A 115,343-nucleotide genomic window follows, 5' to 3' on the forward strand; every position below is an offset into this window, starting at 1 on the left:
TCGGCACGAAAGGGGCAATTTGGGTAAATCCGGTTTCCGTCAATGAGTAGAAGATCTGGTGCGGGATCAAGGTTTTGTACCGCCCTTTTCATCGCCTCCATGGCGGCCCAAAGGATGTTCAATTGGTCAATCTCGGCGGCAGAACAAACCCCAATTCCAACAGAAATAGCCTGTTGCAGGATGGTGTCATATGCCTTTTCCCGCTGAGTGGCCGTGAGTTTTTTGCTATCCGCAACATCGGGAAGCACCAGATTGGGTGGCAACATCACCGCCGCTGCCACAACCGAGCCAGCCAAACATCCACGCCCTGCCTCGTCCACACCCGCCAAGAAATGTACCGATTTCTCCTGAAAATAGACTTGGTCGAATGCAGCGCCAGCAGAAGTTGGTCCCATTATTTGCTACGTGTCGTCATCCGGATTTGTAGTTCCGGTTCGATTTTTCGTTGGATAGAAGGCAATTTGGGATCATTGATCCGTCGCATAACTTGTGTCGCTGCTTCTAACCCCACTTGGAACATCTTTTGGTTGATGCTCGAAAGTCCCAGAAACCGACTGATCTTAAGGTCGTCGTATCCGATTACAGCCATGTCTTCCGGAACCCGTTTTCCCATTTCACGTAGAGCGGCCAACGCTCCTATGGCCAATACATCGCTGGCAGCAAAAATTGCCGTAACATCCGGGGCATTTTTTATCAGGGCCTGAATGGCTTCATAGCCCGCTTCTTCGCTGTGTCCGGCATGTTTGATGGTGATGCCTTCCTGAATCAGCAGCGGGTCGAAGGGCAATCCAGCATTTAATAACGCCCTTCGGTAGCCGTCAGCACGCGGGGCGGCGTCTTCGCTCCATTCATGGGGGGCCAACATCCCAATCCGGGTGTGTCCTTGTTCCACCAAATGCTGAACCGCCATTGCGGCGCCAGCTGTGTCGTCCCAGTAAAAGCTGTCAAATTCATCGCTGCGCGTACCAATTAAGACCACCGGAGCATTGAGTAAACGCACTTCGTACAACAACTTTTCATCCAATCCAGGTAGTGCCAAAAGCAAAGCATCCACCGAACCACGTTGAAAAAATCGGGTAAGTGTTTCGTGTGGATTTTGCGAACTGAGGTCGGTGAGCAAAAGGTCAAATCCATTTTCCCGAATGGTGTCTTTTACGCCTTTGAGCATCTCGTTATAAAACAAAGCCGTAAAGGAAGGGGTGGCCACCGAGATGGTTTGGGAGTTTTGTTGGGCGAGCATTTTGGCCATTCGGTGTGGGCGGAACCCTAAAATCTCGATACTGGCCATTACCTTCTGACGGGTTGCTTGAGAAACTTCGGGCGAATTGTTTAAAACACGTGAAACCGTGGAGATTGCAACCCCCGCATGTTGTGCAACCTCGTAGATGGTGACTTTACCGATAGACATGACTTCCCCGTAGTTTAGTGCTGGAACCGCTTCCGGATAGAATATAATATAAACTTGTCGAAATACCTTGTTTGAAATCGCTTTTGTTAAGCGTAATTTGAAGCAACATAAACATCCACAAACTTTAAATCAAGTCTTATGGCGCGCGTTGAACTTCAAGATATAAAGAAGCAATACGAGAATGGGTATGTGGCCGTTCACGGAGCAAATTTCACCATCGAAGACGGTGAGTTTATGGTTCTGGTTGGCCCATCCGGTTGTGGGAAAAGTACCACGCTCAGAATGATTGCAGGCCTCGAAACCATTTCTTCCGGAACTTTGCGCATCGGGAATACGGTCGTAAACGACATTGCGCCTAAAGACCGTGATATTGCGATGGTATTTCAAAACTATGCGCTGTATCCCCACATGACCGTCTATGATAACATGGCTTTTGGGTTGAAACTGCGAAAGTTCGATAAAGCAGAAATCCATGAGCGTGTGCAGAATGCGGCTAAGATTTTGGGCATTGAGAGTATGTTAGACCGCAAACCGAAAGAACTTTCTGGGGGGCAGCGCCAGCGGGTGGCGGTAGGCCGGGCCATTGTTCGTAAACCCAAAGTCTTTTTGTTTGATGAACCCCTTTCAAACTTAGATGCCAAGTTACGGGTACAAATGCGGGCGGAGATATCTAAACTGCACCGCCAATTAGGGACAACAATGGTCTATGTGACGCATGATCAGGTAGAAGCCATGACGATGGGAAACCGTATCGTGGTGATGAAGGATGGACACATTATGCAATTAGATACACCACTTAACCTCTACAATCAACCAGCGAATAAGTTTGTGGCGGGTTTTATAGGTTCGCCTGCCATGAATTTTATTTCGGGAACCATCGAACGCCAAAATGGCCTCGTTTTTCGGTCTGAAAAAGAAGCATTACACCTGCCCGTTGGTCGTACCCACGAAACCGCCTTATCGGGCTATATTGGCAAAGCCGTTACATTAGGCATTCGCCCAGAAGATATTTATGTGCAAAACCGCATTCTAACGGAAAATGAAACCGCACTGGCGGGCGAAATGATCTTGGAGGTGGAAGAACCCATGGGCAACGAAACCTTTATTTATGCAGGTTGCGTGGATGGTACCATCGTTGCTCGGATAGATCCGCAAGAATTGCCCGATGTAGGTGCTGCGATTCATCTCGTATTCGACCTGACCAAACAACACTTTTTTGACAACGCCACCGAGTTGGCTATCCGATAAATAGGGCGGGTTGTTGGCTTTTTCCCTTTCGGCGCATGGGTCGGAAGGGATTTTTTTGTACATGATCTTTTTCTTTGCCCAACTTCCGTTTATCTGAGTTCAGGCTAAAGTAACAGAATACCGATCCTGTAGTGTTTGTCAGATACATTGTAGTCGGATACCCATCTCACAACCCAATCGTTCTGACGTCCAACAAAAATCATTATTGTGCTCGGTTCTATATAATGGGAGAATATCCTTTTAATCTAATTATATAGGCAACTTTATAAATGTTTTTGGCTTGTATATTGCTTGGTTTGCAAGTAATAGTAACTCGTTTTAAGTAAGCCTAACTACCATCATTTAATCCTTTTTTTATGAAAAAACTATTTTTATGCTGCTTGCTTTTGCCTGCACTGGTCTTAGCCCAGAAAATGAAAATCAAAAACGGTACCGAATTCGTACTGGTGGAAGTTCAAATGAACTATGAAGACCATTCGACGGGAAATTTATTGGATGCCTACAATAACAAAAAAGCCCTAAAGCCTGGAGAGACGTTTACCTTGCCACACTGCAATACATTCGGTGCCGGAGACCCTATGGTCTTTAATGTCTCGGCCACCGACGCCGACAAAGACCTGTACCTCTTTGGGGAGGTGGATATTTGTAAAACACCTCAAATTGTGATTGAAGCGAAACACCTCTTCATTGACGACCCTGAAAACAATCCCTCTGAAGAGGACGTGTATTCGGATAGCAACCCCATGACGAATCAAATCCGCTACGACGACTTTGTTCAATTCGTTGAAAAAACCTTTGGCCCTGCACTCAAGGCGGGTTCAATGGCTTTGGTAAAGGCACAATTTTCTCAAAGAATACGGGAAGGTCTAGGGGTTTCGGTGGCAGGACAGACGACATTTACCCAAGCAATGCTGAATAAAGCCAAAATTTGGTACACAGCAGGAAAAACAGAACAAACCCCACGGGCACCTTTTGGCAGTTTTGAGTTTTCCAAAAAACTATACCCCGTTCTTTATGTGGGTGAAGACCTCAATACCGAGGGTATCTTTTTTGTGTTTGATCGGGAGGGCGAAGGAGAGGACGCTTGGAAAATAGAAATGATTATGGATGCGCCGGCCTTCCAGTCGTATGCTGCCGTGCTGGATGGCGAACTAGACGAATTGGCCGACGAGGTAACCACAGAAGGTGATCAAAACAATGAGGCTTTGCAAGAATATGAACAATTTATGGCCTGGATGGAAGCCCAATTGTTGCCCGTCTTGAAGTCGTCTAACTACAATAAGTTTACATGCCTCTTTGGAGATGATTGCGACACTAATGTGACCCAGCCTGTATTCTTAAAACTGGTCCGGTTTTTTGCCCAGACAGGTACGTTCGAGGCAATGCCCAATGAAAATATGGATTTTACCGAGGCGATTGATCCAGTTATTTTCTTTGGTATTCACTATAATGAAGACAATGAAGATGGTTTCTACCTCAATTTTCGCAGGGTAGATCAGGGCGAGTGGCGTATCCGCAAAGTAACACCTGCAAAAGAATTGAAATAGGTTTGACTGCTGCAGGGCTGGTCAAAAACAATACCCTATGACGGTGCATTGAGCGCATGTTAATTAAGCCCGCGCCAAAAAGGAAGCCCATCACCCGCCGTGCGGATAGGCTACGGTTAAACAAAGGGTGTAAAGACAAAAAAACCCTCTTCGCGAAGCCGTGTCGAGGGATTTTTTTATGTGATAACCGACGAATTGCCTAAATCTGTGTGGCTGTTTTATTTGGAAAAGCATGCCGTTACCGGAAAGTGGTCGGTTACCTCCAAAGGATTATACGAATGAATAAACCCAATACTCCGTAGCCGACCATAAAGTGACTTAGAGACCAGCAGATGGTCAATAGCACTCAGTTCGTTTACCGTTGCAATATTGTCTTGGTTTTTGTCCCAAAGCGAGGTGAAGCGTAAGACTTGCGGTACATCTGCCATAATATTGTGCAAGTCGTCATCCGTAGTGGCTCTGCCAACGGCTTTTATGGTCTGCATCACATTGCTAATAGGACGGTTACCGTTACGGTCTAAGACCATATCGTCAAAATCGTTAAAATCTCCCGTTACAATAACAGCCCGGCCCATTTTGGTCTCGCGCTCTGCTATTCTTCGGATAACCTCTGCTTGGGCTTCGCGTTGAGGTTTACGCTCGATATTGTCTGGTTGAGCCAGAAAATGCAGTCCAATAAGAGTGACCGGTTGATCGCCAATCGTAAAACGGGCATACAGGTTTTTTGAAACGCCATATACACGATCTGTATCACCCACCTTCACTCGGTCGTTAGATCGGCCTGTTTCGGTGATGGGAATCCGGCTAATAACGGCTACGTCTTGTCCTAAGAAGGAGTCTTCCCCTTGTACAAAATAGACTTTGTACCCTTTTTCGGGCATGGATTCTGCAATAAGAGCCTCTAAAACCTCGGCATTTTCTACCTCGGCTAGGTGAATCACATCGGCATTTAGGCTTTTAAGTACCTCTCCCACCTTTTTTCGGTGTGCTGCTGCCTTAGTGGGATCGCCCTTCCAGTCAAAATCAGCACCGCCTTCATCGCCCGTCCCATCAAATAAAAATTCGGTATTTAAATGTGCAACCCGAATCCCATCGCATGTCAATTCTACTACTGGCGTAGGCTTAAACAAGGGGGATGAGGTCTCTGTCGTTTTGGTGCCAGAACAAGCCGAGAAGCCCAAAGCATACAACAAAAGGAGTGTAGAAAAGTATTTCATGTGTCTGTATTTGAGGATGTTTTTTGGAAAGATACAAAAGGAAAGGGCTTTTTGGTAAATTAAGCCCTTGAGAATCTTTGAAACACCTTGTTTTGACCATAGGGATTGAAGTGTTTTTTACAAGAATGTCGTCATATTTGTCTTAAATTGAAAATTCCGTTTTTTATTAGAACTTTGAAAGCACATTCGATATGGCAGGACATAATAAGTGGTCTAAAGTAAAACGCATCAAAGCAGTAGCCGATGGGAAACGTTCCAAGGTATGGCAACGGATTACCCGCGAGATTATGGTGGCGGCAAGAGACGGAGGCGGAGATGCGGGCATGAATGCGAAATTGGCGGCAGCCTTGGAGCGTGCACGTGCCGAAAATATGCCCAAAGACAATATGCAACGGGCCATAAAACGGGGGACAGGCGAAATTGCCGGAGCCGACTATGAGGAACTGAACTACGAAGGGTATGCGCCCTTTGGTATTGCCGTTTTTGTCGAAACACTTACCGATAACCCCGTCAGAACGGTGGCCGATGTTCGTCATGCTTTTAGCAAACATGGTGGCAATATGGGAACCACAGGCTCGGTTGGCTATCTGTTTGATCATAAAGGGGTGATTGAAGTGCCTTTGACTGCAATAGACTACGATGCATTGTTCGAATTGGTGGTAGATGCCGGTGCCGACGACTTGGAGGAGGATGCCGAAAGCTATACCATTTCTACACCCGTAGAGGCATTTGGTGCGGTGCAACAAGCCCTTTCTCAGGCTGGAATTAAACCAGCAGAAGCAAACCTGGAACGGATCCCAACTACGACCAATAAGTTGAAGCCGGAAGAAGTAACGAAGGTGTTGAAACTCATAGATATGCTCGAGGAAAACGATGATGTGCAGGCAGTTTATCACACCCTCGAATTGGATGATGAAACCTTAGAAGCCTTGGGGTGAGTCATGAATACGGAATCCAATTTTAGCATTCGGTTTGCACACATACAGGATGTCCCTGTAATCCTCCGGTTTATTCAGGAACTGGCCGAATACGAAAAACTTGCCCACGAAGTGGTGGCAACAGAGGCGCGGTTGCAAGAAACCCTGTTTGGAGACCATCCCGCTGCCGAAGTGGTTATGGCGCTTGAACAACAAACGCCCGTTGGTTTTGCCTTGTTTTTTTTAAATTACTCCACGTTTTTGGCTCGACCGGGTATTTTTCTGGAAGACTTGTTTATTCAGCCTTCTCATCGTGGAAAAGGCTATGGCGAGGCCCTCTTACGCTATTTGGCGGCGTTGGCTGTGAAGCGGAAGTGTGGGCGACTGGAATGGTCGGTCTTGGATTGGAATCAGCCTGCCATCTCTTTTTACCGGAAAATGGGGGCCATACCTATGGATGAATGGACCACGTTCCGTGTGTCGGGCGAAGCCTTAATCGGACTTGCAGCTTCGGCGATTGTGAACCAGCCGTAGCGCATGTCATTATCCTTAAACCCTCGTTACCGTTGATCATTCTTGGCATTGACCCGGGCAGTAACTTTACTGGATATGGCGTTATTCGGGTAGAAGGACGCACCGAAACGGTTCTGGAATATGGTTTCTTGCAATTAGAAAAGCAGGAGGAGCACTTCGATCGCCTTAAAACCATCTATGATCGGATTGAGGCGGTAATTCGGCGAACTGGACCAACTGTATGTGCCATCGAGATGCCGGTCTATGGCCAAAATGCCCAATCTATGCTTAAGTTGGGCAGGGCACAAGCAGCGGCGGTGTTGGCGGCTTTAAATGCAGGCATTCCGGTGGTGCAATATACCCCTAAGGAGGTGAAAAAATCGGTGACAGGCAATGGGAATGCCGCCAAAGAGCAGGTTTGGTTTATGATAAAGTCTCTTCTGAAAGTAGAAGACGATAAGGGTTTTGATGCTTCGGATGCACTTGGCGTGGCGGTCTGCCATGCAAGCAGGGCACATTCTGGGTCTAATGGTCAGATAAAGAGTTGGGAACGGTTTGTGGCGGCTCATCCGGAAAGGGTAAAGCCTTAAAAAAAGGCGACACCATTTAGCATGGAATCGCCCCGAAACAGTTGGATAAAGGGGGAAGATCAATCGTAGAAGATACCGCGTTCTTCGTCCCGAACACGTACCACCTGTGCGATCTCGTCGGAGTCTAAAGCGCCCTGACTCATCACGTGGATGATGTGCGCAACCTGATAGTCTTTGTGCGGCGCTTGGTTCCACTCCGGATGCGCCTGCTCCATAATACTGATCAGAATACGCAAATACGGGTATCTTCGTTCTTTGGTGTCTAATTTGGCAATGGATTGAGCGAACAACTCTGCGTTGCGACCAACTTGCCTATCCACGATTTTGCTCTGTAATTGCATAACCATATACGGTTTGAGTGATCAGGGAAATGGTGGGATCCCGGATCAAAGCGATGAATACTGAAAGGGTTTACAACCTTGGGGGAGAGATGTGTAAGGTGTAACTGATAATATAAGGATTCTTATCGGTAAGTTTGAAACGACAGATGTAAATTTATTTGGAAAAGGTATTTGTTTTTAACAACTTTATACTTTTTGTGCGTTGTAAACTAAAATTTCTCCATCAGCGAAAAAGAAAGCCTTGGAAACGAGACCAAAAGCATCTATATACCGCTTAGACCTTTTAAAACCCGTTCCGCCCTTTTATTTGCGGGCACGGAGTGCTGCCTTATCGCCCGGTCAGCTGGTTTATTATGGGCCAATGCCCTCCTTTTATGGTATCGGCGAGGTGATCAAACAAGAAGATAAGTTTGTGATCGTAGATTTTAGGGGAACGGGCATGTATAGTGTACACTTGGAGGCGCTTTCGCCTGAATATCTGATTCCGATACCGCCAGAAACCTTGTATTTGCTCTGAACTTTTTTGAATACGTGTTTTATGATTGCCCTTGCTGAGTCCATCTATATCCCCTCCGTAACCGATATTGAACGGGCGTATTTACGCCTTAGACATGTTGTAACGCATACCCCGCTAACGATCAGCGTAAATCTTTCCCAACAGATGGCCGCTAATATTTGGCTGAAAAGGGAAGACCTACAGGTGGTGCGTTCCTATAAACTGCGTGGTGCCTACAACAAAATTAGCACATTAGACAAAGAATCCCTTGCCAAAGGGGTGGTTTGCGCCAGTGCGGGAAACCATGCACAAGGGGTGGCCTACTCGTGCCAAAAAATGGGGATTCAAGGGAAAATATTTATGCCAACCCCAACGCCCAAGCAAAAGGTGCGACAGGTAAAATTGTTCGGGAAGGCGTTTGTGGAAGTCATCCTAACGGGTGACACCTTTGATGATGCCTATAATGCGGCCATGGCCTATAGTGAAGTGGAACAAGTGCCCTTTATTCACCCTTTTGATGATGAAAAAGTGATCGAAGGGCAGGGAACGGTGGGTTTGGAAATCCTGAAAGACAGCGCAGATCGTATAGATTATTTGTTTGTACCAGTGGGCGGCGGTGGCTTGCTTGCGGGAATTTTGGCAGTCTTTAAAAACCTGAGTGAAGACACTAAAATTATTGGGGTAGAAGCCGCAGGGGCTCCTGCAATGAAGGTTTCGCTGGAAAAAGGTGAAAATGTGACCTTGGCCCACATTGATAAATTTGTAGATGGGGCAGCGGTAAAACATGTGGGAGACAAGGCATTCGATTTGTGCAGACACTTGCTTGATGACATGATTGTGGTGGACGAAGGGGCTGTCTGTACCACCATTCTTAAGTTGTATGACGAAGAAGGCATGGTGGTGGAGCCTGCTGGTGCACTCTCGGTGACTGCGTTGGGTCATCCAGCATATCGCGACCAGATTAACGGTAAAAACGTGGTGTGTGTGATCTCTGGTTCCAATAACGACATCACCCGGACCGAAGAAATACGGGAGCGGTCTTTGTTATACGAAAAACTAAAGCACTACTTTATCATCCGGTTTCCCCAACGGTCTGGTGCGTTGCGCAAGTTTGTAAGCAATGTATTGGGGCCGAATGATGATATCACCCACTTTCAGTACCAGAAAAAAACAGACCGTGAACAAGGCCCAGCCATTGTGGGATTGGAACTTCAACGGGCCGAAGATTTTGCGCCATTGGTGGCCCGAATGGAAGCCCAAGGTTTTGTCTATGAGTATCTAAACGAAAAACCGGATTTGTTCCAGTTTCTAATCTAAGGGGTATATCGGTGCGTGTAGGACTAGTGTATGATTTGTTCGAGCACTTTGATTGGCAGCCGGATGATCCAGAGGACGCCGATGCCGAATTGGAGCCGGAGGGAACCGTTGCTGCCCTCGAAGCGGCATTCAGGATACTGGGGCATGAAGTCATACGAATCGGCCCTGTACGGCATTTTCTTGGACAAATGTCTTCTTTGCGTTTGGACGTGGCGATGAGTATTGCCGAAATTGGACGTACCCGGAATCGCGAAGCCTATGCGCCCGTGTTGTTTGAACTGGCCGGCATTCCTCATCTTGGCTCGGATGCTCTCACACTTTCGCTTTCGGTAGATAAGGTCTGGACAAAAGAATTGGTGGCATTGGCAGAGGTGCCCTGCCCACCACACTGGGTAGTCCGTTATGGCACTGATAAATTGCCAGATATTTTAGCGGAGGCTTTTCCGCTTTTTGTTAAACCACGATATGAAGGTACGGCAAAAGGGATTTTACCCTCTTCAAAGGTTTTTAATACCGTGCAATTGCGTACTGAAGTGGATCGGATTCACACGCTTTATCGTCAAGATGCGTTGATAGAGCCATTTATTTCCGGTGCTGAGTTTACTGTTGCGGTTGTAGGTAATCACCCCGCCAAGGCACTTCCGGTACTCCAGCGGGCGGTTGAGAAAGAAACTGGTATTGGGCTACACGTTCTGGAACGAAAAGGTGTTCCTCAAACCAATTGGGCGTATCAACTTCCAGGCCTCCTCACACCAGAGTTGGAACAAAGATTGCAGGACTTGGCCATCCGAGCATACGAAACAATAGAGGCTAAAGACTTTGCACGGGTGGATTTTCGGGTGGACCATACCGGAAAATCTTGGTTTCTGGAAGTGAATACGTTGCCCACGTTTGCGCCGGATGGTTCTTTTGCCATTCTTGCGGAACTGATGGGTCTGTCATACGAAACGTGGCTGGCCGAGGTACTATTAGCGGGGCTTCAACGACTTGGGCTGTCCTGAATAAATGGCTGTTTTAATCCTTTAATTCATACACTGATGTCACATTATGCCTTGATTACAGGCGCTGCTGGCGCCTTGGGAACGGTAGTGAGCCAAGTTTTTGCCGCACATGGCTGGGAACTGTTCTTGTTTGATGTTTCGGATGAGCGGCTCAAAACCAATTTCCCGATGGCACACACCCAGTCGGTTGACCTTACCAATTTTGCCGCAGTACAAGCGGCTGTTTCGGCTTTACCACACCCACCGGATGCCGTTCTCAATCTTGCAGGCGGCTTTTCGATGCAAATAGCGGAAGAGGCCACACCAGAGGATGTGCAATATTTAATGGCGATAAATTTCCACACCCTTTTTAATACGGTTACGGCGGTGCTTCCATATATGCTGGAACGAAAGTCCGGTTTCATTGCGGGGGTATCGGCGGGTGCGGGCCTGCATGGTGGGGCCGGAATGGCCCTCTATAGTGCCTCGAAAGCTGCTGTATGGCTTTATTTGCGTTCGCTTGCCCAAGAGTTGAAACCGTCTGGGATTCGGGTAAGTACGATTTTTCCGATGGGGGCCATAGATACACCCGGTAACCGTGTGGCCATGCCCCGAACAGACCCCAAAACATGGATAGACCCGCACCGAATCGCCGAGACCCTACATTTCTTGGCGACCAGTGATTCCCGTGGACACATTCAGGAGGTTCAAATTGAGGTGACGGGCTAACCCTCCGTGGGTGTCCTATAAAGAATTTAGGAATTTAAGGATCAGATCCCGTTCTTTTTTATGGAGTTGCTTATACCGCATAACCGTTGCTTCGGCCTCACCTCCATGCCAAAGAATCGCTTCCTGAAGGTTTCGCGCACGTCCATCATGCAAAAAATGGGTATGACCACTCACCACTTGCGTAAGTCCGATTCCCCACAGTGGCGGCGTTCGCCATTCGCGTCCGGTGGCCAAGAAATCCGGGCGATGATCGGCCAGATCTTCCCCCATGTCGTGCAACAATAGGTCTGTATAGGGCCGTATTTTTTGATTGGCAAGAAACGCAAACGGTGCTTGGCGAGCAGTGGTAAAACTTGATTTATGACAGTGCTCGCATCCGACCTTGAAAAACAAACGGCGCCCATTTTGAATCTCGGAATCTTCTTGGTTTCTTGCAGAAGGAACTGCGAGAGACTGGGTGTAATAGGTGGTCAAATAAAGGATCCGTTCATTTATTTCCGGATCATCAGCACGACCATCATGCTGGGGCTGGTCCGAGAACGACTCGGTACGGTACAACGGGGAAGTAATGCCCATATCATCGCGGTATGCGGCAGCATTTTGTTGCCGGAGTGTGGGCTGGTTGGCCTTCCAACCAAATCGTCCGAGCATGGATTGTCCATTTTCTATACTCCAAACATAATTGGGGCGTCCTGAGATACCGTCTTTATCAATATCTTTTTCATCCGCATTCCGCAGAATATCGGCTTCCGAAATAGCTTCTAACAACCCTAAACCAATGATGGGCGGTGCAATTCTGGGAGATATTCGAACATGCGAAGGCATCAGTGCATAGGGTTGGGTAAGGGTGTAAGAAGGTTTCCGCAAGCGGTAGGTTTCTCCATCCGGGAACTGACCTACGATTTCGGTAAATCCAATTTGTACGTTACCTTCGCGAACGTTCCCGAAAACAGATTTTGTCTGTAATTGGCCACCAAACCCTGGTACTTCTCTCGGTTCACCCACAGGGCCTGTTCCGTCCAAACTTAATCGAAACAATAGCCCGCCTAGGTCCTCGCCTGTTGGGAATGCTGCACGCCCGTTTTTGTTGTGGCACGATGAGCAGGCATTTTGGTTATAAATAGGCCCCAGGCCGCTATTCACCGTAGCGGGAGCCGTCACAAAAATGGACTCGAAGGCCACATCTGACAAACGGTGTTCCTCCACTTCTGCCGGATTTAGGTTGCCTGCGGGCAATTGGAAAGCATTGGAGAATACCGCATCTGCAGACGTGAGCCCCCCTAAATTGGCCCAATCACTTGCCGTCCCTTCGGGGGAGAGGAAGTCGCATCCCATCCAGCCAGCGAGTACCAAAAGGGTTGGAAGCTTTTTAATCAATCGCCACATCATTTTGGATATCCTTTATAATGCGTATTAAATGGGCTGTCGTACTCATGTGAAAAGTGTGTTAAGGTCATACAGGGCGCGTGTTACCATGGTTTGCTTCTTTCTGCGGTTCTGTAATCCCCAAAAATGCACTCAGGTCTTGCATGATTCGTATAGTCCATTCAAATGCAACCTTAGCCTCCTCGCCTAAATCTGGTGTGAGCAAGGCGCGTATTTGGCCGCGAAGGGCTTCTGGTTGCGCAAACTGATAAAACTTTCCGGAACCAGGGACACGCTTGGCGATAATCTGGCCACCAAATAAATCGCCCATATGACGACAATATACGTGTGCACGAATCAGGTGCCTCCTGTGGTCATCGCTCATTAACTGCATCAAATAGTGGTGATACGCCAGCGTTGCGGGCAAAAAGATAAAGGCTTCTTGTTGATCCTCGGCCAGTTCAACGAAATCGTGGTAGATATGGCTACTCCGGTCTAATCCGGATAATTGTTGCATAAAACCAACTTCTCTTGCACCCGTTTCGATGGCGCTATAAACCAAGGCCATCTGATACAAATATTGTGCATATTGCTGTGGCGTAATTTTGCCGCTCACCAAGAGGCGCGAAAAAACAGTCCGTTCAGCGGCTCGATGCAGGTCATGGGTTATTTCTTTGAGGGTCATCGGGGTTGTGTCAAGCGTTAGAAGGTGTCAAACAAGGGTTTAAGGGCGGCCTCTAAGGTCAGTTGAAGATCGCGAACCTTGGTTTGGGCAAGTTGTACGGCACTTTTCTGCTGAAAGATAGCAGTGGTGAATGATCCTGGAATGGCCTCGATTGCGGCAATGGCCTCGGCGATTTGTTGTTTGATTTTAGCATCTAATGCTGCATCACGGGTTTTTACCAAATCGGATAAACTGATACCGGCAGCTACATTGTTCAAACCACCATTATAGATATGGGATACGCTCCGGATATTGTCTGCAAAGTCTGCTTTAGAATTGGCGCTAAACCGACTCTCTTCCAGTGTTACATCGGCATTCGTAAGAGGGTCATTTATTTTTCCATTGGCCACTTCATCGGTAATCGTAATTAGACCATCAATAAATTCTTGCAAGGCCGATTTTTGCGAGAGGTAAACCGTATTGCCATTTTTTCCCGCTTCCCGGACGGTTTGACCGAAGTTTTCTCCGGCTGGTTGCCAAGCATGGTATAATTGGGCGGTTGCTCCTTTTAAACTTTCGGCGCAAGCACGTAGGTATTCAAACTGGCGGTTATTAAAATCACTAATGGCCTTGTTTCCAGAGGTACCAAATAGCAAAAATTCGATCGTATGAAACCCTTTTAAGGTGCCTTCCAAGCCGTCAATATAGGATTTGGTTAATGTATTTGGGCTGGCTAATACAGCATTAAGGTCCACTTCGTTCACGGGCCAAGAATCAATCGAGGGGTCAATTCCTTGTTGATCTACGGGGCCAAATAAAAAGCCTTCTGATTGCTCCCAAGGACGTCTGGCTTCTCGCCATGCACTCCGTGCTACTTCGAGGGCTGCAATCGTCCGGTTGTTTTCGAGTGCAGTGAGCGCTGCGACCAAAGTTGCTGTTTTGTCATCCAGATCTTTGTACGTTCGGATAATGACGTTGTTGACCGTGTTTTCCAAGACCGCAGTATAGTCTTTTTGATCGTCTAAGGTGGTGTCGTCACAAGCAGTAAATAAGCCCAGAACAATGAAAAGTAACAATGTTTTTTTCATGAGGTGTTTTTAGTTAAGGTGGAGACCGAAGCCCATCGAAAAGGTGTTTTGATACCGTTGCGTGGGAATGCCCAGTTTTTGGCGTGCAAATTGGGCTTTGAAAACAAGCCATGGGTGGGGGATTAGGTTCAGTCCCATCGTCCAAGTACTACGCTCCCATCTTGGGTTATTGAACACACTCCCCTGTGTGGCAAAGTGCGTGTCTATGTAGTCGTATCGTCCAAATACAGATAATTTGTCTTTCGGTAGGGTAGGAATAAGTTGGTCTGGACGAAGGGCAAGTTCGGCGCTGGCGCCAAGGGCTTGTTTTCCAACGGGGGTGCGTTTTACATTCAGGTTATTAGATAAATTGCGATTGGCGTTGCTGACTTGTTCTGAATTCTGTAATTGGCCCAACAAGCCAATGGCCTGAAACATCAGGGGCTTGGTATCCATAACCAGATGGGCTTCTAATAAGGTAAGGTAGGCATCCACTTGAAGGTCTGGTTTTGGACGGTTATTCCGGGTATTGCCGATATATCCGGCGATGCCCACAAATTGATGCTTATCCCACCGGTAGTCTATCCGAGCCACGCCAGCCCAGTCGTTTGCATTTACGGACTCGAAGCGCTTTTGATTGCCACGTTTGATAAAATTTGCAGCGTTAAAGGCGGAGCCATCAAGCCCGTTAACCAAACCCGCTTGAACCTCCCATTTTTTTCTCAGATGTGCTTTCGCAACCACGCCATATTCACTCCAGTGCGTCGGTAAAAGGGTGTTTTCCATCTCTGAAAGATGTGTGGTGCGGTATTCGGTGGGTTCGTCGAAGAAGGTCATGAGGCCAAAAGGTACTTTCACCCTTCCAAATTGCAAGTTGAATGCGGGATTAGGGGAAAAGCGTAGATGAAATTGTTCGAACCAAATTTCACCCCCTTTTTCTACTTCATATTCAAACTCCCCAAACTCCTCCAAAGGATCAAATTCCAACGTAACACCTGTGCCGCCATGTTCTATCTCAAGTTCGGTGTGTAGAGTCCAGTTGGGATCTGCACGGAAAGAGGCTTCCAAAACCGCCCGCTCAAATTGAATGTCATTGCGTTTATTGGGTAAAATTTGCCAGTTGTACACATTGTAGTGCATAACCCCATAGGCAGATGCGGTAAATCGGTCTTTTATCCGGTTTCCGCTTTCTTGGGCTAAGGCTACTTGGGTGAGCACGGTCAATACGAAAAACAATTTGGCAATTCTCATATGTTTATTTAGACTAATTCTAATTTAGAATTTCAATCTAATTCTTCTTGCGCACTATGTGCAAGTTTTTCATTTGAAGGTTAGGTCAAAAGAAACAGCATAGGGAAATGCCGTCGGTTGCTTTTGGGCAAGATTACCCACCCAAACACCATAAAGCAGGGTGTTTTTTGGTGGGGAGAATGAGGGTGGAGGGGTAAGCAAAAGGAGACGTATAACGAAATGGCCTATGTCTCACTTTCATCACGCCATTGCCGAAGCCGCCACGGCAGGGTTGTGCTTCTACGAGAGAGCAGGAAATTTATCCGCCCGCTCCCTCGGAAAACCTCCCCAGCTCCTAACGAAATGGTCAGGTTGAAGGAACGGATAATTTGTGCTGTTTTATGGTCGGGAGCCACCTCTTGTACCACAATTTGGTTCCAATCTAACCGAATCAGATCTGCACGCTGAAACATTTGGCGCGTGGACTCAATTTCTTGTGCATATCCCCATTGGCGGTCTATTCCGGCCTCGAAATCTCGGTAAATAAATGTAAACGAAGAGTCTATGAGGGGTTGATAAATGGACATATCCCGCAATTCATATCCATTTTTGAAATTAGTGAAAAAGCCATCTATGGTCGTTGGGTCGCCTAATAGGTGCTGATATGGGTTCCCTTCTTCGAGGGCTGGCGCAAACGGATTACATCCGCCAAAAACAAAAGCGGTTGTGAATGATCCTAAGATTAAAATGGAACAGTAGGTACGGTTCATAGCGGTATTATTTTACAAAAGCGGCTTTTAGATCGCTCCATGAAGGCGTACTTCCTGTTCCCTGATCGGCCCAACGTTCTATCTGCCAGAGTCCGTTTGTCTGTTGTACCATGTTCCAGACCAATTTTCCGTTTGCCTCTATGGGAATGCCCTCGTTTGATCGGCTGTGTTGCATACGCAGGATATAGGTAGCTTGGAAGGAGATATGTCGGTTGTCCAGAATCACTTGCGAGGTCTCGATCAGCTGGAGGTTGTGGCCCGTAAATGGGGCTGAGGCGGTTGCTAAGCGGGCAAAATAAGTTTCTTCTTCGTTTGAACCCCATTTGGTCCAGAGTACAGGATCGCGGTTTTCAGCAGTAATGCTCGGTTGGAAAACAAGGTCAACCGCCAACGATTTGGCATAATGTTGTACATTTCGTTCGGCAATGGCATTTTTTAGGTTTTCCACTACACGGTCTGGGGTATCCGGCTGAAGCCATGAACCCCCAGTCCCAATAGGACTTTCCGGTATTCGTGGCGCAAAAATGTCGCACCCAGCCCATATGAGTGCCATGAACAAGGCCACCATTACCCCATAATCGCGTGAAATCTTGCTATTCATATACAAACGTTCCCGTTAAATACGTTTTGGCATATCCAGACATGCGCACCCGATCGCCCTCTAAGGTACACCAAAGGGTACCGCTCCGTTTAGAAAGCTGTTGTGCCATAAAGTTGGTTTTCCCCAACTTGTTTGCCCAGAAAGGAACCAAGACACAATGCGCTGATCCCGTAACCGGATCTTCATTGATGCCAGCCTTTGGCGCAAAAAACCGCGAAACAAAATCAACATCATTTCCCGGCGCTGTTACGATGATGCCCAGTGCCTCCACCGAGGCCAAAGCGGTAAAATCGGGGGAGAGCGCACGGATACAGGCTTCATCGGGTGCCTCTGCCAAAAGGTAATGTTTGGCCATACCCGTAAAAATCGGTTGTATGCCCAAACCATCAATTAGGGCTTGGGTCGGGCGAATTTTGGACAGGGCTTCTGCGGGCAAGTTTAGTTCTATGCGGCCTTCTTTTTGGGTAACTGTTAAAGGGCCGCTGGCTGAATGGAAAACAAGTTCTTGGTTTGTGATGCCCAAATGATCAAACAAGACGTGTGCGGTCGCAAGGGTGGCGTGGCCACAAAGAGGAACCTCTAATTCGGGGGTGAACCAACGCAAGTGGTAGGTTCCATCCGGATTTTGTACAAAAAAGGCGGTCTCGGCCAAGTTGTTCTCGGCGGCAATGGCCAACATTACGGTATCGGGAAGCCATTTGGATAAAGGCACGACGGCAGCCGGATTGCCACCAAAAAGTTGGTTGCTAAACGCATCTACTTGGTATATCGGAAGCATAGGAGGTGTTTTGGGGTGAAGAAAGAAGAATATACAACGTAATGACCGGACATGTTTTCATGGTGTACAAGAAGAAATTGTTTGAGATGCACTAGAATAAGTGTATTTTACCATCCCACCCTAAGTAACTGTTTCATATAGACATTATACACATGAAGTTGCTTTCTTGGGCCTGCCGAATTTCCGGTGGATTGTTGGTACTGGCCACCATCCCACATGCTACTGCAGGGCTTTCTGCGCAATTTGATGCCATTGCTAAGGGCTATGTTACGGGGGAAGCCCGTGATGACCTGATCCTAATTTGGGTCTTTAGCAGCACGACGATGTTTCTCATGGGGGCATGGCTGCTGTTCTTGGGTACACAAATCAAAAAAGAAAACAGTGTATCCAACTGGATTCAAGCCCTATTGGTAAGTCTGGGTCTTGTCGGATTTGGTCTTTGGGGGGGATTTTATAGTGTAAATGGACAAGGAATGTTCGGATTTGCTGTGATGGGGCTATTGGTACTGATCCCGCTGCTGATTCATCCTCCGGGACAAGATTGAACCAAAATGCTGAACCCAGATTTCCATGAGGATATAGACAGAAACCGGGGTTCAGTGTCGTTTTCTCGGTGCAGAACCAAGTAGGTGCAAAATGGTCACCGTAAAGACCAACAAGGTAGGTCGAGTGGGCCTCACCTGATGACCGCTCATGTATCCAGTGATTTCGTCAGAAGCACTTCGCGCAGGGCGGATAGGGTTGGCGAGAGGGTATAGTGGGTAAATGTTCGAGATTTAAGCAACTCAAGCGTTTCTGCCCTTGGCGGCTCCACCTGCAAGGCTGCGCCCACGACCTCCGGAAATTTGGCCGGATGTGCGGTAGAGAGGACCACAATCGGGGTATGGTCGCTTGTTTCTTGGCGATAGCGGTGTACAGCCTCCAGCCCAACAGCGGTATGTGGACACGCCATGTATCCTGTTTCGTGATATATCCGTTGCATGGTGGCAGTGGTTTCGGCATCGCTTATGCTGGTTCCCCACAACCGGTCGTTGAGTCCTTGAGGGGTGAAAAGTGATTGTAACCGCTCAAAATTACTCGGGACGCCCACATCCATTGCATTAGATAATGTTCGTACAGAAGGCTTATAGTCGGCTTCATGGGTTTCCAAATAGGTTGGGAAAAAGTTGTTGGCATTGTGCGCTACAACAAACTGATTCACCGGAAGGCCACCTTCGCAAGCAAAAAGACCGCCCGTTAGGTTGCCCAAATTACCACTGGGTACACAAAAATTGATGACGGGCTTATCCATTTGTAGATAAGCCCAAATGTAGTATAACGACTGTGGCAACAAGCGCCCAATGTTGATGGAATTGGCCGAGGAAAGAGGCAAGTGCGCCAATGCTGGGTCCATAAAGGCTTCTTTTACCATGCGCTGGCAATCATCAAAGGTTCCTTCTACGGCAAATGACCGCACACCGGGTCGGGAAACCGCCAATTGCATTTCCTGTACAGGGCTGACCTGGCCTTTTGGATACAATAAAACCACCTCAATGCCCTCTAAGCCAGAGAAACCATCTGCAACGGCGCTCCCTGTGTCTCCCGAAGTGGCCACCAAAATGGTGAGTTTACGGTCTTGTTTTGAAAGAAAATAGGCCATCAACCGGGCCATGGTTCTGGCGCCAAAATCTTTAAAAGACAAGGTAGGTCCGTGGGTTAATTCCAGAACGGCTACCTGCGCACCGAGGTAGGGCGAGTCTGGTAGTTTTACGATGGGAACAGGAAAGTTAAGGGCCTCTTTCACCAAAGGCGCCAAGGCTGCTTCTGGGAGTTCGTCGCCTAGCCAGTTGCGGAGAACCAACAGCCCCAAATCGTCGAAGGCCGTTTGATCGCGCCAACCCGCAGGTAAATCAGGGATGGTTTCGGGGACAAAGAGGCCGCCATCTTCCGATAGGCCCTGAAGAAGCGCTTCTGAAAAGCGAAATGAGCGGGTATCGGTCCGGGTACTCTTGAAAGTTATGGGGTTCATAAAACGTTGGCTTCGGATATAAAACTGAAAAATAGCAATAATCGTTTATATTATGCCTCGTCCGATTGGGTATTTCACGACCTTTTGACCCATGCACCAAGTGTATGTGGCTAAATAGAAGAAAAATATTGATCATGTCTTTAAGATACAGAACAGAAACGCCTTCTTTGTATCGTCGGATGCTGGACGATGCGTTGTGGTTGGGGCGCCCCGAAGAACGAATTCATGCATGGGGAAAGGCCAATATGGATGCCTACCAAGCGGCATTTGAGGAAGCCAGAAGGGCGCATCGAAGGCCACCAAGCGTAGTGGCGTATGTGATGCGTTGTCTGGGAAAGGTGCTGGAGGGACAAAAACATCTTTTGGCGGCCTCTTATGGAAACAAGTGGTTGATTCCGGAAAAGGTGGATATTGCATTGGTTATGGAAGCAAAGATGCCGGATAATACCTGGTTACCTTGGTATTGGGTCTTTGAACGAATGGAGGAAAAAAGTGCACGGGTTATAGAAGATGAGTTAATTAGTGCCGCTAAAAAATTGCGTAAAAAGCCTGTAAAAATGCCGCCCGGAACACATGCCTTTTTGGCTTTACCACAGACTTTTAGGCGAATACTGCATAAGATATTTAGACCATTTTTTCGTAGGCGTTTTGCAGAAATGCAAACTAAAATAGGCATTACGTCGCTCACCCATGTGAGCAAACGAGATGGATACGGGCAGTCTCCAAGTTTATTTACTTTACAGGTGGTGATTGGGGTGTTACATAAACAGGATGGAAAATGGCAAATAAATATCAGTTTTTCCGCCAATCATCGTATTGTGGATGGGATTGCTTTTACGAAGCTCATGGAGTCTTTGGGAGATGAATTGGAAAGCGGACGTTGTTTAACAGAATTCTTGCCAAGCGATCAAAATAAATAAATCAAGGTGAAATATAATAAAACGTATTACAGGCATTCATTATATCCTAATACAAAGGTGAAAAGCCCTGATTAATACGCTTGAAAATCAGGAATAAGCCGAGACCCTTACATGGATATCGGGGTGTGCTGCCAATGTAATCATTGCTTTGGGTTTAGGGTTTTTATGATTGGCATCCTCCACACGGTATGCTTTAATTACCCGCGCCACAATCATTTTTATTTCCAACAAAGCAAGGCGCTTCCCGATACAAGTATGGGGACCTGCACCAAACGGAATATAAGCGCCCATTACGTCTGGAAGGTTACGGTTAAGAAACCGAGTAGGGTCAAATTTTTCAGGATCGGGCCAATAGGACGGAAGGCGTTGCAGGGTGTACGGTGTAATGACGATGCTGGCCTTTTTGGGGATATCATAACCTACAATGTTTACCTTCTCGAGTGGGGAGCGTAAAGAAACCCATGCAACTGGATAGAGCCTCAGCACTTCTTGAATGGTGGCTTCAAGGTAAGGTAGCGATGCTTGTGCCAATGTAGCCGCATCTGCATCAGGCGGGAGGGTGTATAATTCAGAACGAATGTTTTCCTGAATGTCGGGATGTTTAGACAGGAGATACCAAAGCCAACTCAGGGTGTGTCCCGTGGTATCAAATCCGGCAAGAAACAACGTGATTACCTCATCCTCCAACTGTCGTTCAGACATTTTCCCTTCTTCTTGGGCACGGACAAGTTGGGAAAACAGATCTACGTGGTTGTTAGGGTGGTTTTTTAATAAATCTATTTTTCGGGTAGTGATAAGGTCTCTAACATAGTGTTGAATGGTTGCTTTAGCTTCGTCATAGGCCTTTTTTTGCTTAGAAACAAGGAAGTCATATAAGGCCTTTCCTGTTTTTTTACCGAAAATAGCGCCTAATCCATTCCCGACGGCCTCCCACAGAGAGATGGAAATTATGGTGTGTTGGATGGTCGCTAATGAATGATGTAGGACCTGGGCTTCAGGATGATGATGAATGTCGAATAAGGCTGCGAGAATGTTGTTCTGGGCCAAGATGAGCATGTCTTGGGTTATGTTCCGTTTTATTTGGCTGTCTGTCTTCAAGGACTGTTCCCATTCGCCCAGATAACGCATAATTTGAATATCCATCGCATGGGCATATGGTGCAATCGCATGAGACCGGAAAGCGGGCTGTACCAGTTGGCGTTGGTTTCGCCATTGCTCGCCATTGCTGGTTAATAGCCCATTCCCTAAAAAATCTCGTAGGTTATTGATCGCACTCCCTCGATAAAATTTCTTGGCCTCTGCCACCAAAATTTGATTGACTGCCTCCGGATGGTTGATGAGAAAAACCGGAAGGATTCCTGCACCAAGGCTGATGATCGGCTCCCCTTGCTGTGCCATTTCTACGATATAGGCCAAAGGGGATCGCAGGATCGTAGGCAAACGACGGATGGTAAACCAGAATGGAAAAGACTTGGGACGCATCGTAGCGGTGTTTAAAATGGATAGTTAGCCTTCGTAATAAACTTCGTATCGCGAGCCCTCTGGTTCTTTTCGGACTTCAATCCGTGCTGGAAAGGCATTCTTAAGCTCGTCTAAGTGTGTGATAATAATAATCTTCTCAAAGTCTTGTCGGATGGTTTGGATGGCTTCAATCATTTGTTGAATGCCTTGTTGGTCTTGGGTGCCAAACCCCTCGTCTATCACCAACGTGCGAATCCGCACGCCGGCACGCTCGGCCAGAAGTTGAGAAAGGGCAATCCGGAGGGCAAAGTCAATGCGGAATGCTTCGCCGCCCGAAAACGTTTCGTAGGGGCGGGGTTGGGCGAGTTCATCATTGATAATAATGTCTAAGGTGGATTTGCTTCCGCCGGACTTCATGTTCTTGACCGTTTCTAACCGAATGCTCATCCGCCCGTCGGTTAATCGGGAGAGTAAATCATTTGCACGGTCTTGTAATGTTGGCAGGGTTTCTTCGATGATGATTGCAGGAATGCCTTCCGGCCCAAATGCCTTGGAGAGGTGCGTAAAGAGTTCGCGCTGGCGGATGGTTTCCCTGTTTTGGGTTTTGATGCGCTGTAATTCATCGCGATCCTTTTCCCCCATGTCAATCCTGGACTCCAGACGCCCCAGTTGTTCGCGGCTTGCATCCAAACCTTGTTGGGCTTGGGCGATAGAATCCGCCACCTCGGCCCGTTTGCCCTCTAAGGAAGGCCGTACTGAGGTGGCTTCTCTCAACTGGTGAAGGCGTTGGCTTGCGGCCTCCTGTTGTTCTGATAGCGTCGCTTCCTGAGCAAAAAGGTCTTTCTGCTCTTCGGCATAACGGTTGGCGTTGATGATCGCATTCAAAAGGTTGGTGAATTGTTGCGGCACGTTTTTTAGTCGGCCTAGTGCCAGTCTGACCTCCTGATGCCGGGCACGGTCGTACCCCACTTCGGCCAGTTTTTGTCGGATTGTGGCCTTTTTGGCTTCCAATTCTTGTGTAATAACGCCCGTTGCGAGATCACTTCTGAGCCGTTGTCTTTGGTGTTCGGCATGTTGAATTTTGATACGCAGGGATTCGGCCTTGCCACGTGCGGCTTCTATCGTTCGCTTTTCACGTTCTAATAGATCTTTTCGCGCAGCCAACTGGGCGAGTTGCGAGAAGGTCGTTTCGTTGAAAGCCAATTGCTGAAGGGATTCAGTAAGTTGTTGTTTTTCCACATCCAGCAATTTAATTCCTGCCCGTTTTTGAATATTCTGTTCGGTATCCGATAGTGATTTTTGTAGCACCAGAAAACGTTCTTCCGCTTGTTCTACACGCATAAAAGTGGCTTGTGCTGTTGCTAAACGCGAGCTGGAATCGGCCATTTGGTCACAAATTGTTTCTAATACTTTGTATTTTTGGCTTGTTTCCTGAATAAGTCGTCTTTTTTCGGTATAAAGTGCATCTTGCCGGATCTTTCGTTGTGCGGCTTCGGCTTCTTGTTCGGTGTATAGCCCTCGCATATGGTTACGGTGGGCCTCGGTGAGTTTGGTGCCACAAGTAGGACATGTTTCCGATGTGGCCTCTTCAACCAAGAACCTGTTTTGGCGAATTTGTTCAATCTCTTCTTCTATTTGTTGGGATTTGGCCTTTTCTACTTGCATTTCTGCCTTCTGAACTTGACCTATGGTACGAAGCTCATGGAGTGCCTCGGTGTGTTGGAGAAATAACTGGTGCGATTCTTGTGCCTGTGTTAAGGCGATAAACAAAGATTCTTTGCGGAGCAAGACGTCCGCTAAGTCTTTCATTTCATTTGTTATGCGGGTCTTTTCGGCCTGGAGACCCCGTTCTTTTAACGTGATTTCCTGAGAAACCCTTGCGAGGGCCTCGGTCAGGGATTGCACTTTTTCCTTCACCCCCTTCATCGCCTCCCATTCGGTGGCGGCTTTCAGGGATTCGTTGAGTGCCCGGAGGACTTCCGGTTCGCGAAGAATGCGGGCCTCTTCTTCGTTAAGTTGGGTGGTATAATGGAGAAAGGCTTGTTTAAGGCTGGCCAATTCTTGTTCGGTTGTGGCAATGCGTTTTTGGATTTCTTGTTCAATACGGCTCAGTTGATCCTCAAAACTTCGGGCCAGTTCGCTTTTGTGTTGTAGGGCATCTTGTTCGGCAGACAAACCCAGGAAAAGTTCGTTTTCGGCCCGGATACGGGCTTCTTCTTGCATCAGACCTGCCGCTTCGGTGATTAAACGGTCAAGGGTGGCGCATCGGTCTTGTGTAAAGGCGGTTTGTTCTAAGAGTTGTGCAAGATGTCTTTCCTCGGCACGAATTTCTTGTACCTTCAGGTCTAATGAAGCGAGTTCATGTAATATCAGAAGTTCTTGTGATTTAAGTACTTGTAAGTCATTTTCCTGTGTATGTAGGGCCTGTTTTGCCTGATCACGCGCTACAATCCAGTGGGGTAAGTCGCGGGTTTGTTCTTCCAATTGCCGTAGCCGCATTTCGGCCACTTCTAAGGCATTTCGGGCTTCTTTGGCCTTTTCCAATGCCTTCTCCCGAAGTTGTTCGTAGCGCTGTAGGTTTAGAATATCTGCCAGAATGCGTTTGCGCTCTGTGGGGGCCTGTTTGGTGAATTGATCCGACCGGCCCTGTAACAGGAAAGAGGCGTTAATAAAGGTTTCGTACGTAAGACCCAGATGCTGATTCAACACGCTCTGGGTGTCCTTGATCCGTGCACCAGTCTGGGTGACAAATGCTTCCCGTGTGGGATCATATACCTGAAACTCTAGATTCGATTTTTGTGTTTTTCTAGATCCTGATTTGCCAAAATAGCGTTTTACCCGAAATCGCGTACCCTCTAGATCAAATACAAAAGTGACACTCATTTCCGACGCGCCACTTCGCATAAGTTGTTCATCCGGCTTTACAGTTCCTTGGCTTTTTCGGCCTTCTCCCCACAATGCCCACGTAATGGCATCTAACAAGGCGGACTTACCTTGGCCGTTCCCACCAGAAAGGCAGGCAACATCAAATCCTTCGAAGTTAAGCGGCTCTTCAGGTCTTCGATAGCTCAAGAAGTTTTCTAAAGACAAAGAAACGGGTATCACAAAGTGCCTCCGAGCATGTAGCCAACACCATCTTCCCAATTTAGATAAACCAAATCGGACTTATTTGTTGATACTGGCTTCAAATTTATTGGTGATGCCCTCTGCCTGTGGCCAGACCATCCCAACATACTTTAACATTTTTTTTGAAAAGTTGGTGGTATCGGCATAAAGCGAGGATCGGTCGCGGGTGTTTTTACTTGGAATGTCTATGCTCGATGAGATAATCAGGATCATACTGGCCAGAAAAAACCCCTTGAGCGCACCAACCACCATCCCCACCAATTGGTTGACCAATGAAATGGAACCACTCACCACATCTTCCAAAAAATCCAACACTTTCCGATATCCCCATACGGCAATAACAATAATGATTGCAAAGGACAACAGCGAAGCCAGCATGACGCTAAAACCAAGCAACTTCACAAATACGACTTCTCCTAGTTGACGCATCAAAAAAATGGCACCAAAAAAAGTGACCACCCAATACACCAAAGGAATGATGGTCTTTACCGCCCCTTTTGTATAACCTTTATAACCTTGGTAGATGCAAAAAAGTAGGATGGCAATGTCGAGAATGTTGAGATGAATCATTTTTTGTGGGTTTTGGGATCATGATTCTGATGGTACAAGATAGGGAAATGACGTATTAAATGCTATTAGGTTGCGATTGGAATTTGGCTAAAAAAGAAAGGGCCTGTTGTCCGCTGTCGAACAATAGACCCACTTTTCCCATAATGGGAACCCCAATTGCTTTTGATAAAGGTGTTGCTCTTTGCTCCTTATCCCGTCTGCCCACCCTCAGTACGAATGGGCACATACGACCCTCTGCTCAGTTCAAAAACCCCGCTCTTGGTGCCAGAAACAGGCTTACGGTCTTCGGCCAGTGGCAGGGAGTCGCCAATGGGAGGAATGGCAACACCGCGAGACGCATTTAGACGGGCTAAAAACTCTTTGCTAAAGGCCCAATAGGCACGGGCACCAGCACTGGAGCCGTCGTATTCTAACACACTGCGGCCCGACTCTGGCGCCTCGGCCAAGCGCACATTCATCTTGATCTCGGTCTCGAATACTTCCTCGCCATAACTGTCTTCAAGGCGTTGTAAAATCTTTCGGGCATGATTCGAGCGGGTATCTACCATAGTACGCAAAATGCCCAATCGTTTGGTTTGAATGTGGTACTTGGCCCGCCAAGTTTCTAATTCTTTAAAGAAGGTCTTCATTGCTTCAAACGCTAGTGCATTCGGAGAAAGGGGAACCACATAGGCATCTGCCGCCATAAAAGCATTGAGCATCACCAGTGAAAGTGCGGGCGGACAATCCAATAAAATGAAATCATAACTGCCCCGAACATGATCAAGTACTTTCTGTAATAAAAACACATGATTCCGCGCATTGGCAATATAGGCGTCAAATTTGGCAAGATCCACATGGGCGGGCAATACCGTCAGGCCAGGTATCGAGGTGCTACGAATTGCGCGCCCAAAGGGTGCATAATTCATCATCACATCCAGAACTGAAGGGGTCTGCTGGCGCCTTCCGATTCCCAGAGAAAGCGAAGCAGAGGCCTGACTGTCTAAATCTACCAATAAAACGCGGTAGCGGATGGCCAGCGCAGCAGCCAGATTAACGGCTGTCGTGGTCTTTCCGACTCCTCCCTTCAGGTTGGCTATGGCCACAATGGTTGCACCAGCATGCTGTCGGACATAAAGAGGACCATCTGCAAAAGTGGATGCAAGAGGCGTGTTTTTGTTCATGGGGCACAGGTCTGGTAAAGGTAGTAGGTAATGTTGTGATTAACACGACCTCAATATTTATACCAATCTCGTGTAATGTGGATAATAATTTCATGTTGATATTGAAATAGATCACCGTTTTTGGCGGATATTGGAGAAAGGAAGAGGGGTGTAGGGGATTTGCCTACAAAGAACTTCAACTTTTTCCTATTCTTCATGGAACGAAACAAATTCTGGTCTGTTATTTTAGACTGAATATAAATAAGCATTCCATTCCTTGCCCATACAACGAGCATTATGACAAGTGATACCGCCATCCTCCACGAAGTTGCCGACCGGGACTATGAGTGGGGTTTTGTAACCGAGATTGATTCTGAGACAGCCCCCGTTGGACTCACCGAAGACACGGTAAGGTTGATTTCCTCGAAAAAAGATGAACCTGCGTGGCTTTTGGAGTGGCGCCTGAAAGCATTTCGCCATTTTGTCTCCCTCTTGGAAAAACAAGAAGAAAAATATCCTACTTGGACCCTCTTAAACTATAAACTGCCAGATTTTCAGGCGATAAGCTACTACTCGGCCCCGCAAAGCAAGCCTAAGTATAATAGTTTAGACGAAGTGGACCCCGAACTGCTCCGAACCTTCGAGCGGTTGGGCATCCCGCTTATGGAACAAGAGCGGTTGGTGGGGGTTGCGGTGGATGTGGTCATGGACTCGGTCTCGGTGCATACCACATTTAAAGAAAAACTAAGCGAACTTGGTATTATTTTTTGCTCCTTCGGCGAGGCGGTAGAAAAATATCCCGAACTTGTCCAGAAGTACATCGGGTCTGTGGTTCCTTATACCGATAACTTTTATGCGGCGTTGAACTCGGCGGTTTTCTCGGATGGCTCTTTCTGCTACATTCCCAGAGGGGTGCGCTGTCCGATGGAACTCTCCACGTATTTTCGGATCAATCAAGCGGGAACGGGGCAGTTTGAACGAACCCTCATTGTTGCAGAAGAAGGCGCGTATGTTTCTTATTTGGAAGGATGTACGGCGCCTCAGCGCGACGAAAACCAACTCCATGCAGCGGTGGTGGAAATTATCGCCAAGAAAAATGCCGAAGTAAAATATTCTACCATCCAAAATTGGTATCCCGGAGACAAAGAAGGGAAAGGCGGAATCTATAATTTTGTGACCAAACGTGGAATCTGCGACGGCGACCATGCCAAAATTTCGTGGACGCAGTTGGAAACCGGATCCGCCATTACGTGGAAATACCCTTCCGTAATCCTGAAAGGTGATAGCAGCGTAGGGGAATTTTATTCGGTGGCATTTACCAAGGGGTACCAGCAAGCCGATACGGGAACCAAAATGATTCACTTAGGCAAAAATACATCTTCCACCATTATCTCTAAAGGCATATCTGCCGGAAGAAGCCAGAATGCCTATCGGGGCTTGGTGCGTATTGGGAAAAATGCCGAAAATGCCCGGAATTTCTCTCAGTGCGACTCCATGTTACTCGGCGATCGTTGTGGCGCACACACCTTCCCCTATATCGAAATCCTGAACAATACCGGAAAAGTAGAACACGAGGCCACGACTTCTAAAGTGGGAGAAGACCAAATCTTCTATTGCCAACAACGTGGACTGAGTGAAGAAGCGGCCATTAAGCTTATTGTAAATGGGTTTGTAAAAGAAATTCTCGCCAAACTGCCAATGGAGTTTGCGGTAGAAGCCCAAAAACTACTAGCCATTGAACTCGAAGGCTCGGTGGGTTGATAAGGAGCGCTATGGCCAACGTACATCCAGAAATTACCCCGGCCCTCCAAGCTTTTATCGAGGCACAACCGATGTTTTTTGTGGCCTCTGCGCCAAATGCTACCGAAGGGCACATTAATCTTTCTCCGAAGGGCTTAGACAGTTTTCGGGTCTTGGCAAAAAACCGTGTAGTGTATGCCGATGTAACCGGAAGTGGAAACGAAACGGCGGCGCATCTTGCAGAAAATGGACGGCTTACCATCATGTTCTGTGCCTTTCAAGGCCCGCCCAATATTCTCCGGCTCTATGGCCAGGGGAAAATCGTTAAACTGGATGACCCAGAGGCGTTGCTTATTACACCACTTTTTTATCCTCTACCGGGATTGCGGCAGTATGTCCTCTTAGAGGTGGAACGGGTGCAAACTTCGTGTGGATTTGGGGTGCCGGAGATGGCCTTCCAAAACCATCGTGATACCTTGTTGCGTTGGGCCACTGCAAAAGGAGAAGCGGGATTAGAAGCCTATCGGGCTGAAAAAAATGCACACAGTATAGACGGATTGCCCAGTTCTTTTGCCTGAAACATTCTGAAATAATCCATAACTGAAATAAACATGTTAACAATCAAAAACCTTCATGCCGCTGTAGAGGGGCACGAGATCTTACGAGGGGTAAACCTGACCGTCCGTCCGGGCGAGGTACACGCCATTATGGGGCCAAATGGCTCCGGAAAAAGCACATTGGCTTCGGTTCTGGCTGGCCGTGAAGAATATGAAGTGACGGAGGGGGAAATCTTTTTCGATGGACAGGCGTTGCTGGAGATGGAACCAGATGAACGGGCATGTGAAGGACTGTTCTTGGCCTTCCAGTACCCAGTCGAGTTACCGGGTGTCAATATGACCACCTTTCTTCGGGAATCGGTGAATAGCGTTCGCAAATACCGAGGCTTAGAACCGCTTTCGGGTGCCGCCTTTCTTAAACTTATCAAGGAAAAGCAAGCCTTGGTAGAAATGAAAGAAAGCCTCACCAACCGATCGGTGAACGAGGGGTTTTCTGGTGGTGAGAAAAAACGTAACGAAATCTTTCAAATGGCGTTATTGGAACCGAAACTCGCCGTGCTTGATGAAACGGATTCGGGATTGGATATAGATGCCTTGCGCATTGTTTCCAATGGCGTCAACGCCCTGAGAAATGCCAATCGTTCCTTTCTCGTGATTACGCACTATCAGCGGTTGTTGGATTATATCGTGCCGGATTTTGTACATGTATTGGTAAATGGACGGATCGTCAAATCTGGAACAAAAGAATTGGCGTTGGAACTAGAAGAGAAAGGCTACGATTGGATCAAAGAAGAACTCACCTTGGAAGCCGCCTAAGGGCTGTTCCGGTCAAAATCATAAACAGTATGACGCAAACCCAAACCGAAACAGCGCCCATCCCCACGCTGGAACAACGATTAATGGATCGGTTCGTGGATGAAACCCGACCCTTGCCCATGCCGGAAAGGCAGCGTCGCGCCCTTGAATCGTTTTTAGGTCTCGGATTTCCGAAAACAAAATCCGAAAAATATAAATATTCCCCTTTTCGCAATTTTACGCTTGCGCACGACTTGGTTAGGCAAACCGTACCCACGCTGACGGTTGCAGATATTGAAGCCTTGGCCTTGCCGGAAATGGATGGCTTGGTTGTGGTGATGGTCAATGGATGTTGGGTTCCCACTCTGTCTAACATGGATCAGCTCCCAAAGGGACTGCATATTCAGCGGCTCAATGAAGCCCTAGCATCCAGACACGAAGCGGCGCTGCGTCATTTTGACCAAGTGGCAAACTCGGAGGAAGATGCCTTTGTGGCCCTTAATACAGCCTTTCTCTCGGATGGTTTGTTTATACATGTGACTGCCGGAAAAATGATTCAGCCGGTGTTACACATCATAAGCCTGACACAAACCGAAGCCGATGCTACCATTCAGCCGCGTTTGTTGGTGGTTGCTGAATCGGGGGCTTCTATTCGCATCGTGGAAAGCCGCTTATCGCTCGGAGGACCAGCCGTCTTCTCGAATGTGGTATCAGAGTGGTATGTCGCAGCAAAGGCAAATGTGTCGTATCACTTGTTGCAAGACAGTGGCGAAGCCTCTACCGAACACCATACATTATCAAGTATTCAAGAAGCCGATTCGGTGTTTACTACTCATGTCCTCACGTTGTCGGGTCATGCGGTGCGTAACAACCAAAACTATTTGCCCAATGCCGAGTTTTGTGAAACCAATCTTAACGCGGTGGTAGTTGCAAATGGTCATATGCATGTAGATAATGCTACTTTTGTGGACCACGCCTTGCCAAATGGTACCTCGAATGAGTCCTACAAACATATCTTGGGCGGGAAATCTACCGGAGTATTTAATGGTAAAATTATGGTCCGACAAGATGCCCAAAAAACGAATGCTTATCAGTCTAATAAAACCATTTTAACCTCCGATGAAGCCCGTATTTATACAAAGCCAGAATTGGAAATCTATGCCGATGACGTGAAATGTTCGCATGGCGCCGCTACTGGGAAAATGGACGAGGAAGCCTTATTTTACCTTCGGGCCAGAGGACTTAGCGCATCCGCTGCCCGAAAAATGTTGCTGATTGCATTTGCCGGAGATGTCACCGGAAAAATATCGCTCGATGCCCTCCGAAAAGACTGGAATGAACGAATTACTGAGCGGCTATAAATTCTTTTCCCTCCCTTACCCCAAAACCCTGCGACCACTGTGCTTCAGGGTTTTTTTACGGATAAAAAGTATGATTGTAGATGCGAGAAGCCGCGCCTGAGGTCCCTCAACATGATGCCGTATGTAAACCATATCGGTCACCAGATACATTAAAACGAAATCAAATACTGGGTAGGAGTGGTTTTATTTCTCCAAAATATGCTTTGAGCAGTATAGGAATACGAACTGTTATTAAAAGAGATGGGAAGATGCCGTATTTTGGGGTATGTTACCAAACTGCATACAACATTAATCGAAGGATTGACAGCCCATGTATCGCATGGAGGGGTATCTTTCAAGAATCTATCAGCTATGTGTATGAAAGAAAATAGCCTTTTGCCTTTGAAAAGAGTGGGGCAAAGGGCCTTATTCCATCTAAAAACCTCCCCAAGCAATTAAATAAAAGCCATTCATTTTGTGTATGACTGTTCCCTAAAGCACCATCAGTAAACATTCTTAAAAGATGGACAAAACAAAATTAGGGTTAGAAAAATTCCCGTTGAAAACCTTCGATAAAATCCGATACAACGATACCGATCGGCAAGGACACGTAAACAATGCAACGTTTTCCACCTTTTTAGAAACGGGCCGTGTAGAGGTTTTGTACAACCCGCAATTTCCGATCCTTCTGGAGGGTGCCAGTTTTGTGATTGCGGCACTACGATTAAATTTTAAACAGGAAATCAAATGGCCCGGACAGGTAGAAATCGGGACAGGCTTGCGGAAGATTGGCAATAGCTCGATGGTGTTATATCAGGAGCTGTTTCAGCGAAATGAGTGTGTGGCCAATGCCGAAACGGTGATCGTGCAGGTGGATGCCCAAACTGGGGCCAGCCAGCCCCTCAGTGCCGAATCAAGGACAATCCTTGCTACTTGGCTTTTACAGGAATGAACTGGAAGGACATTTGTTCGTTCGTGCATATGCAAAAAGACCCGCCTCAAACCGAGACGGGCCTTCTGAAAAGGTACTAAACACCCTAAAAATCAGCCGATGTGCATCTGAAGTTCTTCGCGGCGGTGCTTTTGACGCAATTTGCGCAAGGCTTTCTCCTTAATCTGGCGTACCCGTTCGCGGGTCAGATTAAACCGTTGGCCAATTTCTTCTAAAGTGAGGGGATGCTCGCGTCCTATGCCAAAATAGAGGCGGGTAATTTCGGCTTCGCGGGGGTGCAACATACTCAGGGCACGCTCAATATCAATTTTCAGCGACTCGTCCATGAGGGTCTCGTCTGGCGAGAGGCTATCTTCATGGGGCAGGACATCCAATAAACTGTTTTCGTCGTCGTCATTGAAGGGTGCATCCATCGAGAGGTGACGTCCCGTGTGTTGCATGGCCTCACGAATTTTCTCTACATCCACTCCCAATTCCATCGCCAATTCCTCAAAGTTGGGAGCACGTTCATGGATTTGGGCGAGTTTAGCACTTGTTTTGCGGATTTTAGAGATGGTCCCAATGCGGTTGAGGGGTAGGCGAACCACACGGCTTTGTTCTGCAAGAGCCTGTAGAATGGCCTGACGAATCCACCAAACGGCATAAGATATAAATTTAAACCCCCTGGTTTCGTCGAATCGTTGGGCTGCTTTGATCAAGCCGTAGTTCCCTTCGTTGATCAGATCGGCAAGAGAAAGACCTTGCCCTTGATATTTTTTTGCAACAGAAACCACAAAGCGTAAATTGGCACGGGTCAATTCATGCAGGGCTTTGCGATCTCCCTCCTTAATCCGTCGTGCAAGCTCAACCTCTTTTTCGGGGGAGAGTAGCGGGATTTGGCCAATTTCCTGAAGGTATTGATCCAACATCCGCTGCTGTCGTGGAACGTACATAATGGGTTGTTCTGAACTGTTTAGTGGGTGTAACGGTGATTTCGGCGGTTTGTCATTTTGCAGATAATCCGTGTTTGCGGGATCTATGGTTGGGGTGAATGCAAGTCTGCTAATTTAAGGAATTTAATGCACCGTTACAAAAAAGATGAAATCGCATTCATCAAAAAATGAGTGACTTCATTGACGCCAGACGCGGTGCTAAGTTCCGCCTTCTACCTAAAAACTTTTGTAAATACGTGACTTTGGCGCGGTTTTCTTTCTAACGTTTGTATGTGGTGTGTAGGATGCGCTGTTTAACCAAATGTTTAATAACATGGATACTCAAAATAAATTCTTGAAGCTACGGACTTCCAAGGCTGGATTATGCTTGGGCATGACAGACAAGCCAAGCGTGGTGGGTATTTTAAACGTAACCCCAGATTCTTTTTCGGATGGCGGTCGGTATCAAGAGGTGTCGGCGGCGCTGTTTCGAGTGGAGCAAATGCTCACCGAAGGGGCGGCGATTATTGACATTGGGGCTGCGTCGTCCCGACCCAAAGGTATTGTGTATGGGAAAGGAGCGCTTTTAATCACGTCGGAAGAAGAAAAAAGGCGGTTGCTGCCCGTAGTCGAGGCCATTGTGCTGCGTTTTCCGGAAGCTGTTTTGTCTATTGATACGTTTCGCTCGGACGTGGCAAGCGCGGCAATGGAAGTTGGCGCGGATATCCTGAATGATATTACCGCTTTGCGATTTGATCCAGAAATGGCTTCGGTTGCTGCCCGATATGAGGCCCCCTTAATACTCATGCACTCGGTGGGTTTGCCTGGCGAAATGCCACATGCTGGCGAAACCCCCCATGTGGTAGAGGATGTTTGTTCCGCATTGGGTCTGGCCATCGTACAGGCCCGAAAAGCAGGTGTTACCGAAATTATTACCGATCCAGGTTTTGGATTTGGGAAAAGCCATTCCGAGAATTTGGCGCTTATCAAAGGAATTCCCTCGCTCTTGGCGTTGGGAACACCAGTAATGGTTGGGGTTTCGCGCAAGAGTACCATTGGTGCATTGCTGAATCCGGGTGGGCCACCCCTTTCACCTGAAAAGCGGCTGTTTGGAACATTGGGCGTGACAGCGGTTGCCGTCTATCAGGGTGCCAGATTGGTCCGGACCCATGATGTTGGCGAAACCGTGCAATTTATAGAGCTGATGTATGCCACACGGTCTGCATAATGGTCATTCAAAGGGCTTCTTTCTTGGCATTTTTTTAGTTTAAATCCCAATATCCAAAAGTTCTGACATTGTGACAAACAATGTTAAAAAAATGAGATCAAAAATGATATTGTGTGGTATCCCACGCTTTTTTTTGTTATATTGGAAACGAGACCACGGGGAGCCACATCACCAGAACCACGGTCTCCGGAGACCTCTCTTTTAGTTCCTTTCTCGAACAACATAATGGTGGGATTGGACAGGTACAACTTCCTGTCTCAGAAACTAAGGCTTTCTCGATTCTACGGGAAAGCCTTAGTTTGTTCAGTCAGCCCCTTATTTAAAGACGTGCTAGTTCTGCACACCATATGCGAAGGGCTACATTGCCCAAATGGTTTTTAAGGCGCTTGGAAGTCTAAAGGGTGCATTTTGAAATCCCAAGTGATAGGAATCTCTTAAAGATAAAAACACCCCCTCCCCCCGAATAACGAGTGACAGCGGTGGGTCCATAGTGGCATAAAGCCATCTATAAATCTTTGATATCGCAAGCAAATAACTACTTAATTCCAAACTTTACATAGATTGAAATTTGGATTTTGATTTTGTTGAACTGAATTTCATCTTCGCCTCCGGCGGCATCCATCACACCCGCAATGGTTTCATTGATGCGGTGTTGAACATTGCTTATGGGCATGGGGCCAAAGGCATCGCGCTCCTGCACCACCAGTGGTTTGCCAGTCTGTTCACCAATGGCCGCAAGAAGGTAGTCGGCCTTTTCTTTGGCGGCTATAATGGCTTGAATGCGTACTTCGCGGCGAAGTTCATCCATTTTGGAGTGGTGAACCCGCGAGACTGCTGCGTCGGTAATGGCGATTTGGTCTAACGCCTCAAAGAGCTTGCCCAATGTGGTGGCATCACTCAGTTTTAATTCATAGTCTTTCCGGGTGATAACGTCCTTGGCTTTTCGGCTCACCCGTATATAGCCCGCATTCGCACCTGCCACCGAAAGTTGATCGAGGCCAATGTTTAGCCGACGGAGGGTGTCTTTGAGTTTTTCTTCTTGTGCCTCAATCGGGATTTTGGTTTTGCCTTCATATCGTTCGCGAAGGGTAATGGAGAGATAAATTTCGTCCGGAATCACTTCTTTTTCAGCGGTTCCTGTTACGTCAATATAGGGAAGTTCTTCCGGCTTGGATTGGCCAAAGGCGGGTAAAGCGATAATAGCAAAGAAAAAAAAGAATACACTTTTCATGATTGTTCAGGCTAAGATGAAAGAATGTGGTAACAAGTATGTGCTTAAAATACAACGTGCGAAGGCAAAAGGTATTGTATGTATTTGCAGATTGTGTATTTTGCTTTGGAGAGGCCATAGCAAAAATTTGGGCAAAAATGTATGATCAGACCATTCATCCAATATATCATCTTAGCAGCGCTTGTGCTCACAGGGGTTTCATGTTCCGGAAAAGCCGCACGAAAACGGACCCGTTTGCCCAATATTATTTACATCATGGCAGATGATCTGGGCTATGGGAGTTTGGGAAGCTATGGCCAAAAGTTAATTCGGACGCCGCACTTAGACCAAATGGCAAGGGAAGGCATTCGGTTTACGCAGTTTTATGCCGGAAGTACGGTTTGTGCGCCTTCACGGAGTACATTGCTCACGGGGCTTTCAACCGCGCAATCGGTTGTGCGGGGCAATCAAGAGTATGGCGGTTTTCGTGACGAGGAGGAGCGCGGACAATTTCCGCTACCGCCCAATACCGAAACCATAGCCCGTTTCCTAAAACAATATGGCTATGCAACTGGTTTGATTGGAAAATGGGGTCTGGGTGGACCACAAACCACAGGCATTCCGAATCTACATGGTTTTGACTTCTTTTATGGGTATTTAGACCAAAAACAAGCGCATAATTTTTATCCCTCCCACTTCTGGCGAAACCAAACTTGGGAAGCAACCCGAAATGCCTACTTTAGTCCGCACCAAAAGTTACAAGGAAATCCTGCGGATCCGACTGCTTATGCTACCTTCAAAGGCTCGGACTATGCCACCGATTTATTTGGAGAGGAGGCTTTGCGGTTCATTGAGGCGCATCAGCATCAGCCGTTTTTTCTCTATCTGCCATACACCGCTCCACATTTGGCCCTGCAAGCACCAGATGAAGCCATTGCGGAGTACGAAGACCTTTTTGAAGAAGTACCCTACATCGGCGATAAAGGATATTTGCCGCATCCCAAGCCCAAAGCAGCCTATGCGGCCATGATTTCCCGAATGGATCAGCAAATTGGGAGGATGCTGCAACTCCTTAAAAAGCTATACTTAGACGAAAATACCTTGGTCATATTTACCAGCGATAACGGTGCGAGCTTCAAAATGGGTGGTTTTGATCCTGACTTCTTTCGAGCCAATGGCCCATTGCGTGGGTATAAGCAAGACCTGCTTGAAGGCGGTATTCGGGTTCCGTTTATTGCCCGATGGCCGGGTGTCATTGCGCCCAATACGACCTCGGACCATGTAGGCGCAAACTGGGACGTATTTGCAACGGTGGCAGCACTGATCCAAAAGCCATTACGCAATGTACAAGAAGGCGTTTCGTTCTTGCCTTCCCTCACAGGCAAAGGCATACAACAGCGACACGAATGGCTATACTGGGAGTTTCCGGAAGTCAAAAATGGGATTCAGGCGGTGCGGTGGGGCCATTGGAAAGGTATCCGTACGGGGTGGATGAAAAACCCTGATGCACCGATTGCGCTCTACAATCTGGATACCGATCTGGCCGAGTTACACGACGTGGCTGCTCAACACCCCGATGTGGTGGAATTTCTAAAAACGCTCTTTTCCAAACGAAAAACAGCTATTTTATCCAATTGGAATCCTTCTTATTGATCCGCTTTCCGGCTATTGTCCTTTTTTAGGGCTTTGTCGCGGAGGTATCGCCGGAAGGCCAGTAAGCTCGCAACCACGGCACCTACAATGAAGTCTTGGCTATTGAGTGGGCGGCCCCGCATCACAACTCCCAGAATACTGGAGAGTGCCAAGAAGATGACATAAACCACAACAAAGTGGATGATCAGGGTTTTTAGGGAAGATTTAGGCATGAGCAGCAAGTTGGAGTCGGGAATACAACGCCAAGATAACCATCCTTCGAGGGGCATTTTGTAAATTTACTCCAATAAACCCATTTTGTCTTCGCGGTGTAGCCGGATAGGCTCCTTAAATTCGATCGCAACGACGGTTAGGTATGGATCGAAGCGGGTAGATTCTGGCAGGTCTATGGTGATAAATCCTGGCTTCTCGCTCCACCACGGTTTGCCTTTCATGCGCCATCCATAAAGTTTTTGCCCGCTTCCCAAAACCCGAATAAAGGCAATCTTGCTTTCGATCCCGCGCAGCATCACTTGTCCAGAAGCGGGGCGACCCTGAAGAAATAAGTAAAGTTTTTTGTGGTCTTTAGAGACCGTTGTGACGCCCTGAAAATGTCCCGAAGGCAAACCCGCTCGCGTGCCATAAATTGCCTCCTCATTCCGTTTTGTCCAATGCCCCAATTCCTGCATTAGGTTCAGGTCTTGTGGACGAAACGTTCCGTCTTCTTTTGGGCCAAAGGCAAGGAGTAAATTGCCTCCGAGGCCAATTACCTCACTAAAAATCTGAATGATTTCTGCCGGTGTCTTATAATTTTCGTCTGTTCCTTGATAGCCCCACGAGTCGTTTGCAGTAAGGCAAAGTTCCCAATAAGGCGATTTTGGCTTCACAATGGGAATGCCTTGCTCCGGCGTTTCATAATCACCATGCCCGGCCAAGCGGCTATTTAAGACCACATTGGGGTTATGTGCAAAAAGTTTGGCCCGCACTTTCTCACTTTCCCAAGCCTCGGCGGGGTGCTCCCAATCGCCATCGAACCAAAATAAATCCGGTTTAAATTGGGTGGATAGTTCAAAAAGTTGACCTTGGTAGAAGTCCCTGAACCGTTGCCACCGTTGTGGGTCTTTGGTGCGGTCGTATCGTACTTCGTTTTTTCGGAAGGCGGGATAATCGGGATGGGCCCAATCTATCAGAGAGAAATATAAGCCCGCTCTTAGATTTTCTGCGCGTAGGGCACTTACAAATGGCGTCACCAAATCTCGTTTGGCAGGCGTTTGTTGTACCACATTTTCTGTCCCCAAGCGTGAACCCCATAGGGCCATGCCATCGTGGTGTTTAGCCGTGAGGACGGCATATCGGGCACCCGCTTCTCGGAAAAGTTTGGCCCATGCAACGGGGTCGTATTTATTGGCCGTAAAGCGGTTGCGCTGGGCGCTGTATGTTTCAAACGGCAAATAATGGTTATAGAAAGACCAAGATTCGTCCACACCATCCACACTATAAATGCCCCAATGGACAAAAATGCCCAGTTTGGCATCTTTGAACCAGGCCATTCGTAGGCTGTCTGGCCGGCTTGGGGCTTGCGCTGCCAGAAAGACAGGTACTACCAGAAAGCTGTATAAACAAACAAAAAAGAGACGTTTCATTGTTTAAATATGGGTTTGTGTGTAATTATTTGTGGAGAGCCTTTCTCAAACCCAAAAGGAATCTCGAAAAACCCAAAAAGAAGCATAAAAACCGGAATAAGAAGGCTTACTTTAGCAATCCAAAGAGTGCTTTGGAAGGCGGGTGCGTAGCCCTTTTCTCCCATAAAACATTGCTGTAAAGACCATTTTATGATCCAGCGACTACAAGAAACCCTTGCCCAATGCCGCAAGACTGGCGAAAAAGCCATGGGAATTTTCATCACGAATGGTTTCCCGGAACCAGCCGCAACCCACGATTTATTGCGGGCGGTGGATGAAAACGGCGCCGACTTTATCGAACTTGGGATGCCATTTAGCGATCCTTTGGCCGAGGGCTTGCCCATCCAACGTTCCAGCGAACGGGCCTTGCGGCATGGAACCAAAATGGTGGATGCTTTTCGGGTGGCCGAGTCCTTTCGAAAATCTTCTGAAACGCCCTTGTTGCTCATGGGTTATGTAAATCCCATTATGCGTTATGGGCTTGCGGCATTTTGTCGCGACGCCGCCCAAAGTGGCGTAGATGGCCTAATTTTGCCGGATTTACCGCCGTATGAGGCCGATCAACTGCGGGCTGCTGCCGACGAAAACGGCTTGGCTTGGGTAAACCTGATTGCGCCCAACACGTCGGACGAACGGGTTCGTTATATTGATGAACAAACCAACGGCTTTGTTTATGCCGTCTCGGTAACAGGATTAACGGGGACGAATATCTCGACCCATGCCGTTTCTGCTTATTTAGAACGGGTTCGACCCCTTGTTAACAAAAATCCATTATTGGTTGGCTTTGGTATTCGAAATCACCAAGATGCCATGCAACTTGCGGCACAGACCGATGGTTTTATTGTAGGTTCTGCCCTCATTAACCGCTTAGAGGCGCTATGGGATGCGCCATTGAGTGCCGAGGAGCGGCTACAGCAGGTAGGGGATTTTATTCGCGGCTTAAAATATGGTGCATAATGTCAAATGCGAGCAGTCTCCTTTACTTTATTATCGGGTTTGGGCTATTCGTTATGGTGATGGGCTGCGGGAAAACTGTTGAACCACCCCATCAACCCCTACCCAAAGAAAAACTCATCGCCCTGTTGGTGGACTTGGAATTGGCCGAGGCCCGTTTGATGACGTTGCGCGACGTGAGGCCCGCCATGCGCGACTCCCTTCTCAAAGACCATCGCATTGCACCACCCGTTTTCGAGGCTTGGATGACCTATTATGCCGGAAATCCAACGTTGTTTTTGCCCCTTCGCGAGGAAGTGAGCCGACAGTTGGAGCGCGAAGCGCCGCAAGTGCCCACGGTCTCGCCCACACCCATAGACCGCCTAACGGGACGCTAAGCTAAGGGATTTAGGGAACGATGTCGGTAGGCAGTAGGGGATTGGCCTGTTGCGCGTCGGAAAACATTGTTGAAGTAAGAAATACTGTTGAATCCACAGGCATAGCAAATTTCGGTAATCCGTTGGTGTTGGTTTTTTAAGAGTTTTTTAGCCAATTTAATCCTTTCAGCGTTGATAAAATCAATGGGCGAAAGACCCAACTCCAACTTAAAACAGCGGTGAAAATGTGTTTGGCTCATACATGCTTTCTCGCTCAACGTTTGAACGGTAAGGGGTTCGTGCAAATGTTCCCGAATGTACTTTACCACATATGCCAGCCGTGACGTTTGGTGGAGGGCATCGGCACTTTCTAATAAAATATGACGGGCCTCGGTCTGCATCAGGCGGAGGATTAATTCCTTCAGCATGAAATCCGCAAAAATGTCTTTAGAAGGATGGTTTTCGGTGAAAAGGAAGATCATCCGTGCAATAATCTGGTTAACGGCGGTATCGTTTGTGAAGTGGAAGTTGCGCTCGGTGAATGTCCACTGGGCAAACGCATCGGCCTTTGGATGCCGTTCATTCAGATAGGAAGTCATTTCCAGAATAGACTCATTGGCCAAGGTTAAGGCCAAGCATTGCGTGGGGTTTTCTACCGTCGCTTCAGGAAAATCAATCTGCATTTCCTCGCCGGGTGGCAAAACGACCGACTCGCCCGGGACAAAAACAAAACTGCTATCGCGCAGGTGCATCACTTTTTTGCCCCTCAACATGCTCACCAAAACAGGGTGATCGAAGGTTAGCTCTACCTTATCGGCAAACATGTGGGTTTCATACACATTTAGCTCGGCCCGGTCTAACGAATACACCGTCCGGTTTTCCACATGGGCTTCCAATTTGCGACGATCATAATAGCCCGAAGAAAGTTGCATGTTCATAGGATACAAAGGAAAAGGATTGTTTTTGAAAGCGTTTACATCCTGTGGGTTAAATTACATCAACAAATGGATAAATAAAACCATCCATTTAGAAGATGTTGGAATAGTTCAACTCTTTGGCAGGATTGTGCAAACATGAAAGCGTTTTTTTGTATTAGTTTTTAATGCAAGTCCTGCCATAAACGGGAAATCTTAAACTCTTTTGAACTTTCAACTTTTAATCGGTACTTCTTATGTCTGATGTCTCTGTTTCCCTCGCCCCGCCAACCTTTAAAGACCACTACGATAATTTTATTGGTGGTCAGTGGGTAGCCCCTGTAAAAGGCGCCTATTTTGATAATATTTCTCCGGTGGATGGCAAGGTGTTCACCCGTGTGGCACGTTCTACCGCCGAAGACATTGAGTTGGCGCTGGATGCTGCCCATGCCGCCGCGCCGATGTGGAACAACAGTTCTGCCACCGAACGCAGCAATATGCTACTCAAAATTGCCGATGTAATGGAGGCCAATCTGGAGTTATTGGCCCGTGTAGAAACCTGGGACAATGGCAAGCCTCTCCGCGAAACCCGTGCCGCCGATTTGCCGCTGGCGATTGATCATTTTCGCTATTTTGCCGGGGTAATCCGTGCAGAAGAAGGTTCTGTGGCCGAGTTGGATGCCACCACCGTTTCTATGAATATTCCGGAGCCGTTGGGGGTTGTGGGGCAAATTATCCCGTGGAACTTCCCGCTTCTGATGGCCTCGTGGAAAGTGGCTCCGGCGTTGGCCGCCGGAAACTGTGTGGTATTGAAGCCTGCCGAACAAACACCCTCGGGCATTTTGGTGTTGATGGAACTGATCCAACACCTCTTGCCCGCAGGGGTGCTGAATGTGGTGAATGGCTTTGGTATCGAAGCCGGAAAACCGCTTGCCTCCAGCCCGCGTGTGGCAAAAGTGGCGTTTACGGGTGAAACTACCACGGGACGACTCATTATGCAGTATGCCTCGCAAAACATCATCCCGGTGACGTTGGAATTGGGGGGGAAATCGCCGAATATCTTCTTTAAAAGCATTATGGATGCCGATGACGACTTCTTCGACAAGTGCTTGGAAGGGGCGGTGATGTTTGCCTTAAACCAAGGTGAGGTTTGTACGTGTCCGTCGCGGATCTTGGTGGAAGAAAGTATTTATGATGCCTTTATGGAGCGGGTGGTGGCGCGTGCAAAAGCCGTTAAAATGGGTCATCCATTAGACCCCTCTACCATGATGGGGGCACAAGCCTCGAACGATCAGTACGAGAAAATCCTGAATTACATCCAGATTGGGAAAGACGAAGGCGCGGAAGTATTGTGTGGGGGTAGTGCCGTAAAGCACGAAAATTTGGAGGAAGGGTATTATATTCAACCCACGATCCTGAAAGGCCACAACAAAATGCGGGTTTTCCAAGAAGAAATCTTTGGTCCGGTGGTCTGTGTCACCACGTTTAAAGACGAGGCCGAGGCATTGGAAATTGCCAATGACACCTTGTATGGCTTGGGTGCTGGGGTTTGGACCCGCGACATGCACCAAGCATACCAGATGGCGCGGCACATTAAAGCCGGACGGGTTTGGGTGAACTGCTACCATGCGTATCCTGCCCATGCACCCTTTGGTGGCTACAAAAAATCGGGCATCGGGCGTGAAACCCACAAAATGATGTTGGCACACTACCGCCAAACCAAGAACATGCTGATTTCGTACAGCAAAAACCCATTGGGCTTCTTTTGATCCATAAATTCAGAACCTTATGATCCCCAGAGTTGTTGCCAGTCAAGCAGCGGCAGATGTTATTGAGACGCTAAAAGCCGCGCATGGCCCGCTGATGTTCCACCAAAGTGGTGGATGTTGCGATGGCTCGGCGCCGATGTGCTATGCCGCCGGAGAATTGCTCATTGGCGATCAGGATGTGTTGCTGGGCCAAATTCAAGGGTGCGATTTTTATATGTCGGCCTTTCAATTTGAATATTGGCAACACACGCAATTGGAAATAGACGTTACACCGGGCCGAGGAGCCAGTTTCTCTTTAGAAATTCCGCTCGGCCTTCGGTTTGTGGTGAAATCGCGTCTTTTTGAGGAGGAAGAATGGGAACATCTTAGCCCCATCCGCATGGGAGAGGGGTAATCAGGGCGCTGTTTTGCGCAGCCGGACGGCATAGGCCCCATCCATCCCTCTTTTAAAGGGCAGGCTCTGGTAGGCCCCTTGTGCATTTCGTAATTCGGGCGGGAGGTCAGGAATGGCTTCCCGTTTGAAATTTGGGTGACGTTGTAAAAAAGCCGTTATTTGGCCTTCGTTCTCTTCGTGTTCGATGGAGCAAGTGCTATAAACCAAAAGCCCGCCTGTCTGGACGGTTTGGGTGGCCGCATCCAAGAGCCTTTGTTGGCGTTGTAGCAAGTCTTGTAGGTCTTTTTCTTCGCGCTGCCAGCGGGCATCCGCCCGTTTCGCCAAAACGCCCGTTCCCGAGCAAGGCACATCCAATAATACGCGGTCTGCCAGAACACCCGACGTAGCCGCCCATTCCTCGAAATCGGCAGTAAGGGCCTCGATGGTGGAAATGCCCTGTTTTTGGGCCGCATCTTGTATCAAACGGGTACGTTGTGGATGCTGGTCTATGGCCAAAACACGTCCGGTGTGTTGCATCCGCATGGCGGCATGGGTGCTTTTTCCTCCGGGCGCGGCGCAGGCATCCACCACCACTTCATTTGGTTGCGGGTCTAAGACCGCCACCACCCATCCGGCGGCCTCGTCCTGAACGGCACACCATCCTTTTTCTATCCATCCGGCTTCTAAAATGGGTTGAAGGTGCGTCGTTTTTCTGAAATACGGCAGGTATTGCCCCGCTTCGGTGGTGATACCTTCTTTTTGGAGCGCTTCATCGAAGGCTTCGGGCGTGGTTTTGAGGAGGTTAACGCGCAAGCCATGCACCGGACGGGCATTGTTCCATTGCAAGAGGTCTTCCAAACGTTCGCCAAACGCCTTGTGCCAGCGACGCACCAGCCAATCGGGGTGCGAATGCCACACGGCCAGATCATGCAGTCTTTTGCCCGAATCCGGCTTGGGTAATTGGTTTATATCCCGCAAAAAAGCCCGTAGAATGCCATTGACCAAGGGGCCGGCTTTGGGGCGGATATGCTTTTTGGCCACGCTCACGGCTTCGTTCAAGACGGCATAGGGCGGGTGGTCGGTCTCGGTGAGTTCATACATGGCCAAGCGGAGGAGTTGCCGAAGTGGGGCTTCCATCTTTTCTAATTTGCCCGTATAATACCGTCCCAACCAAAAATCCAAGCGCCGCCGGAGCCGCGTTACCCCGCCAATGTAGTCCGAAATTTGTCGGCGTGCCCCTGCCGATGCGGTCTCTAAGGGCAAACGGGCGGTATAAGCGCCTTCTTGTTCGATGCGGAGGAGGTGCTTGACGGCTACCCAACGGTTCTCTGGCATGTGTATGGTGGTTCTTAGAAAAAGAAGCACAAATTACGGCAAGCGCGGGCAAGTAAATATGGAATTCCGGTGGTAAATGAATGCCTCCTCGCCGAACGAACCCTTCGCGTTCGCCGAACCAGGCGTTATGTTGCTAAAGGTTACGGCGCAACCCTTCGGAATTAACGTTTGTTTTTGAAACGAATCGAAAAACGTTGCGTAGGTTTTTTATATTCCTTTGCAACCTAAAACAAATTAAGATCATGACGAAAACATTTGAACTTCACTTTAAAGCCGAAGATAAAACTGCCTTGGCAGAGGCTTTAAGAAGTAGCTTTTCCATAGAAGATGGAGTAAAAGCCGAGGTTTTATTGGTGGACAAAAGCCCTCATACCAAAGGCTTAGACCCCCATCTGGTAGATGTTGTGATGTATATCGTGGTGGAATGGGGGCAAGATATTGCTCAAGACATGGCAAAGGGTGCGATAGCAGGACTTTTGTTGAAAAAGGTTAAACATTATTGGGAAGAGTACAAAATCAAGAAAGTGGCGATTAAAGACCAAAGCGATCCTGAACGCCCTCTCCGAAAAATAAACCCTGCCACAGAAGAAGAGGTTTTGGAAGAGTGGATGCGCAAAGGGAAGGAGCATGAACAAAAGCAGGGAAATAACTAAATACCTACGGACTCGATTCGTCTGTATAAACCAAGCACCAAACTACACCGTACAAAATGCCTAAAAAAGTTGCCTTAGTTATTGGAAACTCAGAATATAAACACCTGAAAGGTATCCCGCCTGCGGTAAGAGATGCAGAAGCGATAGCGGGTTTTTTGAGGGAAGTTGGTTTTCATGTGATGCAAAATACGTTTGGGAAAGAAAACATGCCCTATACGCTTAATATGGGGCGGAAGGAAATGAGGATGCTGATGTATGAGTTTAAAGAATTGGTTCGTGAAGCAGAGCTGGCTTTTTTCTATTTTTCAGGGCATGGGGTTCAGCACGAGGGTCGAGGGTATTTATTGCCATCGGATATTGAAGACTTGGATGATCCTGAAAACCTTCCTGAATGTAGTTTTTCCCTTTCCCAATTCATTACCAGTATGGTAAATGTGGGGGATGCGAGTAAGATTTTTATTTTAGATGCCTGTCGAGATAACCCTTTTAGCCTGATGGAGACAAATCGTAAAGGGTTAGCAGAGGTGCAAGTTGCCCGAAGAAAAGGAAAACTGGCAGATACTATGATCTTTTATGCGGCGGATGTAAATCAAGCAGCTTATTTCGATCCCAGGGCACCATATAGTTATTTTACAGAGGCTTTGCTGGAAAGTATAAAAGAGCCTTTAGAGCTAGGGTCTATCTTTAGGCAAGTGAGGCGAAAAGTAGTTGAGCGTACAAAAGCCGCCAAACTTCAAGATGTGCAACATCCTTGGTTAATGGATTCCAGCATTCGGGATATTTATTTGATTTCGCCGAAGCCACAAACTACGCCGCGCCCTGTGCCGTCTGAAATTTTGCCCCGCGCCGGCGAGCGCCAGGTGCTGACGATTAAAGGGGTGGACTTTGCGTTCCGTTACTGCCCGCCGGGTCGTTTTAGGATGGGGGATGATAGTAGCTCTGCGGATTGGGAAAAGCCTGCGCATGATGTGGAGATTCCGTCAGGGTTTTGGATGGGTGAAACACCTGTTACGCAGGCTCAGTTTAGGGTTTTTGTGGAGGCTACAGGATACAAAACCACCGCAGAGACGGCTGAGCAGCGGGGTGTTCATGTTTGGAATGGTAACGAATGGAAGTGGGACAAGGGGGCTTTGTGGTCTAATGTATTTGTGGGTGCTAATCGTCCAGTGGTTGGTGTTTCGTGGTTGGATACGGTGGCCTATACAAAATGGCTGAATGGTTTGGGTCTGGGGTCTTTCCGTTTGCCTTTTGAAGAGGAATGGGAATATGCCTGCCTTGCGGGGAGCAGGGGGCAGTATTGTTTTGGGGATGATGAAAGCGAGTTAGGGAAGTATGCGTGGTATGATGCCAATAGCAAGCATGAAACGCATCCTGTAGGGGAGAAACTGCCGAATGCTTGGGGGTTAAGGGATGTACACGGAAACGTATGGGAATGGACGAATAGCGAATGGACTGGCAATTATGAAGCCTTTAGGGGCAAGGTGAGGGTGTCTAAGTACAGTCAAGCGCACTTTGATAAATTAACACAAAATTCAAATACGGACCGTGTGTTACGTGGTGGTTCGTGGAGCAACATACCACAGAACCTGCGTGCTGCCAACCGCTACTTCAGCTTTCCTACCAATCGTCACGTCAGCGTAGGCTTCCGTCTCGCCAAGACTTTATAATATGAATATTTTATTATTTTTAATTTTGTCTTGACTTGTAATGGTGTATTTGAATGAACGTTTGCATCCTTACGTCGCCGTAGGCGGCGCATTGTTCCGCGCTCCGCACGGCGATTTTTTTAAACCCTTCGGCGTTCGCAGAACCCGAAGGCGTTATATTTAACGCAGTGGCGCTCCGCGCGGCGAAATGATGGTCTTGCGGAACCGAAAACCGCTCTCCTTCGTTTGGCCATAAACGCCTCTTGTTACACCCCCAATCCTTTTCGCCATATGCCCAACTATGCCCCTCGCTTTGCCACCTTAGCCACCGATTACAAGACCTTCATCATGGAGTATCCGCAATTGCGTGCGGTTTCCTTGGCCCAATGGATATTGGAGTCTGGTAGGGGTTTTTCGCAGCTTTCGCAACAATATTTCAACTATGCGGGCCTGAAGTTCCGGAACGAGATGCAGGGTTTTGCGGTTCCTGTCTTTTATATGGCCAGTGATGGCGGCGATTATTACTGTGGCTTTGCGGATAACTTGTCATTTATCCGAGGTTTTTGGCGGTTTATGGACCGTGCGCCGTACTTTGGTTGGCGAGAACATGCTCGTTCGGCAGAAACCTACCTCAGCTTCATTGCGCCTCGGTATTCCACCAATCCGGCCTATGTGGATAAAGTCCTGAATCTTTTGCCCGAGGCCCATCAGTTGCTTGGCATGGTTTCGCAGCCCACCACGCCTACACCGCCCGACGACCACGCGGGGCCGGGGACCTCGGAGCCTTATACCAAACCCCTTGTCTCTGGCTTTTTTGAAAGCCCTAATGCCGAGTCGCGCAATGGATCTGTCATTTCCCGCATCATCCTGCATTGCTCCGATAACCCCAATCTGGCACAAGTCATTGCCCAATACCAAAACCCTAAGACCCAGCGCTCGGCCCATTATTTGGTAAACAAAGACGGTAAAATTTACCAGATGGTGCGCGATTCCGACCGTGCGTGGCATTGTCGGGGGGCCAATGCCAACTCATTGGGCATTGAACTGATGGCAGCACGCAACGAAGTGATGACCGCAGCCCAGCAAACGTCCACCATCGCCCTGATCCGTTGGATGCTCAGCACGTACCGCATCCGTCCAGACCAGATTGCGGGGCATCGTCATGCGCCCGGCTATACCGGCGGGGTGAATGGGACGTTTTGTCCGGGGCGCTTGTTTGGAGATACCACCGAGGCCGCCTTGAAGCGCTGGGTAAACCAAAACTTCTGGTCTAACCCACCCGCCAATCCGAATCCACCTGTGGTCACGAATCCCAATACCACTTGGGTACCAACACCGCCAACCGATCCGAACCGCCGTTGGGATTTTTGATGAGTCCGCTTTTCTTTTACGTATCAGGCGTTTAACCGGAAGAGCCTTGTTGTATCTTTAGGGTTCTCCACTAAACGCCTTTTTCTTTTCCTTAACTCCGAATACCCATGAACGTTCATCATAAAAAAATCTTCGTTTTCTGTAGCTTCCTGCTGCCTATGATGGCTTGGGCACAAAGCCGCCCAACGCTGAATGCCAGTGTGACCACCTTAGACCTAGGCGATTGTACCTTTAGCACCACCTGCAACAAAACCTTTACCTTGTCTAATCCGGGAAGTGATCCTGTAACCGTAGAAAAAATAAGTATTTATGATCCCCATTTTACGGTTTCGCCGGCCACCCCGTTTACCCTCTCGGCGTCCGGAAATCAGGTGGTGACGGTCTCTTTTTCCTCGGCGGAGAACCTGACGTATAAAGATGTGCTCACCGCCGAAGCACAAAACGGCGTTGAAGTGGTGGAGGTGGCGCTCTCGGCCCGTGCAGTATATAACGAGGACTACGGGAGCAAAACCGATTATTACGTTGCCACCCAAGACCTTTGGGGAGAAGCCCTGAAGACAGCGCTGAACAACATCATCAAAAACAATACCAACAATAGCTATGATACCTCTCGGAATGCCATGTTTGGTCCTTCGGTGGATGCCCTGAATAACGGTAATGGAACCAAGACACTGGAGTGCATCTATACCGGACGCTTGGTCACGATGTCCACGAGTACCCAACGACCCAGTGCCTCCTCACCCGAATATATGAATACCGAGCATACCTGGCCACAATCCTTTTTTAACGAGAACAATCCGATGGTCTCGGACATTCACCACCTCTATCCCACCGATGTGGATGCCAATAACGAGCGCTCAAACTTTCCATTTGGGAATGTAAACCGCACGGGAAGCGGGGTAAGGTGCCACGACAAAGACATCCCCTCGCAAAACGGAACGTGTGCGAATGCGGGTTCGGGGGATTGGAGCTATTTATTGGGCAATGTGTATGAGCCACGAGACGTACAGAAAGGCAATACCGCCCGTTCGTTGTTCTACTTTATGGTGCGGTATGGCAACCTTGGCAACTTTTTTACCGCCGCCCAAGAAACCGCAATCCGTGCATGGCATACCAACGACTTGCCCGATGCCAAAGAAAAGGCCCGCAATACAGGCATCATGAACTTCCAGAACAACCGCAATCCATTTGTAGATCATCCCGAATTTGTCAACCGGATTTCCTCGTTCTTCGGTACGGCTACGGGCGCACCCAGCAATGCACTTCCCCACAGTGTGCCCACCGCCGAAGACTTTGGCGAAATTGGCCTGACACAAACCTTAGAAGCGGAAATCAATGTGATCAATCGGGGGAATGCTGCTTTCACTTATACCACTTCCCTCTCTGGTACGGGCTTTCAGGTGGTTTCGGGCAGCAGCGGATCCGTTCCGGCTTATGGCTATGCGCCTGTTCGGGTGCGGTTTGCCCCGTCGTCTATTGCTGCCTATAATGGCCTGCTCACCATCACACCCTCGGCGGGCAGTGCGCTCAATGTGAGTCTTTCCGGTACGGGAAATTCTGCTACCGCACGGGAAACAGACCAAACACAACCCACTGTTTTTGTGGTAGATAAGCCTTATCCAAACCCGTTTACCACCACTTCTACACTACGGTTTGCCACCGGAAAAGCCGCACATGTAATGCTGACCTTGCACGATGTACTGGGCAGAACGGTGCAAACCGTTTTGGATGAACAACGCGGAAATGGACAGCATGAAGTGAACATCAATGCTGCCTGGCTGCCTGCGGGTGTGTATATCTATCGCCTTTCGGTGGATGGCCAAGTTCAGACAGGCAAACTTATTCGTCAATAAATGGTTTATTTTAAAGAATTAAGCCCGGTATTATTATCGGGCTTTTTTTATGGATCACCCGTAAAATGAATTTGGGGAATCTTTTTTTTGCTGTATGAATAAAATAATGTTAGCAACATTCTTCAATAAAATATCATATTAATGAATAGGGGATGGGCTATTATGTTTTTAACTTTTGTTAAAGTTATCAATATTATTGTTCATGCAAACAACCCGCGAATTTCTTACGCCTACTCTCCTGCTCTTGTTGGTCATACAAGGGTTGGTTCCGTTATGGGTGCAATTAGACTTTTCGCGGCGTCAGGATTATATTCGTAAGGTGCTGTGCATCAACCGGGCCAATCCGGAGAAACAATGTAATGGCAAATGTTACTTGAAGAAGCGCCTTATTAAAACAGATCAAGAGCAACAAAAACAACAACAAGGCACGACCGAGCACCAAATGGTCGGCCTTGTTTATGTAGCGCCCCAGAATGGGGAACTACCGGAAATGGGGGACATGCTTCCGGCTTCCCGCCATGTGCAAGCCGAGGAGCATCCGCTTGAGGGCATCCCCGTAGAAATTACACATCCGCCCAATCAACATGCCTAAGCTGATTTAGGCCCACTCCTTCATCCAACCCAATGACCTGCCAGTGCCCTGTTCCAAGGTATGGACGTATGCTTTATCGCGTATGAGATAATTCCAACGCCCTGCTATTGGCTGTGTATTGCTAAGGGATTTATCATGGTGTTTTTAAAACATCCATTTGGGTTTTTATTGCCTCAAAAAATAAATAATTTATCCAATTAATTATCTCAAAAAACATTCCCTATGAAACTCCAATATTTATTGTTTGCCTGCTTTTTATTCGCCGGTTCTGGTTGCGACCTGTTTGAAAGCGATGGCTTTAATGTAGATGACAAAGGAACCCTGAAAATTGCCTTCGACAACGTTGTAGGAGACAAAGACCTTGTCCTGAACACCGGAAGCTATGCGAATGCCGCAGGGGAAACCTTTAATGTGACCACCTTAAAGTATTTTGTGAGCAACATCAAGCTCACCACCGAAGAAGGCAAAGTGGTGGTTTATCCGCAAGAATCTTCTTATTTCTTGTTAGACGAAACCGATCCGACGAGCCTGACCCTCACCTTGACCGACGTTCCAGCAGGGAACTATAAATCCCTTACATACATGATTGGTGTGGACAGCTTGCGCAATACGATGGATGTCTCTAAGCGAACCGGAAACTTGGACATTGCCGGAAAAGCAAAAGGCATGTACTGGTCTTGGAATTCCGGATACATCTTCTTCAAGATGGAGGGACAATCCCCGCAAGCCAAACCTGCCGCCGATGGAACCACCAATTATCGTTACCACATTGGTCAATATGGAGGTGGTTTTGGAACCCCACCCGTGAAAACCATCAACAACCTGAAAAACAATACGCTGACCTTTGGAACCGATATGCTGAAGGTACGCAAAAACAAAACGCCTCAGGTAGAGGTGAAAATGGATGTCTTGAAGGTGTTTACCGGACAGTACACCATGAGGTTGGCCGAAAACCCAGTCATCATGGTGAATCCATTAGGCGCCAATGTCTCTGCAAATTATGCCCAAGCATATGCACTGGTAAGCATGAAAAACAACGCACCCTAACGGATAATGACATGAAACGCGTCTGGATGCTCCTCTTGATCGCGGGTTGCTCGACTGTGGACCCGAAGTTGGAAACACCGACAGAATACACCTTTAAGGTACCGGAAGGTTTTCCGGCTACGGCCTATCGGTTCGAGAACACCCCGATCACCCAAGCCGGATTTGAATTGGGCCGATCCCTCTTCTACGACGGCAAACTTTCGCGCGATGGCTCCATTAGTTGTGCCGATTGCCACCAGCAGGAGGCCGCATTCTCGCACTTTGACCACGATGTGAGTCATGGGATAGACGACCGATTGGGGACGCGCAATGCACCGGCTTTGTTCAATTTGGCTTGGCATTCCGATTTCTTCTGGGATGGTGGGGTACATGATTTGGACTTGCAGCCGCCGAGTGCCATCATGAATGCAAACGAAATGGACGAATCTTTAGATCGGATTCTGGAAAAACTGCGCAAGGACCATAAATACCCGGCCCTATTTCGGGCGGCGTATGGAACCGAAGAGGTGACAACCGCCCGTTTCCTTAAATCCCTCTCGCAGTTTATGCTGTTGATGATCTCGTCCAATAGTAAATATGACCGTTATATGCGTAAAGAAGCGGGTGTAACCTTTACCGCAGATGAGCAAGAAGGTTTGCGGGTCTTTAACCTAAAATGCGCCACATGCCATCCCGCACCGCTGTTTACGGACCTGAACTTCCGAAACAATGGCCTAAAACCAACCCCCAACCCCGATTTAGGACGGGCGCTTATCACATTGCGCGACGAAGATCGGTTGAAGTTTAAGGTTCCTTCTCTACGCAACATCACCGAATCACCTCCTTATATGCACGACGGACGGTTTTCCTCGTTGGAGCGCGTGTTGGAACACTATAACAGTGGCGTGCAAGCAACCGAAAATTTAGATCCGTTGCTCAATCAGAACGGACGTAGAGGGATTGCCCTTTCCGATACCGAAAAGCGTGTCTTGATCGCCTTCATGAAAACCCTGAAAGACGATACGTTCCTTTCGGATAAACGTTTTTCTCATCCTTAACCTAAAATAAAATAGATGTTTATGAAAAAAATAGTATTCGTTGCGGTATGTTTGTTTTCGGGCACGGCTGCGTTTGCCCAACACAAGAGACACGACATGGCGCACCCCAATCATATTGGTGGGGGCATCATGAAAACCATTGGAGGCGAGGGCTGGATGTATCATGTCCATTATTTACGCTTCCTCCGGGGAACGGGGGATAAATTGGGCGTAGGTCTTGGGTTTGTTGGCATGACCGATCACGAACAAAAAGGGATATCGCTGCCGTTGGTCTATAAACTGACGCCAAAATTACACGTTGGTGCGGATCCGATGTATCTGAAGCATCATGACGAATGGGAATTGGGTGCAGGGCTGAACGTACACTACCACATTCCTGTTGGTCCGATTCACGTAAGTCCTACGGTTGGCTACATGATTGGGCATGAAAACCACCTCATGGCAGGGCTACATGTAGGGCTTGGCTTCTAATGCCTCAAAGATAACTGTTTGGTGAAACAGGGCCGCCCGGCGCCGTACTTGCAATGGTGTTGGGCGGTTTTTTTATACAATACTTGTATGAAGCAGGTGTTGATCCTTTGGCTCAAAGTAGCTCGCAAGACGGTTGAACTTCCCATGGAGCCGCTAATTAAGGCCCTTTCTCGTAGGTAGCGCATAGACCTTTTTAAATCTTGCGTTAGCCTTCATAAAATCTTAGATTATCACCCGTCAACGTACGCAATCAGCAAAACCATTATGTTTGTCTTGGTAGTCTATGCGAAATCCAAGGATTGTACTTAATGGCCGATGATGGTCTTTGAGATTGTCCTGATGAGGACTAAAGCCATAATAGAAAAACGTTTTGGTATAAATCATATCTGAAGCGTACCGTGCGTGGCGTCCAGAACCCACGTTAAAAAACGGGGCGTATTCCGAAAAGCCTTACGAGTAGGAACATATAAATAAAAAGGAGAAGGAAAATGAAAAAAAATGTAGCAGAGTTTATCGGTACCTTTTGGCTGGTATTTGGTGGTTGTGGGAGTGCATTGTTGGCTGCTGGCTTCCCCGATGTAGGCATCGGATTGGTGGGAGTATCATTTGCATTTGGTCTGACCGTGGTTACGATGGCTTATTCTATTGGACATATCTCCGGCGCACACCTGAATCCGGCCGTTACCATCGGTTTATGGGTGGGTGGAAGAATAACCGCAAAGGACATTTTGCCATACGTGGTTTCTCAGGTATTGGGCGGAATAGCCGCCGCCGCAGTTCTTTTTGTGATTGTCACAGGGAATGGGAGTGAGATTGGTTCGTTTGCAGCAAATGGGTATGGAGAGCACTCACCTGGCGGGTACAGTTTGGTTGCTGCCCTTGTTACCGAATTGGTGATGACGTTTATGTTCTTGTTCATCATTTTGGGGGCAACGGATGAAAAAGCACCGAGTGGCTTTGCAGGCTTGGCCATTGGTCTTGCCCTAACCCTGATTCACTTGGTCAGTATTCCAGTAACCAATACATCCGTTAATCCAGCGAGAAGCATTAGCCAAGCCATTTTTGTGGGCGATTGGGCTCTTGCGCAAGTATGGCTATTTATTTTGGCTCCTATCGTTGGTGCCGCATTGGCTGGTATGGCCTATAAATACCTAAAGTCAGAATGATGCAGACAAGGGGGCATTTGTTACAACGTCCTTTGAGGACGAAATATGGAAAATGCGCCTTTGTGATGTTTTGTTTTAGGACATCGTCCTGTATATCGAAAACACCTCCCGTTTCCCAAAAAGAGCGGGAGGTTCGTGTATGACCCGTTCAGCGCAAAAACAAAACAAAAAAACAAAGTAATAAAACAAATAGTTTTCGTACCTTGCCCCAAAAATTTGAAAATGAACTTAGAACTCAAGATAAACGGGGCTACGGTCAAGAAAAAAGCCCCTTCAAGCATCTCCACGTTAGATAGACCTAAAAAGTTAATTGCTTTTGGTTGGTAAAATCACTTTATGAACAAACGGGTATTGAAATCGCAATTTTGGATTGTTTAGGGTTTGGAAGACATTTTCTGCACTTTTTTCACAGGTACAGAATAAATTTTCTCGACAATTATCAGGATTTAGTTATGAAAGAGCCTAACAGTTCTGTAGGGCAACCACTCAAAGAAGCCTTTCTGATATTGAGAAAGCAAGCGGAAAGCAATTGAAGTAAATGCGTGGGACAATGCATCTGCGACTATTTGCGGCAAACTCTAACGCTCATCCCGATAACTAACTATCGGGACAACGCAGCCGGAAACAGCGTATATGCCACCGTCAGGCCCTGTATCTGGGCGGATCAAATATGCTGATCTATCAGGATTGTATTTCCGTCGGGGTCTTTCAATACAAAATGTGCTGGACCATTTCCTGATTCATCGGCCTCGATTTCTAAAGAAATACCGTTTGCTTTCAGGTGTTTTTGGATGTCACGCACATCGTCAAATGTGGAAATCGGCTGTGCAGACTCGTCCCATCCGGGGGTAAAGGTAAGCAGATTGCCTTCAAACATGCCTTCAAAGAGACCAATCAAGGCATTTTCGTTTTTCATGACCAAATATTTTTGGTCTAAACTTCCGCCCAAGACGGAGAAACCTAAGTACTCGTAAAAGGCTTTGGAAACCGATAAATCTTTTACACTCAGGCTCATAGAGAAAGCACCTAAACGCATCATGAATATGTAGTTAGAGGGTAGAAAGTGGTTTGTATCAACCAATAACGTAAACGGCAAGATAAGGGTGAAGAGGGTGTTTTTGAAAAATCTATTGCGGGTTTCTGGAGGTGAGTCGTGTCTCAGATTCCTGTAAAGCAATCGAAAAGCCATAGAATAACGTAGAAGAGGCTGTGAGGTCAATTTCCCAGCGAACAATGCCCGTATCTTTACGAAAGGTAATCCGTCCGGTGGTATCGTGGATGTTTCCCAACGTTACCTCGTTCGGGATATAGGTTTTTAGTCGGACATCATAAGGGCCATAGCTTAAATGGTCTTGATTTGAGATGGTCAATTGGCCATTTAGGGTGGTAAAAACCCATTTTTTGGTAAAGGTCGCAGGACTTTCGGTAGCGGGAGAGGTGGAACCGATTAGCCGGACCAAACGCTGTCCTTCAAACGACTCCGTTATTTGGCAGGTGCGGCCTTCTTCCTGATTTGTACATGTCTCCACCCTAAATACCGAAACACCTTTGTATTGCACTTCTTGCCCATTACTCGGAAAACGGCTGGTTCGGTCGTAGGTCCATGTGTTCCCTGGCGCAATCAAGAAGTAAAGGGTTTCTTCTACACTGTCGCAGGCCGGAAACACCAAGGCCATAATCACTGTAAAACAGGTGGATATATAAAAAGGAGAAGCAAACATATGGATAGAAGCTAAAGGGTTCGTGGAATGGCTTTATTGGTTAAACGCAAAAAGCAAGCGACAAGGAGCAAGGGTTTATGACCCTGAATGGCTTGTACGTCGTTTGCCTTCCATCATGTAGTGCATCGAATACGGATAACCACCAGCCTGCCAAATGGCATCAAAACATGGCTTAAGGATATGATCCACCTCGTCTTCAATACTTTCCAATAACACTTCCTGTACCATCAATACATCGCGGTCTATGGTGTGCCCCGGCAATATTTTGCGGCTGTTGAGGGCAATATAATGCCCACGGACACCCATCAAAGACAACATCACAACAAATGGAGGCGCTGTATTTAAGCCTTCATAAAGGGTTAGGCTATCGGTTGCTGCCCGGAGAATGGCTTCTTCAAAAACCTGGGTGTCTAAAAAAGGTTTTTCGTTCAATGCTTGGGTCAATAATACCGCATCGGTGTATTCGATGGCGCCATTTCGGAAAAATTGTGTATAAGCCCCTGTTTCTTGCTCGGCATTTCGGGGGGCATAAACCAAAAAACCATCAAAATTATACCGATATTTAGGGTTTCCTCCTAACAATAGGTTGAGTTTGTCTCGTACCAATCCAGAATGTTGGCCCAAATCCACTTGTGATGATGGATCAAAGGCATTTAAGGGCAATAAATGAAGGACTACTTTAGGTTGATCGAAGAGCCGAACGGGGGTTTCATTGGCCATGATCCGGCTAATGCGTTCCATACGAAATTGCCTTAATTGATGGATAATACCTTCCGAAAGGGCAAAAAGGGCCCGTAAGTCTGTAACATCCAATGGGTATTTCCCGGAAGCATTGCGGGCATAAAACCGAAACGAACCCGTGTGGGTGACGGCATGAGGTAGTGCCCAACTGCGTGGAATTTGTATCACGGCTGCCACTCGGCCATTGGAGAGTGGAATCGGGTGGCACCGAATGCCCGTAATGCGTGGTTGTATCGCATCCCTGATCATGCTCTCAAGGCCATTTACCCATACTTCTACGTCTGGAATGTCCATACCTATCACAGCTTTGGCGATGCCTCCTTCCTCCGACATCCCAAACACCAGAAATCCACCCGAAGCATTGGCAAACGAGACCACATCCGCCAAGAATTCTTTTTTTTCACTGTCCGTCACGATGTGCAGGTCTTGTTTAAAGTCTAATTCGCGGCTTTCTCGAACCCCGTCCCGTATAAGATCTAAGAGGTCTGTTTCGGTAAGGGCCTCAACCGACTTTCCTACGAGTGCCATATAATCTTTGGTTTTTAGTGAAGATACAACTTTCCGCCTTTGGGGAATAGTAAAAACCGACGGTTACAAAAACATAACCCACCTCGCCATAAGAGGGAGTATATGAAGTTTGTTTAAAAAAAGAAGGATTTGAGGTCTTCTGCGGTTTTTTTGAAACAAAAACCCAATTACCGACGTTATGCGGATCCAATTGTTCTTTGTATGTATGGGGATGACTTGGTTTCGACGGGTGAGAAAAACAACAAGCTGCGTGTCGAGTTACCCAGTGGCCTACGTTAAAAACGCTGGGAAACAATAATCGCCAACGATTATTCTTACGCGATGGCTGCCTAACCTTAGTTGTTAGCATAGTTCCATCTGTCGGTCGGTTTACCTGCTCATCGGTAGATCGAATCGGCATCATATTTTGATGGGCCGTGTGCAAGGGTGCAGATCGAACCTGCGACACACGTATCAACCGATCTGGCTTCCGGCCCGGCTTAGTCGGCTGGCTAAGACTGGAAGTGAGATTTAAATAAGCCGGATACACATGTAGAGGCTTGGATTGTTGGCTCATTCGGACCCGGGTTCAACTCCCGGCATCTCCACCAAACATATTACACAACCTGTTTTCCTAAGGAGGGCAGGTTTTTGTGTATCATCCCGCACGCTGTTCCTTATGGGTTATCCTACGGGCACTTTTTTTTGTATATTGGGTATGTAAAAGACAAAAGCATGATCGTTGATTGGTAAAACAGCCATGTATAAATATTTATTATTGCTATTTGTATTGCCCGCTGGGCTACAAGCCCAAGATTGCACGGAGCCGGAGTGGTTCCGGACGACGCCTAAAATGGAGGGTTGGCTGATAGAGCCGGGTATGGGAGAATCCAAAGATCCGCATTGGGCGAAAGATCGTGCGGTTGGTCGTGCCCGTACCGAGATTGCCCAAACGGTGAACCTGTGGGTGGAAGCAGTAGAGCGCGAGGTCTTTACGGACGACCCCAAAAGCAACGAAGTACGGAGCGTCTTTAAATCAGTTTCGGAGCAATACACTTCCACGGCGCTTAACGAAACGCAAATTCTCAAAGCCACATTGCCTTGTACAATGGGCGGCCATTATCGGGTATATGCTTTGGTAGCCTATCCACATAAGATCAATTTTCTTAAAGACTTGGGTTATAACGTGGAGCGCAACGATCAGGACTTGTGGAATCGCCTGCAAGTGGAACGCCCACTCCCACGGGTTGCACCACCAGCGGTTGCTAAGCCCTTGTATCAGGTTCGCGAACCCAAAAACAACAAGGTGAAGCCTAACCAACGGAATGTGAGTGGTCCGGCCAGACGTACCTCGGCGCTCCGACAAATCCGTCAATCGCCTGCGGTCAAACGTATTGTGATGGAAGTAGATGGCATCCGCACAAGTGATCTCAAATTCCAATCGAACTAAGGCCCCTACAGATACCTCGGTTCATAATTACCTTCTTTGTACATTACTTGGCCCGTCTCGGATGCCATTTTGTCTGGTTTTGAGGGTAGGTGTGTTGAACTTCGCTTGATGATGCCTAAAAGAAACCATTTTATAATTGATGTAAATTCTTTTATCTCAATAACTTATCTATAATAATTATTCTATGAAGTTCTTCAACACAGTTGCGACCTTCCTTACGGGCAGTTTGCTTTCGGGTTGTATGTTTCTCAGTACATTTCAGGGGCCTTATGGGCTTGAAAAAGGCGAAACGGCATTAGGCTTTGGTGCATCCGGATTGGGTGTTTCGAACACAACGGGTGAAAATAATGGCGCATTTGGATTGCCGGAAGCCCAAATTCAGCATGGGGTTTCAGACCGTTTGCAATTGGGTGCACGGCTTGGTATTGGAGTTTTGGGGGCGGATGCGCGGTATCGTGTATGGTCCGGAAAAAAAGTGGGTGCTGCAGTTGGCGCAACGGCGGCGTTTGCGGCGGGGGGGTTCAGTTTTAGCGAATCGGACCAAGAAGCATATGTTTTTGGTTCGTTTATCCCTTATTTTTCCGTGGGTACTTCCCGGATTTGGGGAGGGGTACGCGGATTTACCTTCTTTGCGGGCAAGCCCGAAGATTTGGAAAATGCCAATTTGGGGGCGGGTGTTTTCCTGAGCGGCGAATTAGGGCGTGGCCGATTTCGCTTTATCCCAGAAATTGCTTTTCATAACAATACAGAAAGTAATGAAACCCTCACCACTTTTGGTATTTTGATGCGTTATCGTCTTGGTCGTTAAGGGCTACAAGCGTATCAGATCGCGTCTTCTTCGCGTTTTTGTTGTTGGCGGCGTTCCACCTTGGTCCGGTCATCCCGCAAACGTCGTTGCATAACTCCAGTGGGATTGATGTTAAAGCGTACACCAACAGTTAGGGTATTTTGTGTCCCTTTCAAATCCCACCCCGTCCGGTCGTTTAGATGTCCAAAAAGTTTTAGGGTGTTTAGCGCACGTCGCTCGCCCCGAAGGACAAGGGAAAGGTTGCCGCCTTCTTCTTTTACGAGGGGAATTTTTAGTTCTGCGCCTAGTCCGGCATAGACCTGTAGATGATTCAGATATCCAGAAAGGCCAGGTCCACTTGCCCCTGCGGTTCCCAAAATAGACCAGTACTTTCGATTATAGGCTACTTCTAAATTATTGTTGCCCCCATAGCCATACGCGAGGTATTTAATAATACTTTTATTACCGACCAATGCCGGATTGTGGGTCTGGAAAAAATATCGAAATCCATAACCGATAGAGAACCGCTTGCCTGCTAGGCCAACAGTAATGCCGGGAACTTCGATAGCCCGCATGATGAGGTGTTTGTCACGGTGTTCGGTTTTTTGGATGTCGCAACATTCCACTTCCCGCCGATCAAAGAGGGATGAACGTCCACTAGATATGGTGACGTTTACACTTTGTGCCATAGTTGCAATAGGCATAAAAGCACATACTACTATAAAGAGAAGATATTTTTGCATGTTGGGAATTGGGAGGTGAAACAAAACAAACAATATACGCACATTTATCGGAACGGGATAGAATCGTGCCGAATTTAATCTCATGGTTAAAGGTAAAAACTGTAATACGTTTGTTGGTGGGATAGCCTTCAAACCAAGAGTAGCCCAGTAGGCAAAGAAGCCTTCCGGGCCATTTTGAAAGACGGTCAGGTCAAATTAGAGTTTAAACCCCAACGTAATACCCAACGTAGAGAATTCGTAGTCGTCTTTATAACGTTGCAACAAGCCTCTGGCCCCAATGGCCCAATCGTGGCCCAAACGTCTTTCATAAGCGATCATAAAATTGCGGCCTTTTTTGTATTCGTCAAGGTCCACGTTGATTTCGCTATTAGAAGGATTTTGGTCGTAACGCCGTGAAAAGCCATACGCAAGTTTGATGGATCGCTTCCAGGTTCGAATAGGCGCCCAATAAAAATTGAGGTTGGCGGAAACATGATCAGGGCGCTTGAAAGAAGCAAAGTTCTGGTCTTGAACCGCCAGTTGAATAGAAGGAGCGATCCCCAATTTTCGGGTAAGGGGTCTGTCATACTCCACCAAATAAAGTCTTCCGTCTAATTGATCGCCATCTTCGCGCCATCCAGCAGCGCCTATTTTAAACTGACTGGCCCCTCTGAATTGTGCAAACGCCACACCCGAAAGAAGGGTTAATAAGAACAATGTGGTAGGGAAAATACGTTTCATGGTACTCCTGCTCGTTGTATTTAGGGTTTCTTAACGTTGAATGAGGGTGCAGATAAAAACAAAACGAAACAGTTTTCAAAAAGGTTACAAACACCAAACGAAAAGTGAAGGATGGCTTGCACTTCACGGTTTGGTTGCGTAAACTAAATTTTTAACTTCAATAATCCTTGGATAATAGATGCGTGTAAACTTTCAAGAAATCGAACAAGCCGCCGAAAGACTTCGCGGATTTGCGCATAAGACTCCTGTTCAGATGTCCCGAACGGTCAACCGAAAGACCGGTTGCGAAGTTTATTTTAAATGTGAAAACTTTCAACGGACGGGGTCTTTTAAGTTTCGGGGTGCTTTTAATGCCCTGTCTGCTCTTCCAGAAGAAGCGCGCGAAAAAGGAGTATTGACCTATTCCTCTGGTAACCATGCCCAGGCATTGGCGAGTGCAGGTCAGATTTTGGGCATTCCGGTCACCGTGATTATGCCTTCGGATGCTCCTGTAGTAAAAATGGAGGCCACACGTGGCTATGGTGCCGAAGTGATTGTCTATGACCGCTCCGAGCAGACCCGCGAAGCTTTGGCGAAAAGCCTACAACAAGAAACAGGTCGTATGTTGATTCCGCCCTTTGATCATCCCCATGTGGTTGCTGGTCAAGGAACAGCTACACGGGAATTGATCGAAGACGTAGGGCTTCTGGATGTACTCATCGTTTGTACGGGTGGTGGCGGCCTCTTGTCTGGAAGTGCTCTTGCGGCAAAAACAATGAATCCGCAGTGTCGTGTAGTGGGGATAGAGCCTGCTGCTGGAGACGATGTAACCCGTTCTTTTGAAACAGGGACCATCCAGTCTGTCCATAATCCGAATACCATTGCAGATGGTGCACGAACCCATTCACCTTCGGCGTTGACGTTTGGTCTCATTCAGTCTTATGTGGACGATATGCGTGTCGTATCTGATGAAGCCCTGGCTCGTACCATGTTTTTTATGTGGGAGCGCCTTAAATTGGTGGTAGAGCCAACGGGTGCTTTGGCAACTGCGGGTTTGTTCCATGCCGAGGTGGTGCGTCCTGGCCAGCGCGTTGGGGTAATCATTTCTGGCGGGAATGTGGCGCTTCAGGAGGTGCCATACTTATGGAAAGTGGCAGGATATGCCTTTGATGGGGCATAAATGTATTTCTTCTAATTCGTAGCACGTCACAGGGATGTTGTTACGATTAATTATGAAACAGCCTGATGAAAACAAAACTACGAGGAATGATTAAGCTATGCCGTCCCTTAAATATGCTGATGTTTTGGTTCAGTGTATGGATTGGGGCGTGGCTGGAAGGGGGACACGCGATCCTACAAGCATCGAGTAGTCTAAATATTCTTTGGGCGGCATGTTCTGCAACCGCAATTGGTGCAGGTTCGAATGCGATCAACGACTATTTTGATATGGAGATTGACCAAATTAATCGGCCTGACCGTCCGCTGCCATCAGGCGTTTTGTCACGCCGCGAGGCTTGGTGGATTTGGGCAGGACTTTCTTTACTAGGAGCGGGCATGGCCGTAGTATTGTCTGCGGTACATCTTGTGGTTGCTGTACTCTGTGTGGGCTTGCTGTATGCTTATAGCCGTTGGTTTAAGAAAACGCCGTTCTTGGGAAATTTGATGGTTGCGGGCATTGGATCGCTCGGTATTGGGTATGGGGCACTGGTCATGGGGGGCGTACAACGGGTGATGTGGGCTTTGTTGTACGCTTTTTGGGCAACCTTGGCACGGGAGTTGGTGAAAGACATACAAGATATGCCGGGTGACCAAGCCGCCGGCGCACGAACCCTGCCCATCGTCTGGGGAGAACCTCCAACCCGTGTCTTGGCTGGTTTTTGTATAGGGATAACGGTTCTCATTACACCAATGCCTTATTTATGGGCACAGTATAATGGCATATACCTGATAATCGTCGGATTGACGAATGCGGTCTTTCTCTATGCGGCGTATGGCTTGGCGCAACAAGAGGAACAACAGGCTGCACTTACCAGTTCGTTGCTAAAGGGTGGTATGATGCTTGGAATGCTGGCCTTGGCAACCCAGCCTTTCTAGCCCTTTGCACAATTTTATCATTTCCAGTAAAAGAAAATTAATGAAAAGTAAAACCCTTCCCGCAGAAATTGCCCGTAGAATTCCTCCCGGTCAATTCCTTACGCAGAAGTTTCCGGTTTTGACCTACGGAAGTACACCCAAGATTAAAACCGAAGACTGGAAATTGCGCATTTTTGGTGCGGTGGCTTCAGAAATAATATTGACATGGGATGGTCTGATGTCGCTTCCGCAGACAGAATTGAAAACGGACTTTCACTGTGTGACCACTTGGAGTCAATTAGACAATGTATGGAAGGGCGTTCACATTCGGGAAGTCTTACAGCAGATCAAGATATTGCCGGAAGCCTGTTACGTGATGGCCCATGCATACGGCGGTTATACTACCAATATGCCACTGGAAGTCCTCGATGACGACGACGTATTATTGGCATATGGGCACAATGGTGAGTATCTGACCCCCGATCATGGCTTCCCCATGCGGTTGGTTATACCCAAAAAATATGCGTGGAAAAGCGCAAAATGGTTGAGCGGCCTTGAATTCATGCTACAAGACCGACCAGGTTTTTGGGAACGGAATGGCTATAGCATGAGTGCCGATCCTTGGCGCGAAGAGCGTTATTGGTAGGTCAGACCTCATTGGTCTTCGTTTTATTCCGTTTGTACTGCACCCATGATCAATCCATTTCCTCCCGAACTCATAGAACAGGCCAAAACTGGTAACCAAACCGCCAATAACCTGATTTTTTCCCGGCTTCGCCCACTGCTGCATGGTTATTTTGTGCGCCAAATCGGGATGAAAGACCACGTGGAAGACCTCGTGCAGAACACCTTGGTTCGGGTTCATCGAAGCCTCCCAGATTTGCAACAGGCGGATCGTTTTAAGGCATTTGCCATGAAGGCCGCATTATTTGAATTACAGGACTTATACCGAGGGCGGTATGGTATTCGTGAAATGGTTTTTGATCCCGAAGAGATGCCGGATCGCGCCACCATGCCCGAAGACGTTGGATTACAAATGGATCTTCAAAAAGTCTTAGAGGAGTTAACGCCCAAAGCGCGACAGATTATTGAACTCAAACAACTGGGTTATCCATACGAGGAAATTGCCCAAATACTGGGCACCACCGAGGCCGCCATCAAAATGCAGGTAAAGCGGGCGTTTGACCGCCTCCGAGTCTTATTAACCCAAACTTTAGGCGTTTTTCTGTTACTCTTTTTACCCAATTAACGGCTTTCATTCCGATCGTCTCCTTTATCAGCATTGTTATGGACGCACTGTTACAACATATCCCGCTCTGGGATGAGCTATCCCATGAAGAACGAGAAAAGTGGTTAAAAGCCGCACAAGCATCACCAGACTTGGCTGCTGCTGCCAAGGACTGGGATGATTTTACCCGCCGTTTGCATGATCACTTGATGGCCCATATACCTGACGGAGAGGTGTTGGTGCTACATGCGCTGGAATTAGAAGCACCGGAAAGCTTAACACCTGAGGATCGCGAAAAGCTATCCCAAAATCGGCCGCATTTGGAGGTAGCCTTTCGTGAAATTGCGGCCTTACCTTTATTGATTAATCGCATTCGCACCGAAATAGTGGATTTTGATTCCGAATGGATGGCCCAAACCATCGCGCTTCCTGCGAATTTTGAAGCCCACCAAGCCCCATCGGTGCCACAAAATTGGTTTTCTCGTCACCCAATAACAAAGTGGGCGGGTGGGATCACCTTAGCCGTTGGGCTACTCATGCTGGGAATCTGGGCACTGATAACCGTCTCCTCCTACACAACGAACTCTACGGCGGACAATTATGCGACCGTTTTGCCCAATCCGTACAATGTAGAAACCATCCAAAATAAAAGTACCGAGGTCCAAGTAGTCGAATTGCCAGATGGGAGTATGGTCACGTTATATCCATTATCTCAGATTCAATATTCACGCAATGATTTTAGTCGCAGGATTCGGGTTGCTGGGAAATTCTTCTTCGATATACAAAAGGAGGAGCAATTATTCACCATCGAGAGCAAAAATGCAGTAACCACCGTCGTCGGAACAAGTTTTGCGCTGAATACCACCCCATCTCGGACAGAAGTGGTGCTGGTGGAAGGTGAAGTGATGTTGGCTTCTCGTCGTGAACAAGCCCAGTTTGTTAGGCTGGTTCCTGGCGAAATGAGCCGTGTGGATGGGCAGGATACACCAAGTGTCCCACAAAAAGCCGATTTAGGGCAGTCGCTTGAATGGACTGGAAAATTTTTCTTTCGGGGTACGACCATTCCAGATGCCGTTCTTCAACTCGAAAAAGCCTACAACGTGCGCATCCAAATAGCCGATGACCTCCACCTCGAAACCATCGAAGGAACCTTTAGCCGCCACGAAAAACTGGGTGACATTCTGGATAAAATAGCCCTCGCCCTGCAACGCCGGGTCACGCAAAAGTCGGAAACTGTTTTTGAATTTAAATAGGCTGTGAACCATTCGACACATTTTTTTGCCCAATCAGCCATAATTAGTTGAAAGAACCTTGATTTTTCTCTATCATCCGGATACTATCTTTCATCATGTTAAACCGTATCCGGAAGGTTTCTCGAAATACGGTTGATAAGCTTGCTAAATCGCTTTTAATCGTTTGCAGACTCCCTCCTTATATCGCAACATGATCCTTGGTCTGGTCTTCCTAATGACCCCAGTTCTGTTATGGAGTCAACAACAAACGCCTTCCCGTTCCTTGGCGGATGCACTTCGCGTCCTCCGCTCCAAAACTGGTTTAGATCTGGTTTTTTCGACCGGATTACTGGCGGGCAAAAGTACTGCATGTCAGATTGAAGGGCTTTCACCGGAGAGTGCGCTTCGTTGTATTCTGCAAGGAACGGGTCTTGTTGCAAAAAGCACGGGTTCCGCCCGACAGTGGGTGATTGTGCCAGCTCCGATTCCTCCACCCGTTCAACCGCTTCCTCAACTTGCAGTCCCGCCTCAATATGAAGCCAACGGAACGGTTCGGGATGCCTTTACAGGGGAAACACTGATGGGTGCGAGTATCATAATCGAACCAGCGCAACGTGGCACAACGACTGATCGGGAGGGGCGGTTTAAAATTAATCAGATTACCAATAAAAATATCGGATTGCGGGCGTCTTATGTGGGTTATGAGCCAGTCATTCTTGAGGTTCATCTAACCGGAAAACCCATAGACATCAGGCTGTCCCCATCCAATACTTCTTTGGCCCAACTTGTGGTGGATGGACACCGGGCGGAAGGGCTTTCGGAAAATGCCACTCCCGGTGTCTTGACCCTCTCGTCGCGTCAGTTGGAGCAAGCTGGCGCTTTCCGTGGACAAGAGGATTTGTTTCAGGTGTTGGACGGATTAGCCAGTGTAGGGCGTTCATCTGAGGTAAATGGGGATCTGGTTGTACGGGGGGCAGATGAGGGGCAGGTCCGGTATGTGGTGGATGATATTCCCCTTTTTACACCGGGCCGTACTTTTGGTGGTTTTTCCACCCCGCAAACCGATTTGTTGCAAGGCGTTACGCTCTATAGAGGATTGATTCCTGCCGAATTTGGTGGGCGTTTAGCTTCCGTGTTAACCACCAGCCTTAAAGATGGGATGGGTAACAAGCCATCTTATTCGGTGGGATTAAGCCAGAGCAGTGGCCGTATAAGTGCAGAATTACCCCTTTCGGCTCGCTTATCTGGTATGTTGGCACTTCGGCACTCGGTTCAGGACGTATTGCGTCAACAGCAAACCCTATACATCCAACAAAAAAACCGATTGCAAAATATTTCCGCCCAATATGGCTATGGAGATGCCACCGCAAAGCTTACCTTCCGACCGTCTCGGTATCATCAGGTATCAATCAACCTCTATCAAGGTTCTGATGCACTGTTGGCGGAAGGAAATGAGTCACTTTTTCCACAGCTAAAGAAAAATCCCGAATATGCCACAGGGTTTAGTGCAGGCTTGACGTATGGGTGGCGGAGCCATCAGGCTGGTGTCCGCTATCAGTTTTTACCTTCCAACCAAATCATTCTTTCTGCTGCCTTGTATCATTCTGGTTATAAAATGACGGAGATGAACAGAGTAGGGGTGGTTACAACAACCGGAAGTGCAGTAGAGGCGTTTCAGTATTTTCAGCGGGCATCATACGAAAACAAACAGTCCGAGGCGGGGATCAAGGTACGGGCGGATGTACAGCATGGGCGTCATACGGCAAGGGTTGGGGTGGCGTTGATCCGGCACGAGTTGGGAAGTGTATTACAAGGTATGCCTAACAATACAGGGGCTGTAACAAATGGCTCACCTCAAGGGGGGGGCATGCCCGGAGCGTCCAAAGAACAACCACTTTTTGCAGCCAATAAAGAGCTATCGCCCTATCAGACGGCCCAACAGGCCACAGAGACCTTTGTTTTTGCCGAAGAGGTGTGGCAGTTGGGACGTTTGCAAGTAACACCTGCTGTTCGGTTAGGGGCTTTTGATCGCCATACTTTTTTTTCTCCTCAACTAGCTGCTAAATTATCTCCTACCGAAAACCTAGCACTAAAGGCGGGAATCGGCGCACAAGCCCAGCATTTGCATACCCTACGAGACCGACTTGGGTGCGCCTATAGTGTAGAGTCAGGAGCATGTACCAACCTTGGGCGCTTGTTTATAAGACCCAGTCATGGCCGTCAGGCCAACGCTGGTGCCGACTGGATGCTACGCCCCGCCCTTCGGTTAGAGATAGAGGCTTATTGGCGAAAGTCAGACAATTTGCTCATCGCCGATCGACCTTACAGGGTACGGGACGGCTTGGAAGAACCCCTGATTGAAGCTGGTCAGCAGGTGGAAAGATATATTCCCGGACAAAATCTGGCCTTTGGTCTGGAATCAACGGGATATTGGAATTTGAACAACCATTATTCAGCCACCTTTGGCTATGTGTATGGACGTTCCTATTATCAATTTCAAGAGGGGAACCAGACGCTGGCAATTCCTGCCCGTTATGATGCCCCGCATAGTACTTATGCAACGGTGCAATATCGGAAGAATGGCTGGTTAACCACCCTTTCTGGTCAAATTCGTTCCGGCTACCCAGTACATACCGAAGGGTTTTCGCTCATTTCAATGATGGACCCCGAAAAGATGTGGGGATCTCGTACCCCCTTGGTAGAACGCTTGGATACCTACCACCGTCTGGATATTTCGGTGGGCAAGCGTTTAAGTCATAAAGGGAGAGCCTATGAATTTACGGGACAATTGCTTAATTTTACCAATACCACAAATGATTTAGACCAATTGATAGATGGGACGGGGGGCATGTATGCTTCAATTCATGGCAGTGGCGTGAAACCAGCGTTTAATTTGAAAATCTCTTTCTAATCCAACTCGTTGTTTATTTGTGTTTTTGATACCATTCTGTGTAACAATTTTTTCTTTTTAAGGTCTTAAAATTGTCAGATTTGATCGTACATTGTATTCCGAACTGGCAGGGCAAAATCGTCCGCTTATCCATCCAGAGGGGACGATTTTCCAAGCGTGTAACAAGATGACACAAGACATAAGCTATGAACAGGCGCTGACGGCCTTTGCACATAAAAACTTTCGCCCTTTATATTTTGTGTTTGGGGAGGAGAAGTTCCTTCTGACAGAACTGCAAAACACCTTAATGGAACATGCACTCGCGGTGCATGAACGTGATTTTAACTTGGATATTTTGTATGGATCAGACGTAGATGGTGTACAAGCACTGTCATATTGTCAGGGATATCCGATGATGGCAGAACGTCGTGTCGTCATTATTCGGGATTTCGAGAAAATGGCCAATAATAATGTATTTGTGCCTTATGCCAAAAACCCGAATCCGAATGCAGTGGTGTTGTTGCTGTGTGGAAGCAAGCCGAATTTGACCAATAACCCCTATCGGGCAATAAAGTCCTCGGCTGTTGTCATAGAATTAAAGCCCATAAAAGAAAATCAAGTGGGCGGATGGGTACATAAACAGGTATCCAAGATAGGGAAAAAAATTCGCCCGGACGCAGTCCAAATGTTGGTGGATTTTAATGGCAACAACCTGCATACGCTGGCCAATGAGGTGGACAAGTTGCAGGCATATGTTGGGCAGAAGGCCGAAATTACACGAGAAGATGTATTAGATGTTGGTGGGCACGCCCGTGAGTTTAATGTATTTGAGCTGCAAAAAGCCGTTGGTCAAGCTGACTTCCTGACAGCACTACGCATCGTGGAACACATGTTGCAACAAAAAACAAATCGGGCTGGTGAAGCACTGATGATGGTTTCCATCCTAAGTGCCTACTTTCAAAAACTCTGGAAACTTGTGGGCTGTCAAAACCTAAATATGTCGGATAAACAAATGGCGGAGCGGATAGGTGTTTCACCTTATTTTATCAAAGAATATGTGATGAGCCTCCGAAAGTACCCGTATTCGAGCATTCTACACGCTTTAAATGCGTTATTGGCTGCCGATTACGAATTAAAAGGCGGCTCTTCCCGCACTCCTGAGTTAATCTTGCATTTGTTGTTATTAAGGATTATTCCGCACCCAACCACCCGCGCCATTGGCTATCCAACGACTTCCAAGGGTATTACCATTTGACGAGGCATAATGACCTCTAATCGAAATGTAATAAACCCAGCCCTCAAACGTTCGTAAATAGGGGAATAAGTTGCCCAAAGGTGCTTCTACCGAAAAAACAGGATAAAGATATATGCCAAACCTGAATAACAAACAGTACCAGCCGCTCTTGCAATTGAGCGATGAGGATTTGATGGCCGAATTCCAAAATGGTCGAGTAGAGGCTTTCGAGATCTTGGTACAACGGTATAAGGATCCCCTTTCCAATTATATCTATCGTTTTCTGGGCGATATGAAGGAATGTGAGGACTTGTTGCAAGAAACATTTCTGCGGGTTTACCGAAACCGTCATTCGTACCGTCGGATTGCGAAATACTCTACTTGGCTCTACACCATTGCAGGGAACTTAGCACGGTCCGAGTATCGTAAACGGAAACGTCGGCGCGTCTATTCGTTGCAGTCGGTAAACCGCGACGATGAAGAGTATGAAGTGGAAATTCCAGATGAAACATACCTACCCGATCTTCAGACGGAAAGTTTGTTGCAAGACAAATTTGTTCAGGAAACCTTGCGGCAAATCCCCGATGAGTTTCGAGAGGTGGTGGTTTTGCGCGATATTCAACAATTGTCTTATGAGGAAATTGCCGAGATCACAGGCTTGCCCATGGGAACCGTTAAAAGCCGGATAAACCGTGGCCGTACCAAGTTGCAACAAATGCTCAAAGATATTTACGTTCCTGGTGATTAAAGGGAGAACCTTTTTTATACCTGCGAGTAGAAGAACACCAATGTTACCCAAAAGCATTGGTGTTTCTTTTTACAGCCCGTTTTTTTGTTTCCCGGCCTATGTCTAAAGGATACAACCCGGAAAATTTCCAAGCCTACGACCCTTTGTTAGAGGAATTTATTGTGGACTATGTGGACGAAACAATGGACGTTCACACCCGGTCTGCGTTTGAGGCTTATCTATGCGATCATCCTGAATTACACGAGCAGGTGCGTCGGATGCAGGAAATTCGTTCCATGATGTGTGGCCTAAACTGCGGTTGCATGGCGCCCCCAGGATTTCAGGCGCGGTTGCGGAATAAACTGGCGTGCGAGATGATGCGCGAAGAATTACCAACCTCGTTGTCGTCCGAGCATACACCTGCTTTTCACTTGGTTGCTTCAGTTGTGGTGGTACTCATCACTTTTGGAAGTTTTTATTGGATTTTGGATCGTTTTTCATCCAAGGAACTACAAACTCCCCCTCCGAATGAGGTGATAAGTGCATTGCAGACGCTTCCAGTTCATGCTTATCAAGCAGCAGCGGTATTTCCATCTAAGCGGGCGGTAAATCAGCCCTCAAAAGGAGAAGTTCGTAACAGCCTTCGCAAATCCCTTCCCCGAACGGCGCCAACATGGGCCTTCTCCTTGAAAAAACCCATTACCTGTCCGCATCTTTAAAGTTACCCTTTCGAGGGGGCACTTTTTGTCTTCTTCCCTTGTACCTTATGCAAATCGTAGCGTATTTTAAGGTGTAAATCCCCTTTACCTTAAAACCATATTTACGTGTCAAAGAAAAAAAACATAAAGCCCGTCCCACTAGATTTGGGGCAAATTGTCGCATTAATCATACCAACCAATCATGTGCCAGAAAAAGAAGAGGCTGAATATGGATTGTTTGAGTATGTTCGGCATGCGGACTTCTCAACGGCTGTTGTGATCGGGCATCTTACAGATCAAGAAACTGGGAGGATTTCGCTCTATAATGGAGATACCTTTCCCATTCAAGGTGTACACCTCCCAATTAATACCGAACTATTGGATGAGTTGTGTGACGAAGAAGATGACTTTTTTGCGGAAGATATTGGCCATACCCAGAATCCAGCAATCATCCGGATGATCGGGGCGTTATTGGGTTTGCGGAATAATGTAGAGGTTTTGCCGATTATTGCAGGTAGTAAGCGTTTATCCATTGCCGAGGAGTTGGGTCATGCTTTGGGAGAGGTGATGCACAACCGTCATTTGCTTTTGGTGTCGGCCATCGAAGTTGAGAAAGTAGCGCAAGCAACACTGGGAGCGTTTATCGGTTCCTTAGAGACCATGCAGCTCAACCCATTGATCCGGATGGTACAATCGGACGAAGTAAAATTAAAGGGCGGTAACGTAAGCTTTATTGGTACGTTATTGGCTGCGTCTCGGCGTGGAGTAAAGCAAGCGAAGGTATTGACCACGGCAAACAATCAGTTTATGGGTGCTATTTTGTATCGGTAAGCAGGTAAAAAGATTGCTTGATAAAGCGTAGTCATGGTATAGCCTATAAGACAATTTGTTTTCGAAGCCGTGCAACCGGAATGTTCATGTGTTCTCGGTATTTTGTCACGGTTCTTCGTGCAATATGATAACCCTTCTCGGCCAGTAGTTCAACCAGACGCTGATCTGAGAGGGGTTTTACTTTGTTTTCGGCTTCGATGATCTGTTGAATGAGTGACCGAATTTCTTTATTGGACACCTCTTCGCCACTTTCGGTGGCTAAGCCTTCCGAGAAAAAGTATTTCAGTTCATAAACACCCCATTCGGTTTGGACATACTTATTGGAAACGACCCGACTTACGGTAGAGATATCCATTTCAATTTGTTGGGCAATGTCTTTTAGGATCATCGGTTTTAGATGACCCTCGCCAAACTTAAAAAAATCTTCTTGCAACAGTACAATGGCTTGCATCACTTTCAGCATGGTTTGCCGCCGTTGGTTCAGTGAATTAATAAACCAGCGTGCCGATTCAATTTTTGATTTAAGAAACTTTCGGGTTTCGTTATCCTCGGTTCTTTTTTTGTCTTTATACCCCCCTATTTTTTTACGTGATGCCAGCGTTTCCCACATCTGGCGATATCCCCTTGAGATACGTAGCTGTGGCAGATTTTTTCCATTGAGTGAAATGACAATTTCCCCATCAGTGTATTCCACCATAAAATCGGGTGTGATGTAATTTTCAGAAGGGCGGAATAGGCCCTCGCCAGGCTTCGGATTCAAACGTTTGATCAGATCGTAGGCGTCTTTAAGCTCAGATTCATCTATGTCTAAGCGGCGCATAATGATATCGAAGTGTTTCATGGCAAATTGTTGATAACACTTGCGCAACATCTGGATGGCGGCTTCCAATCCTGGCTCATCGTTCGGCATGACATAAAGTTGAACCAGAAGGCATTCGCGGAGGTCTCTGGCAGCAATCCCGACAGGGTCGAAGCGCTGTACTTTATATAAAACCGCCTCCACCTCTTCCTCGGTGGGCATCAGTCCGGAATTAAACATCACATCATCGGAAATGGCTTCGAGGGATCGTCGGAGATACCCGTCTTCATCTATCGAACCAATGATTTGCTCGGCGATTAAGTATTTCTTTCGGTCAAAATCTTGATGTCCAATTTGTTCTAAGAGATGCTCGGAGAGGCTGGCAAAGTACTGCGCGGGCATTTCCCCATAATCTTCTTCGGAACTACCTTCCACATTTGCCTTATAGCCATACAACTCATCTGCGGGATTTAAATATTCATCCCAGTCAAAGTCGTCGGTCACCGATTCGCCTTCTCCTTCATTTTCTTCGTTTCGTTCTTCATTTTCTTCGTTTCGTGGTTCTTCTTCGTTTAATCCTTCCTCCAGTAGCGGATTAATTTCAATTTCTTGTTTAATACGTTGTTCTAAAGCCAATGTAGGCAATTGCAGCAGTTTAATATATTGAATCTGCTGTGGGGAAAGTTTTTGCTGGAGTTTTTGCTGCTGGGTTAGCCGTACTCTCGTCATGGTGGTGTTATGATCTATAAGGTCTTCTGTGCCAGTTCGAGCCTGCGTGTTTCCGCAGCCTGCTTAAAATGTTGATACCATATGTCGCCATATTTCCGGATGAGTGGATCAGCAAGGTAATCTGATAAATATATTCCGGTTTTTTGGCCACAATCCCTACCCGGCGCGCAAATTTCCCATTTCTCGTAATTTAATACTTCTTGCGTACCGTATCTTCGGGCGCGGATTGGGTATAGGTGACAAGAAACGGGTTTGGGCCAGTTTACCTCCCCTTGTTGGTAGGCTTTTTGGATGGCGCATTTGGCCACAGGGCCTTCGTAGTACACAAAAACACACTCCGATCCATCTACACAAGTAGTGGCATACCGCCCCGGAACCACTTCTTCCCACAGCCCTTCCTGCTGTATTACTGCATGGGCTTCGGGACGGAGTCGAGGTTGTATGATGGGCAAAAGATTTTGCAGAACCTCACGTTCTTCGGGAAGTAACGGGGCGCCTTCCTCGCCTTGTACGCAACAAGCCCCCAAACAGCCTCCTAGATCACACGCAAAGCGGGCTTCTGCAATTTCATCGGAGATTAGAATGTCATCTACTACAAACATAATGCCTTTTTTTGCATGATAGCGAAAAACGCGCCCAGATCAAAGTCCTTTTTTGCCTTTTTGCTTACAGGATTTAATGGGATAAAAAGACTTTACATATTTTTTAGGCCATTGTTTTTTATTATTATAGAGATAATTAATCACTGCATGAGCAGGGGTATTTCTGTAATAGAAATTTATTATTGATAATTGATGAATAAATCAGATTTGGGATTAGGAGTACCCGAAAGCCCCATTGAGCGGGACTTTGAGCGGCAAATCCGACCACAGTCATTAAACGATTTTGTGGGCCAAGATAAGATCAAACAAAACTTACGGGTTTTTATAACAGCGGCACTTCAGCGGAGTGAGGCATTGGATCATGTGCTGCTTTCGGGTCCGCCGGGATTGGGTAAAACCACGCTGGCCTCTATCATTGCGGCAGAGTTGGGGGCACAAATAAAGGCGACCAGTGGACCTGCTTTAGACAAGCCTGCCAGCATTGCGGGCCTTCTTACCAATTTGGAGGAAGGAGATGTGTTGTTTATAGACGAAATCCATCGCTTGAGTCCGGTTGTTGAAGAGTATTTGTATTCTGCCATGGAGGATTATCACATAGATATATTGCTGGATTCCGGTCCAAGTGCCCGTAGCGTTCGTATTTCCCTACCACCATTTACGCTGATTGGTGCGACGACACGAAAAGGGTTGTTGACGGCTCCGTTACGGGCGCGTTTTGGTATAGATTTTCGGTATGATTATTACGAAACGTCTTTATTGCAGGCCATTGTAACGAGGGCTGCACGGATTTTGAATGCGCCAATTACCGAAGAAGGGGCTTTCGAGATTGCGCGTAGAAGCCGAGGTACCCCACGCATTGCCAATCGTCTGCTTCGGCGTACCCGCGATTTTGCACAAGTGGGGTATAATGGAACCATTACCACCGAAGTGGCTCGTTTGGCATTGGATGCGTTAGATGTTGATGAGGCGGGCTTGGACGAGATGGATGCCCGCATCTTGCTTTCGCTGATGGAGAAATTCAATGGAGGGCCTGTGGGTCTTTCTACCATTGCGGTTGCCGTTGGAGAAGACCCCGGAACTTTGGAAGAAGTGTACGAACCGTATTTAATTTTGGAAGGGTTTATGGCCCGAACACCTCGTGGGAGGGTGGCCATGCCCCGTGCTTATGCCCACTTTGGATTGACGCCCTTGCCGAAACAATCTGATATTTTTGGCACTTAGTGCTTGGTCTCCTGAATTTTTTGTTTAGAAAAAAGGGGGACGTAAAACTTTTTACGGGTTTTATACGTTGTAAGAAAATCTCCAAACGAATGTATCATGAACCTTCAACCGTTGATCCGAACAACCATGCAACTTACGCTCCGAACGGCCCTGTTGTTTGGGACCATATTTACACTTTCTGCTTGTCGCGATCAGGCGCAATCGCAACAATTTAAAGATGCCAAGCCACAACAAGTGGAACAAACAAGTCGTGACCGTGCGTCACTCAACATTGATCAATCTCGCCAAACAGCCATTACGAACGCTGTAAAAGTGGTCTCTCCGGCGGTGGTTAGCATCAATGTGACGGAACTTCGAGAATATCGGGATCCGTTTTTTAACGACCCCTTCTTTTCGCAGTTTTTTCGGGGCCGAACCGAACCGCAATATCAGGAAGTTAAAAGTCTGGGTTCTGGCTTCTTGATTTCTCCGGATGGCTACATTGTGACGAATGACCATGTGGCGGGGAATGCCACCAAAATCACCGTTGCTTTTCCGGATGGCTCCAAGCGCGAAGCCCAGTTGGTGGGAACAGACCGTATTACAGATTTGGCGTTACTAAAGGTGGAAACCGACAAAGCCTTACCCTATTTGTCTTTTGCAAACTCGGATGAGGTAATGGTAGGGGAATGGGTGATAGCCTTTGGGAACCCCTTCGGATTATTTGAGGCCACTCAGCCGACGGTTACTGTTGGGGTGGTGAGTGGATTAAATCGTAATTTGGGTCCCACACAAGGCCATTCCTACAAAGGGATGATCCAAACCGATGCTTCGATCAACTCTGGAAACTCTGGCGGGCCCTTAATGAATGCAATAGGACAGGTGATTGGGGTGAATACCGTTATTTACACGCAATCTGGCGGCTCTGTAGGGGTGGGTTTTGCTGTTCCGGCAAACAAGGTACAGGAAGTGGTTGGGCAACTTAAAAAGCGCGGATCGGTTGCAAGAGATGTATATACAGGACTTCAGGTTCAAGACATGAACCCTTATGTGGCGCAGCAATATGGGATTCCCAGCCTCATTTTAGTGAAAGGAGTACAACAAAACTCACCTGCGGCAAAAGCGGGCTTCCGGTCTAATGATGTGATTCTTCAGATAAATGGAGAAAAAGTGACGAATCAGGAAGAGGCGGGCTTACAATTGGCCGGATACCGTGCGGGAGATCGGGTTTCGGTTCGGGTTTGGCGCGAAGGACGCGAAGTGGAATTGAATATGGTACTTGGTCGCCAACAAGGGCAAGGTGCCATGTAAAGAACTGTGGATCGAAAGTTGTGCAAAAGGACATTGTAGGCGTGCAATGTCCTTTTGTAGTTCAGATCGTTTTTTAGCCGTTCGTATTGTGTAACATCAGGTGGCCAAACATGTCTTGGTAGTCCACCATAGACGCCTCAATGACTTTATGGGCTTCCTCTTTGCCATATTGTTTGGCGATGTGTACGTGTACTTCCTGTCCGGGAACCAATTTATAGGTCGTGAAATAGTGGACTAATCGGTTTACGAGCATGGTGGGCAAGTCTTCCAAGTCTCGGCAATTGGCCCAAACTTCGTCATTGTCTAAAACGGCAATGATCTTATCATCTGCTTCTCCATTATCTACCATTTGAAGGCCACCCACAACCCGTGCATTCAGGAGGATTTCGGACTTGTTGATGGGGCGTTCAGAAATAACACAAATGTCTAACGGGTCGCCATCGCCATGCGTGGCATCTGGCGCTAGATTGCTGACACGGGTTCCGCAGTAAGTGCGTGGAATAAAGCCGTAGAGCGTGGGTGGAAGCGAGGAGGTCCGTTGTGGGCGATCTACTTTCAGATACCCTGTATTTTTATCCACTTCATATTTAATGAGGTCAAAAGGGGTTATTTCGATATAGGCTTGCACAACATCCGGTGCGTTTTTTCCGGCCTCCAGCCCATGCCAAGGGTGTGGTCGCCATAAGTGATAATTTTTTTGTGACATTGGTTTTCTCGGAAAAAGTATAAACAAGGTATAAAATAGGAAACAGGAGCTGTCATTATGTATTAACGAGATGATTCTTTGCTAAAACCTGCCTTAAAGAGGGTCCTCGCCTCATTACTTAACACTGTTCTTGCTCTTAACCGCATTTTGTTCGCCACAGAAGCCAATATTTCCGATTTTAATATGAATCAACGATTTTGTTGATTCCCAACCCCAACCTTTACCGCTATGGAAATTATCACCTCAACTATTGGTTCTGCAGAGGAAGCGTCCCTGATGGATAAGATGGATGCCCTGAGGACCTTAGAGCCCGATGTGGACGCCTTTATGCAGTTTCACCTACAGAAAAGACGGCTTTGGTTCTCTTCCGACTTTCTTCCGGCAGACGAAAAAGCTGTTGACCCTGAGAATGATACGTTTTATAACCGGCTACGCGAACGCGCCCGGTCTTTAGGAGACGCTGCCCGTGTCTCGCTGATTGTCAATCTTTTGACTGAAGAAGGTTTACCACATTTCCACCGCATCATCTCCACACACCTCGGTGATGAGAGTGTTTGGGGGCGCTGGAACAACATTTGGACTGCGGAAGAAGACCGACATGGGGCTATTCTTCGGGATTATATGCGCGACTCCCGAATTGTAAACTGGCATGTTGTAGAGTATATGCAATATGCTTATCAGGAGGCAGGGTTTAATCCCGAATGGGACAAAGACCCCTATCGGGTTTTTGTTTATACATCGCTACAGGAACGGGCTACACAATATGCTCACCGGAATACGGCAAGATATGTGGGAGAGGACGAGCCTGTTTTTCAGAATATTGCAAAAAACATTGCAGCCGACGAGGCCAAACATTTTCAATTTTATAGGAATGTGTTTAAAAAAATCTTAGAAATGGATCCCAACCGTGCGCTTCAATCTGCTTTAGCAATTATGCCGAGTATTGACATGCCAGGTTATCGAATGCCGAATTTTAAGGAGATGGCGGATGTAATTCGGCGGGTAGGCATTTATACACCGTGGGACTACAAGGAGATTGTAGAAGAGGCGATGTCTTTTTGGAAAATTGAGCACCTTACCGGATTGAGTGAAGCCGGGCGGAAAGCACAGGAAAAAATCATGGCTATTCCGAAACGCCTTCAACAAATTGCCGAATATATTGAACGGAGGACAGTTAGTAAGACGTTTTCGTTTGATTTTATTTATGGCCGATTGATCGCTTTTCAATGAGCATGATAGTTTTTGGATATGAGAAAGGCCCCAAGGGGTCTTTTTTTATGGTACCAACTTACATAAACTGTTCTACTGCGGGGGCAATGATTTTTGCACGGTTCAGGACACTTTTCTCCAGTTCCATTTTGAGTAGAAATCGGTTTGGTAAGGGTGCTTCGAGCATTTGTACGGCATCCTCCCAGACCTGATTCCGCCAGTGGGTAACCAACCGCAAGGTCAGCCATTCATCCATTGGGCCCATGATTACGTCCACTACGGCGGTCCATTCGTCCTGCTTGGCTAAAATATCTGACTGGACCGCATTGATGGTTTCGGCGATGATGGTATTGACCAAGTCGTAGTCTTTGCGTCGGCCAAGTTGCCACGAGGCGTTTTGCTTGGCCCACTCCCCATCCATTAACTCCACGAGTGTAAGTACAAGGTCGTAATTAATATGGGCATTGACGCCCAACAGGAGGTTTCGTATTGCAAGTGCTTGTGGAAGTTGGGTGTGTTGGTGGGCAAGATACCAAGCGGCAGGGCTTTCACGGGGATTTCGCTCAAAAGCCTCCAATGCTTCGAAGTAATACTCTGCAAATCTGGTCAAGAGTTGAGAGACCCAGGCTGTATCCTGAAATCTGTTATCACCCAGCGCCATTAGCATGTTTTGGGTCATCATTGAATAACAACGTAAGAACGTGGCGCGGCGATCTTCTGTTGCATCCCAAAGCCCGATCAGATATTGCATCCGATCTGTTACAAGGTGATTCATGGTTTTGGATTTCGGTAAAGAAGTAATTACTTTAAATAAATACTTATTTATTAATGACTTATGAAATAATCTTTAAGGCTTGTTGATGTACTTCGTCGAAGAGGAGCGAGAGTGTTGGGTCTGCGTCTCGGCAGCCATTCACCACACGGTGCGCCCAGTCTAAGTAGGCGAGCCGGCGTTCTTTAGACCATCCGTTGGGAGGATGTTCTGTAATGTCACGGATATTGCAAATCTTATCGGCCATCTTGAGGCATTTGGCCTTTTGCGAACGATGAGGAGCGTGTGCTACCTGAAGCCTTTTCCGAATGTCTTTGGGCAATGATTTGTCATCGGTCAGTTCGCGCACCAAGTCTGCTACTTCGGTTCCAAAGTGGAATGACAATTCCTCGAAGTTGGTTTCGGTGTCTTCCACCGTATCATGAAGAATTGCGCCCATCAGGAGAGTGGGGTCATCTAAGCCTGCTTCAATGGCAAGTACTGTGGCGACTGCAATGGGGTGGTTGATGTAAGGAGAAGCGGCCACATCTTTACGGCGTTGGTGGCGATGCTTTTCTGCTGCAAAGGAAAGTGCCCGGAAAAGAGAAGCGTTATCCATAAATGTATAAGAAAAATGAATGGGCTAAAAAAGAATATACGGTGAAAGACATGGTTAGGGATCTAAAAGCACCCGGATGCTGATAAAAAACCGTGTTTCTTTCGTATGTCTTGCTAGGCAGTGCAGTGCATACCCTCCACCTCGGCGCGGATTTGGTCTTCGGCAAGTTGTGCCATTTCTTCGGGTGTTTTACCTTTCGGCTCGATGGGGGTCAGGGTTTTCCAAGAAAGTTGTTGAAAACTCCGGAAGGGGAAGGATTTATAGCTATCGAGTTTGCCTGTCCCATTGATTGCTACGGGCACCACGAGTGCGCTGGGGGCTTTTTTTATCAATGCGCCCAGTCCGCCTGCCGAAAACCGCTTCATGCCTTTAAGCGAACGCGTACCTTCGGGAAAGATACAAGCAGAAAAATTAGATTCTTCGATCATTTTGGCCAATCGAACAATTTCTGCAATGGCCTGTCGCGAGTCTTTACGGTCAATGAGCGCAGCCCCGCTTTTCTGGAGGTTATACGAAATGCTCGGAATCCCTTTTGCCAATTCTTTTTTGGAAACGAATACCGGAAAATTTGCTCGCAAGTACCAAATCATGCCGATAATATCAAACATACTTTGGTGATTGGCTACAAAAATGATCGGACGATCTGTGGGCGTTGCTTGAACACGGCTAAAAGATAGCCGTGTTCCCAATAGGTACAAACCGTGCAGCAGGAAAAAATTCAAGGCATGTACCACCCGTTGATGTGCCCGTTTGCCGAATAAGTGGTAAGCAAACATCTGCAAAGGATGGAAAATAAGCAGCGTGAGAAGAAACCAAAGGCCGTATAGAACACTTAAGGGATAGTCCAATAACCGCTTCATACTGGAAAAATATCTGAAAAGGCTTGATGATTGTAGAATAAAAGGAGACCATAAGATACGACCAAAGTACATGATGGCCTGCGAACATCCCATAAATCTGTTTGGTAGTACCCAAGTCTCTCAATGTAGCCGTCAGATGCAGGTTACACTAATTCATTATGAAACTGTTACCTATCTGTGAAGTAGGCGTTATTATTTATTGACAACAAAAAATCCTCATCTCTCTGCGTATGATTATTGATTTTATCGGATGCCGCTTCAGGATAACGGGGCAATCGGTGGTAGGTCTGTATTTCCTCTTTTGCCCTTTGCTGCTGATGGCGCAGGCCGATGACAGCCAACTTTGGTCTAAGGTGTCTTTTTCTGAGAATATAGGTGCAAAATCAAAAATTGGGCTTGATTATGAAGTGAGGCTTAAAGAACAAGGATCCGTTTTAGACGCGCACTATATAAGTGCGTTATATGGGTATAAAATGAAAAAATGGATTGAGACAGGGGCCGATTTTCGGTACAAAAAGGGTTCGGAAGAGACGAGTATGCGTGTAGCCTTTCAGTTGGCATTGCAAAAACGGGTACGAAGTATTCGGTACAAAGCGACCGCTAAAACCCTTTATGAATGGTATTTAACACCCGAAGATACGCCTATAGAATGGACCTTTAGGCCCGGTGTGGAATTTAAATGGTACACGGGAGCCGTGCGGTGGGCAACAGAAGTAGAACCGCTGTGGCTAATAGAAGAGCGTGCTTTATCTCTTAAACGGGTTCGCTGGAAAACCGGTTTCGAGGTTCGGATTTTACCGACCATTGCTCTTGAGACCTTTTATACGGCGCAATGGCGCTACAAAAAAAATGACACACCCTACACCCACATTGGCGGGATCGGGCTTAGCATCGGACGTTAATTCTGGGCTACAGTCTGCGCTAATGGATTTTGTTCCCATAACGCTTCGGGACTTAGAGGCGGTTTCACTTCAAAACCGGGTGGATGCCAAGTTTCTGATCCCCCTTTCGGTATTACCCGACGTGCTGGGCCGGATCCAACAAGATTACGGCGTTTTAGACATTGAGAAAAGCCGAATTTTTCCGTATGTGTCCTGCTATTTTGATACGCCCGATTTGCAATTTTACCATCACCACCATAATGGTCGCCCCAATCGGCTTAAAATTCGTTTACGTCAGTATGTACTTTCTGATTTGTTTTATTTTGAGGTGAAGCAAAAAAGATTTGGGACGAGGACCGAAAAAATACGCCTCAAACGCGAGGACTTGTCCACGAAACTGAAACGTGCTGAAGAAGCATTGATCCATGATACCTTCTATCTGAACCATGAAATTTGTCCACAACTTACGACGTGCTTTAACCGGATCACTTTGGCAGGAGGCCAGCATGAAGAGCGGGTTACGATAGATACCGGATTGCTTTTTTCGCGAAATGGGGGATCCGTTCAATTGTCTGAAGTAGTTATTGTAGAAGTTAAGCAACCCCGAAACAACCTCCACACCCCCATTCGGCATGTACTTCGGCAATTGGGTGCTTCCCCGAAACCGTTTTCAAAATATGCGATCGGGATGGCCCTTATGATGCCGACCCTCCGCCAAAACGCCTTTAAGCCTGTTTTCCTAAACCTGAAACGACTTTATGATGGAAGAGCTTTTTAAAATCCATACACCCGATTTATCCATTTTCCTTGCGCGAGCTTTGCTCAATGCGGTTTCTATTTTTATTATTGTTCGTTTAATATATTATCCAAGGCATAAAAATAAAGATTTTGTTTTTACCTTTTTTCTTTTTAATGCAGCCAATTTTATTATTTGTTTGTTTCTGAGTACTTCAAAATTCGAGATGGGATTTGCTTTTGGCTTATTTGCCATATTCTCCATTATTCGCTACCGAACAGTGACGGTTCACATCCGCGAAATGGGGTATTTTTTTGTTGCGGTTGCATTGGCCATGATGAATGCGCTGGCGGTTCCAGACATGTTGTTGCTCCTTGGAAATGGACTGCTTTTAGGGCTTGTTTGGGCCTTAGACCATCAGGATAAACTCATGCACGAAAGTTATCAGGTCATTTTATACGAACGTATTGATCTTATTTCGCCAGAAAAACGGACCGAACTGTTGGCGGATTTAAGAGTGCGTACAGGCATAGATTACCATAGGGTGGAGGTGGAACGGGTAGATTTTTTCCGGGATACTGTTCGTCTTCGTGCGCATTATTTCACCCAGCGTGTGGAAGGGGCCAGAGGTGCTTTGGGAGAGGATGACTAAACAACCTTTTTTCAAAATTTGGCGATCAAACCAAACCTTATTCAACATTGGCCTATGTTCTGCTTTATCTTATCCGTGAAACCTGCCTTTTTCGGTTCATAACAGAAGGAGGAACATGAATCTGTCCGAAATAAAATTAGATGCCATTCAAGTGCGGGTCTTGGCTTCATTAATTGAAAAAGCCCGTACAACCCCACAGAATTACCCGCTCAGCCTGAACTCTTTGGTTGCGGCATGTAACCAAAAAACAAGCCGTAACCCCGTCATGCAGTTAGACGAACGCTCGGTGTATGCGGCCATCGAAGCGTTACAGCACAAACGCTTGGTACAATTAGACTCGGCTTCTGGAAGAGTCAATAAGTATCGGCAGAGTCTGAACCGCGTGATAGACCTTGATCCTCAGGAATTGTGCATCTTGGCCGTCCTTATGCTACGTGGGGAGCAAACCTTGGGTGAAATCAAGGGAAATGCCACGGCCATGTATCACTTTGAGTCGTTGGAACAAGCGGAAAAAGCCTTAAATCGCCTGATTGAATGTGAGGAACCACTGGTGGTTCAATTACCGAAAAGGCCAGGTCGAAAGGAGGCGCGGTTTTTACACCTGATGGCCGGAATGCCAGACCTATCGGAATACGAAAATGCAGACCATCCTTCACCACCCGTAGGGTTAGACACCGGCCGGATGGATAAATTAGAGGCAGAAGTCTCGGAACTGCGCCAGGAACTAAACGCCTTGAAAGCTGCTTTAGGCGTATAACCGCTTTTTAATCTTTAACGCAATTATATGCCCACGCCCTATCTTGCCCCCGATGTATATGGTCATTTTGGCCCCTTTGGTGGCGCTTTTGTTCCGGAAATATTGTATCCGGTATTGGCCGACTTGAAGGTTGCTTATGCAGCGGCACAGAATGATCCTGCATTTCTGGATATGTATCATTCTTTGTTGCGCGAATATGTTGGACGTCCTACGGCACTCACCTATGCTCCTCGTTTAACGGAAAAGATGGGTGGGCCACGCATCTATTTAAAACGTGAAGACCTTTGTCATACGGGCGCGCATAAAATTAACAATGCGATAGGTCAAATCTTGCTTGCCCGAAGAATGGGCAAAACCCGCATTATTGCCGAAACAGGTGCTGGGCAGCATGGTGTTGCTACCGCTACCGTTTGTGCACGGTTTGGGATGACGTGTGTGGTGTATATGGGCGCGGAAGACATCGAACGACAAAATCTTAATGTTCAACGAATGCGTTTGCTTGGGGCAGAGGTGCGTCCGGCTACTTCCGGCAGCCAAACCCTAAAAGATGCCACGAATGAAGCGATCCGAGACTGGGTGAGCAATCCGCATGATACCTTTTATATCATTGGCTCCGTTGTGGGACCGCATCCATATCCCATGATGGTGCGGGATTTTCATCGCGTAATTGGCGAGGAAACCCGAAAACAACTTTTGGCACTGGAAGGGCGCGAAACACCGGATGCCTTGGTGGCCTGTGTGGGTGGTGGATCCAACGCAATGGGGCTTTTTTTTCCGTTTATCAATGATGAAAAAGTACGCATTTTTGGCGCGGAAGCGGCTGGTGAAGGGTTGGAAGGCCGTACCGCTGCCACATTAACGTTAGGAGAGCCAGGGGTGCTACATGGCGCCATGAGTTTATTGCTCCAAGATGATCAAGGACAGGTAGAACTGGCGCACTCCATTTCTGCCGGGTTGGATTACCCGGGCGTCGGGCCAGAACACGCTTATCTGAAAGACTTAGGAAGGGTCCAATATCACCCCATTACCGATTCCGAGGCCATTGCAGGGGTACGACTACTCGCCGAAACCGAGGGCATCATTCCGGCACTCGAAACCGCACACGCCATCGCTTTGTTACCAAAAATCACCGATACCATGCACCACAATGAAGTGTTGGTGCTGTGTTGTTCTGGTCGTGGAGACAAAGACATGGGCACGATTTCACAATATCTGTAAGCTACTTCATGATTTAGGCCAGATGCCCACACGTTGAATTGCATGAAAAATAGAATACCCAATTTTGCGTTGGTTGCATTCTTTAGGTGAAATGCTTATCATACATACATCCCCCTTACGCCCATCATAATATTGCACTTAGCCGCCACTTCAAGGTCTATCTTTTGGCTTTGATTTAGGTGCTACATTGTATTTTGTCCATTTTGAACAATTGGAATTATGGCAAAAGTTGTTGTTTTGGGGGCCGGTATCGCAGGTCATACTGCCGCGGCATATTTGCGGCGAAAATTATCCAAAGAACATGAGGTCGTTGTAGTTTCTCCAAACAGAAATTATCAATGGGTACCCTCTAATATTTGGGTGGGAATTGGGCGGATGAAAGCCAAAGAAGTGTATTTCCCCTTAATTCCCTTATACAAAAAACACCAGATCGGGTATATTCAGGCGAAAGCAATTTCTTTTCATCCAGAGGGCAATGATAGCGAGTCCAAACCCTTTGTGATGATTGAATATTTATATGGCGAACAGGCAGGGAAAAAAGAAAAAGTAACCTATGACTTTTTGATTAATGCAACAGGTCCCAAATTGGCTTTTGACCAGACGGAAGGCTTGATTCCAGGCAAGAACAAAGCCTTCTCGGTTTGTACCTACGACCATGCTGAACATGCTTGGAACGGTCTCTACGAGTTGATTTGCCAGCTGAAAAAGGAGCGGCCAACCCGAAAAGCCAAAATCCTGATTGGTACAGGGCATCCCAAAGCGACTTGCCAGGGAGCTGCTTTTGAATATATCCTGAATGTTGAGCAGGAACTCAACCGACATGGAGTACGGGATAAGGTGGAAATTACTTGGATCTCCAATGAATATAAACTGGGTGATTTTGGGATGGATGGTATGCTGATGCGGGTGGGGAGGGAGGCCATTCCTTCGGAAGATCTCGTCGAAATGGTTTTTGAAGATAGGGGAATTAAATGGATATTGGGTGCGGGCGTTTACAAAGTGGAGGATGGAAAAGCCCATTATGAAACCTTGGACGGGGCGTATAAGACCGAGGAATATGATTTTGCGATGCTTATCCCTGCATTTTCAGGACATGGGTTCAAAGCCTATGACCACCAAGATCGGGACATTACCGAAAAACTTTTCCGGGGTTTTATGGTTGTAGATGCCGATTATTCGCCAAAGCCTTACGAGGAATGGACGGTACAAGACTGGCCTGAAACCTATCAAAACCCAAGTTATCATAATATTTTTGCACCGGGAATTGCGTTTGCGCCCCCTCATACCATCTCCAAGCCACGGAAAAGTACCAATGGCACAGAAATTTTCCCTTCGCCGCCTCGCACAGGGATGCCTTCTGGGATAACCGCAAAACTGGTCGCGGACAATATAATTGAGACCATCAAGGGTGGTGGGGGAAAAATGCACCATAAAGGTTCTATGGGCAACATGGGGGCGGCTTGCATTGCTTCTTCCGGCTATGGTATGATAAAAGGAAGGGGCATTAGCATTACCACTTTCCCGATTGTTCCAGATTACAAAAAGTATCCGGATTCAGGTGGCAGGGATTTAAAAAGGACCTTTGGTGCGCTTGGGTTAGCCGGGCATTGGGTAAAATTTGCCTTGCATTTCGCCTTTCTTTATAAAGCTAAACTTAAACCATTCTGGTGGCTAATACCAGAGTAACTCTATCCTTTTATGGCAAAAAAAATCACCCGTTTCCAAAAATTTGTGATGCATAACCCATTAATTCAATTTTTTATGTTTTTATACCTTAATGTAAAAATATTGAGTGTGGTGGCATTTGGTCATGGTGGTACCAGAGAAGAATCATGACGTGTTAATTTGCGGAAATATTCGCTTTTATTGAAGGGCCGCCTACACGAGATGGGTGGCCTTTCCTTTTTCGTTAATGGTACACCGGATGTTAATCAACACTGTTTAATACAAGATTGGGTATGTTTTCTCTAATAGTTGAATAGGCGAAAGGTACTTCCTAACATAGGTCGCACGTTCAATCTGGAAGATCTTGTTAAGAATACTGTAAAGTATGTGTGTAAGATCGTTTCCGCTTGTAGGGATCGGTTAATTTGTCCCCCAATACACCAAACCAGTTTGCTATGGAAGAAACCATCGTGATACGGGGCGCCCGCGAGCACAACCTGAAAAACATAGACTTAGACATTCCCAGAAATCGCTTGGTTGTGGTAACGGGTCTGAGCGGTTCTGGTAAATCGTCTCTGGCCTTTGATACCATCTATGCAGAAGGACAGCGTCGGTACATGGAGTCGTTGAGTGCGTATGCACGCCAGTTTTTGGGGATGATGGAGCGTCCGGATGTAGATTTTATAGATGGATTGTCGCCCGTTATTGCGATTGATCAAAAAACGGTAGGCCGCAATCCGCGTTCTACCGTAGGAACCGTTACCGAAATTTATGACTTTTTGCGCCTGCTTTTTGCCCGCAGCGCCGATGCGTATTCCTACCTATCGGGCCGCCCGATGCGGAAACAATCCGACGATGAAATCATAGAGGCGATATGTGGGTTGCCGGAGGGTACGCGGTTGTTCCTTTTAGCACCAGTGGTTCGTGGTCGGAAGGGGCATTACCGCGAATTGTTTGAACAGGTGGCCAGACAAGGGTATGAGCGGGTGCGGGTAGATGGGGAAATTCGGGAGTTAGAACCAGAAATGCGGGTGGATCGTTACAAAATCCACGACATTGAGGTGGTGATAGACCGGCTTGTAGCGATGCCCGAAATACGTCCGAGGGTGAGTCAAGGGGTGACGAAGGCTTTAGAAATGGGTCAGGATACCCTCATTGTTGCTTTGGTGGAAGGGCCGGATATGGTGATGAGTCGGAACCTGACGTGTCCGGAGGATAACCTAAGCTACGACGATCCATCCCCCCATCTCTTTTCGTTTAATACGCCTTATGGCGCCTGCCCTACCTGCAATGGTTTAGGCAATAAATTGGAATTGGAACCTACCCTGCTAATCCCAGACCGCACGAAGAGTATTGCCGAAGGTGGTCTAGCCCCTCTGGGGAAGCCACGCGAAATGTTTGCTTTTTCGCAGTTGGAAGCGGTAGCTAAAAAATATGCATTCACGTTTCAAACCCCCATCGAAAAACTTACATCGAGGCAATATGAAGTACTCATGGAAGGTGCTGGGGAAGAAGTGTTTGATATTTTGTATAAACACAAAGACCGTGCAGTAACATATCAGCATCGCTGGGCTGGGCTTTTACAATATGTGTGGAATTTCTACGAGAATACTTCCTCGAACGAAATCCGGAAGTGGGCCGAGTCTTTTCTCCGTCTCCAGTCTTGCCCCGACTGTAAAGGTGGACGCCTAAAGCCGGAGAGCCTGTCGTATAAAGTGGGGCCTTACAGCATTGCACAGCTCGTTCAGATGGATTTGTACCAGCTTCGGGGCGCGCTGGGGGGGCTTACTTTTACGGGAAATAAAGCTGCAATTGCCCAACCGATATTGAAAGAAATTAATGATCGGTTAGATTTCCTGCTGAATGTTGGCTTGCACTACCTTAGCTTAGACCGGGCTGCCAGAAGTTTATCTGGGGGCGAAAGCCAACGCATCCGGCTTGCCACCCAAATCGGAACACAACTTGTTGGGGTTTTGTATGTATTAGACGAGCCAAGCATCGGACTTCATCCCCGTGATAATGTCCGGTTGATTCAGTCCTTAGAAAACCTACGGGACTTAGGCAATTCTGTTTTGGTGGTGGAACATGACCGCGAGATGATTGAGGCCGCCGATTTTGTGGTGGATTTGGGGCCTGCTGCTGGAGAACATGGGGGCGAAGTGATGGCTGCTGGTAGCCCGAAACAATACGCGGAAGCATCTTCTGGTATTCAGAGCCTAACAGCGGCGTATTTGTCGGATCGCCGTTACATCCCCATACGTCGGGAACGGCGTACCGGAAACGGGAAATACCTCGAACTCGTTGGGGCACGCGGCAATAATCTGAAAGGAGATACTCTTCGGATTCCATTGGGGATGTTTGTGTGTGTAACAGGCGTTTCCGGTTCAGGTAAATCAAGCCTTGTCAATCATACCCTATATCCTCTGTTGGTCAATCATTTCCATCACGGGCAACGGAGTCCTTTGCCTTATGACGCCTTACTGGGCTTGGCGCATTTAGACAAGGTGATAGACATGGATCAATCACCCATTGGCCGTACACCTCGTTCAAATCCTGCTACCTATACGGGTCTTTTTACACACATCCGCGATCTTTTTGCAAATGCACCAGAATCTAAGATTCGCGGGTATAAACCGGGGCGCTTTTCGTTTAATGTGAAAGGAGGGCGTTGCGAAACATGTACGGGGGCGGGGATCAAAAAATTAGAAATGAACTTTTTGCCTGACGTATATGTGGAGTGCGAAACGTGTAAGGGGAAGCGATATAATCAAGAAACGTTGGAGGTTAAGTATAAAGGAAAAACCATCGCAGATGTATTGGATATGACTGTAGAGGAGGCGTTAACCTATTTTGAAGCGGTTCCGAATATTCGTAAAAAGGTACAAACACTTGCTGCGGTAGGATTGGGATACATTCGTTTGGGACAACAAGCCACCACTCTATCTGGTGGAGAAGCCCAACGGATAAAACTAGCAACCGAATTGTCGCGTCCGGCAACAGGGAAAACCTTGTATATTTTGGATGAGCCTACAACCGGGCTTCACTTCGAAGACATTCGTCACTTATTACATGTTTTACACGCCCTTGTTGAAAAAGGCAATTCCGTTTTGGTTATCGAGCACAATATGGATGTGGTTAAAACAGCCGATTGGGTGATTGATCTTGGGCCTGATGGTGGAGCAGGAGGAGGGCAGATTTTGTGTACTGGCACGCCCGATGATGTATCGAGGCATGAGACATCTGTGACGGGCAAGTTTTTAAAGGCCGAGTTGGACCGGGCACATTATGAAGACGAGGCATTTACCTTAGACCTTGAAGACCTTCGGGTGGAATCGGAGGAGACTTTGGAAAGCGAAGACCGCGAGGATGAACTGGAAAGGGTGTGACCGTTTACGGGTTGCAAATACAGCACATGGAAGTGGTGACACTGTGCGTGCCTTCTGTGGGACATTGGCCTCAACATAGGATCAAGCCAATAGGCTGAAATACGCATCATGAAATATGCTTCCTCTGTTTGGCGAATTCCTCAAAGAAGACCAATGCATCAGGATTTCGCATGGCGCCCTTATTGGCCGCTTTGTCAGTGGGTAGGCCCATGAGTATTTTTTTTACCGGTGCTTCCATTTTTTTTCCGCTGATGGTATAAGGCACTTCTGGAATCAAGAGGATGGCATCCGGAACATGACGCGGAGAATACATGCTGCGTATGGTCTGAATAATGGCTGTTTGGAGCGCCTCATTGAGTTCTGCACCTGTTCTAAGCTGAACAAAAAGGGGCATAAAGTGTGTACCATCCTTCTGTTCAAGGTTAACAATCAGACTGTCCTGAATGTCCGCAATTTGGTATAGCGCCCGATAAATCTCTGCTGTTCCGATACGCACCCCATTCCGGTTCAGCGTGGCGTCCGATCGGCCCCAAATCAGCAGGGTATTTCGGTCGGTGAGGGTAAGCCAATCACCGTGTCGCCAGACCTTACCTCCATAATGGGTAAAATAGCTATCCAAATAGTTCGTTTTATGGGGGTCGTTCCAAAAATAGATGGGCATAGAAGGCATTGGTTCGCTAAGCACCATTTCACCCACTTCGTTTATTACGGCGTTTCCCCATTCATCGAAGGCATAAACGGCTGCTCCCAATGATCGCCGTTGGATTTCTCCTTCATAGACAGGCTCGGTGGGTACGCCTCCCACAAATGCGGTGCATACATCCGTTCCGCCACTCATTGAACAGAACCATACGCGATCCTTTACATGTTCGTAAATCCACTGAAAGCCTTCTGGAGGCAAGGGAGCGCCCGTAGAACTGATCGAACGCAATTTGGATACATTGAACTGTTTTTTGGGCGTGATGCCAGCCTTGCGACACGCCAAGATGTAAGGGGCACTGGTTCCAAAGTGTGTAATGTCAGCTTCTTCTGCCAGTTGCCATAGGGCATTCAGGTTGGGATAATTTGGACTACCATCGTATAGGACTACGGTTGCGCCGACCAATAAAGATGCCTGAACAAAATTCCACATCATCCAGCCCGTTGTCGAAAACCAGAAGAACCTTTCTCCTCTATGAACGTCATTGTGAAAACTGAGGTACTTAAGGTGTTCCAGCAAAACACCACCTTGTGAATGGGTAATGGCCTTCGGTGTACCCGTGGTCCCCGATGAGTATAAGACCCAGATTGGATGGGCAAAAGGGACGGCTTCGAACCTAAGTTTTGGCCTATCTGGTTCCATAAGAATGGAATGCCAAGTAGTTGTTTTTACTGAAAAAACCGTCTTGTGTGGAAGGCTCTCCGCTTCCACAATGATCATTGTCGTAATGGTAGGTATTCCCGTCAGTATGGCTTGGATTTCGGCTGTTCGCTCATATGTTTTACCATTATAGGTGTAGCCATTCGCGGCAATAAAGGCTTTTGGCGTAATTTGTTGGAACCGCTCGGTTACACTGTCAAGGCCAAAATCGGGGGAGCAACTCGACCAAACGGCCCCCAGCGCACAAGTGGCCAGAAACCCAATGGTGGCTTCCGGAATATTGGGCAAATAAGCAACTACACGGTCTCCGATTCCCACGCCTTCTGCTTTTAGGTAGGCCGCCATTTTTGCAACCTTTTCCCGAAGCGATGCCCATGAAATGGCTTCGATTGGTTTGGATTCCGATTTAAAAAGAATAGCCGGATACAAAGACGTCTCGTTCCGAAAAATATGTTCCGCATAGTTTAAGGTAGCGCCTTCAAACCAGCGAACTGCAGGCATGGCATCCCCAGAACGGATGGTTTTGTAGGGCGTATGGGCCATGATTTCAAAATAAGCCCAAATAGAAGCCCAAAAATCATCTATGTTCGACACCGACCATGCCCAGAGTGCATCATACGAAGCAAATGTTTGCCCAGTACGTTCCGCCAGCCATTGTAGATACGTTGAGAGATTGGCTTGTTCAAGGTCTTCTTTTGTGGGTTGCCAAAGTATTGTAGGAGTGTTCATCGGGCAGAGACGGTTTTTTTAAAAGATTAAAAAAAGTACGGGATATTTAAGATGCCAGAATATTTTTACCGAATTTTGGTAGATGCGGGAATGGGCAGACACAAGATAAGATAATTGCCTTCTTTATTTGATAGGGTAAAAAGGACACAACCTATCGGAACAAAAACCTTCTATGGGGCATTTTAGCACCATTCTTAACCCAAACAAATTTAATTCAAATGAAAAAAAATACCCGTATCGCATTGTTTTTTGTGGTGAGCGCTTTTTTTGCCCTACCGACTCAAGCGCAAAACTTCCCTAAGTTAGATGGTAGTCCGGCAGATATAGCCTACTTGCGAGAAGACCGTAATGCCCCACCTATTGCGAAAATTATTTATTCGCGTCCTCAGAAAAAGGGTCGGGAGATTTTTGGAAAGTTAGAGGCTTTTGGAAAGGTCTGGCGGGTTGGTGCAAACGAAGCCACTGAAATCCGCTTTTACAAAGACGTAACCATTGGCGGAAAAGCCGTGAAGGCGGGCACTTATTCGGTCTATGCCATCCCTTTCGAGGATAAATGGACCATGGTGCTAAATACTGATACCGATGTATGGGGAGCTTATAGCTACAAGCAAGAAAAAGATGTAGTTCGGTTTGATGTCCCCGTCGCGAAATTAGAAAAAGAACAGGAATCACTCGCCATCATTTTTACCGAACCGATCAATGGGGCCAGTAAAATGATCATTGGCTGGGATATGACGAAGGTAGAAATTCCGATTCAGTTCTAACTTTTGCATCAAGCGTTGAGCCTTTTGTCTGAGAGCCTCGGTTCGTTGCAAACGAGCCTTTTCAAACGACAAAAGGCTTTTTTATGCACCTACCGGAAAAATATTTGTGCAGGGTGGTGGGCTTAATAACACTTCCGTTTCTACACATAAAAGCCAAAAGAAAGCAAAAAATCAATTGCGCATTTTGCGCATTTTGTCTTTCTGGTAGCGCCTACAACGGATAGAGATACGCATGAAACCAATGAATATAGAAACACCCAAACTCACATTTTTTACCCTGCACCGTGGGTTTCGCGGACATGCCCAAGACGGCGATGCTCTACAGGCGCGGTTTGTCTTTTCTGGATTTACTGGACTAGAACGCATTTTACGCCATATGGGACTGGTCTTGGAGGAAATACCCCCTTCGTTTCTGCGCCCTGTTCCAAATAAATCCTATACTTTTGACGAAATGAAGGCATTTAAAAGTGAAATCGCTGCTTTTCCTGGATATGCCCAGCCGGGCCATGTGGTACTCAGTGGGCAACCCGCCTTTATTTGGGTCTTTGCCGGATACCTTGAAATTTCGGTCTCTGGTAGTGCCGATGGTAACTTATATGAGGTTTCAGATGAGGACTATAAACGGTGTGCGTTGATTGAAGAGGGCTGGACTCAGTCTGGTTTGTGAGTTTATTTGATCATAAATAGTAATATTGAATAGGGAAAACAAAAATATTTACGTTGTTGGTTTGACTTCAAGATGGTTTCGCTTTTTTCAGATCGGGGGGATGACGTACTTTCCTGATTACATTCCGACCACAAAACCAATCCTAATTATGCACTTTGCCCCTTCCGAGACGCCCGAAATCGTGTATTGCCGGGACGAACGATTCCGTATGATGATTCCGAACGAAGCGCTTCAGGCACGTATCACAGAAATAGGGTCCGCTATCAACGAAGAGTATGACGGCAAAAACCCTATTTTTATCGGGTTATTAAATGGTTCCTTTATTTTTATGGCCGACTTGATCCGGAACGTGACGATAGATTGCGAGATGGATTTTATTAAATTATCCTCCTATGGAGCGGAAAAAATTTCCAGCGGACAGGTGACGGAGAAGAAAGGGTTAGATGCCAAGATCGCTGGCCGACATGTGATCGTGGTGGAAGACATTGTGGATACAGGGCTTTCGATGCGGTATATCCTTGAACAAATGGCGCACCACCACCCTGCCTCTGTAAAAGTCGTAACGCTGTTACACAAACCAGATGCCACCCGCGAAAAGGTTCAGTTGGATTGGGTGGGCTTCCCCATCGAAAATAAATTTGTTTTGGGATACGGCTTAGATTACGGCCAATTAGGGCGAAACCTTGCCGCTATTTATGTGTTAGACGAGGCCAATTAAGGGTTTGAAACGAACAAAAGCCGGAAAATACGCCGGCTTTTGTCTTTATGTTTTTTTTGCCGCAGATCGTTTCATGTCTTCGTGGTGCGTTTACCACTACGCGCTTTTGCCGAAAAGTGCATTATAGTCCTAAAATGCTTTTTCCTTGCTCAAAAACAATATCTACAGGAATTTTTGCTTCGGCCAAGCGATTCAGGTCGGCTTTTAACATTTCACCCACGCGGCCTTTTTCATTCCACAACGCCACAACAGCGTCATATTGTCCGTCGCCCTGAAGCCGGAGAATAAGATCGGATAGGCTGTCCACTGCGGCACGCAACTTTTCAAAATCTACGCGATAGGTTCCGGTCACTGCATCACGGGTAAAAACCCCGCGTTCTTGAAAGTAATTGAAGCGAACTAAATTGGCTTTGCCATGCGCACTTCCTGTTCCAAACCGGATGCTTCGGAAAATACTGGCACAGAAGGTAACATAATAGTCTTTTAAATCTACGTTTTTGAGTTCGCCGGTTTCCACCATTTTTTGGATCATATACAATCCCAAAATATCGGCCTTGCCTTCTTCCAGCCAAGAAGCTTGTTCCTTCAGTGCGCCGCGAACGGTTCCTTTTCCGTTGAGGGTGTTTTTAATTCCCAAACCATGCGCCACTTCGTGGAACATCGTGGTGGCAAAAAAAGCATCGAATGTTACGTGTTTGCGTTGGTCAGGCGCAACGAGAAGATCCGAAATCGGCAACATCATTTTGTCGAATTTGGCTTTCATGGCGTTTTTAAGCTGTAAACGGCGGGTTCCTTTTTTGAGTTGGACTTCTTCGTCGTTCGGCAAGTTTATGGCAATGGTTTTGGAGCCAGAATTGGCGTCGCCCGTCACAAAGACCACATCATAGGCGTTCAAGTCCGAATCTGTTCCGGGCATTTCAGCTTTATAGGCATCGGGAACGGGTAAGCCGCGTTGTAGCATGGGTAAGAGGGCGGCATAGCGCGAGAGGCGTTCGCTCCAAGCCAGGTCTTTTAACAAAACATAGGCTTCTGCTCCAGCTTTATACCCAAATAACCCATCTTCATACGTCTCGATAGGGCCAATAACCACATCAATAGGACTGGTTTTCATGTCCATCCAAGCAAAATCGCTGGCTTGGTACTGGTTAGTGAGCAATGCCTCGGCGCGGAGTTCGAGGTATTTTCGGAGGCCCATATCTTCGGCCAAGGCCGCTGCTGCTCGGAGTTTGGCTGCTGCCCGCTCCATTTGGGGCTTAAAATACGTATTGAATGGGAGGGCCGTCAGTTTGCCGTTGGCATCCCTCCGAACCATTGTATAAGGGTCTTTAAGTGCGGGATTTGTGGCCGCTGCGGCCTCAAATTCTGCCTTACTCATGTCTTTTGGGTAATAATTTGCACCATCAGGCTTAGGTCCCACACCAGGAATAAACGGAGTATTGGCATGGAGAAAATCCCACGGGCCATAATTTACTCGGATATACGCCTGTACGGCTGGATCGGTGTATTGGGATAAATTGCGTGGGTCACCATAGGTCTGCTCCCAAAAAATGTCGTCCATCACCTGTGCCGCCTCGATAAGCAGGCCCACCACTTGTTTGTTTTTCGTAGAAAGCCCTTCTACCAAATCGCTTGTTAAACGATAAGGTACATACATTGGGGTGGTGGTGGATTGACCATTCTCGACTTTGAGAACCGTTCCTGCTGCGGTTCCGGAGCGGGTTAACGGTTTTTGCTTTTGTGAACAAGCGCTTAGCCCCAGCACCAAAACGAAGACAAACGCCATTCTGAAGGATTGTGTATTCATGTTTTTAGGGTTTGAAAAGAACCAATAGCCAAATGTACAATTTAAATCTGAATATACAATGAATCCCAGAGGGCGGCATGTGGAAAAGTGAAGCGCACACACACACTATTGTATTCACCTAATCTTAATATTGTGGAAAGGCTTTGGAAAGAATTAAAAGCGCGGTGGCTAAGGCCAACAGACATGCACAAACCGAACGCCTGTTCTTTGCCGTTTGGTCAGCACTTGCCGCTGTTAGGTTTGAACTGACCATCAATTCATTTCGTTGTGCACATACAAAAAAATACCCGGTTTCGGAGGAAGAAGCCGGGCTTTTTTGATGCAGACGGGTGGTGGGGTGGGGGCGCTTTCGGGTCGGCGGTAGCATCAAAAAAATCGTGTTCAGTTTTGGATTTGCTTAACCAACGCATCTCTTCCGTTGTTGCGGATTTGGCTGGCTGCAAGTTCTGCTTCGGCCTTCTTTGCAAATCGGCCAATATTGACCCGATATAAGGTATTGCCATTTACTTGGGTGGCGTGAACCCATCCGCCAGAAATTTGGTTGGCTTGCATCCGGGCCCGTTGGGCATCGCCGGTAGCAGCAATTTGTACCGTATAACGTTCTGGTTGGGTTTGTTCGATGGTGGGGTATTGGGGAGCCACACGGTTTTGGGTTGGACGCGGGGCCTCTTCGGTATAGGCAATAAATTGTCCGGTCTCTTCTTCGAGTAACTCTAATTTTACGCGGCCAACGCCTTGTTTAACCATGTCTATATCTTGGGCGGCTTGCATGGCCAAATCAATAATGCGTCCGTCATTTGTGAAAGGGCCACGGTCGTTCACCCGTACAATAACACTTTTATTGTTGGATAGATTCGTTACCCGAACTTTCGAGCCGAAGGCAATGGTGCGGTGGGCGGCGGTGTATTGGTACATGTCAAAAACCTCCCCATTTGCGGTTCTGCGTCCCTGATATTTCCCACCATACCAAGAGGCTAAGCCATAGCTGACGGCGGTCACCTTCCAACGGCGGCCTTCATAAGGGCTGCCAGAGGGCGCAACTCCGGTAGAAGGTGGGGTGTAAAGCCGCTCTGAGGGCGAAGAAGACGCATATGCCAAAATAGGGCTGGTGTTGTTTGCCGGGCCTTCATTTCGGCGTGATGCCACCCGTGCGACTTCGTTCTCGGTTGGGGTGTAAGTGGGCGCTGGGGTATAAGCCGTGTTTCGGATAGGAGCTGAAGGCGAAGCAGAACCACGTCCGGGAGCCGCTGATACATGAACCACTGGGCGAACATAGTCTGAAACAGCCGCTTCCCGATAGGTTGGCGAAACAGGTTGGACCGATGATTCCGTCCGTTGAGGGGATGGGGCACGATTGGGCAATTCTGACGCAACTTCCCGGCTTTCTAAAATGGCTACCTGACGACCGTTCACCTCCTCGATCCGAACAGTCCACGAACGACGCCCGTCTTGAGGTAACGGAATGTAAAGCGGCTGGTCTTGTCCGGTTACCGATTTGTTGCCAGCATCAGCAGAATACGATGCTGTGTCGTTTTTCCAACGACCCGATTGGCCCATTGCCGGAAGGGCGAGGGCTAATACAACTAAAAAACCAAAAAAAGTTTTGGCATATGTTTCCGAATTATAAGTGGTTACACTGAACGGAAAAATTTTTTTTCTCATAACACCCCCTACTGGCATAGGATTTGTGGTTTAAAAGTTTGCTCAGAACGCCCTCGCTTGTGGGTTGGACGAAAAAACCACTTACAGGTACTCTTGGGGGGACTTCGCGTCCCCCTGAGAGAGGGGTGATCAAAGAATCGGGAAACGTTTGGGAGACCTGGTTATTGGTGGTGGGTCTCTGTTTCTGTATCGCTTTGATACAAGACAATGAAGAGCGTTTAATGACTAAGATAAAAAAATCCCAAAATGATACGTGATGGGGTCTGAGTAGCGGGTATGCTTGAATGCAATTCTATGTAGTTATACCAGTATTTGCGAGCTATTTGGGCAATAAAATCATCTCTTTATTGGTTAAGCCTCAAAAATAAAAAATCGAATGTTTTCTTGTCTCATACGGAGACATCAGGCTGTACCACCATCAATTGTATAAGCTTGGTGAGTGTGGTTGCGATTTTATGTGGACAGAAACGCAGAAGAGTTTTATTCGTAAACAAGCTATGCCATTTTCGGCTTTTCTCTGCCAGTGCAGGTTCAGGCAGTAGTGTATTGACAAGTATGAGGAGTGTCTCGTGTATTTTTAATAACCGTTTTTGGCTGGTTTTACATAGGCATCATTGTATCCCAATTGTCTTAATTCAAGGACAACTGCTTGTGCTTCCGATTTACTACGGAAACGCCCAAAATTAAGCCTTGTAAGATCATCGGTGCCAGTTCGTTCTTGCCACAGATCTGGCCCCAAGGCAATTTGCTGATCCTTAATGGAACGTTGACTCCGGACAGCCGAAATTTGAATTGTCCAGTTTCCATCTGGTATGGTATAATGATTGCGTTTCAATTTTAAAGGAATGCCTCCATTTGGAATAATACCCGTCGGACTCATCGAAGACATTCCCAGCGGCAAATCCTCGCCTCCTAAAGTATTAACCTGTCCTGCATTTCCCCCGTAAGCATTTAATCCTGATTTTTTTTCTGTGGGCGTACTATTGTATAAAGACCTGTTTTCATTTGGATTGGCGGAGTTGGGAGCCAATCGGGTGGCTCCACCACCAGATGGATAGGTGTAATCCGGGAATTGGGTGGGTGTCGGATTTTGCCAAACTGGTGTAGTATTTAACGCAGGTGCTGAAGTTTTTTCCGTACGGCTCGTGAAAGCGGCGTTGGTAGGTGCTTGATAGGAAGTCCGCCCAGCATCGCCAAAGCCTGTTGAATAGGGTGAAAGGGGGTCATAAGCGAGTGTTGGTCCATTGCTGTTGGAAGCAGAAGGTTCTACAGGGACTACCTCTACGCGCGCAATTCCAGACTGAAGGAGGCCAATCTGGGCGGCGGCACTCCCCGAAAGACCGATGACTTTATTGTCCGTAGCACTGGGGCGGTCGTTGATCCGAACGACCACAGATTGTTGATTGGTGAGGTTGGTGACCATTACATACTGACCGAAAGGGTAAGATTTATGAGAGCCTGTGAAGTCTCGGTGGTTATACGGTTCTCCACTGGCCGTAAGGTTCCCTTGGTCTTTTTCGCCGTAGTGGCTGGCAACCCCTGTCTGTGTTCGAAATCCTTCTGTAATCCGGTAAGACTCAGGGCTGTGCTGGCTTTTTGGGGGTGGCAAACTCCGTACAACGCCGCAGGCATTCCAAACGAAGGCCAATAAGACCAAAACCACCAAAAGGGCGATTTGGAGGAGTCTGTTTTGTTGTGTGTAGGCGGAATGGGGCGGGGGCTTCATCGTGTTGGGACTGGTCATAAAAAAAACCGAATGTATCCATGGATTGCCCTTCCCAATTATCGTACCAATCTCTTCCCCGAAATACAACTTGCCCGAAAAAAAGTTTAGAGGTGCAAAAAATAAGGTTATGATTATCTTCTTAACGGTGTCAAGAAAATAAAGTCACCTTCTTTACGGTATTAACCAATTAATTAAACCATAATAAAATGAAAAAGATTGTTTATTCGATGTTGTTGTGCATTTTTTTATATGGTTATGCACAAGCCCAAGCAGATCGAGAGACCGTTTTTACATGGAATAAGGACGGCTATGCCAATTCCAGTGTGCGGATTCAGGTGTATGAAGCAGATGTTAAAGCCACACGGGGCAAAACCCATGTGGTGGTGGTTCAGGAAATTGCTGAAAATAACGGAGTTTCTGGCTTAGAGGATGCTCGCTATCTTGCTACCGCCATTGCAGAAAAATACAACTTATCGGTTGAAGCAGCGCTTTTTGTACATGTCATTGGTGCATTCACCTTTGAAGGCGGGAAAGGTAAAAAAGGATTTATGTTTGGAACGGGGTACAAGCGGCAGGAAAATGGCAGGCTGACTACCCCTGCTTGGCGATTGGTCTCGGTCGAGGATTTAGTGGAATATACCGATCGGCAGTATCGTCTGGCCTTGGCACGATAATTGCGTATGAGTAATAATGATAATCTCCTGAGTTTTAAAGACCTCGTGGTTCTTGTTAAGAGCCAGAGGTTTTTTTATGTGTTTCAGGGTTGTAGGAAAAGGTTTAATTTGCTTGCCCAAAATTTTGGGGTGTTTGTCGAAAAGAAAGTCCATTTTATCGAATGAAACTGAAAAGTACTTCATATAATGGGTAAACTGGAACACCACCAGAAAATGTCCTCCATACCTTCATATATATTATTGATAGCCATGAAAAAACAATTTACGCCCCCCAAAAAAAAGTCTAACAGCCCTCGGGTGAGCAGCGGGTGGTTGGGCTGGCTCTTTGTCTTGTTCTTCTTGTCTGGCGGTACTGCAACTTTTGCCCAATCCTCGCTTTCGATAGCGAAACGGGCCAATGTGAGTAGTGTGCCTTCTGGACAAACGTTTTATTATACCGTTCAATATGCTTGCTCCAGTCCTACGACGCCTTGTAATGATGTTGTGGTACGGGATTCACTTGCTGCGGGCTTGACCTATTTAGGAAATGTTGGTTCGGTGCATACTACCTCCTCTTCTTACAACAGCACCAGCCGAATCGTTACATTTAACTTTGGTACTTTGGCATCGGGTTCTACGGGTGAGTTACAGATAACGGTGAAGTTTCCCGAAGGAACCACGCCAAACGGTACAGTGGTCAAGAACCGGGCAGCCATTTTTGCCACGAATGCCGCGACGGTAACCAGTAACACCGTTTCTGTGACGGCCACGGCAGTCTCGAAATGGGAAGTGGACAAACAAATTACCACTTCTTCCTTTATAGATTTTGATGTTTCGTACAAAGTTGCTCTTTGCAGTCCGAATGCTGGAAACCTAGGCGGATTAAACCTTCAAAACGCCCGCTTAGTAGATACCTTGCCGCTGAATGCCGTTTTTGTTTCTGCGAGTAATAGCGGGGTGTATGACGCCATAAATAGGACGGTCACTTGGAATTTGGGCAGTATTGGCGTGACCAATGGTGGATGTACGAGTCGTACTGTAACGGTACAATACCCCAGTACTGTTTTCTCTAATGGTCAAACGGTGGTGAACCGTGTAGAAGGCTTTGGAACCCCATACGGTCTTTCGGATCAATCCTTGGGGACAGATCAAGTGAGCCATGTTCTATCCGGATTTGTCCCATCTACAGGCAGTACACTGAATAAATATGTGGACTTTGGTGAAAAGGTGGTGGGTCAGGTTGCCTCTTATACGTTTAACCTTAAAAATAGCAGCAATGTAGCGGTCAATGACTTTGTGTTGGAAGATGCGATTCCAGTGGCCCTTGATGTTACCGAAATTACTTCTGGTGGCTATCCATCTGCTGCGCCAGTCAATATTTGGTATAAAACCAACCTCAATAGCAGCTATGCCTTAGTTCCGGGAAGCCCCTTTAGTAGCAATAGCACCGTTTTGGTTTCTGCCATGGGGCTGGGGAGTTCTGAAGTAATTACCCATCTGAAATGGGATTGGGGAACAGTAGCTGTTGGGTTTGCTCCTTCGTCCACGGCGCTTCGTCCTGGTCTTAAAGCGACCTTGCTTGCGACCGACCGGAACGGAAATGCGGTAAATACGGGAAGCATCGTACAAAATTGTGGTTCCTTGGGTTTTGTGTATAATGGTAATGTCACCAACCGAAACGCCTGCGTAAATGTGGAAGTCATAGACCCTATGGCTCGTCCTTATCCTTACAAAGAGGAAACGACAACTGGCCCTTACCTTCCGGGTAGTACCGTTGGATACCGTTTGCGGGTACGGAACTATGGATTGGCCACCCACAAATTAGACAAGCCCGTCCTGATGGATTTATTACCGGAAAGCCAAGTTTTTGTGGATGGCTCTTGGACATATGATGCCGGAAACGCTGGAATGGCCGCTCCAGTATTTGAGAAACTGGAAAACTATGCCGGAAGTGGCAGGACGTTGCTACGTTGGAGTTGGACCGATGCCGTTCCCGTGGATGCAGCAGCATATATTTCGTTTAATGCACAAGTGAAACCCGGAACGATTTATGGGGCATTGCCTAATAAAGTACAGCTCACTTCTAATGTGGGAAATGTACGTTGTCCGGCAACCAAAGAAACCGATACGCTTGACCTGGATGGTGATGGAAGCAAAAGTGATCAAATTTGCAATTATACCCATACCATCCAGATCCAAGGGGTCCCCGCGCTTTCTGCGAATAAATTGGTGAAAGGCGAATATGATGATGATTTTCATAAGTATCCCGAAGTTGGGGTTTCTACGCCTGGCGGCACGGCCGATTATTTGTTGCAGGTGAAAAACGAGGGCAATGTTCCAATGAACGAAGCCGTGCTCATAGATGTACTTCCGGCCATTGGTGACCAATTAGTGACCACAAAAGATGAACGCAAGAGCGAATGGCGGCCCAATTTGATTGGTGCGGTAGCGGCTCCAAAAGGGGTGACGGTTTATTATAGTACCGTTGCAAACCCTTGTACCGAAGAATTGGGGACTTCTAAGCCGGACTGCGAAAAGCCTGAGTGGCGTACTGAACTTCCTGAAGATATTACGAGTGTGCGGGCCTTGAAATTCGACTTTGCCAAGGTGGAAATTGGTCTGAACGAAACGCTAACCCTGTCTTGGCCGATGCGTGTTCCTGCTGGTGCACCCACCGAAGGCGAAGTGGCTTGGAACTCCTTTGCTTATACGGCAACCCGTGCCGATAATGGTTCCCGCCTCCTTGCCGCCGAGCCAACGAAAGTGGGTATTGCCTTGAAGCCCATCAAAGGCATTGCAATCGGTAGTTTCTTTTGGTTGGACGAAGACCGCGACGGTGTACAAGGTGAAAAAGAAAGTGGGCTAAACGGGGTCAAAGTAACGCTTATACATCCGGGTGGTGACGAAAAACCGGGAACCGAAGACGATAAAGAGGTAGCCTTTAGTTATACGGGCGACGACCAAAAAGGCCGTCCGGGATATTACCTCTTTCCAAATGTAGAAGAAGGAATTTATGCCCTCCGCTTCGACCTCCCAAAGGGCTTTCGCTTCACCAAGATGGATGCGGAAAACGATGAGATAGACTCCGACATCAATCCGGAATCTGGGTACACCGAAGTCTTCAAGGCATCTGGTGCTTCGGTACTGAATATGAATGGTGGTGCTTGGAAAGCCAAAGCAGACCTTGCGTTGAAAAAAGGGGTGGATAATCCGATTGCACAAAGTGGCCAAAACGTGACCTATTATATCGTGGTAGTAAATGACGGCCCAGATGATGCGACCAATGTGACCGTTCACGACCCGCTTCACAGTTCGCTTACGTACATTGCTAGCGGTACTTCGCAAGGCGCCTACAACCCAAGTACGGGTGAGTGGAATATCGGAACCCTGCCCGTTGGTGGACAAGCCGAGCTAAAGATTGAGGTACAACTTGGCAAAGAATGTCTGGTTTATAACATTGCACAGGTTACTGGTAGCGATGCTCTCGACCCAGATTCTACTCCCAATAACTATGTTGGTATATTTGATGAAGATGATGTAGATGTGGCAGTTGTGAATGGTTGTTCGTTCTCTTCGGGCGGTAATAATGGCGGCTTGGAGTCGAATGGCAATCTTGCCAGTGCAATTGCCACCCGAAACTTCAACCGTGCCCACTTACCGGGTGTCGAAACAGAATATGGCCCGTTTAACCGTCATACCGAAAAACAGCTAAACAAACGGGATGCCCTGGGGGTTATTTTGGACGTGATTCCGCAGGAAGGACCCTTGAAAAGCAGTTCCATTGTCACTACACCGAAAGATCTGCAAGGGATTACTAATGCCACCAGCTTCTTTGCAGTGGACTATATGTACACCGACCAACGCCGCGTAGGGGCCATCTTGGCCAATACCACCCCAGACGGTTACACATACGAGCACACAAAAGCCATTTGTGATCGCCTGAACGGGGCAACGCTCGAAGAAATGACCACCGTAAACATCATGGGACAACCTTTCCAAATGGTCACGTTGCGTCATCCAGACGGAGCTGTGGACTATGCTTCTTGGTTTGTGGTGTATCAGACAGTAGATGGTTTTCAGGTAGAAAATCAGTTCCGCCGTGCCGGATATAAGCCCATACAAACCGGAAATGAAATCCTGAACTTCCAGGTTTGGTCGGTGGTACCCCAATTTACCAAAGGACTTGTAGAGGAAATTTTGGTGGCATTACAAAAACGTGGTAGTCTAAACTGGACGGGTAACCTTCCACAAATGCCAAAAGTATATGTTCGGAAAGCACAATATGCTTCTGGAAAAATGAATCTGGAAGTGGTGAACTTGGCTGGTGCCAGTAGTATGACCTTTAATGGCACGCAAGCCCGTACCGAAAGTGGTGATCGTGTGCCCTTCTCTCAATTGGTTTCGCTGACCAATACCGAGCCGGGAAGTGTGGAGTGGTTGGAAGTTCCGGTTAACGCCTTGTATGACATTGGTTTCTCCATTAGCAACGAAGTAGATACTGCCACCGATGAGTTGTATCTGGCAGATGGACCGTGGGGGGCGAGTGCCGATCCTGCGGGCGCACAAGTTGCCCGGTTCTTGGTTAAGTCGGTAGATGCGGCCAATACCAGTGCGGACGTTTATACGGTAGATCGCGCCGTTGAAATTAGCGGTCAGGTTAAAACGTGGGTGGCTGTTTTTCGGAGTTTACAACCCAACCAACGTCCGACCAATTTGGGCGCTTTCAATACCTTGCGGTTCAAGGCGAAGGGCGCAGCCAACCTAAAAGTGGTTTTGGAAAAAGCAGGCATCAAAACGTGGGACCAATACGCAACGCGCGTCAGTCTTTCGGAAAACGAAGCGGTCTATGAATTGCCCTTCCCATCCTTCCGCGTTGCAGATGGAACAGGAAGGTTCCGTGCCGATGATGTAACCCAGTTGGTATTCTATGTGGAAGGCAATGGCCAGGCCAGTCAAGCCTTTGACCTAAGCATCTCGGATGTACAATTTGTCTCCGGAACAAGTGTTGCAGCAGAGAATGAGGCCCAGCCAACAACGTTTGCCTTGGATCAGAACTACCCGAATCCGTTCAATCCGAGTACAAACATCCGTTTCACCCTGCCTGAGTCAGGTAAGGTTGCGCTTAAGGTATATGACATGCTGGGACGTCAGGTGGCGACCTTGGTAAACAACGAGCTTCGTACAGCGGGCGTCCATACCATTACCTTCGATGCAGCCAATTTACCGAGTGGAACCTATGTGTACCGCCTCGAAGTGGCCGGACAAGCGGCCATTACCCGCAAAATGATCTTCGTAAAGTAACAGACGACCTCTTCCGCCTATAATAAAGGCCGCTTCCGAGCATGGGGGCGGCCTTGTTTGTAAGCATAGGTTTGTAATTTCGTCATAAATAGTGGGCATGGTTGGCGTATATTCCGAAAGTACCCTTTCTAACAAAAATAAACGGTTATGATCTCTTTATACCGCCTCTTTTTGGTTATTCTTCTCCTCGTTGTCTCAAACAACGGGTTTTCGGTTGCCCAAAAAAACACCTTTAAAATAGCCTTTGGCTCATGTGGAAGCGAGGAACACCCTCTACCGATCTTCGACGTGGTGGTTAAACATAAGCCCGATGTATTTGTTTTTCTTGGAGATAATATCTATGGTGATACCAAGGACATGAACGAACTGCGGACGAAATATGGCAAATTGGCCGCCAAGCCTACTTTTCAGCACTTAAAACGGAATACCAAAATATTGGCCACATGGGACGATCATGACTTTGGCTGGAACGATATTGGCAGGCATTACCCCTTTAAAAAAGAATCCAAAGACATCTTTCTGACCTTTTTTGAGGAGCCGAAAGACTCGCCGAGGCGGCAACATGAAGGCATTTATACCTCGTATTACTACAAACAGAAAGGAAAAATCCTTCAAGTGATTCTTTTAGACAACCGAACCTTCCGTGACGATGTATTGCCTTATAATGGAGAGTTCAAAGACGATAAACGATATTTTTATTCCCTCGACTATGCCCCTTATACCAAGCCGGATTCTACATTTTTGGGCGAGGCGCAATGGAAGTGGTTAGAGGCCGAGTTGCAAAAACCTGCTGATGTGCGGATTGTTGGGAGTGGGTCGCAATTTGGCATCGAATACAATGGCTACGAGGCTTGGGCGAATTTCCCCCATGAACAAAAGCGGTTTTTGGAGTTGATCCGAAAAACACGCGCAAATGGGGTCTTGTTTATCACTGGAGACGTTCACTACGCCGAAATATCAAAACTACAGGAACCCAATCTATACCCTATCTACGACGTTACGTCGAGCGGCTTGTCTTCTACTTGGCATTTTGCTACGCCGAACCGAAATCGCATTGAAGGGCCAGTGATGGAAAATCATTTTGGACTCATTACCATAGATTGGGCTGCAAAAGATCCGATAATCCGGATGGAAGTGATTGATGTAACCAATAATCAACGCTTTGAGCACACCATCCGTTTGAGCGAAATTTCATTTAAATCAAAATGACACGCTGTGTTGCGATCAGGAAACGCTGGATGATCCACGAAGACATTGTAAGACCAATGTTCTTATCTGGTAGTCATTGTGTTACATGAAAAATGAGCCTCCCATTGCTTCACAGCATCTTGCCGGATTCTTCTTGGTTGCCAAACAGGACTTTGGGCAGAAATTGGTCATTGGATAGCGGTTTCTTGGGTATGGACAGCTTAACTTGTAGGGTTCATTAAAAAATGCTCTTGTCACCAAGTAGAAGCGTCGTGTTTAAGCCCAAACTCTTTACCATCTTCCATACGTTTAATCGGGAACAACTCACCAAAGACATCATTGCGGGTATTGTCGTGGGCATCTTGGCCCTGCCTCTCTCCATTGCCTTCGCCATTGCTTCGGGCGTTTCGCCGGATAAAGGCTTGTTTACGGCCATTATTGCTGGATTCTTGGTATCCTTTTTGGGTGGAAGCCGTGTTCAGATCGGTGGGCCTACCGGGGCTTTTATTGTGATCGTCTATGGCATCGTACAACAGTATGGCATAGATGGGCTAACGGTTGCCACCATTATGGCTGGGTTGATGCTCGTAGTGATGGGATTTGCGCGTTTGGGTCAGGTGATTAAGTTTATTCCTTATCCGCTCATTGTAGGCTTCACAACTGGAATTGCGTTGATCATCTTTTCCTCTCAGATGAAAGACTTTTTCGGATGGCGTATGGGGGCTGTTCCAGCCGATTTTATCGAAAAATGGGTGGCCTATGCGGCACATTTTAACACTACAAACCCTTATGCCATTGGGTTGGGGGTGGGCACCATCATTATTTCGCTCTTATTTGGCAAGATTTCTCAACGTATCCCAGGATCATTGGTAGCCATTGTGCTGTCCACCCTTGCTGTACACTACTTTCAGTGGCCCGTAGAGACCATTGGAAGCCGATTTGGTACCATTCCGTCGGGGTTCCCTTCGTTATCCATCCCGTCGGTGGATTGGGCCATGATCAAAGGATTGTTTCAGCCCGCATTCACCATTGCACTTTTGGGCGGGATTGAGTCTTTGTTGTCGGCAGTAGTGGCAGATGGCATGATTGGTAAGACCCACCGATCGAATATGGAACTGGTGGCACAAGGTGTGGCCAATGTGGTTGCGCCCTTTTTTGGAGGGATTCCTGCAACCGGTGCAATTGCACGAACGGCAACCAATGTAAAAAATGGAGGGCGGACGCCCGTCGCAGGCATCGTACATGCCCTCACGTTATTATGCATTGTTTTGTTTGTCGGTCATTTGGCGGTGCTGATTCCACTCGCTTGTTTGGCTGGTATTTTGGTGGTTATTGCCTATAATATGAGTGAATGGCGTTCTTTTCGACGGATTGCCCAAGGGCGCGGGAGCGATGCAGTGGTGTTGGTGGTTACATTTCTATTGACCGTCTTGCTGGATCTTACTGTTGCGATAGAAGTCGGAATGGTATTAGCCGCTTTTCTTTTCATGACCCGTATGTCCCAACTTTCGCACGTAGATCTAGTGAAAGACCTTAAACTTAGAGAGGAAGAATCGGAAGCGGTCGTACATCCAATGGACTTGAGTAATTTTATCGTACCCAAAGGCATTCAGGTGTTTGAAGTTTCCGGCCCGATGTTCTTTGGGGCCGCGTATAAATTCCAAGAAGAAATTAAACACTTAGAAATGCCTCCGCCCATTCTTATCTTACGGATGCGTTATGTACCTATGATTGATGCGACGGGCCTTCGGGCAGTGGAAGATGTTTATCGGGAAGTGACGCCAAAAGGCACCAAATTGGTGCTGTCTGGGGTGCAGCCGCCTGTATTAGAGGAACTACGAAAATCTCGGCTTTTGTTTAGAATTGGAAAAGGCAATGTATTGCCCGATTTTGCCCACGCACTGGAACGTGCCGTCCGACTACTCGAAGACACGCATTTAGAGGATCCGGAAGCGGCTGAAAACGAGGAAGGAGAGAGCGTTTTGAGGACTTAATGCCTATACACACGGCCATTATTCATGACACTTAGATATTTGAAAACCGCCTTAGCTACGGCCACCCAACCCTTACTTGTCCCTTTGGCCAAAACAGACCAAAACAAGGTGATTGCCATTGGCTTTAAAAAAGGCATGGTGCTGCGTAAGCATAAAACAGCAATTCCGGCTAAACTGTACGTACTGGAAGGCCAGGTTCAATATGAGGCAGAAAGCGGTGGTATGGTGTTGTCGCAGTATGAGGAAACGCCTATTCCAGCTGGTGAATACCATGAAGTGACCGCCCAAGAAGAAACACTGTGCTTACTGATTATTGGAGGGTGATACTTCTTTTTCTGTTTAAAGCCATAAAAAACAAGTGCAAAACGATATTCAAACGAGTGATGATATCCGGTATTTGGTAGAGGCCTTTTATGCCCAAGTACGTCAAGATGCCGTGATCCGACCCCACTTTGAGGAAATTGCAAAAATCAACTGGTCTTTGCATCTCCCTAAGATGTATGCCTTTTGGGAGGCGGTCATTTTTGGTAAAGCGGGTTATAAAGGCGATCCAATGGCGGTTCATATTCAGTTAGATCAAAAAAAAGCCCTCACCGCCGCTCATTTTGAGCGTTGGATGGCGATCTGGCAGGAGACACTCCATACCAATTTTAAGGGGCAAAATACCGAAAAAGCCCTGAAACAGGCCCAGGCGATTCAGGCATTAATGCAGCATAAAATCAATAGTTTCCGTGAACCCACCGAGGATATCGGGGTGATTTAATCGGCTAACTTAGGTCTATAAAGGTTTTGATGTTTAGTGCTAAAGCATTCATCCAACTGATAGCCGAATAAAACCATGCGTAAAAATCGCTTTATCGTTGTTCTTTTCTTTGTCCTTTTGAATGCGGGTTGTGATTCGGGTTCGGGAACATCCGCAGGGCTTGGTGAATGGGGAAGCCCCCAACTTGCTTTGATTGTTACCCAAACGGGTGCGATTATGGAGTTTGGATGTGCGACCGGAACACTTGACAAGCCTATTAAAGCGGATAAAAACGGACAGTTTTCTGTTTCTGGAACCTATACACCAGGGAGTGGGGTGCCCCCTCCAGAAGGCTATGTACCTCCCGTTTATCCCATTATAGCCACCGGAAAAATTAGTGGGCAGACCATGACGCTCACGATAATGCGAACCGATCAACCGTCTGAAATTGGGCGTTTTATCGTGTCTAAGGGAACACCTGCCAAACTCCAAAAATGTCCTGAGAGCCATGTATAAACAGGTTATGTTGGTGCTTTTTCTTTTGGTACTCATCGGTTGCGACGCGGAAAAGCCCTCGTTGACAGTGAGGGGCCGTTTTTCGGGCGAGTTCCGCTTGGTAGCAGATGGTGAACGGGTGCGGTTTGCAGTAGGGTGTTATGAAGGTGACGCCGAAAGAATCATTTTTCGGGATGAAAAAGGTGGGTTCGATATTCCGACTATCTTATATAATTCGGTAGGCCCTACAAGGCGTGAAATCCTCGGTCCAGTTAGATTGGTTGGCTCCTTTCTGCCTCCAATCCTTCAGGTACGCCTCATAATGCCGGAGCAAACTTTAGGGCCATACACATCAAGACAGACATCGGAAGCGGTTTCAGTAGCCTCCCTTTGTCTCTAATTCGCTTTAAAAACGGTTTTTTAGTCGAAATAACATGAAGGAAACTCTGTGTATGCGGATCGGAATTTATTTTCAGGTCTTTCCTTCTGCTTTATCCGACTGTTCAATATGCCAAACCGAGATCAACTCTTTAATATACCAGACGATGAAGCCTCGTCGCTTTCTAATGCATTCCAAAACCAAGTCAATTTATTGGGTTCATTGCTCAAGACCGCCATTCGGGAGCATGCGGGAACGGCTACCTTAGACCAGTTGGTACTGATCTGGCAAAAATGTGAACGGGCCTCATCGGAAGACCAGCCCGCTTTACTTGCAGAAGCCCGCGATGCCATTGCCGCGTTACGGATCGAAGAAATCCAGTGGCTCTTGCGTTCATTTACAGCCTTTTTCCACCTCATCAATCAAGCCGAACGTCAGGAAATTTTACGTGTAAACCGGAGCCGTTCAAAAGCCGCGACCGATGAAAAACCACGCGGTGAATCTATATCCGAGGTTGTCTTTCAATTAAAACAAAATGGTTTCGAGCGGGAAGACGTACTTCAACTGTTGCGCCATATCCGGATTGAGCCTACGCTTACGGCGCATCCAACCGAGGCCCGTCGCCGGAGTATTCTTTATAAACAACAGGCGATTGCCGAACTACTGGAGTCCCAAAACAGGCAGGATCAGACAGGAACCGAACAACAATTGCTAAAGGATCAAATGTTGTATCACATTCTGATGCTGTTGGCGACCGATGAAGTGCGGGTGGAAACACTAAATGTGCTCGATGAGGTTAAGTATGCCTTGTATTTTGGACAAAATGTGATCCGAGAGGCGGTCCCAGATATTTTGAACGATTTGCAAAAGGCGGTCATGACCTATTACGAAAGTGCTGCATCACGGGCGACCCCCACCGGAAATTTATTGCGTTATCGCACTTGGATTGGGGGAGATCGTGACGGAAATCCATTGGTTACGGCTGATGTGACCCGGCAAGTGTTTGATTTACAAAGACGTACCATGATCGCATTTTGGCAAGGCACACTGAAGGGATTATGGCGCGAACTAAGCATCTCTTCACATAAAGTAGGTGTGCTAGGAAGCCTTACGGACTCTATTGCCGCAGACCTGAACGAAGAACAGGTTCCCGAATCTACCTTGTGGCCCCATCGCCGCGAGCCATTTCGGCAGAAACTTACATTGATGATGCACCGCCTTGCATTGATGGAAGAAAATCCGCAAGTTTATAACAGCAAGCGTTTGGTGAATGACCTACAAATCATCCGAGATGCCATCGAAGCCAGTGGATGGTTGGGCGGAACGGTTTCTCCTTTGCTCCAAAAAGCCTTGGTTCAGGCACAGGCATTCGGGTTTTACCTCAATGCCATAGACTTTCGGCAACATAGCGCGGTGCATGAGCACGCAGTCTCGGAATTGTTGAAATTAGGCGGTGTGACGCCCGACTACATGGCGATGTCTGAAAAAACAAGACAAAGTGTTTTATTGAAAGAACTGGAAAATCCAAGACCGCTTATTCCCGATTATGTCTGGCCAGAACTGAGCAAACAAACCCGTGAAACCCTCGAAACCATGCGGGTGATCGCAGAAATGGCAGCTACGGATCCGGATGCGATCGGAAGTTACATTATTTCGATGACGAGCCACTTGTCTGACATGTTCGAGGTGTTGTTATTGGCCAAGGAAGTGGGGCTGTGGAAAGCCCGTGGCCGCCGAATCGAAGCTCCGATAGACATTGTACCCCTTTTTGAAACCATCGGAGACTTAGAACAAGCCCTGCCGTTTATGGAGGAATTGTTTACGCACCACCTTTATAAACGACATCTCAAAGCGCGAGGCCAATACCAAGAAATCATGTTGGGGTACTCGGACAGTAACAAAGATGGCGGGTATCTGATGGCAAACTGGGCCTTACACAAAGCACAGGGTGCATTGGCGGCCATTTGCCGCAAACACGAGGTACAATTTCAACTGTTCCACGGACGGGGCGGTTCCGTTGGACGTGGTGGAGGTCGGGCCAATCAAGGAATTTTGGCCATGCCATTGGCTTGTCAAAACGGACGGATTCGATTTACCGAACAAGGAGAAGTAATTTCTTTTCGATATTCGCACAAGGGTATTGCACATCGGCACTTAGAGCAGGTGGTGCATGCCATGATTGCCGCTTTGGCTCAGGCCAATGCACCCGAAGCCGATCTTAGCGGGGGCGTTCCGCCTGAACGTTTTGAAATGATGGAAGCCATTGCACAAGCTGGGCAAGCAGCTTATCACCGATTAATTCATGACCCACACTTCTGGGCATGGTACATCCGGATTACCCCCATCGAACACATTAGCCGATTGAAAATTGCCTCCCGTCCGGTATCCCGTAAATCTGCTTCCGAAGTAGATTTTGAAGGTTTAAGGGCCATTCCGTGGGGATTCGCTTGGACGCAGACCCGCTATAATGTCCCTGGTTGGTTTGGTTTGGGCGAGGCCCTTTCAGGGTATATGGCTGCCGATGCAAGCCGCTTGCAAACACTGCAAGAAGCCTGGCAAAACTGGCCCGTTTTTAGGTCTATGCTCCAGAATGCCGCACGAGAAATGGGACGTGCTCGGCTCAAAATAGCGGCGCAGTACGCAGAAAAGCAACAAGGGCATTTTCATGAAATGATTCTGGCGGATTTTCAAAAGGCGGAGACCGCGATGAAAGCGATTGCGGGTTGGCAAAACCTGATGGACGATGTGCCCGTTATTCAGTCTCTGATTCGCCTCCGAAATCCCTATACCGATGCCATTAATTTATTACAAATCAATTTGATGGAACGGTGGCGCAACAGTTCCGAAGACCATGCAGATCAGGAAAAATTGCATGAAAGCCTCCTCCTAAGCATTAACGGGCTTGCTGCAGCCATGCAAAGTACGGGATGATGTAGGGCAGCGACGCAGGGAGGTGAAATCCTGGCCCTTAGGTTGTTTCTTCAATAAAAATACACATTCAGACTTGATTTTGGGAAACGCTTTCCTTAGTTTTTTGTGGAAACGTTCCCAGTTTTGTGGGACAATTCTATAAGTTATTGTAATTATTAAGATTATAATACTTTGTAGTTAATTAAGTTAATTGTTTTAAATCTATTGGAACCGCTTTCTTCGGTTTTCTTTTTGAGAAAAAGTGGGAACGTTCCCAGTTAATAAAAAACGATGCCAGCCACCATAAAAGATGTAGCAAAAGAGTCAGGCGTCTCCGTCTCGACGGTCTCGCGTTGGCTGACAGGTGGCCCCGTGAGTACCCATAAACGAGAGAAAATTCAGCTTGCTGTACAGAAGCTAAACTTTGTCTCGAATGGGGCAGCCCGGAGTTTGGTGACCAAAAAAACCTATACTTTGGGAGTTTTATTGCCAGATATGTATGGTGGTTTCTATTCCGAAATCCTGCGTGGATTAGACCAAACCGCGCAAGAACGGGGGTATCACTTGTTGGTTTCGAGTTCTCACAATGAACAAAAGGAGATCGTGCGGGCCATTCAGGCCATGCAAGGCCGTGTAGATGGGTTGGTGGTGATGTCGCCCGACATAGATGCGGCTTCTTTACAGTCTAATTTACCGGCACGTCTCCCCATTGTATTGCTCAACTGCTATGTGGAAGGAGACGCCTATGATTCTATCAATGTAGATAATTATGGTGGGGCCTACTCCATTGTACGGCATCTGACTCGGCTGGGCCATCGTCGGATTGCCCTGATTACAGGTTCTTTGGTGAACCATGAAGTGTGTGAACGCTTGCGCGGGTACGAAGATGCTTTACGGGATGCGGGGATAGCGGTGGTCTCGTCTATGCGCTTTGTGGGTGATTTTAACGAACCCAGTGGTCATCGTGGGGCACTGGCATTGCTACAATTTCCGGAACGTCCGACGGCGATTTTTGCCATGAACGATGGGATGGCCATTGGCGCTATGGCTGCACTGCGCACTCTTGGCCTACGAGTCCCGGAAGAAATTGCCATTGTAGGGTTCGACGACATTCCGACTAGCCAATACTTAGAACCGCCGCTCACCTCGGTCCATGTGCCCATTTTTGAAATGGGGCAAAGGGCCATGGAGCGATTGCTGATGGCCATTCAAGAGGCGAATGCGCATATCCGTCGTCAGGAAAAATTCCCAACCTCGCTGGTCATTCGGCGCTCTTGTGGCATAGGTCAGGAATTTCAGGAAGTAACCACCGAAATGTAAGACCCAAACTCACCTTTTCACAACACCAAACCTCTTTGGAGACTCTTTATGAAAACGTTTACGATCCGAATTTTATTAACCATGCTACTCGTTGGCGGTTGGAGCACGAGTCAGGCGCAACGGGCAGATGCCTGGTGGGTGCGCTCGGCGGCGGGTGCTACCATCACCTTAGATGGCAATCTGAATGAAGCGGCATGGGCAAAAGCCGAAGCCAAAACCATGGAATTTGGCAAAAGTGCTGGTTTACCTGGCTCTGGATGGCGGGATGAAGGCGGGCGTGGCGGCAACCCGACAGACCCAATGAAAGCCACTGTCAAATTTTTGTTGGATGGCAATAAATTGTATATGGGCGTTGCCGTTGCCGATAGTTCGGTAGGCGGTTCTGGTGACTGGGCTACTTGGGATGCTTTCCTGATGGGCTTTAAGGACAAGACATCTGCCAACCGTCCTTTGCCAGCTGCCGAATATTTCTATACCTTCTGGTCTCCAGACAATCCCGATGCCACGAAGCCAGGTGCACAACCTCACTTCATTGGTAAATGGGGGGGCGATGGTTGGCCACCGTTTACTGCACCGCCAAGAGATGCCACACGGAAAGGCGCTTGGGATGGTGCGATCAAAGTGAATGGTGTGGTCAATGATGACAGTACGCCAGACAATGGGTATGTCGTAGAAATGATGTTCGACTTGGGGGTGATGG

The 115,343-nt window shown here is 47.4% G+C and carries 106 protein-coding genes and 1 other RNA gene (2 of these 107 cut by a window edge); 69 read left to right on the top strand and 38 right to left on the bottom strand.

The genetic code is table 11. The features are described from left to right. Nucleotides 1–395, bottom strand: the 5' portion of a protein-coding gene (locus tag JNN12_00680; protein MBL7976823.1) for a ribonuclease HII. Its footprint begins 250 nt before the window's first position; the window shows 395 of its 645 coding nt (coding positions 1–395); its start codon is at nt 393–395; the stop codon falls past the left edge of the window. Beyond that, complete coding sequence (locus JNN12_00685) at nt 395–1,408, bottom strand: LacI family DNA-binding transcriptional regulator (GenBank protein MBL7976824.1); 1,014 nt, start codon at nt 1,406–1,408, stop codon at nt 395–397. The genes JNN12_00680 and JNN12_00685 overlap by 1 nt, the downstream gene beginning before the upstream one ends. A gap of 138 nt (nt 1,409–1,546) precedes the next feature. Here JNN12_00685 and ugpC point away from each other — a divergent pair, with 138 nt between their 5' ends. Next, complete coding sequence (gene ugpC, locus JNN12_00690) at nt 1,547–2,656, top strand: sn-glycerol-3-phosphate ABC transporter ATP-binding protein UgpC (protein ID MBL7976825.1); 1,110 nt, start codon at nt 1,547–1,549, stop codon at nt 2,654–2,656. Nucleotides 2,657–3,012: 356 nt separating this feature from the next. Next, nucleotides 3,013–4,203, top strand: coding sequence for a hypothetical protein (locus JNN12_00695; protein MBL7976826.1), 1,191 nt, complete (start codon nt 3,013–3,015; stop codon nt 4,201–4,203). A gap of 218 nt (nt 4,204–4,421) precedes the next feature. On the opposite strand, the gene JNN12_00700 is transcribed toward JNN12_00695, so the two are convergent. Then, nucleotides 4,422–5,420 (bottom strand): endonuclease/exonuclease/phosphatase family protein, encoded by a 999-nt coding sequence (locus tag JNN12_00700; protein ID MBL7976827.1) that lies wholly within the window; start codon nt 5,418–5,420, stop codon nt 4,422–4,424. A gap of 191 nt (nt 5,421–5,611) precedes the next feature. On the opposite strand from JNN12_00700, the gene JNN12_00705 reads away from it, so the two are divergent. The 3 genes from JNN12_00705 to ruvC are packed head-to-tail and all read left to right on the top strand — an operon-like array spanning nt 5,612 to nt 7,440. Further along, nucleotides 5,612–6,358, top strand: a complete 747-nt coding sequence (locus tag JNN12_00705; GenBank protein ID MBL7976828.1) for a YebC/PmpR family DNA-binding transcriptional regulator — start codon at nt 5,612–5,614, stop codon at nt 6,356–6,358. Between the two features lie 3 nt (nt 6,359–6,361). Beyond that, nucleotides 6,362–6,871: a GNAT family N-acetyltransferase gene (locus tag JNN12_00710; GenBank protein ID MBL7976829.1), complete on the top strand. Its 510-nt coding sequence runs from the start codon at nt 6,362–6,364 to the stop codon at nt 6,869–6,871. Further along, nucleotides 6,799–7,440, top strand: coding sequence for a crossover junction endodeoxyribonuclease RuvC (ruvC, locus tag JNN12_00715; GenBank protein MBL7976830.1), 642 nt, complete (start codon nt 6,799–6,801; stop codon nt 7,438–7,440). The genes JNN12_00710 and ruvC overlap by 73 nt, the downstream gene beginning before the upstream one ends. A gap of 59 nt (nt 7,441–7,499) precedes the next feature. Here ruvC and JNN12_00720 read toward each other — a convergent pair whose 3' ends face one another. After that, nucleotides 7,500–7,781, bottom strand: a complete 282-nt coding sequence (locus JNN12_00720; GenBank protein MBL7976831.1) for a DUF4290 domain-containing protein — start codon at nt 7,779–7,781, stop codon at nt 7,500–7,502. Nucleotides 7,782–7,995: 214 nt separating this feature from the next. Between JNN12_00720 and JNN12_00725 the strand changes: the two genes are divergently transcribed. Genes JNN12_00725 through JNN12_00740 form a run of 4 tightly spaced genes read left to right on the top strand, consistent with a single transcriptional unit; the run spans nt 7,996 to nt 11,303 of the window. Further along, nucleotides 7,996–8,298, top strand: a complete 303-nt coding sequence (locus JNN12_00725) for a hypothetical protein (protein ID MBL7976832.1) — start codon at nt 7,996–7,998, stop codon at nt 8,296–8,298. Nucleotides 8,299–8,319: 21 nt separating this feature from the next. Then, nucleotides 8,320–9,594 (top strand): threonine ammonia-lyase IlvA, encoded by a 1,275-nt coding sequence (gene ilvA / locus JNN12_00730; GenBank protein MBL7976833.1) that lies wholly within the window; start codon nt 8,320–8,322, stop codon nt 9,592–9,594. An 11-nt stretch (nt 9,595–9,605) separates the two neighbouring features. After that, a complete protein-coding gene (locus JNN12_00735; GenBank protein MBL7976834.1) occupies nt 9,606–10,595 on the top strand; it encodes a D-alanine--D-alanine ligase in 990 nt (329 codons plus the stop codon). 36 nt (nt 10,596–10,631) lie between these two features. Then, complete coding sequence (locus tag JNN12_00740; GenBank protein MBL7976835.1) at nt 10,632–11,303, top strand: SDR family oxidoreductase; 672 nt, start codon at nt 10,632–10,634, stop codon at nt 11,301–11,303. Between the two features lie 15 nt (nt 11,304–11,318). Here the strand turns inward: JNN12_00740 and JNN12_00745 are convergent, their stop codons facing one another. The 7 genes from JNN12_00745 to JNN12_00775 all read right to left on the bottom strand — a co-directional run bounded on the left by JNN12_00745 (nt 11,319) and on the right by JNN12_00775 (nt 17,778). Beyond that, nucleotides 11,319–12,680 carry a c-type cytochrome gene (locus tag JNN12_00745; GenBank protein ID MBL7976836.1) on the bottom strand — a complete coding sequence of 454 codons (1,362 nt, stop codon included), beginning with the start codon at nt 12,678–12,680 and terminating at the stop codon, nt 11,319–11,321. A 76-nt stretch (nt 12,681–12,756) separates the two neighbouring features. Beyond that, nucleotides 12,757–13,353 carry a biliverdin-producing heme oxygenase gene (locus tag JNN12_00750; GenBank protein MBL7976837.1) on the bottom strand — a complete coding sequence of 199 codons (597 nt, stop codon included), beginning with the start codon at nt 13,351–13,353 and terminating at the stop codon, nt 12,757–12,759. A gap of 17 nt (nt 13,354–13,370) precedes the next feature. After that, nucleotides 13,371–14,420, bottom strand: coding sequence for a hypothetical protein (locus tag JNN12_00755; protein ID MBL7976838.1), 1,050 nt, complete (start codon nt 14,418–14,420; stop codon nt 13,371–13,373). A 9-nt stretch (nt 14,421–14,429) separates the two neighbouring features. After that, on the bottom strand, nt 14,430–15,650 hold the full coding sequence (locus JNN12_00760) for a hypothetical protein (protein MBL7976839.1): 1,221 nt from the start codon (nt 15,648–15,650) through the stop codon (nt 14,430–14,432). Nucleotides 15,651–15,874: 224 nt separating this feature from the next. Beyond that, a complete protein-coding gene (locus JNN12_00765; protein ID MBL7976840.1) occupies nt 15,875–16,378 on the bottom strand; it encodes a hypothetical protein in 504 nt (167 codons plus the stop codon). Between the two features lie 28 nt (nt 16,379–16,406). Next, a complete protein-coding gene (locus tag JNN12_00770) occupies nt 16,407–17,000 on the bottom strand; it encodes a hypothetical protein (protein ID MBL7976841.1) in 594 nt (197 codons plus the stop codon). Continuing rightward, the gene (locus JNN12_00775) at nt 16,993–17,778 is read right to left on the bottom strand and encodes a PhzF family phenazine biosynthesis protein (GenBank protein ID MBL7976842.1); all 786 of its coding nucleotides are present in this window, start codon (nt 17,776–17,778) and stop codon (nt 16,993–16,995) included. The genes JNN12_00770 and JNN12_00775 overlap by 8 nt, the downstream gene beginning before the upstream one ends. A 152-nt stretch (nt 17,779–17,930) precedes the next feature. Between JNN12_00775 and JNN12_00780 the strand changes: the two genes are divergently transcribed. Beyond that, the gene (locus JNN12_00780) at nt 17,931–18,323 is read left to right on the top strand and encodes a hypothetical protein (protein MBL7976843.1); all 393 of its coding nucleotides are present in this window, start codon (nt 17,931–17,933) and stop codon (nt 18,321–18,323) included. Nucleotides 18,324–18,469: 146 nt separating this feature from the next. Here JNN12_00780 and thrC read toward each other — a convergent pair whose 3' ends face one another. Then, nucleotides 18,470–19,786: a threonine synthase gene (thrC, locus tag JNN12_00785; protein MBL7976844.1), complete on the bottom strand. Its 1,317-nt coding sequence runs from the start codon at nt 19,784–19,786 to the stop codon at nt 18,470–18,472. 134 nt (nt 19,787–19,920) lie between these two features. Here thrC and JNN12_00790 point away from each other — a divergent pair, with 134 nt between their 5' ends. Next, nucleotides 19,921–20,706 carry a hypothetical protein gene (locus JNN12_00790; GenBank protein ID MBL7976845.1) on the top strand — a complete coding sequence of 262 codons (786 nt, stop codon included), beginning with the start codon at nt 19,921–19,923 and terminating at the stop codon, nt 20,704–20,706. A gap of 87 nt (nt 20,707–20,793) precedes the next feature. Here the strand turns inward: JNN12_00790 and JNN12_00795 are convergent, their stop codons facing one another. The 4 genes from JNN12_00795 to JNN12_00810 form a co-directional block, all read right to left on the bottom strand. Then, nucleotides 20,794–22,188, bottom strand: a complete 1,395-nt coding sequence (locus JNN12_00795; GenBank protein ID MBL7976846.1) for a cytochrome P450 — start codon at nt 22,186–22,188, stop codon at nt 20,794–20,796. Nucleotides 22,189–22,212: 24 nt separating this feature from the next. Next, nucleotides 22,213–25,239, bottom strand: a complete 3,027-nt coding sequence (locus JNN12_00800; protein MBL7976847.1) for an SMC family ATPase — start codon at nt 25,237–25,239, stop codon at nt 22,213–22,215. Nucleotides 25,240–25,332: 93 nt separating this feature from the next. After that, complete coding sequence (locus JNN12_00805) at nt 25,333–25,863, bottom strand: CvpA family protein (GenBank protein ID MBL7976848.1); 531 nt, start codon at nt 25,861–25,863, stop codon at nt 25,333–25,335. A gap of 188 nt (nt 25,864–26,051) precedes the next feature. Continuing rightward, complete coding sequence (locus JNN12_00810) at nt 26,052–27,026, bottom strand: ParA family protein (GenBank protein MBL7976849.1); 975 nt, start codon at nt 27,024–27,026, stop codon at nt 26,052–26,054. Between the two features lie 276 nt (nt 27,027–27,302). On the opposite strand from JNN12_00810, the gene sufB reads away from it, so the two are divergent. From sufB to JNN12_00835, 5 genes are all read left to right on the top strand, one after another. After that, nucleotides 27,303–28,766, top strand: a complete 1,464-nt coding sequence (gene sufB, locus JNN12_00815) for a Fe-S cluster assembly protein SufB (protein MBL7976850.1) — start codon at nt 27,303–27,305, stop codon at nt 28,764–28,766. A gap of 11 nt (nt 28,767–28,777) precedes the next feature. Beyond that, the gene (locus tag JNN12_00820) at nt 28,778–29,323 is read left to right on the top strand and encodes a pyridoxamine 5'-phosphate oxidase family protein (protein ID MBL7976851.1); all 546 of its coding nucleotides are present in this window, start codon (nt 28,778–28,780) and stop codon (nt 29,321–29,323) included. Between the two features lie 27 nt (nt 29,324–29,350). After that, the gene (gene sufC / locus JNN12_00825) at nt 29,351–30,118 is read left to right on the top strand and encodes a Fe-S cluster assembly ATPase SufC (GenBank protein MBL7976852.1); all 768 of its coding nucleotides are present in this window, start codon (nt 29,351–29,353) and stop codon (nt 30,116–30,118) included. 29 nt (nt 30,119–30,147) lie between these two features. Beyond that, entirely contained in the window at nt 30,148–31,458 is a 1,311-nt protein-coding gene (sufD, locus tag JNN12_00830; protein ID MBL7976853.1) for a Fe-S cluster assembly protein SufD, read from the top strand. A gap of 502 nt (nt 31,459–31,960) precedes the next feature. Continuing rightward, entirely contained in the window at nt 31,961–32,389 is a 429-nt protein-coding gene (locus JNN12_00835; protein ID MBL7976854.1) for an acyl-CoA thioesterase, read from the top strand. 92 nt (nt 32,390–32,481) lie between these two features. Here the strand turns inward: JNN12_00835 and JNN12_00840 are convergent, their stop codons facing one another. After that, entirely contained in the window at nt 32,482–33,321 is an 840-nt protein-coding gene (locus tag JNN12_00840; GenBank protein ID MBL7976855.1) for an RNA polymerase sigma factor RpoD/SigA, read from the bottom strand. Between the two features lie 313 nt (nt 33,322–33,634). On the opposite strand from JNN12_00840, the gene folP reads away from it, so the two are divergent. Next, nucleotides 33,635–34,528, top strand: coding sequence for a dihydropteroate synthase (folP, locus tag JNN12_00845; protein ID MBL7976856.1), 894 nt, complete (start codon nt 33,635–33,637; stop codon nt 34,526–34,528). A 535-nt stretch (nt 34,529–35,063) separates the two neighbouring features. Here folP and JNN12_00850 read toward each other — a convergent pair. Continuing rightward, entirely contained in the window at nt 35,064–35,759 is a 696-nt protein-coding gene (locus tag JNN12_00850) for an SIMPL domain-containing protein (protein ID MBL7976857.1), read from the bottom strand. Nucleotides 35,760–35,900: 141 nt separating this feature from the next. Here JNN12_00850 and JNN12_00855 point away from each other — a divergent pair, with 141 nt between their 5' ends. Next, nucleotides 35,901–37,391 carry an arylsulfatase gene (locus JNN12_00855; protein MBL7976858.1) on the top strand — a complete coding sequence of 497 codons (1,491 nt, stop codon included), beginning with the start codon at nt 35,901–35,903 and terminating at the stop codon, nt 37,389–37,391. On the opposite strand, the gene JNN12_00860 is transcribed toward JNN12_00855, so the two are convergent. Both JNN12_00860 and JNN12_00865 read right to left on the bottom strand, forming a co-directional pair. Next, entirely contained in the window at nt 37,385–37,603 is a 219-nt protein-coding gene (locus JNN12_00860; GenBank protein MBL7976859.1) for a hypothetical protein, read from the bottom strand. The two genes, JNN12_00855 and JNN12_00860, sit on opposite strands and share 7 nt — an antisense overlap. A 66-nt stretch (nt 37,604–37,669) precedes the next feature. Continuing rightward, on the bottom strand, nt 37,670–39,013 hold the full coding sequence (locus JNN12_00865) for an alpha-L-fucosidase (GenBank protein ID MBL7976860.1): 1,344 nt from the start codon (nt 39,011–39,013) through the stop codon (nt 37,670–37,672). A gap of 189 nt (nt 39,014–39,202) precedes the next feature. On the opposite strand from JNN12_00865, the gene JNN12_00870 reads away from it, so the two are divergent. Together JNN12_00870 and JNN12_00875 are read left to right on the top strand one after the other, a co-directional pair. Further along, entirely contained in the window at nt 39,203–40,009 is an 807-nt protein-coding gene (locus tag JNN12_00870) for a tryptophan synthase subunit alpha (protein MBL7976861.1), read from the top strand. Continuing rightward, the gene (locus JNN12_00875) at nt 40,009–40,383 is read left to right on the top strand and encodes a DUF4296 domain-containing protein (GenBank protein MBL7976862.1); all 375 of its coding nucleotides are present in this window, start codon (nt 40,009–40,011) and stop codon (nt 40,381–40,383) included. Before JNN12_00870 ends, JNN12_00875 begins: the two co-directional genes overlap by 1 nt. On the opposite strand, the gene JNN12_00880 is transcribed toward JNN12_00875, so the two are convergent. Then, complete coding sequence (locus tag JNN12_00880) at nt 40,380–41,300, bottom strand: AraC family transcriptional regulator (GenBank protein MBL7976863.1); 921 nt, start codon at nt 41,298–41,300, stop codon at nt 40,380–40,382. The genes JNN12_00875 and JNN12_00880 overlap by 4 nt on opposite strands. A 233-nt stretch (nt 41,301–41,533) precedes the next feature. Here JNN12_00880 and JNN12_00885 point away from each other — a divergent pair, with 233 nt between their 5' ends. Next, complete coding sequence (locus JNN12_00885; GenBank protein MBL7976864.1) at nt 41,534–43,045, top strand: aldehyde dehydrogenase; 1,512 nt, start codon at nt 41,534–41,536, stop codon at nt 43,043–43,045. A gap of 19 nt (nt 43,046–43,064) precedes the next feature. After that, complete coding sequence (locus JNN12_00890) at nt 43,065–43,439, top strand: DUF779 domain-containing protein (protein MBL7976865.1); 375 nt, start codon at nt 43,065–43,067, stop codon at nt 43,437–43,439. Here the strand turns inward: JNN12_00890 and rsmB are convergent, their stop codons facing one another. Then, entirely contained in the window at nt 43,440–44,753 is a 1,314-nt protein-coding gene (gene rsmB / locus JNN12_00895; protein MBL7976866.1) for a 16S rRNA (cytosine(967)-C(5))-methyltransferase RsmB, read from the bottom strand. Nucleotides 44,754–44,995: 242 nt separating this feature from the next. On the opposite strand from rsmB, the gene JNN12_00900 reads away from it, so the two are divergent. From JNN12_00900 to aqpZ, 9 genes are all read left to right on the top strand, one after another. Beyond that, nucleotides 44,996–45,406 carry a hypothetical protein gene (locus tag JNN12_00900; GenBank protein MBL7976867.1) on the top strand — a complete coding sequence of 137 codons (411 nt, stop codon included), beginning with the start codon at nt 44,996–44,998 and terminating at the stop codon, nt 45,404–45,406. Between the two features lie 56 nt (nt 45,407–45,462). Further along, on the top strand, nt 45,463–47,073 hold the full coding sequence (locus JNN12_00905) for an SUMF1/EgtB/PvdO family nonheme iron enzyme (protein MBL7976868.1): 1,611 nt from the start codon (nt 45,463–45,465) through the stop codon (nt 47,071–47,073). A 270-nt stretch (nt 47,074–47,343) separates the two neighbouring features. Further along, nucleotides 47,344–48,423 carry an N-acetylmuramoyl-L-alanine amidase gene (locus JNN12_00910; GenBank protein ID MBL7976869.1) on the top strand — a complete coding sequence of 360 codons (1,080 nt, stop codon included), beginning with the start codon at nt 47,344–47,346 and terminating at the stop codon, nt 48,421–48,423. A gap of 107 nt (nt 48,424–48,530) precedes the next feature. Continuing rightward, on the top strand, nt 48,531–50,276 hold the full coding sequence (locus tag JNN12_00915) for an endonuclease (GenBank protein ID MBL7976870.1): 1,746 nt from the start codon (nt 48,531–48,533) through the stop codon (nt 50,274–50,276). A gap of 202 nt (nt 50,277–50,478) precedes the next feature. Next, nucleotides 50,479–50,868 carry a hypothetical protein gene (locus JNN12_00920; protein ID MBL7976871.1) on the top strand — a complete coding sequence of 130 codons (390 nt, stop codon included), beginning with the start codon at nt 50,479–50,481 and terminating at the stop codon, nt 50,866–50,868. A 222-nt stretch (nt 50,869–51,090) separates the two neighbouring features. After that, nucleotides 51,091–51,915: a hypothetical protein gene (locus JNN12_00925; GenBank protein ID MBL7976872.1), complete on the top strand. Its 825-nt coding sequence runs from the start codon at nt 51,091–51,093 to the stop codon at nt 51,913–51,915. Nucleotides 51,916–51,926: 11 nt separating this feature from the next. Next, nucleotides 51,927–52,952, top strand: a complete 1,026-nt coding sequence (locus tag JNN12_00930; GenBank protein MBL7976873.1) for a hypothetical protein — start codon at nt 51,927–51,929, stop codon at nt 52,950–52,952. A gap of 21 nt (nt 52,953–52,973) precedes the next feature. Continuing rightward, entirely contained in the window at nt 52,974–53,423 is a 450-nt protein-coding gene (locus JNN12_00935) for a hypothetical protein (protein ID MBL7976874.1), read from the top strand. Between the two features lie 488 nt (nt 53,424–53,911). Further along, nucleotides 53,912–54,589, top strand: a complete 678-nt coding sequence (gene aqpZ / locus JNN12_00940; protein MBL7976875.1) for an aquaporin Z — start codon at nt 53,912–53,914, stop codon at nt 54,587–54,589. 664 nt (nt 54,590–55,253) lie between these two features. On the opposite strand, the gene JNN12_00945 is transcribed toward aqpZ, so the two are convergent. The 3 genes from JNN12_00945 to JNN12_00955 all read right to left on the bottom strand — a co-directional run bounded on the left by JNN12_00945 (nt 55,254) and on the right by JNN12_00955 (nt 57,579). Next, on the bottom strand, nt 55,254–55,628 hold the full coding sequence (locus tag JNN12_00945; protein ID MBL7976876.1) for a VOC family protein: 375 nt from the start codon (nt 55,626–55,628) through the stop codon (nt 55,254–55,256). 88 nt (nt 55,629–55,716) lie between these two features. Further along, entirely contained in the window at nt 55,717–56,310 is a 594-nt protein-coding gene (locus tag JNN12_00950) for a hypothetical protein (GenBank protein ID MBL7976877.1), read from the bottom strand. A gap of 75 nt (nt 56,311–56,385) precedes the next feature. Further along, on the bottom strand, nt 56,386–57,579 hold the full coding sequence (locus JNN12_00955) for an ATP-binding protein (protein ID MBL7976878.1): 1,194 nt from the start codon (nt 57,577–57,579) through the stop codon (nt 56,386–56,388). A 207-nt stretch (nt 57,580–57,786) separates the two neighbouring features. Here JNN12_00955 and ssrA point away from each other — a divergent pair. From ssrA to JNN12_00970, 3 genes are all read left to right on the top strand, one after another. After that, nucleotides 57,787–58,169, top strand: a transfer-messenger RNA (tmRNA) gene (ssrA, locus tag JNN12_00960). A gap of 149 nt (nt 58,170–58,318) precedes the next feature. Next, complete coding sequence (locus JNN12_00965) at nt 58,319–59,008, top strand: hypothetical protein (GenBank protein MBL7976879.1); 690 nt, start codon at nt 58,319–58,321, stop codon at nt 59,006–59,008. Between the two features lie 184 nt (nt 59,009–59,192). Beyond that, nucleotides 59,193–59,816, top strand: a complete 624-nt coding sequence (locus JNN12_00970) for a hypothetical protein (protein ID MBL7976880.1) — start codon at nt 59,193–59,195, stop codon at nt 59,814–59,816. Nucleotides 59,817–59,830: 14 nt separating this feature from the next. Here the strand turns inward: JNN12_00970 and JNN12_00975 are convergent, their stop codons facing one another. Next, on the bottom strand, nt 59,831–60,538 hold the full coding sequence (locus JNN12_00975) for a hypothetical protein (GenBank protein ID MBL7976881.1): 708 nt from the start codon (nt 60,536–60,538) through the stop codon (nt 59,831–59,833). Between the two features lie 195 nt (nt 60,539–60,733). Further along, the gene (locus JNN12_00980) at nt 60,734–61,258 is read right to left on the bottom strand and encodes a hypothetical protein (protein MBL7976882.1); all 525 of its coding nucleotides are present in this window, start codon (nt 61,256–61,258) and stop codon (nt 60,734–60,736) included. Between the two features lie 178 nt (nt 61,259–61,436). Here JNN12_00980 and JNN12_00985 point away from each other — a divergent pair, with 178 nt between their 5' ends. The 10 genes from JNN12_00985 to JNN12_01030 all read left to right on the top strand — a co-directional run bounded on the left by JNN12_00985 (nt 61,437) and on the right by JNN12_01030 (nt 72,150). Beyond that, nucleotides 61,437–62,417: a threo-3-hydroxy-L-aspartate ammonia-lyase gene (locus tag JNN12_00985; GenBank protein ID MBL7976883.1), complete on the top strand. Its 981-nt coding sequence runs from the start codon at nt 61,437–61,439 to the stop codon at nt 62,415–62,417. Between the two features lie 65 nt (nt 62,418–62,482). Further along, the gene (locus tag JNN12_00990) at nt 62,483–63,331 is read left to right on the top strand and encodes a geranylgeranylglycerol-phosphate geranylgeranyltransferase (GenBank protein MBL7976884.1); all 849 of its coding nucleotides are present in this window, start codon (nt 62,483–62,485) and stop codon (nt 63,329–63,331) included. A 40-nt stretch (nt 63,332–63,371) separates the two neighbouring features. Continuing rightward, nucleotides 63,372–63,956 (top strand): sulfite oxidase-like oxidoreductase, encoded by a 585-nt coding sequence (locus tag JNN12_00995; GenBank protein ID MBL7976885.1) that lies wholly within the window; start codon nt 63,372–63,374, stop codon nt 63,954–63,956. A 45-nt stretch (nt 63,957–64,001) separates the two neighbouring features. Continuing rightward, nucleotides 64,002–64,559 (top strand): sigma-70 family RNA polymerase sigma factor, encoded by a 558-nt coding sequence (locus tag JNN12_01000; GenBank protein ID MBL7976886.1) that lies wholly within the window; start codon nt 64,002–64,004, stop codon nt 64,557–64,559. Nucleotides 64,560–64,597: 38 nt separating this feature from the next. Next, nucleotides 64,598–65,791 (top strand): FecR family protein, encoded by a 1,194-nt coding sequence (locus JNN12_01005; protein ID MBL7976887.1) that lies wholly within the window; start codon nt 64,598–64,600, stop codon nt 65,789–65,791. A gap of 214 nt (nt 65,792–66,005) precedes the next feature. Next, entirely contained in the window at nt 66,006–68,681 is a 2,676-nt protein-coding gene (locus JNN12_01010) for a carboxypeptidase-like regulatory domain-containing protein (GenBank protein MBL7976888.1), read from the top strand. Nucleotides 68,682–68,847: 166 nt separating this feature from the next. Then, nucleotides 68,848–69,915 carry a DNA polymerase III subunit delta gene (gene holA, locus JNN12_01015; protein MBL7976889.1) on the top strand — a complete coding sequence of 356 codons (1,068 nt, stop codon included), beginning with the start codon at nt 68,848–68,850 and terminating at the stop codon, nt 69,913–69,915. A 112-nt stretch (nt 69,916–70,027) separates the two neighbouring features. After that, nucleotides 70,028–70,642, top strand: a complete 615-nt coding sequence (locus tag JNN12_01020; protein ID MBL7976890.1) for a sigma-70 family RNA polymerase sigma factor — start codon at nt 70,028–70,030, stop codon at nt 70,640–70,642. Between the two features lie 98 nt (nt 70,643–70,740). Continuing rightward, the gene (locus tag JNN12_01025; protein MBL7976891.1) at nt 70,741–71,340 is read left to right on the top strand and encodes a hypothetical protein; all 600 of its coding nucleotides are present in this window, start codon (nt 70,741–70,743) and stop codon (nt 71,338–71,340) included. Nucleotides 71,341–71,445: 105 nt separating this feature from the next. Then, nucleotides 71,446–72,150 (top strand): hypothetical protein, encoded by a 705-nt coding sequence (locus tag JNN12_01030; GenBank protein ID MBL7976892.1) that lies wholly within the window; start codon nt 71,446–71,448, stop codon nt 72,148–72,150. Nucleotides 72,151–72,193: 43 nt separating this feature from the next. On the opposite strand, the gene rpoN is transcribed toward JNN12_01030, so the two are convergent. Both rpoN and JNN12_01040 read right to left on the bottom strand, forming a co-directional pair. Then, nucleotides 72,194–73,678, bottom strand: a complete 1,485-nt coding sequence (gene rpoN, locus JNN12_01035; protein MBL7976893.1) for an RNA polymerase factor sigma-54 — start codon at nt 73,676–73,678, stop codon at nt 72,194–72,196. Nucleotides 73,679–73,692: 14 nt separating this feature from the next. Then, a complete protein-coding gene (locus JNN12_01040; GenBank protein MBL7976894.1) occupies nt 73,693–74,280 on the bottom strand; it encodes a DUF3109 family protein in 588 nt (195 codons plus the stop codon). Nucleotides 74,281–74,472: 192 nt separating this feature from the next. Here JNN12_01040 and ruvB point away from each other — a divergent pair, with 192 nt between their 5' ends. Then, nucleotides 74,473–75,501, top strand: coding sequence for a Holliday junction branch migration DNA helicase RuvB (ruvB, locus tag JNN12_01045; protein ID MBL7976895.1), 1,029 nt, complete (start codon nt 74,473–74,475; stop codon nt 75,499–75,501). Between the two features lie 96 nt (nt 75,502–75,597). Then, nucleotides 75,598–76,791 (top strand): trypsin-like peptidase domain-containing protein, encoded by a 1,194-nt coding sequence (locus JNN12_01050; protein ID MBL7976896.1) that lies wholly within the window; start codon nt 75,598–75,600, stop codon nt 76,789–76,791. Nucleotides 76,792–76,864: 73 nt separating this feature from the next. On the opposite strand, the gene JNN12_01055 is transcribed toward JNN12_01050, so the two are convergent. After that, entirely contained in the window at nt 76,865–77,497 is a 633-nt protein-coding gene (locus JNN12_01055; protein ID MBL7976897.1) for an inorganic pyrophosphatase, read from the bottom strand. Nucleotides 77,498–77,725: 228 nt separating this feature from the next. Here JNN12_01055 and JNN12_01060 point away from each other — a divergent pair, with 228 nt between their 5' ends. Further along, nucleotides 77,726–78,727 carry an acyl-ACP desaturase gene (locus tag JNN12_01060; GenBank protein ID MBL7976898.1) on the top strand — a complete coding sequence of 334 codons (1,002 nt, stop codon included), beginning with the start codon at nt 77,726–77,728 and terminating at the stop codon, nt 78,725–78,727. Nucleotides 78,728–78,785: 58 nt separating this feature from the next. Here JNN12_01060 and JNN12_01065 read toward each other — a convergent pair whose 3' ends face one another. The 3 genes from JNN12_01065 to JNN12_01075 form a co-directional block, all read right to left on the bottom strand. After that, on the bottom strand, nt 78,786–79,481 hold the full coding sequence (locus tag JNN12_01065) for a hypothetical protein (GenBank protein ID MBL7976899.1): 696 nt from the start codon (nt 79,479–79,481) through the stop codon (nt 78,786–78,788). Nucleotides 79,482–79,539: 58 nt separating this feature from the next. After that, complete coding sequence (locus JNN12_01070; GenBank protein ID MBL7976900.1) at nt 79,540–80,076, bottom strand: bifunctional (p)ppGpp synthetase/guanosine-3',5'-bis(diphosphate) 3'-pyrophosphohydrolase; 537 nt, start codon at nt 80,074–80,076, stop codon at nt 79,540–79,542. A gap of 113 nt (nt 80,077–80,189) precedes the next feature. Continuing rightward, complete coding sequence (locus JNN12_01075; protein ID MBL7976901.1) at nt 80,190–80,936, bottom strand: 1-acyl-sn-glycerol-3-phosphate acyltransferase; 747 nt, start codon at nt 80,934–80,936, stop codon at nt 80,190–80,192. Nucleotides 80,937–81,166: 230 nt separating this feature from the next. On the opposite strand from JNN12_01075, the gene JNN12_01080 reads away from it, so the two are divergent. The 8 genes from JNN12_01080 (at nt 81,167) to uvrA (ending at nt 90,231) form a co-directional block, all read left to right on the top strand. After that, on the top strand, nt 81,167–81,838 hold the full coding sequence (locus JNN12_01080; GenBank protein ID MBL7976902.1) for a DUF2490 domain-containing protein: 672 nt from the start codon (nt 81,167–81,169) through the stop codon (nt 81,836–81,838). Continuing rightward, on the top strand, nt 81,786–82,595 hold the full coding sequence (locus tag JNN12_01085) for a polyphosphate polymerase domain-containing protein (protein ID MBL7976903.1): 810 nt from the start codon (nt 81,786–81,788) through the stop codon (nt 82,593–82,595). The genes JNN12_01080 and JNN12_01085 overlap by 53 nt, the downstream gene beginning before the upstream one ends. Further along, nucleotides 82,576–83,205, top strand: coding sequence for a DUF4956 domain-containing protein (locus JNN12_01090; GenBank protein MBL7976904.1), 630 nt, complete (start codon nt 82,576–82,578; stop codon nt 83,203–83,205). The genes JNN12_01085 and JNN12_01090 overlap by 20 nt, the downstream gene beginning before the upstream one ends. Before the next feature lie 115 nt (nt 83,206–83,320). After that, nucleotides 83,321–83,962 (top strand): YceH family protein, encoded by a 642-nt coding sequence (locus JNN12_01095; protein MBL7976905.1) that lies wholly within the window; start codon nt 83,321–83,323, stop codon nt 83,960–83,962. A 27-nt stretch (nt 83,963–83,989) separates the two neighbouring features. Then, the gene (gene trpB / locus JNN12_01100; protein ID MBL7976906.1) at nt 83,990–85,180 is read left to right on the top strand and encodes a tryptophan synthase subunit beta; all 1,191 of its coding nucleotides are present in this window, start codon (nt 83,990–83,992) and stop codon (nt 85,178–85,180) included. 219 nt (nt 85,181–85,399) lie between these two features. Continuing rightward, entirely contained in the window at nt 85,400–86,866 is a 1,467-nt protein-coding gene (locus JNN12_01105) for an NAD(P)/FAD-dependent oxidoreductase (GenBank protein ID MBL7976907.1), read from the top strand. Between the two features lie 12 nt (nt 86,867–86,878). After that, a complete protein-coding gene (locus tag JNN12_01110) occupies nt 86,879–87,016 on the top strand; it encodes a hypothetical protein (protein ID MBL7976908.1) in 138 nt (45 codons plus the stop codon). Nucleotides 87,017–87,300: 284 nt separating this feature from the next. Then, entirely contained in the window at nt 87,301–90,231 is a 2,931-nt protein-coding gene (gene uvrA / locus JNN12_01115; protein ID MBL7976909.1) for an excinuclease ABC subunit UvrA, read from the top strand. Between the two features lie 106 nt (nt 90,232–90,337). On the opposite strand, the gene JNN12_01120 is transcribed toward uvrA, so the two are convergent. After that, nucleotides 90,338–92,320 (bottom strand): acetoacetate--CoA ligase, encoded by a 1,983-nt coding sequence (locus tag JNN12_01120; protein ID MBL7976910.1) that lies wholly within the window; start codon nt 92,318–92,320, stop codon nt 90,338–90,340. 218 nt (nt 92,321–92,538) lie between these two features. Here JNN12_01120 and JNN12_01125 point away from each other — a divergent pair, with 218 nt between their 5' ends. From JNN12_01125 to hpt, 3 genes are all read left to right on the top strand, one after another. Beyond that, nucleotides 92,539–93,084: a DUF2911 domain-containing protein gene (locus JNN12_01125; GenBank protein MBL7976911.1), complete on the top strand. Its 546-nt coding sequence runs from the start codon at nt 92,539–92,541 to the stop codon at nt 93,082–93,084. 241 nt (nt 93,085–93,325) lie between these two features. Next, nucleotides 93,326–93,751: a hypothetical protein gene (locus tag JNN12_01130; protein MBL7976912.1), complete on the top strand. Its 426-nt coding sequence runs from the start codon at nt 93,326–93,328 to the stop codon at nt 93,749–93,751. Nucleotides 93,752–93,899: 148 nt separating this feature from the next. Next, the gene (gene hpt / locus JNN12_01135; protein ID MBL7976913.1) at nt 93,900–94,469 is read left to right on the top strand and encodes a hypoxanthine phosphoribosyltransferase; all 570 of its coding nucleotides are present in this window, start codon (nt 93,900–93,902) and stop codon (nt 94,467–94,469) included. 121 nt (nt 94,470–94,590) lie between these two features. On the opposite strand, the gene JNN12_01140 is transcribed toward hpt, so the two are convergent. The 4 genes from JNN12_01140 to JNN12_01155 form a co-directional block, all read right to left on the bottom strand. After that, nucleotides 94,591–96,252: a Zn-dependent hydrolase gene (locus tag JNN12_01140; GenBank protein ID MBL7976914.1), complete on the bottom strand. Its 1,662-nt coding sequence runs from the start codon at nt 96,250–96,252 to the stop codon at nt 94,591–94,593. Between the two features lie 145 nt (nt 96,253–96,397). Further along, entirely contained in the window at nt 96,398–96,640 is a 243-nt protein-coding gene (locus JNN12_01145; GenBank protein MBL7976915.1) for a hypothetical protein, read from the bottom strand. A gap of 14 nt (nt 96,641–96,654) precedes the next feature. After that, nucleotides 96,655–97,935, bottom strand: coding sequence for a septal ring lytic transglycosylase RlpA family protein (locus tag JNN12_01150; protein MBL7976916.1), 1,281 nt, complete (start codon nt 97,933–97,935; stop codon nt 96,655–96,657). A 577-nt stretch (nt 97,936–98,512) separates the two neighbouring features. After that, complete coding sequence (locus JNN12_01155) at nt 98,513–99,679, bottom strand: septal ring lytic transglycosylase RlpA family protein (protein MBL7976917.1); 1,167 nt, start codon at nt 99,677–99,679, stop codon at nt 98,513–98,515. Between the two features lie 188 nt (nt 99,680–99,867). Here JNN12_01155 and JNN12_01160 point away from each other — a divergent pair, with 188 nt between their 5' ends. From JNN12_01160 to JNN12_01210, 11 genes are all read left to right on the top strand, one after another. Next, nucleotides 99,868–100,335, top strand: coding sequence for a hypothetical protein (locus JNN12_01160; protein MBL7976918.1), 468 nt, complete (start codon nt 99,868–99,870; stop codon nt 100,333–100,335). Nucleotides 100,336–100,584: 249 nt separating this feature from the next. Next, on the top strand, nt 100,585–105,615 hold the full coding sequence (locus tag JNN12_01165; protein MBL7976919.1) for a DUF11 domain-containing protein: 5,031 nt from the start codon (nt 100,585–100,587) through the stop codon (nt 105,613–105,615). A 147-nt stretch (nt 105,616–105,762) separates the two neighbouring features. Then, entirely contained in the window at nt 105,763–106,824 is a 1,062-nt protein-coding gene (locus JNN12_01170; GenBank protein ID MBL7976920.1) for an alkaline phosphatase family protein, read from the top strand. Between the two features lie 224 nt (nt 106,825–107,048). Beyond that, nucleotides 107,049–108,797, top strand: coding sequence for a sulfate permease (gene sulP / locus JNN12_01175; protein MBL7976921.1), 1,749 nt, complete (start codon nt 107,049–107,051; stop codon nt 108,795–108,797). Between the two features lie 24 nt (nt 108,798–108,821). After that, nucleotides 108,822–109,121, top strand: a complete 300-nt coding sequence (locus tag JNN12_01180; GenBank protein ID MBL7976922.1) for a hypothetical protein — start codon at nt 108,822–108,824, stop codon at nt 109,119–109,121. A 34-nt stretch (nt 109,122–109,155) separates the two neighbouring features. Beyond that, complete coding sequence (locus JNN12_01185) at nt 109,156–109,560, top strand: group III truncated hemoglobin (protein MBL7976923.1); 405 nt, start codon at nt 109,156–109,158, stop codon at nt 109,558–109,560. A 75-nt stretch (nt 109,561–109,635) separates the two neighbouring features. Further along, nucleotides 109,636–110,055 carry a hypothetical protein gene (locus JNN12_01190; protein MBL7976924.1) on the top strand — a complete coding sequence of 140 codons (420 nt, stop codon included), beginning with the start codon at nt 109,636–109,638 and terminating at the stop codon, nt 110,053–110,055. Next, nucleotides 110,048–110,434 carry a hypothetical protein gene (locus JNN12_01195; protein ID MBL7976925.1) on the top strand — a complete coding sequence of 129 codons (387 nt, stop codon included), beginning with the start codon at nt 110,048–110,050 and terminating at the stop codon, nt 110,432–110,434. The genes JNN12_01190 and JNN12_01195 overlap by 8 nt, the downstream gene beginning before the upstream one ends. A gap of 108 nt (nt 110,435–110,542) precedes the next feature. Next, a complete protein-coding gene (locus JNN12_01200; GenBank protein ID MBL7976926.1) occupies nt 110,543–113,344 on the top strand; it encodes a phosphoenolpyruvate carboxylase in 2,802 nt (933 codons plus the stop codon). 270 nt (nt 113,345–113,614) lie between these two features. Further along, complete coding sequence (locus JNN12_01205; protein ID MBL7976927.1) at nt 113,615–114,643, top strand: LacI family DNA-binding transcriptional regulator; 1,029 nt, start codon at nt 113,615–113,617, stop codon at nt 114,641–114,643. Between the two features lie 48 nt (nt 114,644–114,691). Further along, nucleotides 114,692–115,343: the beginning of a T9SS type A sorting domain-containing protein gene (locus JNN12_01210; GenBank protein MBL7976928.1), read on the top strand. 1,253 nt of this gene lie beyond the right edge of the window; the window shows 652 of its 1,905 coding nt (coding positions 1–652); the start codon lies at nt 114,692–114,694; the stop codon falls past the right edge of the window.

This window comes from Bacteroidetes Order II. bacterium, assembly GCA_016788705.1.
Lineage (GTDB): Bacteria > Bacteroidota > Rhodothermia > Rhodothermales > UBA2364 > UBA2364.

Excerpts from the sequence above, each read along its gene's own strand:
- JNN12_00685 (MBL7976824.1), bottom strand. The coding sequence starts at position 1,408 with ATGTCTATCGGTAAAGTCACCATCTACGAGGTTGCACAACATGCGGGG.
- ugpC (MBL7976825.1), top strand. The coding sequence starts at position 1,547 with ATGGCGCGCGTTGAACTTCAAGATATAAAGAAGCAATACGAGAATGGG.
- JNN12_00695 (MBL7976826.1), top strand. The coding sequence starts at position 3,013 with ATGAAAAAACTATTTTTATGCTGCTTGCTTTTGCCTGCACTGGTCTTA.
- JNN12_00700 (MBL7976827.1), bottom strand. The coding sequence starts at position 5,420 with ATGAAATACTTTTCTACACTCCTTTTGTTGTATGCTTTGGGCTTCTCG.
- JNN12_00705 (MBL7976828.1), top strand. The coding sequence starts at position 5,612 with ATGGCAGGACATAATAAGTGGTCTAAAGTAAAACGCATCAAAGCAGTA.
- JNN12_00710 (MBL7976829.1), top strand. The coding sequence starts at position 6,362 with ATGAATACGGAATCCAATTTTAGCATTCGGTTTGCACACATACAGGAT.
- ruvC (MBL7976830.1), top strand. The coding sequence starts at position 6,799 with ATGGACCACGTTCCGTGTGTCGGGCGAAGCCTTAATCGGACTTGCAGC.
- JNN12_00720 (MBL7976831.1), bottom strand. The coding sequence starts at position 7,781 with ATGCAATTACAGAGCAAAATCGTGGATAGGCAAGTTGGTCGCAACGCA.
- ilvA (MBL7976833.1), top strand. The coding sequence starts at position 8,320 with ATGATTGCCCTTGCTGAGTCCATCTATATCCCCTCCGTAACCGATATT.
- JNN12_00740 (MBL7976835.1), top strand. The coding sequence starts at position 10,632 with ATGTCACATTATGCCTTGATTACAGGCGCTGCTGGCGCCTTGGGAACG.
- JNN12_00750 (MBL7976837.1), bottom strand. The coding sequence starts at position 13,353 with ATGACCCTCAAAGAAATAACCCATGACCTGCATCGAGCCGCTGAACGG.
- JNN12_00755 (MBL7976838.1), bottom strand. The coding sequence starts at position 14,420 with ATGAAAAAAACATTGTTACTTTTCATTGTTCTGGGCTTATTTACTGCT.
- JNN12_00760 (MBL7976839.1), bottom strand. The coding sequence starts at position 15,650 with ATGAGAATTGCCAAATTGTTTTTCGTATTGACCGTGCTCACCCAAGTA.
- JNN12_00770 (MBL7976841.1), bottom strand. The coding sequence starts at position 17,000 with ATGAATAGCAAGATTTCACGCGATTATGGGGTAATGGTGGCCTTGTTC.
- JNN12_00775 (MBL7976842.1), bottom strand. The coding sequence starts at position 17,778 with ATGCTTCCGATATACCAAGTAGATGCGTTTAGCAACCAACTTTTTGGT.
- JNN12_00780 (MBL7976843.1), top strand. The coding sequence starts at position 17,931 with ATGAAGTTGCTTTCTTGGGCCTGCCGAATTTCCGGTGGATTGTTGGTA.
- thrC (MBL7976844.1), bottom strand. The coding sequence starts at position 19,786 with ATGAACCCCATAACTTTCAAGAGTACCCGGACCGATACCCGCTCATTT.
- JNN12_00790 (MBL7976845.1), top strand. The coding sequence starts at position 19,921 with ATGTCTTTAAGATACAGAACAGAAACGCCTTCTTTGTATCGTCGGATG.
- JNN12_00795 (MBL7976846.1), bottom strand. The coding sequence starts at position 22,188 with ATGCGTCCCAAGTCTTTTCCATTCTGGTTTACCATCCGTCGTTTGCCT.
- JNN12_00805 (MBL7976848.1), bottom strand. The coding sequence starts at position 25,863 with ATGATTCATCTCAACATTCTCGACATTGCCATCCTACTTTTTTGCATC.
- JNN12_00810 (MBL7976849.1), bottom strand. The coding sequence starts at position 27,026 with ATGAACAAAAACACGCCTCTTGCATCCACTTTTGCAGATGGTCCTCTT.
- sufB (MBL7976850.1), top strand. The coding sequence starts at position 27,303 with ATGACAAGTGATACCGCCATCCTCCACGAAGTTGCCGACCGGGACTAT.
- JNN12_00820 (MBL7976851.1), top strand. The coding sequence starts at position 28,778 with ATGGCCAACGTACATCCAGAAATTACCCCGGCCCTCCAAGCTTTTATC.
- sufD (MBL7976853.1), top strand. The coding sequence starts at position 30,148 with ATGACGCAAACCCAAACCGAAACAGCGCCCATCCCCACGCTGGAACAA.
- JNN12_00835 (MBL7976854.1), top strand. The coding sequence starts at position 31,961 with ATGGACAAAACAAAATTAGGGTTAGAAAAATTCCCGTTGAAAACCTTC.
- JNN12_00840 (MBL7976855.1), bottom strand. The coding sequence starts at position 33,321 with ATGTACGTTCCACGACAGCAGCGGATGTTGGATCAATACCTTCAGGAA.
- folP (MBL7976856.1), top strand. The coding sequence starts at position 33,635 with ATGGATACTCAAAATAAATTCTTGAAGCTACGGACTTCCAAGGCTGGA.
- JNN12_00850 (MBL7976857.1), bottom strand. The coding sequence starts at position 35,759 with ATGAAAAGTGTATTCTTTTTTTTCTTTGCTATTATCGCTTTACCCGCC.
- JNN12_00855 (MBL7976858.1), top strand. The coding sequence starts at position 35,901 with ATGATCAGACCATTCATCCAATATATCATCTTAGCAGCGCTTGTGCTC.
- JNN12_00860 (MBL7976859.1), bottom strand. The coding sequence starts at position 37,603 with ATGCCTAAATCTTCCCTAAAAACCCTGATCATCCACTTTGTTGTGGTT.
- JNN12_00865 (MBL7976860.1), bottom strand. The coding sequence starts at position 39,013 with ATGAAACGTCTCTTTTTTGTTTGTTTATACAGCTTTCTGGTAGTACCT.
- JNN12_00870 (MBL7976861.1), top strand. The coding sequence starts at position 39,203 with ATGATCCAGCGACTACAAGAAACCCTTGCCCAATGCCGCAAGACTGGC.
- JNN12_00875 (MBL7976862.1), top strand. The coding sequence starts at position 40,009 with ATGTCAAATGCGAGCAGTCTCCTTTACTTTATTATCGGGTTTGGGCTA.
- JNN12_00880 (MBL7976863.1), bottom strand. The coding sequence starts at position 41,300 with ATGAACATGCAACTTTCTTCGGGCTATTATGATCGTCGCAAATTGGAA.
- JNN12_00885 (MBL7976864.1), top strand. The coding sequence starts at position 41,534 with ATGTCTGATGTCTCTGTTTCCCTCGCCCCGCCAACCTTTAAAGACCAC.
- JNN12_00890 (MBL7976865.1), top strand. The coding sequence starts at position 43,065 with ATGATCCCCAGAGTTGTTGCCAGTCAAGCAGCGGCAGATGTTATTGAG.
- rsmB (MBL7976866.1), bottom strand. The coding sequence starts at position 44,753 with ATGCCAGAGAACCGTTGGGTAGCCGTCAAGCACCTCCTCCGCATCGAA.
- JNN12_00900 (MBL7976867.1), top strand. The coding sequence starts at position 44,996 with ATGACGAAAACATTTGAACTTCACTTTAAAGCCGAAGATAAAACTGCC.
- JNN12_00905 (MBL7976868.1), top strand. The coding sequence starts at position 45,463 with ATGCCTAAAAAAGTTGCCTTAGTTATTGGAAACTCAGAATATAAACAC.
- JNN12_00910 (MBL7976869.1), top strand. The coding sequence starts at position 47,344 with ATGCCCAACTATGCCCCTCGCTTTGCCACCTTAGCCACCGATTACAAG.
- JNN12_00915 (MBL7976870.1), top strand. The coding sequence starts at position 48,531 with ATGAACGTTCATCATAAAAAAATCTTCGTTTTCTGTAGCTTCCTGCTG.
- JNN12_00920 (MBL7976871.1), top strand. The coding sequence starts at position 50,479 with ATGCAAACAACCCGCGAATTTCTTACGCCTACTCTCCTGCTCTTGTTG.
- JNN12_00925 (MBL7976872.1), top strand. The coding sequence starts at position 51,091 with ATGAAACTCCAATATTTATTGTTTGCCTGCTTTTTATTCGCCGGTTCT.
- JNN12_00930 (MBL7976873.1), top strand. The coding sequence starts at position 51,927 with ATGAAACGCGTCTGGATGCTCCTCTTGATCGCGGGTTGCTCGACTGTG.
- JNN12_00935 (MBL7976874.1), top strand. The coding sequence starts at position 52,974 with ATGAAAAAAATAGTATTCGTTGCGGTATGTTTGTTTTCGGGCACGGCT.
- aqpZ (MBL7976875.1), top strand. The coding sequence starts at position 53,912 with ATGAAAAAAAATGTAGCAGAGTTTATCGGTACCTTTTGGCTGGTATTT.
- JNN12_00945 (MBL7976876.1), bottom strand. The coding sequence starts at position 55,628 with ATGATGCGTTTAGGTGCTTTCTCTATGAGCCTGAGTGTAAAAGATTTA.
- JNN12_00950 (MBL7976877.1), bottom strand. The coding sequence starts at position 56,310 with ATGTTTGCTTCTCCTTTTTATATATCCACCTGTTTTACAGTGATTATG.
- JNN12_00955 (MBL7976878.1), bottom strand. The coding sequence starts at position 57,579 with ATGGCACTCGTAGGAAAGTCGGTTGAGGCCCTTACCGAAACAGACCTC.
- JNN12_00965 (MBL7976879.1), top strand. The coding sequence starts at position 58,319 with ATGTATAAATATTTATTATTGCTATTTGTATTGCCCGCTGGGCTACAA.
- JNN12_00970 (MBL7976880.1), top strand. The coding sequence starts at position 59,193 with ATGAAGTTCTTCAACACAGTTGCGACCTTCCTTACGGGCAGTTTGCTT.
- JNN12_00975 (MBL7976881.1), bottom strand. The coding sequence starts at position 60,538 with ATGCAAAAATATCTTCTCTTTATAGTAGTATGTGCTTTTATGCCTATT.
- JNN12_00980 (MBL7976882.1), bottom strand. The coding sequence starts at position 61,258 with ATGAAACGTATTTTCCCTACCACATTGTTCTTATTAACCCTTCTTTCG.
- JNN12_00985 (MBL7976883.1), top strand. The coding sequence starts at position 61,437 with ATGCGTGTAAACTTTCAAGAAATCGAACAAGCCGCCGAAAGACTTCGC.
- JNN12_00990 (MBL7976884.1), top strand. The coding sequence starts at position 62,483 with ATGAAAACAAAACTACGAGGAATGATTAAGCTATGCCGTCCCTTAAAT.
- JNN12_00995 (MBL7976885.1), top strand. The coding sequence starts at position 63,372 with ATGAAAAGTAAAACCCTTCCCGCAGAAATTGCCCGTAGAATTCCTCCC.
- JNN12_01000 (MBL7976886.1), top strand. The coding sequence starts at position 64,002 with ATGATCAATCCATTTCCTCCCGAACTCATAGAACAGGCCAAAACTGGT.
- JNN12_01005 (MBL7976887.1), top strand. The coding sequence starts at position 64,598 with ATGGACGCACTGTTACAACATATCCCGCTCTGGGATGAGCTATCCCAT.
- JNN12_01010 (MBL7976888.1), top strand. The coding sequence starts at position 66,006 with ATGACCCCAGTTCTGTTATGGAGTCAACAACAAACGCCTTCCCGTTCC.
- holA (MBL7976889.1), top strand. The coding sequence starts at position 68,848 with ATGACACAAGACATAAGCTATGAACAGGCGCTGACGGCCTTTGCACAT.
- JNN12_01020 (MBL7976890.1), top strand. The coding sequence starts at position 70,028 with ATGCCAAACCTGAATAACAAACAGTACCAGCCGCTCTTGCAATTGAGC.
- JNN12_01025 (MBL7976891.1), top strand. The coding sequence starts at position 70,741 with ATGTCTAAAGGATACAACCCGGAAAATTTCCAAGCCTACGACCCTTTG.
- rpoN (MBL7976893.1), bottom strand. The coding sequence starts at position 73,678 with ATGACGAGAGTACGGCTAACCCAGCAGCAAAAACTCCAGCAAAAACTT.
- JNN12_01040 (MBL7976894.1), bottom strand. The coding sequence starts at position 74,280 with ATGTTTGTAGTAGATGACATTCTAATCTCCGATGAAATTGCAGAAGCC.
- ruvB (MBL7976895.1), top strand. The coding sequence starts at position 74,473 with ATGAATAAATCAGATTTGGGATTAGGAGTACCCGAAAGCCCCATTGAG.
- JNN12_01050 (MBL7976896.1), top strand. The coding sequence starts at position 75,598 with ATGAACCTTCAACCGTTGATCCGAACAACCATGCAACTTACGCTCCGA.
- JNN12_01055 (MBL7976897.1), bottom strand. The coding sequence starts at position 77,497 with ATGTCACAAAAAAATTATCACTTATGGCGACCACACCCTTGGCATGGG.
- JNN12_01060 (MBL7976898.1), top strand. The coding sequence starts at position 77,726 with ATGGAAATTATCACCTCAACTATTGGTTCTGCAGAGGAAGCGTCCCTG.
- JNN12_01065 (MBL7976899.1), bottom strand. The coding sequence starts at position 79,481 with ATGAATCACCTTGTAACAGATCGGATGCAATATCTGATCGGGCTTTGG.
- JNN12_01070 (MBL7976900.1), bottom strand. The coding sequence starts at position 80,076 with ATGGATAACGCTTCTCTTTTCCGGGCACTTTCCTTTGCAGCAGAAAAG.
- JNN12_01075 (MBL7976901.1), bottom strand. The coding sequence starts at position 80,936 with ATGAAGCGGTTATTGGACTATCCCTTAAGTGTTCTATACGGCCTTTGG.
- JNN12_01080 (MBL7976902.1), top strand. The coding sequence starts at position 81,167 with ATGATTATTGATTTTATCGGATGCCGCTTCAGGATAACGGGGCAATCG.
- JNN12_01085 (MBL7976903.1), top strand. The coding sequence starts at position 81,786 with ATGACACACCCTACACCCACATTGGCGGGATCGGGCTTAGCATCGGAC.
- JNN12_01090 (MBL7976904.1), top strand. The coding sequence starts at position 82,576 with ATGATGGAAGAGCTTTTTAAAATCCATACACCCGATTTATCCATTTTC.
- JNN12_01095 (MBL7976905.1), top strand. The coding sequence starts at position 83,321 with ATGAATCTGTCCGAAATAAAATTAGATGCCATTCAAGTGCGGGTCTTG.
- trpB (MBL7976906.1), top strand. The coding sequence starts at position 83,990 with ATGCCCACGCCCTATCTTGCCCCCGATGTATATGGTCATTTTGGCCCC.
- JNN12_01105 (MBL7976907.1), top strand. The coding sequence starts at position 85,400 with ATGGCAAAAGTTGTTGTTTTGGGGGCCGGTATCGCAGGTCATACTGCC.
- JNN12_01110 (MBL7976908.1), top strand. The coding sequence starts at position 86,879 with ATGGCAAAAAAAATCACCCGTTTCCAAAAATTTGTGATGCATAACCCA.
- uvrA (MBL7976909.1), top strand. The coding sequence starts at position 87,301 with ATGGAAGAAACCATCGTGATACGGGGCGCCCGCGAGCACAACCTGAAA.
- JNN12_01120 (MBL7976910.1), bottom strand. The coding sequence starts at position 92,320 with ATGAACACTCCTACAATACTTTGGCAACCCACAAAAGAAGACCTTGAA.
- JNN12_01125 (MBL7976911.1), top strand. The coding sequence starts at position 92,539 with ATGAAAAAAAATACCCGTATCGCATTGTTTTTTGTGGTGAGCGCTTTT.
- JNN12_01130 (MBL7976912.1), top strand. The coding sequence starts at position 93,326 with ATGAATATAGAAACACCCAAACTCACATTTTTTACCCTGCACCGTGGG.
- hpt (MBL7976913.1), top strand. The coding sequence starts at position 93,900 with ATGCACTTTGCCCCTTCCGAGACGCCCGAAATCGTGTATTGCCGGGAC.
- JNN12_01140 (MBL7976914.1), bottom strand. The coding sequence starts at position 96,252 with ATGGCGTTTGTCTTCGTTTTGGTGCTGGGGCTAAGCGCTTGTTCACAA.
- JNN12_01145 (MBL7976915.1), bottom strand. The coding sequence starts at position 96,640 with ATGCTACCGCCGACCCGAAAGCGCCCCCACCCCACCACCCGTCTGCAT.
- JNN12_01150 (MBL7976916.1), bottom strand. The coding sequence starts at position 97,935 with ATGAGAAAAAAAATTTTTCCGTTCAGTGTAACCACTTATAATTCGGAA.
- JNN12_01155 (MBL7976917.1), bottom strand. The coding sequence starts at position 99,679 with ATGACCAGTCCCAACACGATGAAGCCCCCGCCCCATTCCGCCTACACA.
- JNN12_01160 (MBL7976918.1), top strand. The coding sequence starts at position 99,868 with ATGAAAAAGATTGTTTATTCGATGTTGTTGTGCATTTTTTTATATGGT.
- JNN12_01165 (MBL7976919.1), top strand. The coding sequence starts at position 100,585 with ATGAAAAAACAATTTACGCCCCCCAAAAAAAAGTCTAACAGCCCTCGG.
- JNN12_01170 (MBL7976920.1), top strand. The coding sequence starts at position 105,763 with ATGATCTCTTTATACCGCCTCTTTTTGGTTATTCTTCTCCTCGTTGTC.
- sulP (MBL7976921.1), top strand. The coding sequence starts at position 107,049 with ATGCTCTTGTCACCAAGTAGAAGCGTCGTGTTTAAGCCCAAACTCTTT.
- JNN12_01180 (MBL7976922.1), top strand. The coding sequence starts at position 108,822 with ATGACACTTAGATATTTGAAAACCGCCTTAGCTACGGCCACCCAACCC.
- JNN12_01190 (MBL7976924.1), top strand. The coding sequence starts at position 109,636 with ATGCGTAAAAATCGCTTTATCGTTGTTCTTTTCTTTGTCCTTTTGAAT.
- JNN12_01195 (MBL7976925.1), top strand. The coding sequence starts at position 110,048 with ATGTATAAACAGGTTATGTTGGTGCTTTTTCTTTTGGTACTCATCGGT.
- JNN12_01200 (MBL7976926.1), top strand. The coding sequence starts at position 110,543 with ATGCCAAACCGAGATCAACTCTTTAATATACCAGACGATGAAGCCTCG.
- JNN12_01205 (MBL7976927.1), top strand. The coding sequence starts at position 113,615 with ATGCCAGCCACCATAAAAGATGTAGCAAAAGAGTCAGGCGTCTCCGTC.